This window comes from Virgibacillus sp. 6R (assembly GCF_001895305.1).
In the GTDB taxonomy this organism is placed as follows: Bacteria; Bacillota; Bacilli; order Bacillales; family Amphibacillaceae; genus Virgibacillus; species Virgibacillus pantothenticus.
In genome coordinates this window covers 3228875-3344217 of the sequence record NZ_CP017762.1, presented here as the reverse complement: position 1 = coordinate 3344217, position 115343 = coordinate 3228875, and the positions used below count along the sequence as shown (strand labels likewise).

The following is a 115343-nucleotide window of genomic DNA, read 5'->3' as shown; positions in this document are numbered from 1 at the left end:
GAAGCGATTTAAGCATGCCATTTTAACTTTTAAAATGTAGCTGCATGATAAAGTCGAACCGAGAGCCCACCATCTATTACTAAGCATTCTCCTGTCATCATTGTTGAATCATCTGAAGCTAAGTATAACGATAATTTAGCTATATCCTCTGGCGAACTAATTCTATTTGTAGCATGTAAAGCTAAAACCTCATTTTCCGTTTGTTCGGGTTGATTACTAGCCTGCAGCCAATTACGGTAGTGTGGTGTATCAGTAAAACCAGGACAGATGGCGTTTACACGAATATTGTAGCTTCCTAAACTTAATGCCATACTTCTTGTCATAGCATTAACACCACCCTTTGCCGCAGCATAGACCTCTGTATTAGGTAACGTTGATAAAGCATGATTTGAAGAAATATTAATAATAGACCCCTTACCTTCGTCCTTCATTGCAGGTATTACATATTTTGAACATAAGAATGTGCCACGTAAATCAATATTAATAATCTCCTCCCAATCGTCTACTGTCATTTCTTCAATCGTTTTAAAAACAGTAATACCCGCATTATTAATTAATGTGTTAATTTTCCCATAACGATCAAGCGTTTTATCAACCATTTCTATAATATCAGCTTCAATAGATACATCTGTTTGAATAAAACATGCTTCTCCACCACTATCTATTATTTCCTGTTCTGTCTGTAAGCCTTCTTCCTCCCCTCTTGTAGCAATAACAACTGAAGCTCCTTTTTGAGAAAAGAGTTTTGCAATCCCTTTCCCAATTCCTTTTCCAGCACCTGTTACAATGACAACTTGTCCATCCATAGTACTCATAAAAAATCTGCTCCTTTATATGATTTTAAAAGAAATATATGTTCTTTAATATGGATCCAATGTAATGTGTTTGAGCTTGCCTAGAAAACTAATCATTTTGATCATGGTTCATTTTGCAGGATATTTCCCCTCATTTAGCTCCAAACCCTAGCCACCAGAAGTTACTTAATTCTCTTTGCACCGGCATCCTTTTCGTTGGCTTCCACGTAAGGGAAACCAAACCGTTTGCACTGTTGTGTTGCCAAATCATACAAATAGGTTAATAAAGTGAATCTTCAATTAGCGGGGTTTTCATTCTCCCCGGATTGTTAATACCGTAATGGTATGACCTAAAGGCCTCTTACGAACAGGCATCTAGGTTCTGCTACCTCCCACTTAGACTTGTTAGTACAGATTATCCAACTCCTCAAGTGAGAATCTTACAGCACCTTATATATGGGATAAACACGTCTGTAGAAAATCAATAGTTTTTTAAAATAGTTTGGGTACTCACACTACCATCTATTCAAATTGTTGGATTACCGAATGAGAACATCCGCCATAGCATATTCTTTTCCTTCTACCACACATGTTATAATCGGCCAGCTTGCAGTTCTAGTTAACAATAGACAGCCCTCTTCTTTTACAACAAATGTATCTTCACTTTTTATGCCTTTCAATGAAGGATTAAAAGCAAATGCTTGATTTTTTAAAACTATTCCTTCTGAGTCTAACGATATTATTTCTTCTCTACAGGAATATCCGGTTGGTCCCCCTTGATGATGTAATTTCCAATCATGTTCATAGCCTTCCATTTTATATGCAGTTATAGCGTTTTCAAAAATGGTTTTATAAGGCACTCCTTGCACCGTTGAATGGATTATTTGTGCATGAATATTTGCTAAGGAATTTACTTTATCGTATTTAGATTTATCCATTTTTCCAAATTGTACAAATCTGGTTAGACTAATATTAAGTCCACGATATTGTGCGCCAAGAACAATCATTAATACGTGCTTTAGTTTATTTTGAGTTGGTATAGGGTGTTTATAACGGTCTATTCTTTCGTCTGCTGCAACTAGTAAACAAACAGGCTCTATCCCTTCAGTAATACATCGATTTGCAACCATTCCCGAAATTTCATGTTCTGTCATTCCCGGCATACAAATTCGGCATACATTTTCTACAATTTCTGCTGATTTTTGTCCAAATGAATGGTAATGTGTTATTTCATCTTCTGATAAACCAGCACGTAAAGCTTTTAACTGAGGTAATACATGAATGGTTCCAACTCGTCCGTCATCGCTTCCAATTTTCCCCTTAAAAAAGGAGGAGGCAAACGTATCAATATCTTTATACCAAGGGCAAGTGACAATATCCATATCTTCCTGAAAGAGCTCCTCTTCAAGCAAACGATCTTTTTCAATCTCACTAGTAATACAAATAATATTTTTTCTTGTAATATAAAGATATGCAATACCTATTTCTGTTGATAAGAGCACATAATTATAACTTCCACTTGTAAACCATGAAAAGCTATCTCTTCTTGCCAACAATATTCCATCCAAATTTTCCTGTTCCATAAGGCTTAGCAACTTAGAATGATTCAGTTTTGTCATTAAGTTTCTATCCTTTCATTTCAAATTATAGAATTATGCATTCTTTGTTTTCGTTCGTTTACGAAGCTCAACCTCAATTTCTTCTAAACTACGTCCACGTGTTTCTGGTAAATACTTAATTACAAACAGCATGGCCATAACACCGATAGCCGCAAATATTAGAAATACAAATTTTATACTAATAACTTCGGTTAACATTGGGAAAAATTGAGCAACTAATAAGCTTCCTAATGATAAACATAAAGTAGCTATTCCGGTTGCAGCTCCTCTAGCGCGCATTGGAAAAAGTTCTGGAAGCATAACCCAGACTACCGGTCCCCAAGTAAACGCGAAAAAGATTATAAATGTAGTTAAACAACCAACGATTATCCAGGCACTAGAGGCTAATCCGACCATATGAATGAATGCTGACATAATAATTAATGAACTTACCATGCCAATATTTCCAATAAGCAAGAGTTTTTTTCTATTAACTTTATCTATTATCATGATCGCGACAATAGTAACAATAACATTAATGCTTCCTATTCCAACAGTACTTAGAATGGCTGTTGAATTACCTAGTCCTGCTTCCGTAAAAATGGTTGGTGCATAGTAGATAATGGCGTTTGTCCCAATAATTTGCTGAAACATAGCGAATATACAACCGATTATAAGTATTGGGCGAAGCCATGAAGAAGAGAGCACTTTCCATGTCCCTTCAGATAATCTGTCAATTTCAATCATTTCATGTATTTCTTCTTCAATTTCTTCTTTCGTGCGAGTTATTTTCATCACACGTCGAGCAGCTTCTTCACCATGATATTTTAGTAGCCATCTTGGACTCTCGGGCATAAAGGTAACACCTATCATTAAAATAATCGACGGAATAACCCCTAAGCCAATCATCCAGCGCCAACCCTCTATACCTGTAAATGCATAATTAATCAAATATGATAATAGTATTCCAATCGTTATCATTAGCTGGTTAAGCGAACTTAGAGAACCACGTTCATGTGTGGGGGCCATTTCAGATAAGTAAACAGGTACTATAGCGCTAGAACCTCCTACCGCAAAACCCAGAATTAAGCGCCCTGCTACTAGCATTTCTACGCTTTGGGAAAAGGTAGCCACTAAGGTCCCTATAGTAAATATAATAGAAATAATAAAGATTAGTTTCCTTCTTCCTAAGCGGTCTGATAAAGGTCCACTAAAACCAGATCCAAAAATTGCCCCAAACAATAAAGAGCTAACAACTAAACCTTCTGTAAAGCTTGTTAAAGGAATATCATTTTTAATAAATAGTAAAGCACCGGATATGACGCCTAAATCATATCCATATAATAAACCACCCAATGCTCCTAAAATATAGATCAGTTTTTTATTTATCATCTTTAGGTTTTCTCCTCTCCATGAAAATGGACTTCTTAATTTAAAGATAGATATTTTTCCTAATCTGATTAAAATTATCAATATACTTGAAATAAATATTTATTATACGTTTGCAAAACTGATCACCACTCAGCGATGGAACCGTCTTCATGTCTCCAAACAGGATTTCTCCAATTAACAGATTTAGTTGCCATTCGCTTTACATGCTCCTCATCTATTTCAATCCCTAAACCAGGTTTATTTGAAATATAAACATAGCCGTTTTCATACTTAAAAACATCTTTGTCGACAACATAGTCTAATAGATCACTTTCCACATTGTAGTGGATACCCAAGCTTTGTTCTTGAATAAACGCATTATGTGAAGTAGCATCTACTTGCAAACAGGCTGCAAGAGCTATCGGCCCAAGAGGACAATGTGGCGCCGCAGCTACATCAAAAGCTTCTGCCATCGATATAATTTTTTTGCATTCTGTTATACCACCAGCGTGAGATAAGTCTGGTTGAATAATATCAACGTAACCATCTTTTAATAGTGGTTTAAATTGCCACCTAGAAAACATTCTTTCACCAACTGCGATTGGAATAGTAACATGGTTAGCTATTTCCCGTAATGCTTCGTTATTTTCTGGTAACACAGGCTCTTCAATAAACATTGGATGGAATGGTTCCAATTCTTTTGCTAGTATTTTTGCCATCGGTTTATGGACTCTTCCGTGAAAATCAATTCCTATTCCTATACTTGAACCTACAGCATCTCTTACAGCTGAAATTCTTTCAATAACTTGATCCATTTTTTGATGGGAATCAATATACTGCAACTCTTCCGTGGCGTTCATTTTTAATGCTGTAAACCCTTGATCCACTACTTCTTTTGCTGCAGTAACTACTTCTGAGGGGCGATCTCCGCCGATCCAAGAATATACTTTGATTTTGTCCCGACATTTCCCTCCCAATAATTGATAAATAGGAGCATTGTAATATTTTCCCTTTATATCCCAAAGTGCTTGATCAATTCCTGCTATTGCACTCATAAGGATTGGTCCACCCCGATAAAAACCTGACCGATATAATAGATTCCAATGATCTTCAATTCGTTGTGGGTCCTTACCAATTAAATATTCCATTAATTCTTCCACTGCTGCTTTAACTGTTAATGCTCTTCCCTCAATAATAGGTTCCCCCCACCCAACAAACCCCTCATCCGTTTCTATTTTTAGGAAGAGCCAACGTGGGGGAACTTGATATAATGTATAGTCTGTGATTTTCATAAATGCTCCTCCTATTAATCGATAGTGTTAGCTTCTTGCACAAACAATTTAGCTTTCTTTGTTAATTCCGATAAATAATCGTTTGTAACTGAATTCGTCTGATGTACTAATGAACCACCTAAACCGACTCCTGTTGCACCTTGCTGTATAAATAATTTAATATTCTCAAGTGTTACACCGCCAGTAGGTAGCAATTTTAATTGAGGTAATGGTCCAAGTAAATCTTTTATATAATTTGATCGAAGAGAAGAAATTGGAAATACCTTGATGATATCCGCCCCTTCTTCAAAAGCATCTAGTATTTCTGTAGGTGTTAATGCACCAGGGATGCTAACTACACCGTACCGTTTGGTTAACTTGATAGTGGGAATATTTACTGTTGGAGATAAAATAAATTGTGCTCCAGCAGATATCGCTAATCGAGCAGATTCAGGATCAAGTACAGTTCCTGCTCCAACTTTGATGGCGTCTCCCATTTCTTTTCTTATTTTTTCAATCGTATGAAAAGGTTGTTGACTGTTTAGCGCTATTTCAAGTGTGGTTATTCCTCCAGCATATAAGGATTTTGCTATTTCCAAAGCCTCTTCCGTATTATAGCCACGAATAATAGCAATTAATTTTTCTTTTTCTATCCAATGAAGCGTATCCAAATAATTACCTCCAATTAGCATTTATTAGTTTGGCAATAAGTTATTCTACTTACTCAAGAGAGCGCTTTCTATAACACCAAAAATAATTTGCTAATCACTCTCCTATTTTAGTAAGCTTTGTATGCCATTTTCTTGATAAGATCAAATTATGGATGTTTGACATGTCAGTTGACACTATTTTTAATTTTTGATTCAGTTAATAATTTTACTAGTTGCAGTGAATAGATTTATCCGTATGTTTGCCTTTTATAAATGAAAAATAATTACAGTTACTATTAAGCTGGCTTCACCTAAATGATCTTTATCTTTCGACATCCTCACGATTTTCTATTTTTTTATATTGCTGCAATAATTTTCTATCGGGTAAGCCTTCATAGTCGCCTGTAAAAGTAGTCGCAATCGCCCCAGTTAAGCAAGCCCTATCTACCGCATCTTTAATTGACAGTTTATCAAGTAGCCCAGACAACAGTCCTGTTGCAAACGCATCTCCAGCGCCAACAGGATCAATTACTTTTGGAACTGGATAAGCTGGAACGTAACCTTCACTATTTTTTGTGGTAAAATATGCTCCTTGATCTCCAAGTTTAACTACAGCCAATTTAGCACCTAATTTTATACATGCTTTACCAATCTGTTCACAGTTCTCATCACCAAATATAAATTTCCCTTCATTCTTACCAGGGAGTATAATATCTGACTGTTCTATAATTTGTAGTAATGTTTCTTTTGCTTCTTTTTCTTCCCAAAGTTTGCGCCTGACATTTGGATCAAAAACAATTTGCACATCATTTTCTTGAGCAATTTGGATAGCTCGAAAAATTGTTTTACGGCAAGTTTTACTGATAGCAGGAGTGATTCCAGAAATAAATAAATATTTAGCATTAGCAATGTAGGATTCATTTAATATCTCTGGATTCATAAAACTGGCTGCTGACTTTTTCCTGTAATAAAAAACCCGTACATCTGAACTGTCTGCTATTTCTTTAAAAAATACCCCGGTGTTTTTAGTGGAATCTAATTTCACATAGGTTGTATCGACTCCTTCCCCTCTAACTTCTTTTAAGACCATTGCCCCCAGTTCATCATCACCTAATTGGCTTACCCAACCAGTCTGATGGCCTAATCTGCTTAAACCAATAAGCGTGTTTGTCTCTGCTCCAGCTATCTTTGGAATAAAGGAAGTTGCGTTTCTCATCAAACCTCTAGAACCAGGTGTTAGCGATATCATTGTTTCTCCAATTGCTATAACATCCATTGAAAATCTCCTTACTCTACTGCTCTATATAACCAATGCTTTCAGATATTTTTCGAGCAGACCCCATTAGTTGTTGTGTAATAAAATCTTTACGTGAAAGCATTCTTTCTTTTGGCCCTGCTGCACTAATTGCTGCAACTATTTGTCGATCACTTCCGAAAATGGGAGCCGCCAAACAATATAGTCCTTCCTCGCTTTCTTCGTCATCAATACTATAACCATTTTTGTTAAACTGTTTTAACTGGGTTATTAATTCTTCTTTATTAACAATAGTTTTTTCTGTAATTGGTTTAAGCTCCATGGACTGAAGTAATTCTTCCCTCTTTTGTTCTGGCAAAAAAGCTAAAAATGCCTTTCCTAGACCAGTGCAATAAAGTGGTTTTTTAGAACCTGGTTGTGCCGAAGTACGGATGGATCTATTAGTGTCAATTTTCGCAATATAAACTAATTCATCTCCAGATAAAACTGACATAAATATCGTTTCTTGAACAGTGTTCATGAGCTTTTGAAGATGTGGTAAACCAATAGAATAAATATCCAGAGACTCCATAGCAATAGTACCAAGTGGGATCAATTTTTCTCCAAGCCGGTACTTTTTCAACATATCTTGGCGAACATAACCTTCCGTACTTAACGTTTTTAGTAAATTAAATGTACTGCTTTGCGGAACATTCAGTTTCTCACTTACTTCTTTAATGGTTAATCCTTGTTGATGACGTGAAAGCAGCTCAAAAATTTCTATCACTCTTTTAGCGGATTTAACTGACATTCAAACACCCCCTTGATTCACATATATGATTTGTATTCACATGTGTGAATTTGATTATAATACTACATAAAGTATTAGGATCTGTCAAGTATTATAGGATTTTCTACAGACAGGGATCGATATTGAAAATGCTATTTTAGGAAGGAGCTATTTAGCCCGCATATAAATTCCCTCTCTTCACTTTCCTTTGCCAATGTTCAAATATATACTATACATAACTGAAAATATGGGTCATATTGGAAAATAGCTTATTTATCGGAGGCTAAAATGTGAAGAAGCAACGATATATTTTTTTACTGCTTTTACTAGTAATTTTCTTAGGAGGTTGTCAAATGGCAAGTGAGAAAACAAAGAAACCTTCCGAAATGAACCCCGAAGACCTGCCTGATGTAAGAGCGTTTCAGGATGAGTTTACTCGAGGTTTTTTACAATCGACAGAAGAAACAAGATCTGGCTACTATCCATTTTTGTCTGGAACCAGAAAATATAAAATGGATTTTCCTCAAGGTGGAATGATTAATGAAAGGGGGTGTTTTGCAGATGATAAAGAATACGAAGAATATTCCGTCCATATTCTAAGTGACATTGGTGGCAGCGCGGACATTACAATATTTTATTATTCTAATGATACGAAAGATGAATTAGATATGAATTTAGAAAGTTTCAGTGCTAGGATTGGGAAAGATATAAATTATAAAAAAATAGCAGGGGACGGTCAGTCACTTTATTATGGAAACTTTGAGCGGAATGGGTTTCATACTTACGCTGGGTATATACAAAACGAAAAGGGTGATGGAGCGCTTGAAATTGTTTACCAAATTGATTGCAGGCAAAAGCTAAAAGAAAAATGCAATAAAAACAAAACGAAAAATGAAAAACATGTTTTGAATTGGATGAAGTCGATTCGCTTTATAGATGAGAATAAGGAAGTGAATAAATGATATGATTATACGAGATGAATACCGAGCTGAGCTAAACATCCCATTGCCCGAATAACCCACCCCTTCTACAGAAGAACCTTCTTTCCTCATAAGACGATATACTCATTTTTAAAAAATTCCCTCTCTTCACTTTCCTTTGCCAATGTTCAAATATATACTATACATAACTGAAAATATGGGTCATATTGGAAAATGACTTATCCACCGGAGGCTAAAATGTGAAGAAAAAACATTACATTTTTTTACTGCTATTACTAGTAATTTTCTTAGGAGGTTGTCAAATGGCAAGTGAGAAAACAAAGAAACCTTCCGAAATGAACCCCGAAGACCTGCCTGATGTAAGAGCGTTTCAGGATGAGTTTACTCGAGGTTTTTTACAATCGCCAGAAGAAACACGACCTGGTTATTATCCATTTTTGTCTGGAACGGGAAAATATAAAATGGATTTTCCTGCTGGTGGAATGATTGGTGAAAGGGCCTATGCACGCAAAGAAAAGGTTCATGAGGGGTACCCGATTCATCTTAAGAATAACGTGGTTGGAGGAGCGATGATTACAATATTTTATTTTTCTTATGACTCGACAGATGAATTAGATATGAATTTAGAAAGTTTCAGTGCTAGGATTGGGAAAGATATAAATTATAAAAAGATAGCAGGGGACGGTCAATCACTTTATTATGGAAACATTGATCAAAATGAATCCCATACGTACGCAGGATATATACTAAATGAAAAAGCTGATGGAGCGCTTGAAGTTGTTTATCAAATCGATTGTATGCAAGAGCAAAAAGAAAAATGTAATAAAAATAAAGCGAAGAATGAAAAGTATGTTTTGGATTGGATGAAGTCGATTCGCTTTATAGATGAGAATAAGGAAGTGAATGGATCATGAGTAATAGGATTATACATTCTCCTGAACTGCGCTTAAGGTTAACTCAATTAGGATACGATGATAAGTTATTGAAGAAGGAATTTATAGAAAAGGTAAAGAGAATATATTTAGAGGAAACAGGGAATAAGCTAGAAGCAGATATTAAAGTATACACATCAAAAGAAGCAAGAGTTGGCGAACAATCCGGGTATGATGGTATCGCAATTTATTTAGATGCTAAGGAAAATAAAAAAGATGAAGTATACGTTGTTTCACAGGGATCTACCGATATTAAGGATTGGGACTATAATATAAAAGTGATGTTCGTTGGTAAAGAATATAGTCAAGCTAAAGCAACGAATAAATTTGTATTAGCAGCACAACATCATTTTAAGCTCAATAATAATGAAGACTCTACACCTGTTATTGGTTTATCGCATTCGCTAGCTCATAATAATAATACGACTGCTCACTTAATGTATAATACTTTCGATGAAATATATAGTGTAAATGGTGCGCAAACAAATTATTATCAACTTTTCTTTGCTAATGCTAAATTCGCAAATGCTGTGAGAAGTCATTTTTCACTCTCTCTTTCAGAAAATGACTATTTTGCCATCTACGACATAGACCCAAACAAACTTCGTCAATTCGCGGAAAATTACTATAAAGACAAGGCAAAAAATATCCATCAGATCATTTCTAAGGATGATCCACTTTATGCAGCGAGTACTGCACGTGGTTTTTTCACGCTTGGGAATGTTGAGATGGTGGATACAAATCCTGATTATCCAGGGTTACGGTCACTAGTAGAGGATATTCCAGATGAAGTGATGAAGGAATTTCAAGAACTAGCCATTCAGTACACCACTGCTTCTAATCAGGGCGGGGTAAACGCAGCTATGCAAGAGATTTTGGGCGTTAATATGGATGTTGTAAATAAAATCGATGATAATATGCCTAAAACTTATATGACAGATCAAGCTGAAATTGATGAAATGATTCGTCAATTAGATAAAAAAGTGCCAGGTCTACTTAAACGAATAAAAACGATTACAAGTAATTCTAATTTAATTTTTAGTAGATTAGAAGATGCAGGATATATTTCAAATCAGCAAAAACAGCTCATTGTCAAAGAATTCACCAAGATTGAAACGGAATTAGAGGGAATTCAAGAAACGTTGTCTAGATGGGTGGATGTAAGAGATACTGGTAATTTTTTTGTACAAATTGGTGGTGATTTCACAGCAATACTAAAAATAAAGCGACATTTTAACGCGATTAAAGATAGTCTCGAAGTGCTCAATCAAGAAGAGCTACTGACAATTTTAGAAGAATTAAAGGCTAGCCATAGTATTATGGAAGTTTTAAGTAGTTTGTCGGATGGTAAAAAATCTTATTTAGGAACAGATATGGTTTTTACTACGAATCATGGTAATAAAGAAATAAAAGTAAATATTTCAGCCGCTTTGCGTATGTACCAAGAAGGGAAAACAGTTTTAGAAGAAAAGCTATCTAAGATTCGACAGTTTCAGGCAGCAATTGACAGAGAAATTTCCAAATGCTATGACAGAAATAAATACAAAGTTATGCGTAAAATAGATGACATAGAGGCAAACCCTAGTTTATATACTCATTTTCTTAGAAAGCACCTTTATTTTTCACGATTAGATAAAAAAGTAAGGCGTATTCAAGTTCACGAAGTATTTTTTCCGTTAGAACATACGAACTTAGATGAAGAAATATACGAACTAAAGCAAAGTGTAGAAAAAAGCTATACATATATTGAAAATTATCGCAAAGCCATAGAAGATTTGTTTACGGAAGAAAAAGAAGTAGCTACCTTATTTCGTTTAGTAGAGGGAGAATGACATGAAGGATAAGGAGTCAATTACAATAACAGAGAAAATTGTTGCAAGTGAGAACCTCATGCATAAGAAACAAATTCTACGTAAATATACAGAGGAGATATTTAAAATTGATAAGGCTTTTTTCAACCTCATGGATGATATTATTGTCAACGAGGATCAAAAGGGGGAAATTGTTGAAGCAATGAAAGAAGAAACAAAAAAGTTAACTACGTACAACCGTAATTTACTAGACCATATAGATAAACGTGTCAATAAAATCGTGCAAGGGCTGGATGAGCAAGTAGATGAAATAAAAAGCCAACGCATGACCATTACCTATGAAAATACACCATCTGCCTAAATACGTATAATGAAGGCGATTTTATAGACGTGTTTTTGAGCGAGAATAAGACTATTTCTGCGTATGGATGTACTCAAGTTGTAATGGAAAGCTATCTCCTCTATCAATACCATCCCCCCCTTTCCGCTTGCACATATATATAGGGCTTGTCAGCATCTCCCGCTTTACGTACTTGAACAAGCAGTAGGAGAACAGCCCCTAAACGTCCACCTGTTCAACAGCTTTCAAAGCAATAATTAGTGTGGGAATGAATGCACAGCTTAACCGACGATATGCTCGTGTTCAGACTTTGCTTGCACGACTTCGCCGATGAACCACTCGCGTTCTACTTTTGCTTCCGTCTTCACCGATGAACCGCTCGCGTTCTACTTTTGCTTCCGTGACTTCACCGATGAGCCGCTCGCATTTTGCTTTTTTCGTGCATGAATTACCGTTTAACCGTTCGAATTCAAATTTTTCGTTCCCCAACTTAACAGACTTATCATTTCATTTCAGCAAATGTTAAATTCATTCCAGTTGATATGATATAACACATGCTTCTTCAGAATACTATCCTGCTTCAACTTCGGATGGTCAAAATCTTTCACATATTTCATACCTATTTTTCTCCATTTTGTGAAGGGGTGTTCACCTCAGCTGTGAAGCTATAAATATCAGTAAAACTTAATTTTGTAAAGCCATATTGTAAGCAGCCTGCTGCTCCTTCTGTTGCAAAGCCTTTTCCCCAAGCCGCTTTTTTTTAATCGCCAGCCAATTTCGATACACGGTGTAAAATCAGCTTCAAAAGTGGCCCGATGAAACCCGATAAATCCTAAAAATTCATTCGTTTCCTTTTCTTCCACAGCAAAGAGTCCATATCCATTCTCTTTGATCTTATCTACAATCAATGTGTAAAAAGCTTTTGTTTCTTCGGTTGATAATGTTTTAGGAAAATACCGCCTCACATTTTCATCTGCATTTAGTTCAGCAAATGGAACTATATCTGTTTCTTCCCAGTCACGCAATTTTAATCTGGATGTCTCTATATAAATCATCTTACACCTCACCTCTTTGGATATTCCTTGGCTCCTCGCTATTTAATGTTGGTAGTACAGCCAAAAGATAGAATCGTAGTCGGTTTGACATGGAGCCTCGGCGGGCATGATTGACGAGCCAAGACGCCAATATGAAAGGGATATTGGCTCACGCCAAAATGCTATCATGCCCGCCACTCCACGTAAAACCTCCTAAACTACCTTCTGCTCCCATACTAAATAGCGGAGAGGCAATTCCTTTAATCCTTCATAACAAGTTTAATGTAAAGTAGCCTCTTAATCTATCTTAGAAAAACTTGGCTTGCCACCAAGTCTTATGGCGGAAGCCTTTGGTTTTCTTATACTATAAACCAAAAAAATCTTATACTTTCCTATAGTGGAACAAAGGCGCGGGGCGCCCGTTTAGCAACATAGCGAATGGAAGGAATCAACGGAGATAAATGATGACTTATCGTAAGGCGCATTTCTTGAAGTCGCCCAGTTGCTAGGCTCATGCGCCGGACGTGGCTATTCGGTTATTTCCTTTTCCACTAGCACCTCATTTTTTACTTTTGTATGAAAAAAACGTTATTTACCACTATATAACTTATTTATTTTAGATAGTATTTCAAGAATCTAAACATTATAAAACAAAATTTTTCATCATAGATGGTGGCTCGCACTCTAGGCAGCCATGGTGGTTTCTTATCTTCCATAAAAACCAGGGGAAAAGTAAATCACTCTTCCACTGATCTTTCAATTTTCCTACAAATCCACCCTCCAAATCATTTAATCATCTGTCATCGTCTTTTTAAAGCAAATATACATGAACAAAGCAGCAGCCAAAACCCAACCAGCAATGATTGCTAGTGGCATCCAAGAGCTCTTCTCGTGCAATTCAATAGCTTGCATAATTGGAAACGTATCGGTAATTTTCATAACGATCCCATCCTCATCTAGCTGGAGAGAACCAAGTATAGGTGTGAATCCAAACAAAAGCATGACGGGCAACGTATAAGCAGATGTTGCAGAAATAGATTTAGAAAATAAGCCAATGCCAATACCTAAGAATAGAAAGAACACAAACAATAAAATCAACGCGAGAATAGCTTTCCCATTTAAGAATGGGGCAATCCCCACAAAGTATAAAGAAACTGTTAAAGAGATAAAAGTTATGAGTGCGACGACGAGACTTTTACCTACAAGAATGTCTACCATGGAGGCAGGTGACTGAATCAGTCCGCGTAACGTTTTCTTTTCATTTTCTTCAGCCATCATGGTCATCATACAGGTTGACGTAACTGAAGAATACGCTATTCCTACAATCAGATACAAGAAAAAGATTGGAAACTCTTCCCCATTACTCATTTGCTTATATAATAAAGCTAAAATTATCGGGACAAGCGGCATCATCAATAGCATCATATTTTTCATAAAATCTTTTATATCTTTTTCAAAAATAGCGCTTATGCGTTGAATATTCATCATACCAGCTCCTCCCCGGTTACTTTCAAAAAGATTTGCCCTAATGTTGGCTTATCTGTCTGCATGGATTTTACCCGATTATATACAATCAATTCCTTAATTCGATCTGCATTGTCTGGGGTATTTTTAATCACGATCCGCTCTCCTTCATATGTTTCAATATGAAAGGCGTGCGTCGAATGCTTGTAGCGAAGTTCATCTGGATCATCCAATTCCACTATTTCCCCCTCGTGAAGAAAAGCAACACGATGGCATAAGGAATTCGCTTCTTCCATATTATGTGTAGTTAGAAAAATCGTCGTTCCTGCTTCATTCAATTTCCGCAGTCCTCGATGAATATGCGCCATATTTCCAGGATCTAAGGCTGATGTTGGTTCATCCAAAAACACGAGCTTTGGCTTATGAATGAGCGCTTTAGCGAGCAGTACACGCTGCTTCATTCCCTTTGATAACTTCGATACCGTTTTTTTGCGTTCGTCATATAAATTCACCTCACGCAGAATGGCATCTATTTGCTTTAAAGGAGCATGGTATAATTTACAAAATAATTTCAAATTGTCATAAATCGTTAATCGCTCATAAAGGGAACTATTGTCAGATAGTATACCAATTTTAGATTTAAAATCAGCGGTTCCCATTTGTTTCGAATTCATTCCCAGTACCTTTACGCGCCCTGCTGTTTGCCCAAGCTCTCCCGTTAAGATTTTTATCGTCGTTGTTTTCCCCGATCCACTTGGTCCAAGCAAGCCAAATATTTCTCCTTCTTCTACATGAAATCGGACATCTTTCAGTGCCACATGTTGTCCGAACGATTTTTGTATTCCTTCAACTGCTATAATATTTTCCAATTGAAAACCTCCTTCGCTGAACTGCTTCTAGCTTAGCGGATAAAGCTAGCGGATGCAGCAACTGAAGGATGAAATGTACCTTTTGGAGGATGAATTGTACCTACTTTTCTACTATCTAAAATCAATATGGTCGCTACCTTCATTAGCCAAGTTACCTCTCAAGTTGAAAAACATCAACGTTTTAGTTGAATGGTAACATTGCCACTGTGAACTGTACCGCTAATTCGTCCCATAAATCTGTACCAAACACCTTTTGTCATATGTGAACAAAGGCGCAAGCGCTCGTTTAGCAACATAGCTAATGGAACGAATCAACTAAAGATTTAGGAATCATGCCACTAAAAACAGGGGTATGCCGACCGTTTTTAATCGGCCTTCCTCTTTGCGACGAACCGATGAGGCCTTATCGTAGGGTGCATTTCTAAAGTCGCATCGTTGCTGGGCTCATGCGCCGGACGTGACTAGTCGGTTATTTCGTATCTCCAAGCGTCTAATTTTATACTTTTGTATGAAGAAAACGCTATTTACCATTATATAACTTATTTATTTTAGGTAGTATTTCAAGAATCTAAACATTATAAAGCAAAATTCTTCATCATAGATGGTGGCTCGCGCTCTAGGCGAGCCATGGTGGTTTCTTATCTTTTTAGAAAAACTTGGCTTACCGCCTAATCTTTATGGCGGAAGCTGTAACTTTTCTTATACTATAAACCTTAAACCTTTATACTTTCCTATAGCGAAAAATAAACTGTATGTATTGCCTTATTTAATAACCACTATCCATTAGATCGTAAAGCCAAGAAATATTAAACGAATCCTACTTCAAGCTAAATTTGTCCTGAATTTCTTGTATTTTTGTTCGTGACAGCGGAATGGTCGATTGGGATTGATTATCTATTCGGAGAGAATACGTATTTTTTGACCATGTAATAATTTCACGAACCTTTTGCAAATTGACAATGTAAGATCGATGGCAGCGATAAAAACCGTACACTGCTAATTTTTTCTCCATGTCCCCAAGTGTGGAGTCCAAGGCATAAGACTCATCATTTACGACGATCATCGCTTTCCCGTCCTGACTCTCGATGTAATCAATCTCTAAAGGGTCAAACAATATCATTTTATCATCGACTTTTGCCGGGATTTTGAAAAAGCTCGTCGTCATTGTTGTACCAGAGCTATTACTTTCCTCTCCTACACTCGGCTCCCCTTCATCCAGTTCAATTTGCTGCAGACCGTTTTTTTGCAGTTTGTACGCTATATCACCAAGCAACAATGCGTGTTCCATATTAGAAACCAAAATTAACACAGGCACTTGATTTTCCTTTAACTTTTGCAGCATATGGATAAAAGCATCCATTGTTCTAACATCCGCACCATGGACGGGTTCACAAAAAATCATCGGTTGCACACCACTCATGAAATATTTCGCATAATAAACCCGACGAATTTCCGACTCCGAACATGTATGCAAACGCTTTTTAGCACTGTTTTGCAAGGAAAACAATACGAGAATCTCCGCTAAAGGTGTCTTACAATGGAACCATTTATGAAAAAAAGCGATGTTCCCTTCTACCGTAAGCCGTTGATACAAGCCTTCCTGTTGATCAAAAATAGTGTAATTCCCGTTATTTTGCAGGACTTTTATCAGCTCATCCTGCATGTCCATATCACTATAAACCGTAGCCGTATACGCACCTTCAATGGTGAGGGAAAATGGCGGCAATAACTCACTATGTATCATCTTTTCATGAATTGTAAATTGTGTCATATGCAAACCCCTGTTCAAACGAATAATCTTTTTTACAATGTTTAGTATACCATGAAGTCTTTTACAAAAGCTCATTCACAAAAAGGATAATTTCGATGATTCGCATTTTATCATCATGGAAGTGGAGTGCTGGATTTAGGTAAACATATAAGAGCGCATATCTATACGAAGATATGCGCTCTTTGACGCTTACGTAAAGTGCATTGATTCCTTTACATTTTTACATCATCAATTGACATTGTAAACGTTGGACTTGGAGGACGTGATGCGGTATCCTCATATTGTTTATTCGTGAATAAAAATCCACCGATAAGTAAAACTCCACATGCCATTGTCATTACTAAGTTTTTCAAACGATATCCCTCCCCGATTACAACTTGATTAATTGGTCATAACTGCTATTTGCTAATTTATAATATTCAACAGACTCTTTATACTTCCCCATTTCCTCTAGGTAAGTAGCTAACAATTTCGCATAAAATACCAAATTACTATAATCTCCTTGTTGTTTTAAGTAAGGTATAAAGTCATCTGTTAATATCGATTTAAACTTCTTTAAATCGCCATAGAGTAAACACGTATATACTTGAATCATGTAATTGTGATATCCGTTGTAAAAGTCATCGTATTTGCATTTAGCTAATTCTAATATCTCCTTAGCTTGATGCAAATACGCTTTTGCTTTTTCATAATCACCAATCGTGTGAAGTTCCTGAACTAAATGAGTAAGTGCATCTAATTTAGTTTTATCTGCTAAATCTTTCGTTTCTATAGCTAATGAATAATGTTTAATCGCTTCTTCTGAAATTCCCATCATGGAATAAAGGTACCCCAAATTATAATGCGTTAGATAAACGATATTTTCATTTTTATTTAATTTTCCTAAGTGCAATGCCAGATTATAGTTTTTTATTGCCGTATCTAGATCTTTTACCCTTTGATACGATATACCTAATAAAATATGACATTGCGCACAGTAAATAAAATCATAATTCCGCTGAAATACCGCCATTGCACGATTCGCATAATCTACAGCCGCTAAATCTTCACGTAGATAATTATGGGTTATCGATAGTGCATAATGTAAATTAGCTATTTCCTTATCATCGATATTGGCTAAACGAATTACTTCTTCTGCCAATTTATAATTCCGCAACGCTTCTTGATGAACTTCTTTATGTGTATAATAGTTTCCTTTAAATTTATACCAGTAATAACTTTCTTCATAGTTAAAAGAATCAACCATATCATGCAGTTTATTCATTTTATGTAAAGCTTTCCCCAAATCACGTAAGACGATATAGTAACGGATTGTATGTATTTCAAACATAATTGTATGTTTATTAATCTTATGCTCCATTAGCTGTTGTAATTCTTCATACTTCTCTGTCATTACCTTCTTATCATACTTATCAAACAACATATCATACCATTCTTTGCACTTCTCCTCAATCTCTCTATCTGTATCTTCCGAAATTTCAATTCCTAATCTATTACAGAGTAACTGGAGGATTTCTGGGCTTGCATTAGTCTTTTGATTCTCTATTTTTGATAGATAGGACAAGGAAACGATGCCCTCCGATAATTCTTCTTGTGTCATTTTGCATTTCAATCGGTGCAATTTAATAAGTGAGCCGATATCCACTAAATTCACCCGCTATTCTAAAATTAATATGCTTATCTAGTTATATTATAACATTAATTCAGAAAAATCATATTGATAAAATAATCTGATTTTTACGTGTTTTTTGAGCTGAATTTAGCTTTATAACTTACTAATTTTCATCAAACAGGAGAATATGCTAATTTTTTAACCTATGTTACTAAATTAGGTAGTAATAAGATCTAAACAGAGCATCGAAAAACTCCCTAGTATCAGGAAGCCACTGAAAAAGTCCTTATTTAAAAAACACCAAATCAATTCCAAAAATTACGTGATATATTAGTATATTTTGGCGATTTTATGTCTATTTAATCCCCAAGCCCCATTAATTGCGGGGGTAGGGGTAAATAGGATAGTACAAGAAAAACTACAGCTTTCACCAAGTTTCTATGGAAAAAGCTGTAGTTTTTTCTAAACTTACGAGCTCCCTTTATTTCATTATCGGGAAGGGAGGAATAAAGTAAAGATAAAGTTCTCAAGCAGTGGAGGTTTTCATTCATCCCCCACTGATTGTTAGTAGTCCAAGGGTATGATCTAAGGACCTCTGAACAAATCTGGTATATAGGTGCTTAGCCTTGTTGCAGTACAGTTAACTCCTGAAGTAGGAGGCTTACAGCACGTTATATTCGGAGTAAAAAGATCTTTTTCTACACACTAACGACATTAAATTTGATATTTTTATGTCTAAATCCCCGCTATCATTCCATGAACCTTGGATACTTCTTCCTCTGGGACCATATAGTAATAAACGCCCTCAATCTTGGTGCCACTTCCTTGCATCATATAGCTATTGACATTTTTCCGCACATCCGTATATCCGAATAGTAATTCTTTCATATCATCAAAATCCATGTTCGTTGCCATATTATCACCAAGTACGTCAATCACGCCATTAATTTTGTTGACAGAGCCAACTCTAGCGCCTTTATCAATAATCCCTTCGATAACTTTACGCTGACGTTCGGTACGACCAAAATCTCCAGCAGGATCTTGCTTACGCATACGGACAAAGTGCATCATTTTATCACCGTCTAATTCTACTGGACCTTTCATAAATTGATATTGACCGTCATCCCATTCTACTTCGTTATCGACTTGAATAGTGCCCAGCTGATCGACAAGTTCCTCTAAACCTTCCATATTCATACGCACATAATAGTCTAGGTCGATATTGAGGAAGTTCTCTACCGTAGCAACAGACATATCAGCACCGCCATAGGCATAGGCATGATTAATTTTATCCTGTATCCCTTTTCCAACAATCGTCGTCCGTGTATCACGAGGAATGCTGACCAGTTGCATGGTATCTTCTTTTGGATTTAAAGATAGCACTACTAATGCATCAGAACGTCCACGATCGCCATCTCGTTCGTCGATACCAAGAAGTAAGATATTTAATGACTCTGTCGCCTTTACTTTCTTCTTAGCTACTTTTGTATCAATCGTATCTATAGGCTCATTTATTTTGTCATTTACAGTTGACTTTGCGTTGTTATATATGGAAAATGCGTAACCACCAGCGCCTAGTATAAGTACTAAAATGATGGCAAGTGGAATTTTCAGCCAAAGCTTACGTGATTTTTTTCTTTCCCTTCGTTTCATCGGTTTCACCTGTACTTTCTTTTCTTGTATTTTCAGTCATTCGACAATTTGATATGCTTGGATATTTCTACTTTAAAAGTATACCATATTAAGTCAAACACAAATGACCTAATGGCAGCTTGAAAGCTGTCATTAGGTCTAATCTGTCATCATGCGAGTCGATGATTAATCTCTGCTAAACAAGTCTCTTGTATATACTTTGTCAGCTATATCTCGAACATTGTCATCCAGTCGATTAGCAACAATGACATCTGCTTCTGCTTTGAATGCTTCAAGGTCATTGACGACACGAGAGTTATAAAATGTTTCTTCTTGTAATGCTGGTTCATAGACAATCACTTCAATGCCTTTGGCTTTAATGCGCTTCATGACACCTTGAATAGCAGATTGGCGGAAATTGTCTGAATCTGTCTTCATGGTCAAACGGTAAATCCCAACCACTTTCGGTTTACGCTCCAGAACCATATTAGCAACGTGATCTTTTCTTGTCCGATTTGCTTCCACAATTGCTTGGATAATATTGTTCGGCACATTTTCATAGTTTGCCAATAATTGTTTCGTATCTTTCGGCAAGCAGTAACCACCATAACCGAATGATGGGTTATTATAATGCCCACCAATACGAGGGTCTAGCGATACCCCTTCAATAATTTGCTTGGAATCCAAACCACGAACCTCTGCATAGGAATCTAGCTCATTAAAGAACGACACACGCATAGCTAAATATGTATTGGCAAATAGTTTAATTGCTTCTGCTTCTGTTGAACTCGTAAATAAAACAGGAATATCCTCTTTCTCTGCACCCTGAACTAATAAATCAGCAAATACTTTTGCACGCTCTGACTGCTCCCCGACAATTATGCGAGATGGATTCAAGTTATCATATAAAGCTTTGCCTTCACGTAAAAATTCTGGAGAAAAGATAATATTACTTGTAGCAAATTTAATGCTAATCTCTTTCGTATAACCAACTGGTACAGTAGACTTAATAATCATTACGGCATTAGGATTTGTATCTAATACATTGCGAATAACGGATTCAACGGTTGATGTATCAAAATAGTTCTTATCGGGATCATAGTTGGTCGGCGTGGAAATAACCACATAATCAGCATCTTTATACGCTTCTTCTATATCAGTTGTAGCACGTAAATTCATTTTCTTATTTTTAAGGAAACTATCAATCTCTGCATCCACAATAGGAGATTGTTTACTATTGATCATATCTACTTTCTCCTGCAGAATATCAAGTGCCACCACTTCATTATGCTGTGCTAAAAGTACGGCATTTGCTAAGCCAACATACCCTGTTCCTGCAACTGCGATTTTCATATGTAGTTCCTCCAACTATTATAATTAATTTATTATTTCATACTGAGTGATCAAATAGACTAGCGATTTTGGAACTGGGAAATTCTTTCATCAATTATTTTTCCTTCATTAATAATTAATGAATCCTTTAAAGTACCATTTTCAACAATATTGGATTCAATTAGGGTGTCTATATATTTTACTAATTCATCCCCTATTGTTTTTGTCACGGAGCTACTTACTAATGCAGGAGTATGGTCAACAACATAATGTAAAACGTTTTCGACACTATAAACAGGATCTTCAATCGTAGTAGGTATACTAGTCTCGATCCCGCCAGCTTTATCACAACTAATATCAATGATCATAGATGGCTTTTTCATCCTCATCAAATCTTCTTTATATATTATATGGTCATCTCTAGTAACATCCCATAAAACTCCATTAACAATGACATCAAAATACTCAATTTCGCTTCTCAGCAACTTTTCCATTTTTTTATCATAAACAACTATTTCAGCGCCTAATGATGATAATATCTTATAAGCACCTCTAGCTATATTCCCTTTCCCAATTAAGGCAACTTTACAATCATATGGTAATTTACCAAATAAGGTAAATGCATGCATAACGGCTGCTTCTCCAGCTAATTCATTATTTCTCCAAAAGACGTGTCTCCCCTCAATAAACATATCTTCCCATGCAAAAGCAGTTAACCTGTTTTCTATAAGTACATCTGTAATATCTTTATTTTGAACAGCATGTACCCAACCAAAAATAGTTTGGCCAGGAGTTAAGTCTTTAAGATATTCAGCATCTCCAATTTTAGGATCGCATATTATATCTTTCTTTAACACTTCTTCCCTTGAGGCAATGTTCACACCTTCTTTAATATAATCTTTATCATTGTAGCCAAGCACTTCGCCATAACCCTCTTCAAAAAATAAACTACCTTTGTTCTTAATAAATTTGATTTGCTGTGGTAGTAAGGCTCTTCTTTTTTCATTTTCCTTTTTACTTACTACAAATCCCATAGTTTTCATTTTTTTACCTCCCAATTTTATTTCGTATTGTTAAAAGTTATATAGTAAAAATTTCTTTAAACCTTAATTTACTAGTCTTTAGATGCAAATTTTGCTACTCTGAAAGGGTGTGTGGTAAGGTTGCATACTTACACCAGATATCCAAGGTAGGAAGTGACAAATTCACCCGTATTTATTTGCTCGCTTATATCAAGTTTCAAGAGAAAGTTGCTCTTAGTAAACCTGCTGATAAAGAGCAGTTCGATGAAACGATCCCCCTATTGTTCAAGCTTCAAGTTGATGAAATGCCAATTATTGAAACGCTTTTAAAAACTAAGTTATTACCTTTTCTTCTAGAATATCAAGTAACACATCAGAAAGAAAAAACAGTGTGGTTGTCGTTCTTAATAAATATATATGCCTCATGTGCTCTGCACCTTCAGTATATCTTTACGCTAATAACGGTGATAAAGGGTCAATACCAAAATGTATTTCGTTCTTATTCAGTAAATAAAATTGTTTTCTCAAGGTAACGAACAAAAAGCGTAACATAATAAACTGGCAAAAACACATGGTAGGTCACGATATTTATAAATTAATTCCATTAATATTTACTTTTATATCTGTACTATTTAACATTTTAAACGCTGGTTTAATGTTAGTTTGGTAGCTTTAAGAGGTCACCTAGAACTCTATCTGTTTCAGGCAACCTACCTGTATCTAAGCCCGCAGACGGCGTAAATGTTAATTCTCCAAATATTACTTTACCGTTATCTAAATAGAAATCTGCTCTTACAAAAGGAAATGGCTGGGATAGTTTTTCAGCGTATACCAACATTTGATCTATACCATTTGGTTTAATTATTTTTACATCTGGGTTTTCGAGGGCGTCTTTAGTGTATGGCATTATATTCCAAAATTTATCAAAATAATAGAATTTAGGTTTTCCTTCTTCTCTACCTACACACAACATTATAAATTCTGGGACTCCATTAAAACAATAAATTTTAAAATCCTCAGGTAGCTCCCCAGTATGAGTTTCAATGTACCTTTCACAAATTATTTTCTTGGGTATATATTTATAATTAATCTCCGCACGTAATTTCCAAAAATCTTCCTTTAACCAATTCTTTATTTGTTTTTCAGTTTTTTTTATGTCCAATTGTTTTTTATCTTTACATATTATGTTATATCCACAACCGTGATTAACTTTCAAAGCAAATTTATTCGGTAGTTTTTCCCAATCAATCTCGTTGATATTATCCCATACACCAATTAAATCATTTAAAATGTCACCACATTCCAATGATTCAACATATTTCCTTACTTGATATTTGTCAGCACATTGGGTAACTAAATGGTTATTATTGTAAGTATTTAATTTTAACCATTGAATTTTTTCATTCAATGTTTTTGGATTATCAAGATTCAATTTCTTTCCAAAATACTTTTTATATAAAACTTTTGTTGAAAATTTTGGGGAAATTATAGAAAGAAAACTATGAATAAATCTGATTGTTTTCCTATAAATTAATAGTACTAAATTACTTCGTTTAATATAACTTTTCAATTTAACAACATCCTTTTAAATCAAATATTACTTATGTTTTTTACTTATCCTTATAGTTATCATAACTAGAACTATATTTAATATTGCCCCGGTAACTCCAAATAATGCAACTGAAATTATATCACTTGAAAAAAACAAGTATCCAACTACCAGAGCAACTATTCTCATAATTAACATAAAGATTGTATAAAATAACTGAAATCTCTGAGCGTGCAAGACTGGTAGAGCTTTTATACTAGGTTTATTTATAAAAGCAAATAGACTCCATAATGCTATCCACCTTGCATATTCACCAGCTGTATCCCAACCACTTCCAAAGACAAAACTAAACAATACTGGTCCAAATAATATAATTAATCCAAATGGCACGAGCCCTATTAACCCCAAGGATATTGTTGCTTTTTTTATAAGTATAGTTATGTTTTCTCCGTTCTTTTCTGCCTCAGCAATCCGGGGATAAAAAACATCTCCTACAGCATTACCAATTAAAAGAGAGGGCAAAGATAGGACTGTTCTTCCTATTGAATAAAAACCAGCCGCAGCAGTTCCAAAAAGTCCTGTTAGCATAAGAATAGGTAACCCGTTTGATATTGCATTTAAGAATACCTCTGGCGCTCGATATGCGGGAAAATCGTAATACTCTTTAGCAAGGTCTTTTATACTTTTTCTATTTTGCTCTTTAGAATAAACTTTTTTATAAGTGGATTTTTTTATGTAAAATATCATCATGGCAGCTTTTAAGCCATTTGCTAAAGCTGTAAACATAACTAACACCCATGAAAAAGGATAGATTAGCCCCAAACCAGCTTTACTACTATTAATTATTACAGACTGCCAGAATGTAACACGAGCATTTATATTAAATTGTTTTGTTCTAATTAACCATTGCTCAGATACTTGCATTATTCCCCCAAAAATAATTACTAATGGAATTAAGTAAAGAAAAGACGAAATTTCTTTTAAATTAAATAGTGTTATAATATGTTGTTTGAATATAGTTATTACAAAAAAGGAAAGAATTGATATACCACTTGTAATAATTAGTGATAAACGTATTATACCTTTTGCATCCAAGTCATTTCTTGGTAAGACAATTGCAATTGGATATGTTAAAGCGGCAACTGGGGCTATAATGTTAACCATTGAAATAAACGTACCCATAATTCCATATGCTTCAGGACCGTAAAGCCTTGTAATAATCGGAGAGAGTGCCATAGCAACAGCCTGAGCACCAGCAGCACCACTAGCCATTATTAAAACACTTCTTACAAACTCTGAACTAAAGATATTTTTAATTTTTTTTTTCATATACTACTCCTTCAAAATGGGGTGAATAAAAACTATTGGGAACTATTCCTCAATTTTCTATTTGGAAATACATAGCTCCTTTTCTTCATTAAACTGATTCATTATTTAGTTTCTTATCACTTTTTCACATACGTTGCCTACTGTCGCACAGAGAAATAACCTCTTGCTCACAAATGCTATCCTTAGTACCTCTTTTTCAACTCTGGAAATTGATTATGAAGTAATCTAGAGGAGACCTCCCTTTTGAGTTTTGCATGATTTTACTTGTCAAGACTGGATGGACATAGTAGTAAATGAATATGATCTTTTCCAACATTTCCTTGTAAGATTGTTATTCCTCTTATTTCACAACCACTGTCTTATTGGTTCCCTTGTTCTTAATGTTATTTCTCCACATAATATCCGTCCACACTTTTCAACTTATATCTTAGTATGGACAGCTAAAAATAAGGCTAATAGTGGATACCGTCTAGAGCAGTGGGTTTAATCACATACTTGGAAATAAAATAATTTTAAGGAGAATCACGTTATCATATTATAATAAATTCAAGTCTTTTTAGGTACCATTTCGAATTGTGCTTCCCTACTTTCTATTTTATCATGAAGGGAAGTAGTTTTTTCAATTCCGTAATAGTACGATACAACAATATTTAAGCGAGAAATCAACACAAATAAGATTGATAGCATAAGATATTCTGTAGACTGGAAAGGTTCCGCAATCCACATTAGAAAATATGCACCACATGTACCTAATAATACACGCTTTACAGAGGTGTTTTCTTGTTTAGCGAGATTCCTTCCGAAAACTATTAAACCTAGTATCAAGAATGATATTGATATTAATCCGCCTCTAAACATGGTGTCTAAATAATAATTATGAGAACCATACCGATTTCCAATATGTTTCCATATTATATCCTCGCTTTGGTAACCGTACCCCCAAATGGGAGTACTCTTAATGCTATCAATTGCATTAAGCCATAATACATCTCTATTTGAAAAAGTTACATCCTTCCCAAATATTTCTACAATATTAACTATAAAACTATTTTCAGACCTAAACACCACTAGTACTAAAAATATTATTAATGAAAATACAAGTGAGTTATGATAACTTAAAACAAATTTTTTATTACCAGAATTCTTATATAATATAATGAAGGTAAATATTATTAAGCCAAATACTGCAGTTACAGACCAACTTTTTATTACTGTTATCCATACTAGTATTAATAATAACCAACTTCTTTTTCTTAATTTTTTAAAACTAATTAGGTCATATAAGAACGCAAAGCAAAGTCCTGGCAATAATAATTTTATAGCACTATTAGTATTTCCAAAAATATACTGAGGAGACGCAATATTATCCGTTATCGAAGGTATCCCGTTTGGAAATAAAAACATTGCAATTAAATTAGTCAACACATATATGTATAAAAGAAAGTAAATAGCAAAAAGAAAATAAGAAAAGTCTTTTTTACTTATAAGAGAATAATTAAGTAATAAGCCAAAGCCGATTGCAAAAGCCATAAACGATAAAAAATCCGTACTTATTGAATCATTTAAAAAAGTAGATATGGATGTAAAAGTATAAAAAAGTAGTATGAAACACATACCACCATTTATGTAAATACTTGGTAATTTCCTCAGATGGAGCAAGACAATTAAAATTAGAGACATAGCGAATAATGCTTGATTAACATATGGCATTAAACCCATCGTTGAGAAAAAATATGGTTTAAAAAAAGGGTAAATGATGATTATATATAATATCTTCTTAACACTTAAATTAATATTCCTCATTAAAACACTCCACTGTTTTATCAAAGTTAGATTGATTATAACTGACTTAAGATATTGTTAAGAGAACATATCTCTCTAAACATATATAAATTAAAATAGTTTATCAATTAATTCAATATATTTCTTATTCTGTTTACTCCTAGCATATTTTTTTATATTCACATTATGAGTTAATGTTTCTATATCTTCTTCCTTAATTCTAGTAATGGCCTCTATAACCTCATCTTCTCTGTAGCACGAAAAACCATTTTCAAATTGTTTAACTAATAAATCCAATTGAGAATTCTTTTTTCCGAAATATATTAGTGGCTTATTAATAAATACATAGTCATAAAATTTAGTCCCCATTGCGCTTTTTCTAATGTCGATAATAACACATATATCTGTTCTTTTAAGTAATTCAATTCCTTCTGTATATTTAAGAAATCCAGTATTTATATAATTATTTAAATTAAATCCACTTGCTTCTATAGCTTTTTTCGTTTCTTTTTCCGGTAAACCTATATGAAGTACTAATAAGTTAGGGTATTTGTCATTAAGATACTTCATAGATTTAAAAAAATTTATACCATATTCAACTGAATAATAAGAGAGCTTACCGAAAATAGATATTACAAACCTGTCCTGGTAAGGAAAATCTATTACTGTATTTGCCTTATTTAATTTTTCATCATCGTAACCATTTTCGATAACTTCAATTTTTTTTATGTTATAAGCTTTTTTCAATATGTTTTTCCATTGCTTCGTAACGGTAATAACTAAATCAGCTTGCTTTATATTTCTTCTCTCAATTGGATAATAAATCATCTTCTTTACTAAATTTAAAGGCTTTAAGAAATCCAATTTATTCCTAACATCAAATAGCCATAAATCTCTATAATCTATAATGCATTTAGTATTGTATTCTTTTTTAGAAATTTCACATAAGGGAATAGTATAATAGGGTCCAGCTGTGATAAACACAATATCAAACTTTTCATTATCCATAATGCGTCTAAAAATTTCTTTATAACGTTTACTGGCCTCAAAATACCTCACAGATTGATCTACTTCGACCGTATATGTTCTTAAGTTGATTAATTCTTTATCGCTATTCGATAATTGATTTATTTGTTCATAATATTTATTTCTTAAAATCACAACTTCATTCCCTCGATGCAGTAAAGCGTGAACCAAACTAGATATTCTTACAATGGCTACTGTAGCACTCGGGGGGAAAAACGGTGCAACAATAAGTATCTTCATTTTACCCCTCACTAACCTGTTTTTTGTCGTTAAAGCAGCTACGGTATATAGAAAATAATTTCTTACCAACTGCCTCTTCACTAAAATATTTAAATGCTAAATCAGCTATTTTTTTTGAATTTATAATAGGATCTTTATTATACATTTCCTCCATTTTATTAGCTAAACTTGTAACATTGTTAACTTCAAACATTAAACCACTCTTACCTTGAATATATTGCTTTAATGGAGAATTGTTTGCAACAATAATTGGCTTTCCACATGACATAGCTTCTATTACAGGAACTCCAAATGTTTCAAATGCACTAGCAGTAACATATGAATTGCATCCTTCTAATAAAAGGGCAGTTTCATCACGATTTAAAAAGCCTGTTAGTTTTATTCTTCCTTCCATACCTAAAGAATTTATTTTCTTATTTAGATTTTTATACTCTTCTCCCCCACCAACAATTATCAGTTCTACATTATCGATATCTTTAAACTTTTGATAAAAAGCATCAATTAGTAAATCAAATTTCTTTCCTTTAACTAATCTACCTATAGAGATAAAATGGTATGTTCCATTTTCTTTGTCTTTATTGTTCTCAAACACAAAGTTTTTAGAAACCACGTTTGGTATTTCTAAAAATTCCCTATTTACCTTGGTCAATTCTTTTATACTTTGTGGCAAAATGTTGTTTACACAGATAAATTTATCAGCTCCAAGAGAAATTTTTCTTAATAAGTCTACTTGATGATTGGTTAATTCTTTGTTTTGCACCCTAGAATAATGTTCAGTAATGACTATTGAAACTTCTAAAGATTGTAAATAATCCCAAAAACCGTGAGTTAATGTTATAATAGGAAAGTGGATATGAATTATATTCGGTTTTCCCTCTTTATTAATAAGTCTCCTAACCATATTGATGCACATCTTTGTTTTTATTTTTTCAAATATCTTTTGGGGTGATCCCCCTATTGGAAAGTAAACCCCCTTGGTAAAAATACCGTCATCATATCTAGTAATACTTCTACACTTTCTTAATCTTAGAACAGAACGATTATCACAAAATGTATATAAAACTTTAATAGTATTTTCACTATTTTTCAATACACTTTTAGCTTGTTCATACTCAAAAATCCCAACCATCCCGGTTTCAACTTCAGGATAGCTTCTCCCTATAACTAGAAGTTTCATCTTAGTATCCACTCCAATTACTCACAACTCAAAACATTAAATTAATAAAAATGTATATATCCTTATGTCCTAACCTTAATTAAACACGACTCTTTTACTGGAATTTATTACCATAGAATATAATATCATCTAGAAAAGTATATATAGTTGCAACCCAAAAGTTTTTATGTTGCCTATAACAACTCATATAAAAAAGATTGATAAAATACAAGGTTGGTTTTGCTAAATTAAAAATTAAACCTAACATTCACAGCAGGATAGATAAAGTAAATTGCTAAAAAGAGACTAAACACATCACATTTGGAACAATATGTAATGATTTATGCAAAGCTATAATAAAAGTATGACCCAAATAAAGGTCCTAATCGCAGACATATAAGTTCAGCGGTATATTTCTATATTAATTTCCTTTACTACCCTTTCTACTTTTTGCTTACAATCATCTAGCGTCTTTCCTTTTACAATCACCTGACCAATACAATCATTTGAGTTTTCAAAGGCATTAATTTTATCACCAGGGCGTTTAAAAAAAGAAATATCCACAATTTCCTCATCTATATAGCCATTGTACTCTATACTTTTAAGAACTCCACTTTCTTTTTCTGAAAACAGCATCTTTGCCAAACCTGCATTAGATTTTATTTCATTGTCATTGAAAATGTTTCTAGGATCAATACCTAGAGCTATTGCTATAATCATCTCATAATAATTTATTCCAAAATTAATAGAAACCAATTCTGGTAGGCAGTTTGCACCAACTCGACCAGTAAGTTCAATTATGTAGACTTTACCATCTTTTACAATCAAATCAACATTAACAGCGCAATCATCAAGTTCAAGTGCCTTTATAGCTTCACGTACACAATTTTCAGCTTGATCCATTATATCTTTTGTACATTCAAGTGGTATATGATGACCAACAGGAATAGCGGTGTGACTAACATATGTATCATCTCCATGTGGCATTACAAATAAGATTTCTCCATTAGCTATAAAAGATTGTACACCAAATTCCCAGCCATCAATAAACTCTTCTACAATACAAAAATCCTTTTGTGTTTCTGTTATTGATTTTTGAAATCCATCAAGCGCTTCTATTTCATTATAAGCAATATAAATCCCTTTACTGCCTTGCAAATCTGTAGCTTTTATAATTACTGGAAAATTTAATTTACCTATACTTTCTTGAAGTTGCTCCTCTGAAGAAATTTTATAATACTTAGCCGTGTTGACTCCACTGTCAACTAATGCTTTCTTCATCTTTAATTTATCTTGACACCGTAATGCTGCTCTTTCTGATAAACCCGATAAATTTAACCTATCACAAACCCTCCCCAATGCAGTAACACCAGTATCTAAACAACTTGTAGCTATGCCGTCTAAGTTTAATTCTTTTGCTTTTAAGAGTACATTATCTGGATCTGAAATATCCATATAGCTTACTTCATCTGCAAATCTGAGTCCTGGTAAATTATCACCTGGTTTTGTACCAACAATTACATAAACACCCATATCTTTTGCAGTTTTAATTAGACCAACTTGTCCTCTACCGCCACCTAAAATTAATAAACGCTTATTCTTAAACATAGAAGTTCCTCCTTCATTAAAATTTATTCTATTTCTAAGTCTATATAAGTTGTGGCTTCTTCACAAACTTTTATTGCCTCTATCGCAGTAGCGCCTTGTCCAATTATATATCCCAATCTGTCATGGCTATTACATATTCCTAAAGTTTTATCTCCAACTTGTTTTAAGATTTCTGTCTCTATTACTCCTTTAACCTCTCTTGCCTCTTTTTGCCCATTAACTTCTCTGACCACCCCGGTTCTACCTACTATATACTGAATGCAGCTACCTCTCTCAAATTTCGGAACAATATTAACTTTTTCACCGCAAGCTATACTAATTGCTTTACTAATCATATCTATGCCAGTTGAAGCAGGGACAAGGTGACTTGCTATAAAATCACCACCCATTCTTGCTCCCAGTTCAATAACTTTCGGTCCACTATTTGTTAACATAATCTCAACATGAGCAGGCCCATCCGTTATATCCACTGCCAATACAGCACTAGTAGCAACCTGTTTAATTCTTTTTACAATCTCTTTATCTATCATACTTGGTTGGCTATGGCGAATCTCAACAAAATGCGGGGGGCCAGTAGTCAGTTTATCAGTAATAGATAAGATATACACTACTCCTCTTTGTACTAATATTTCTACACTAACTTCCTTGCCAGACAAAAATTCTTGAACTATGATACCAGGTGATCTACCATACGAGGAACTGTATTTAATAGAATCTCTTAATTGATCCTTGTTTTCAATTAAAACTACCCCTCTACTACCAGAACTATCTAATGGTTTGCTAACACAAGGGTAAGTAATATCACTTTCAATGTTTTCAACTTGGTTAACATCATTTAAAATAAAATACCAAGGATGGTCCACTCCGTTGTTTTCAAAAGCCTTAATCATTTCTCCTTTGTCTGTGGTTTTTATGGAAGTGTCATATGTTATACCTGTTAAACCAAGTCTTTCACATGTGTAAGCTATGGCGCGCATAGGCATATCTGTTGCCAAAGTAATGACTCCATCAGCACAAAAGTCATTTGCAACTTGATAGATTCCTATTTCATCTACCGTACTTACGTTGTAATATTTATCAGCATAACATACCCCTATCGCATCAGGATTATAATCAGCGACGGCAACCTTTAGACCAAGCTTTTTTGCTTTTATGATAGCCGGTAGTTGCAGGTAAGATCCCCCAACAATAAGTATTCTTTTATTTTTAGACATTTTAATTACCTAGTCCCTTATCTTTATCAGTTTTATTTGAATTAATATTTTTATGCGTAAACACTGTTTTAAATGTTTGTAGAATTATTTTAAAATCTAGTAGAAACGATATATTATCCACATAATAACAATCATTAATATACTTTTCCTCTTGAGGTATTGAATTTCTAAAATAAGCCTGATTATAACCAGTTATCCCCGGCTTTATTGTAATTCTTTTGCGTTCTATATAATTAAATGATTCCAAAGGCTTTGAAGTCAAATTTGGCCTTGGACCAATGATGCTCATATCCCCTTTTAACACATTTAAGAATTGAAGAACTTCATCTAAAGAAGTTTTCCTTAAAAAATTGCCGACCTTTGTTACTCGTGGATCATAATCACTATTATAAGTTGACAAATCTTTATTTCTTATGTCAGGTGCATTATTATACATGGATCTAAACTTATACATTTTAAAGATCTTTCCGTTTAACCCTCTTCTTCCAGCATTATAAAAAATTGGTCCTTTATCTTCGAAATATATGATCGGTGATATTATTATAATTAATATAATAATAATTGGAAGCATTAATAAGCTCACAAATATATCTAAAAGTCTTTTAATTAATTTTTGGTACATTTTTATCCCCCCATTCTACTAAAATATTCTTTTATGTTGTAGATCTTTAATTTTTAAATTAATTCTTGAGTAAGATTGGTTAAAACCTTTATTACATAACCTACATCAAAATCACTCAACAAAGTATGTAATGGTAATGTAATCTCATTCTTATACATGTTATATGCATTCGGATAATCTCTTATATCAAATCCCAAATCCTTATAAGCAGTTAACATTGGTAAAGGTTTATAATGCACATTACAAACTATGCCTTCTTCAGCCATTTTCACAATAAAACCATTACGCCGTTGTTCCCCAATTTCAGGTATTCTGAGCAAATAAAGATGACCTGAAGAAGAGAATGTATCACCATAATGTTTAATAGATTGTAATCCCAAAGGCGAAAATGCACTGTCATACATATCAACAATTTCTTTACGCCGTTTTAACAAATCACTATATCTTTCAACTTGCACTAGCCCAATACTTGCCATTATATCTGTCATATTGCATTTGTAAGCTGGATAAATAATATCGTATTCCCAAGATCCTTTTTTAGTTTTAGCAAGAGCATCTTTGGATTGTCCGTGAAGGCTCAATAGCATATATTGCTTATAGATCCAATCGTTATCAAGACCTTTTTTGTTACGCCAAACAACTGCTCCCCCTTCGCCAGTAGTCAGGTTTTTAACAGCATGGAAAGAAAAACATGAAAAGTCAGCAAGCTGACCAGAAACTTTTCCGTTTTCTGTTGCTCCAAAAGAGTGAGCAGCATCTGCCATTACAATGACTCTATTATATGTGGCCTGAAGGTCACTTTTCGGTTGAAACAAATTTTTTTTGCTTTCAACTACATCAAAAACCTTAGCATAATCGCACATTTTCCCAGCTATATCAACTGGGATTACTACTTTAGTTTTTTCTGTAATGGCTTCTGCTAATTTAGAGTAATCCATTTCATAAGAGTCAGGAGCCGTATCTACTAAAACTATTTTAGCCCCAACATGATGAATAACAGAGGCTGTTGCAGTATATGTATAAGCTGTTGTTACGACTTCATCCCCCGGGCCAACACCTAGAAGTTGCAATGTTAATTCCATTGCAGCCGTAGCTGAATTTAAGCAAACCGCCCGCTCTACCCCGATATATTCAGCTATTTTATTTTCTAATTCTTTTGTTCTAGGACCAGTAGTTAACCATCCTGATCGTAATGTGCTTACCACTTTTGTTATCTCCTCATCAGTTATATCAGGAGGTGAAAATGGTATTTGCATTTTATTTGTATTCAATTCAATTATCCTTTCCATCCTATAGGTAGTTATTGGATTGTCGACGCTTTTTCTTCCTGTACTTTCTCCACTAAATACTTCAACAGTTCTTCCCGTATCTCTTCATTTTCCAACGCTAGGTCAATGGTCGTCTTCACAAAACCTATCTTTTCACCAACATCATAGCGTTTCCCTTCAAAGTCATAGGCGTAGACGTTTTGCACTTCATTTAGCTTTTGAATCGCATCGGTTAATTGAATTTCTCCGCCCGCCCCGATTTCCTGTTTATCAAGGAAGGTGAAAATTTCCGGTGTTAAAACGTAACGCCCCATGATCGCCAAGTTCGATGGTGCTGTTCCTTGCTTCGGTTTTTCGACAAAGTGATCCACTTGGTAGCGACGTCCTTCAATCGTATTTGGATCAACAATCCCGTAGCGGTGCGTTTCGCTATCTGGTACCTGCTGTACACCGACAACAGAAGATTGGGTTTCTTCAAATTGATCGATCAACTGGCGAAGTCCAGGTGTATCAGCTTGGACGATATCGTCACCAAGTAAAACGGCGAACGGCTCGTTGCCGATAAATTTGCGGGCACACCAAACGGCGTGACCTAATCCTTTTGGTTCTTTTTGACGAATATAATGAATATCGACCTTGGAAGGATGCTTTACCTTTTCCAGTAAATCAAACTTCTCCTTTTTTATCAAGTTATCTTCCAGTTCAAAATTGTTATCAAAATGATCCTCAATCGCGCGTTTTCCTTTTCCAGTAACAATAATAATGTCTTCAATACCTGATTGGACAGCTTCTTCAACGATATATTGAATCGTTGGCTTATCAACAATTGGCAGCATTTCTTTTGGCATTGCTTTTGTTGCTGGAAGGAATCTCGTTCCTAATCCTGCAGCTGGAATAATTGCTTTTTTAATTGTACGCATGAATAAATCCCCCTTCTTATATTACGAGCCTTTCACTGTTACATAGGCATGTTCCATATATACTATTTCCATGAGTGCATCTTTTAAATCTTTGCGTGTATAGCTTTCAAACGTTTCGATCATTCCGTTGATCACGTCTTGGTCGACTTCGGACGTTTTGCCGACATATATCTTTTCATAAACCGCATCGGAGTGCACTTCATCTTCACCAAGCAGTTCCTCGTACATTTTCTCACCCGGTCGGATACCAGTAAATTCAATTGGAATTTCTTCTTCCGTATAGCCGGATAGCTTGATCAAATTTTTTGCTAGGTCAACGATTTTTACAGGCTCACCCATATCAAGGACGAAAATTTCGCCGCCTTTAGCTAGAGTTCCAGCCTGAATAACAAGACGGGAAGCTTCCGGTATCGTCATAAAATAGCGAGTCATCTTTGGATCAGTCACAGTAACTGGACCGCCATCGGCAATTTGTTTTCTAAAAAGCGGAATAACACTGCCTCTGCTTCCTAATACGTTTCCGAATCGAACAGCGGTGAACTTCGTCTTACTACGTGCCGATAAATCTTGGATAACCATTTCCGCAATGCGCTTTGTAGCTCCCATGACATTTGTCGGGTTGACCGCCTTATCCGTCGATACTAATACGAATGTATGTATACCAAATGTATCAGCAGCCTCCGCGACATTCTTGGTACCGATAATATTATTTTTTACTGCTTCATGTGGGTTCTGTTCCATTAATGGGACATGCTTGTGGGCTGCTGCATGATAGACAATACGAGGCTTGTACATCTCCATAATCTCAAACATGCGGTCACGATCCTGAACATCGCCGATAACCGGGATAATTTCAATGCCTGCGTCACGATATTTCCCGCGTAATTCCATATCAATCGAATAAATGCTGAATTCACCATGACCTACTAAAATAATTTTGCTTGGGAAAAATTTCATAACTTGCCGACATATTTCGGAACCGATTGACCCACCTGCACCAGTAACCATAACCGTTTGGTCGGTCACATATTTAGAAATCGCATGAATATCAAGCTGAACGGGTTCGCGTCCCAATAGGTCCTCGACTTCAATATTTTTCAAGCTGCTGACGGTAACTTTACCGGTCATTAAATCTTCAAGTTTCGGGATCATTTGCACTTTTGCATTTGTTTGATTACAAAAGTCGACAATTTTCTTCAATTGACCATTACGAAGCGACGGGATCGCAATAACGATATGTTCTATCTCCATATCACCAACGATTTGTGGAATATCCCGTACCCTTCCTTTTACAGGAATATTATATAATTGCATTTTCTGTTTCGTTAAATCATCATCGACAAACGCAACTGGACAAAGCTCTGCTTCTTGGCTCTGATCACGTAATTGTCGAGCAATCATCGCACCCGCTGCCCCAGCACCTACGAGAAGTGTCCGTTTATGGTCACGGTCATCTTTTATGTATCGGTCGCGTAAAATGCGCCACATAAATCGTGAACCACCAATAAATATAATATGTAACATCCATGTAACGAGCAGTGCTCGCTTGTAAAGACTGAAATCATTGGCTATGTATTGCACAATAGCTGCTCCAATAACAGAAAACGTTACAGCCTGCACGATGGCAATTAATTCACCAACGCTGGCATAGGCCCATACTTTGTTGTACAGCTTAAATATGTACGCAAACACATGATGAAAGACTAGAAGTGCTATTGCGCTAATAACGATTGCGTCCATGCTGACAACAGATGTATAAGGGTATACGACCCACGACGCAATAAAAATGGCTGTCGTGACGATTACCGAGTCTAACAAAATTAACAGACCCAGCCTGGATTTGTACCCCATATGAATGCTCCTTCCTGTCTGATTACATTGTTGTGATTAAAGTTTTGGAGATGACTTCTTAGGCGTTTTTTGTAATGGTTCTTGTACGGCTATATTCTTATAAAAATTCTCATCCCTAAAAAACTCAAGTTATTTGTCTAGTAATGTTTTTATATCGACATTTTAAAAATATTGTTTAGTTCTAAACATGGCCAAACTATATAAAAGATACGAATCATGTATATCTGCGTATATAAACTAAGGATTTTCTTAAAAACAGCCAGTACAGCAAAACGTTTTTAAAAACAGCACGGTTTTATGCTGTTTAATCGGATAGCGATTATTCGATGTGTATGCGTATGATAATGAACAACTTATAATTCATCTGCTACCTACAATTTTACGTTTTTTTGGGAAGGAATCCACTAAGCACATTCTCATCATACTATATACCTAGTCATAATTTTAGTTACTTCTACAAATAAAAGTCATAAAAGATGTAATTATAATAGATGTAAAGCGCTTCAAATCAACTATTATGCCTCGAAAACGCTTCATCAATTATGTGACTGGCTTTTTTTCTAGCAACTCTTTAAAATAGGCCATTAATTGCTTGCGATTATTTATTTGAAACGTTTGATAAATATTGCTGATATAATTCTTTACCGTCCCTTCACTTAAGTAAAGACGTTGTGCTATATCTTTATTAGAAAATCCCTCCGCCAACAAGTAGGCAATATCAAGTTCTCGCTTAGAAAGATGAATTCCCAAATGCTTAAACGCTTCATCAAGCAATTCTCGTTTATCAAGCTTACGCTCTAAAATACGTTTAGCCAAAATTTGCGCAACTTCACCAGCAAAGACAACTTCACCGCGCATAACCGAGCGCATGCAAGCAACCAGATGATCTCCGTGTAAGTTTTTTAGTACAAATCCATCTGCACCTGCATAAATAGCAGCTACAATCAAATCTTCATCTGTAAAGGAGGTGAGCACGAGAATTTTCACATCTGGCTGCGCCTCTTTCATGTGCAAAATGAGCTTGATCGCGTCTGTATGTGGCATATGGATGTCAATTAAAACCAAATTCGGTCGACACTCTTTAAAGTGAAGGATACTTGCCTTTCCATTCGTTGCCGTTGACACGACTTGCATATCTTGCTCCTGCATTAATAATGCTTCCATTCCATCTATAAAAAGCTGTTGGTCATCCACTATCATAATGCGTATCAATGCACATCCCCCCTCACTAGTTAAGTGAACCGTCTTGACACAGCAGTGAGTGCCACACCCTCATGTTGCCTGTGCAAACGTACCCAAAGAAAGTGATTTAAAATGCCATTGCTACGTAGGTGCAGCTATGGCATTTGGCAGACTAGATTCCTCAACAACCCTTTTTGGTTGATACATTGAGAAAAACAGCAATCGAGGATTTTTCATTTCTACTGTAGACCTAAAAGCCCTTAAACGAATCACAATTCAGGTCCAAATCTCTTACATTTAACTTTTTTGTATCTACTAATGCTCCGCAAAGCGGTTTTTTGTCACCATATATTAGGATAAAACACCAAGAAGATGTTTTTAACATTGTTCAATTGGTATGTCTGACTCCATCTTCTAATAACACAGCTTAATATTTTATTCCAGTACCTGTATCGAATACGGTATAAGAACTACAGCAAAACTATATCCCATACCTGAAAATCTTGTGCAATTACGTTTCAGTCTACGTCTGAATGCTAAATTAGGTCGTTTGATCTGATGTATAAGGGCACAAGCTTAGAATAACCCAAGAAATTTCTTTTTCTGTTTAACCCGTAGCGGCTCCAAGCAATTAACATGGTCATTATCAACTAGTAGATTGCTATTTTCTAAAAACATATAGAAATAGTCACTGCCAAAATTCTTCTTTATATCTTCATAGGCTTCCTGCAGATAAAAGGCTCTTGAAGTAGTATTATGTGCATCTGAAGCAACAAAATGTGTTAAGTTTGCTTCAATGATTTGCGTCGTAAATTTTTGGATGTCTTTTCCAAATTTACCTACTACACTACCTGCTGTTACTTGTGTAAGAGCTCCCTTAGACACCAATTCATATAATAAATTCGGGTGCTCTAATAGTGATCGGTTCCTTTCCGGATGCACAATAATAGGCGTATAACCCTCCACTTGAATATCGAATAACAGCTGCGTAGTATACCGTGGTACGGAATCAGAAGGAAATTCCACAAACACATACTTGCTATAATTCAGTGGGAGCAGTTCATTTTGCCTAAGACCTTCTACCATCTCACCATAAATACGTGTTTCTTGACCAGGCAAAACCGTAAGCGGAACTCCTTCTCGTTTAAAGAAATCGTTTAGAATCTCCACATTATTTTCAATTTCCCAACGAAAATTATTGAAAGCACCATTTTGATGATGCGGTGTCGCAATGATTGTATGTATTCCTTGTTCTATAGCTGCTTTCGCCATTTTTAGACTTTGTTCTTCATTTTTCGCACCGTCATCAATACCAGGTAATATATGACTATGAATATCTATCACTGCATTCACATCCTAATTTTTCTTGCCCATTCACTCTTATAATTAGTTAAATTATACCAAACAATCATTTGGCGTGCACTTCATAATATGAAACCTTTAAAATTTTAACATATTCGGGTGACTTTTAACCGAGAAAATATACTTGCATCCGTATTTAGGAAACTCCTTATCCCAAAGAATAAGGAGTTCCGCTTATTAAGCTCCGTAATAGTAATAATAATTGGACTGTTTCTTCTCGCGACCGTTTAATACTGTCCCTAGCAATTTTGCTCTGGCTGGTTTCAATGATTCGACAGCTTTTTGTGCCCCTTCGATTTCTGTATGCTTGCTCCTAACTACAAGTATTGATCCGTCTACAATATTAGCCAAAATCTGTGCATCGGTCACTGCTAAAACTGGCGGCGTATCAAAAATAACGATGTCGTAAGTAGCTTTTAATGTCTCCAGCAGTTGTTCCATTTTTTTGGAAGCTAGTAATTCAGATGGGTTAGGTGGAATTGGACCGCAAGACATAACGTCCAAATAATCGACGTCACTTTGTTGCACAACCTGTTCCAATGAATTTTCCCCAACTAAAAGGTTACTAAGCCCCCGTAAATTATCAATTCGAAACGTATAATGTACTGTCGGTTTACGTAAGTCAGCATCTATGAGTAACACTTTTTTTCCTTGTTGTGCGTACACAACTGCTAAGTTAGCAGCCGTCATGGATTTACCTTCTCCTGGACCAGAAGAAGTAACGAGCAACGTGCGAATTTCTTTATCCACAGATGCAAAATCAATGTTCGTACGAATGGTACGATATTGTTCGGAAATAGGGGATTTCGGATTCAATTTGGCGATTAAATGACGCATTTTCGTTCCAGGCCTAGACGGATTTTTTCTGCTCAACATGATGAGTCCCCCTTTCCTGATTGCTTGGTTGTGGTCGAAATTGCTGTTCACTAATATCCTTTTCCTGGATGGAAGAGATCGTGCCAAGCACTGGAGTTCCAAGTTGTTTCTCTACATCCTCTTCGCTCGTAATAGTATTATCCAAATATTCCAGTAGAAATGCGATACCAACACCAATCATCGCACCAAGCACGATAGCAATGGCTATATTTAGCATTGAATTCGGTGAAACTGGGGACGGGTTTGGTTCGAGTTCAGCTTCGGATAAAATGTTTACGTTATCGACATTCATTAATTCAGGAATTTCATTTTGAAACGTAGTAACAGTTGTGTTCGCCATCTCAACAGCTAGCTCAGGGCTTGAATCGGTGGCTGTTACCGTTACAACCTGTGATTGCTCCTCACTGGACACCTGAATTTTTTGTGCCAGCTCATCACTAGTCATATCTAAATTAAGCTCGTCTACAACCTGATTTAGTATGCGCGCACTTTTAATAATGACATTATATGTATTAATGAGTTCCACATTCGTTCGTATTTCATCGACATTGTACTGCGTTTGAGAATCTTGCTGACTTTGGTTAACGATAAAGGAAGAATTGGCTTCATACGTTGGCGTCAACACAAAGTAGCTAACAATAGCAGCAATAACTGCAGCGCCAAATATACATGCCAAAATAAGCTTTATACGCTTTTTTAAGACAGCAAATATCTCCTTTAAGGAAATCGTCTCTTCCATAAAGTTACCTCCATTTTCTATTTAACTAGCATTATTAACTTAGCTTATAACCTAGTATTGAATTATAACATAAAACGACAATAAATTGATGGTAAATTTATGAAATTAATGAACGTAATTAGGTAAAAAGTAGGCCATTTAAACGAAAACACTATTATATTACATTCTAGTTACAAATCGCTTACAAATCATTCGAAAATTTTCACAAAACTTATCAACAAGTAACTTCCCGTATGAGCAACTATTTGCTAGAAAAGATGAAGTAACAACGTAAAATTTCAGGTCAGGTGTTAGGGAACTATTTTTAGCTGAAAATAATTTTCAGTCGTGAATCTTAACAATAATATCTATTTCTGAGACATTTTGAAGAATATTGGATTTGTTTAGTATATGTTGACTGTCAATTTGTAATATATGCATATTCTTGCTAATCATGAAGTATCTCCGATAAATTCAGTCATGTGGAAAAAATCTATTATAGTGAAAATTCTATAAGGGTAACTTTTTCATGCTTGACCCCAACATCAAGCGTAAGAGCACAAGCTTTTGAAAAGAGGCCAATCCATGTAAGGCGTTACTTCCATAGTTCTTGATTGTCCTGACGCAACTCTTTATGACCATCAATCTCCTATATTGACCTGAATGAATTGCTCATCTAGGTATGCTAGCCAATTTGACTTCTTTATTTTCTCTCCATTAGCGTCTAATGCGCATCAATGTGAGATAAAACCTGTTTAGTAAGAAAGAATGACTTAAAAAATCCAATCGGGATAGCCTAATTAAGGCGTTATTAAAGTACGGTAAGACTTACATTCTCTTGTTATTTTACTCTTCCACAACTAAACAGACTAAAGACCTGATAACTTTTTGCTGTTTTTTTGAATAATAGCTTTAAATTTAGGGATAAAGGACCGATATTAGATTAAATCGGAACTTTACGACTAGTTCTTTAGTTTGTTCAAAGTGAGTTGGTTTGAATGAGAGAAACAATAGAGAATAACAGAAAACTACCACCTCCGTTATAGTGCCTACATGCCATAAACCAAGAAATTCGTCAGATTAAGAGGTTAGGTCGGCAGTATTATTTAGCTTGAAACAAAAATATATCAAAATGAACTAGGCGGCGTTTTAAAGCTAGTTTATGGTTATTTAACACTAGTATTATTGAACTATTTTTTAGGTTAGCACCCAAAAAAACTATTTCTTTAACTAAATACTATATGCGTTACTACACATGGATGCTAAATAGTGGTTTATTTACTTTTTTTAAGGGAACTTTGTATATCATAATTCCCCTCTCCACCACTTGCAAAAAAGAGTAAAAAGGACAGGTCATCTAAGGTCTCACACGTCCTTGAAAAAGAAACACACTTTTTTATGTGTGCGATGTATTGCTGTCGTAGCTTTTCTTGTCCTGTTGCTACGCCGACTCTAGCATGTCTTGTGCGTCTGAATTCAAATTAGTGAAGATTCGTATAGCGCGCTCTTGTACAGGATGTACTGACTTTTACGTCCGCCAGTACGTAGGCGGTTTTAGTAGGAATTCATGTAATACAAATACATGAGCATTAGTATAGGTTTATTTAAAGTTCATGCTCACGGAGGAAACAATTATCTTTTTCAGGGAACGAAGGACAAATCAAGTAGAAGCAGCAATACTTCAGTTTTTAGGATATTTTGAACAACCTCTTAAAAGCTTAATCTATCGTTCTCAATTCTAGGACAAGTTGAACAAGCCAACGGAGAAACTCAAAGATCATTTTGAGCGAACTTTTTGACAAACATCTAAAGAGCAGTCGAAAAATATTTCAAAATAAATAAGGAGGATTATTTAATGACTAAGAAAAAAGTCTTAATGTCCGTAACAGCAGGAGCAGCAATTGCGTCAGCACTTTTCGCCGCTGAAGAGGCAGAAGCCGCTTCGTATAAAGTAAAAAGTGGTGACTCATTGTGGACAATTGCCCAGAAATATAACACAAGTGTATCGAAACTGAAGTCCATTAATAATTTGTCCAGCGACTTAATCTTCCCAAACCAAATCATTCAAACAACCAAAAGCGGAAATTCATCTGGATCTAACAGTTCCAATTCTAATTCCAGCAGTTCCAAAGGCGGATCCAACAGCAAAGGTAGTACATACACTGTAAAACGAGGAGACACTTTAAGTGGAATTGCCTTCAAGCACAATATATCCATACGCGATATCATGAAATGGAATAACCTTAATTCCACCCTAATCTTCCCTGGCAATGTCTTTGTTGTTAGTAAGAATGGATCCACTGGTTCAAGTAATTCTGGCTCTGGTAGTAGTTCAAGTGGTTCGAATGGATCGGGTAACTCATCAAAGACATATGTCGTAAAGTCTGGTGACACACTCTCTGAAATTGCAGCAAAATACAAAGTTTCGGTTTCTAACTTAAAGCGCTGGAACAACCTACGTTCCGATTTAATTGTGGTCGGTCAAAAACTTAGCATCGGAAAGAACGCAAGCAGTGGCGGATCCAATGGTTCGGGCGGTGGAAGCAGTTCGGGCGGCAATAGCGGAGGTGGTTCTACTGGAAATGCCAACGTTGACTTTAACGTGAACAAAGTCGTTAGCACAGCAAAAAGCTTCCAAGGTGTGCCTTATGTTTGGGGTGGGTCATCCCCTTCAGGCTTCGACTGCAGCGGCTTCATTCACTACGTCTACAATAAAGGCGGCAAAAGCATGGGTCGAACATCAAGTACCGGCTACTACAACCGTTCTTATCATATCAATAATCCAAAAGTAGGCGACCTCGTCTTCTTCGCAGGTACCTACCGTCCAGGAATTTCACATCTAGGCGTGTACCTGGGTAACGGAAACTTTATTCATGCCGGATCGAATGGCGTCGAAATTAGCAATCTAAGTAACTCTTACTGGAAGAAACATTTCGATAGTTTTAAACGGTTTTATTAATAAATAATTATAAGGAAGCTTTGCAAAGGTCATCTTTGCAAAGCTTTTTATTATGTATGGATGTGGAGTCTTCCTATTATCACATGGACCGATGTTCGATTTTAATTCATCCCTTATGTGAGGGGGCTGTGGCTTAATTGAACAAGAGAATGTAACAGAAACAGGCGCGAAGTCGAGCGCTACTTGTTCGAATGAAAGGGTTCACGCATGAAATTTTTGAGGATTACTTGATCAATTAAAGGGGGCGGAGTAGGGGAAATGTGCTAACTCAAAGCAGAGGCGGGTAAGAATGAAGCGAAGGACGAATGAATCAATTAAAAGGTCAAATTATTTGGTTTTGGGATGGTTAACTGGAGTAGCCAACTTGATTCTGCCGAGGCGAGCACTTTTTACTGTTTGCCTAATCTTTTCTAATAAATAACTAGTTTTCAAAGTCCCTATATCAACTGAATGACAATATTATATAGCGTTATCAGGATAATCATTAGCAGTGTTCCATTGAAGATACGTTCAACCCATCTATTCGATATTTTGCTGACTAAATTAGTTCCAATAATCCCTCCCAACATACCGCCCGGGATCATGAACCAAGCCATAGATAAATCATATGGCGCAAACCCAGTGGAAGTGGCTACTAAAATTAATGAAGATAACTGTGAAAAAAAGATAATGAAAATGGAATTAATACTAGCATCCTTTGTATTCATGGAAAAAATAAATACTAATACAGCTACATTTAGTGGACCGCCGCCAATACCTAAAAAAGCTGACAGCAATCCAAGAACAAGACCTACACATAAAATGACAAAGCGGTTTTGCACATGATAGGTTTTTATCCTATGATTATACCTCATAAATACATAAATAATAATTAACAAGCCAGATAATAAAGCTGATTGAAAGATACCTATGATCGTGGACATACCAGAATTAACAACAAAATGATTGAAGATCCCCTTTCCAGTAAAGCCCCCTATAATAGAGCCGATTGCAATAAAAAAACTGTTCCCCCGGTCTATACCCAGATTAGAATTTCGTGCTTTTATTAAAGAAACAACCGCCATGGAAAAGACCGTTGCGGCTGACAAAACACCAATGGTTGATAAATCGTAATGTCCTAACATGTCCAATAAAGGCTTGATAATAATACCTCCACCTAAACCAGCCATCGCTCCGACCGTACAGGCAACTAGGCCAATCAAAAAATAAGCTACAAAAATGGAGATCAACTCGCTTTCTATCCTGTTGTCAAGCAGATATGTATGGATTGTCCAATAGGATCGAGTACGCAAAAATTTCTCGTAGAAGCGAAATTTCAACTAGAGGAGATTTTCTTTCACCTACAGATTGTAAGAGGTTCAAAATCGGAATCGACTTCATTAAATTCTCAGCCTATCCTCCTAGGTTTCATCTCGTGGGGGAGAAAAGCAAATCTTACTGCCAGTTACATATGGAGTAGCTAAATTCCCAGTATTTCTCCAGAAGTTAGACAGCATTCCACACAAATATGCAAATATAATATAGGGAAATTTTTCACGAAGCCCGACAACCATTATTTTAGCACAACAATATGAAAATCCGATAAAAGTTGTTTTGCGTAAGTCTAATCTCCTCCTGTTTGATTTCTTAAACATTAGGTTATCGATATAATACGTATTAGTAGGGGGAAAAACTAGAAGATAATGAGGAGCCAAAAGTGGAGTGCATTTCGCTGTTTTCTGTCTTGACAACCTCTATTAATACGGGAACACCTACTAAAATCGGAAAGGACGTTTAAATGATGCAAAAAACATTTTCACTTCAAACGAATCAACACTCAGATATGATCGACATCACAGGTCAACTAGAAGAATGGATTCAGGAGCTAGAAATTATTGGAGGAATAATTGTCGTATCTTCTATGCATACAACTGCTGGAATTACGGTGAACGAAAATGCTGACCCTGATGTTAAAACAGATATGCTCATGCGATTGGAAGATGTATATCCGTGGGAGCACCAAAAGGATAGACATTTTGAGGGAAATACGGCTGCACATTTAAAAACAAGCACCATAGGTCATGCACAAACACTTATTATCCAAGATGGCAAGCTTGTATTAGGTACGTGGCAAGGCGTTTATTTTTGTGAATTTGATGGTCCACGCAAGCGAAAGTTTCATGCCATTATTATTCCAGAGGAGAATTAATTTTATGGAAGGGAAAACTGGATTGGGATGAGCGACAATTTAGATAACAAGTAATATCTATTGCAACCTTTTAACTAATGTACCAGGTGATGCTTTTTTAGTGGCATATTTATATTTTTTTGTTCTTTTTTCCGCATCGTCACAGGACGTATTGGCAATAAGCTACCTATAAATGCAAAAGCTGCAACCACTAGGAATATCGTTTGAAAGCCAAAAGCCGCAATGCCCACTATACTGCTAAAAACAACCAAATCACAAATAGAATCAATAATTGATAATAACGAAATGGTAGTCGCTTACATTCGATGGAATATATCATTAGCTAATTGAGTATATACCGGATAGCGCACCACACCAACAAAACGAGAAGTATCATAATAATTAATAAAATCCAAAGTGTTTCTCGAAAAAAAACTGCCAATAATAAACTGAACACTGCGACTCCACCAGTTATATATAAAAGTACGATCCGCCCATATGTTATAAAGGAGCGCGCAGCTGCACACGCTCCCTTTCATTTACTACTTTTGTCTATTTGCAAGATCCTGTTCTGCGATTTTTATCATTCGCTTCACCATCTCGCCACCCACGGATCCATTCTCTCGTGCAGTTGTGTCAGCTCCGAGATCGACATTAAATTCATTGGCGATCTCATATTTTAAGGAGTCAACAGCATTCCTTGCACCTGGCACTTCTAACTGGTTACGGTTTTGTCGAGCCATACGAATAACACTCCTAATGGGAAAGTAGTAGAACAGTGGATATACTGTTCAGCTTTATTATCTGTGTTTTTAAAATAAATACTCCTAACAATATAAGGATGTTTAGCGATTCATGTTAGTATGTGTAAAATATTTGCTTTGATTAAAATTTATAAGTTCCCCTCATACATGAAAAAATCCCACCTCTATAAACGTAAAAGAGCTTATCTCATTAACGAGATAAGCCCTTTTTGTTTATTATTATAGACGAGTAACGTTTGCTGCTTGTGGTCCGCGGTTACCTTCTACGATTTCGAATTCAACGTCTTGACCTTCTTCAAGCGTTTTGAAACCGTCAGCTTGGATAGCTGAGAAGTGAACGAATACGTCGTCTCCGTCTTCACGCTCGATGAAACCGAATCCTTTTTCTGCATTAAACCATTTTACTTTACCAGTCATTAAAATGACCTCCTTATTCAAATATCGTGCAAAGTAATTGAATCATAAATACTTTTACACCACTTTGATAAAGAGATCGTAAAGTATTATTCAAACTTCAATTTCCTTTTGCACCTTTAACTTTACCCTTTTCTGAAAGAAAATGCAAGTGTATACAACTATAATTTGCAACATTTTTTTCCATTGGTTAATTTTTTTCGAAATTTCAATCAAAAATATACCTTAACTGATCAGGGTTACAGCGAATATTCCAAGCCTTCAGGACGGATATAGAAAGGATTACGTTGGGGTTTTAGGTAGCCTTCATAGCAACATCTTAGAATTTATCTACTATCCATCCATTTTAAATGTTGTAATTAATATTACTATACGTCAATTAGATATAGATGCTAACGTTAATGACCCCTTTGAAACCCTTCATCATAGCAGAACCTACATAACTTCACTCAAGTTGCTCCAGAAATTGTAAACTCACTTATATTTATGCCTCCCATTCATATGTATGCTCACCTTTAGCTGTACTGAAGTATCTTTGCCAAAACCAATCGACTTATTGCAGTAAAATTTATGCTTCGCTCCACATTGGAGGTGCAATTTTATTGTCCAGTTTATATAGGAGCTTATAAATTATCATTCCAAATGAAGCTTTAACTAAACAAACTTAAGCAATCGTTAAAAAAAAGCGCATTCGAACTTATTACCCCCATATTTCATTGTTTAGAAACCATTTACGCATATAGTTTATTGATTATTCTATAATGAAACAGGCACTGCCCCTTCCTTCCATTTCTGGAGAAAAAGACAGCGCCTAAGAAAGTGAATTTACTTAAACAGCTTATGCAACGACATCGTAGCCTTGTTCTTCAATCGCTTCGCGCATTGCTTGAATATTGGTTTTTGCTTCATCATAGGTTACATCCACTTTACCTGTATTTAAATGCACCTCTACTCCAGTAACGCCAGGTAATGCTTCAAGCGCTCCTTTGACTGATTGTTCACAATGACCACAAGTCATCCCTCTGACATCTAATGTTGTTTGCATATAAAAAATCTCCTTTCATCCTTTTTTTAGACTGTACAAACAGTCTGGTTAAATAATATACTGCAGCTTATATTTTGGTTATTTCTGCTTATTAATTCGCATATGCAGCTTACCTCAACACTACTGCGGAACTTTTTCGCTCTTAACCAGCTGTTTGAACAGACTATGATTGAAATATTTATAGATAAAAGCTTATAGAGCAAGTAAGTTTTTTTAATATTTAAATCTCTATAGCTTTACCCGTTTTAAGCGTAGGGAATTTGATACAACACTTACCGAGCTAAATGCCATCGCTGCACCGGCTATCCATGGTGCGAGTAAACCAATCGCTGCGATCGGAATGCCCGCTGTGTTGTAGGCAAATGCCCAAAATAAGTTTTGGCGGATATTTTTGATCGTTGCATGACTCGCTTTAATTGCTTTTGGAATGAGTAGCAGCTCGCCACCTAAGATCGTTACATCAGCAGCTTCAATGGCTACTTCCGTTCCTGTTCCTATCGCGATACCAATGTCGGCAACAGCTAATGCTGGAGCATCGTTAATTCCATCACCGACCATCGCCACATGCTTGCCCATTTCCTGTATCATTTTTACTTTATCCGCTTTTTCCTCTGGTAAAACTTGTGCTATGACGTGATCAATGCCAACTTGCTTGGCGATGGCGTTGGCAGTTCGTTCATTATCACCTGTTAGCATAATGACTTCTAAGCCTTCATTTTTCAACTGGCTAATTGCTTCTTTGGCGGTTTCCTTTACCGTATCGGCAACAGCAATAATACCTTTGAACGTACCATCTACTGCAATAAGCATTGCCGTCTTCCCATTTGCTTCAAAGGATTGCATCGCTGCTTCTTCATTTTGATATGCAATGTTGTGCTGGTCCATTAGCGACCTTGTTCCTACAAGAATTGTTTTTCCATTTATTTTGGCAGAAATACCGTGACCTGGTATTGCCTCAAAATCTTCTGTATCGAGTAGTTCCAAGTCTTTTTCTACCGCATTAGCAACAATTGCTTCTGCTAACGGATGTTCGGAACTCTTTTCTGCACTTGCTACTAATTGTAAGACATCATCATTGCCAGTGAAGTCGGTTACTTCTGGCTTTCCTTTCGTAATCGTTCCGGTTTTATCAAAAATAATAGCCTCTAATTGGTGCGTGCGTTCTAAGTGTTCACCGCCTTTAAACAAAATCCCTTGCTCTGCTGCTTTACCTGTACCAACCATAATTGATGTCGGGGTAGCCAAGCCAAGTGCACATGGACAGGCTATCACTAGTACAGCGATAGAGGCAACTAATGCGGATTCCAATTCACCCGGAGTTACAAAAGAAATCCAAATAATGAATGTGAGAATGGCAATTCCGACAACAATTGGAACGAAGTAGCCAGAAATAACATCTGCCAAGCGTTGGATTGGAGCTTTTGAACCTTGTGCATCTTCTACCACTTTTACAATGGAGGCTAAAGCAGTGTCCTTGCCTACTTTTGTAGCTTCCATTTCAATCGTTCCATTCTTATTCATCGTTGCACCAATAACCGTATCTTCTAAGTCCTTTTCCACTGGTAATGATTCACCAGTAAGCATCGATTCATCTACAGCAGTACGTCCTTTGACTACGACACCATCTACGGGTATTTTTTCTCCTGGTTTTACAATGAGCCGGTCACCACGAATAACTTCTTCTACCGGAATCATCATTTCTTCACCATTTCGGATAACGCGCGCTTGTTTTGCCTGTAAATTCAATAGTTTAGAAATAGCTTGCGTTGTTTTGCTTTTTGCCTTTGTTTCTAAATATTTACCAAACAAGATAAGTGTAATTAAAATCGCACTCGTCTCAAAATAAAGATGTGGTGCATAACCAGGATTGCCGATTGTTTTAATTGCTTCATATAAGCTATAAAAATAAGCCGCACTCGTACCTAATGCTACGAGTACATCCATATTGGCTGCTTTATTGCGGAGGTTTTTATAGGCTCCTTCATAAAATTGCCAACCAATAATGAATTGTACCGGTGTAGCTAGAGCAAATTGAAACCAAGGGTTCATAAAGATATGTGGGAGGCTAAGTCCAAATAAATGATCGAGCATCGTTACCAATAGAGGTATCGATAAGATTGCCGATATAATGAGTTTCGTTTTCATACGTTGGATTTGCTTTTCTTTATTGGATTGCTTTTCTTCTTTATTAGCCTTTGGTTGTGCATGGTAACCCAACTTTTCAATCAAACCAATAAATTTATCTTCTCCCACCAATGATGGCTGGTACTCGATAACTGCCGTTTCATTGGCTAAATTAACTGTCGCTTGCGTCACACCTTGCTGCTTGGAGAGTACTTTTTCGATTCGATTGGAACATGCAGCACAAGTCATGCCGGTAATATCGTATTCGACCTTTTCTGTTTCCACACCATAACCTAGCTTCCCGATCTTTTCAGTAATAGCTTCCAGGGAAACTTTTTCCGGGTCGAAATCTAAATTAGCTTTTTCCGTTGTTAAATTCACCTGCGCTTCTACTCCGTCCATCTTATTTAATACCTTTTCAATTCGGTTGGAACACGCAGCACAGGTCATCCCTGTAACACCAAGAGTTACATGTTCTTTCTCTTGCATCACCTTTCACCTCTTTTACTTGGAAAGTTGTTTCAGTACTTCCATTAATTCATCAATCGCATCCTCCCCATGCCCAGATTGTACCGCATGAGAAACACAATGCTTCGTATGCCTTTCCGCAATGGAGAAGCCAACTTTTTTTAATGCTGCATTAATCGCACTAATTTGCACCAAAATATCAATACAATATCTATCCTCTTCCACCATTTTTTGAATGCCGCGAACCTGCCCTTCAATTCTTTTCAGCCGATTTGTAATTGCTGAAATTTCATCCTTTGTTCTAGGAGTTACAGGATGCTCTGGCTTTTGTGTTGTCATCTATATATCAGCTCCTACTGTAATTTGTTTACTTACAATTATACTATACCCCCCTTTAGTATTTTATGCAATAGGTTTGCTCAAAAAATTTATAACTATGCGGCGTGAAGATTTTATGTATAACGACTACGTTCTCGTTTACTGAGAAAGATGATTTGCTATAACTGGAGTGAAGGGGAGCATTTATCGTTTGCTCTTCGGAGGAGGTTTCTTTCGGAAATGAAATTATAATAGCTCCATTGATCTTTTTTGGATCGAAAGGTCGTGCATCGAAGTGAGAAAGTTGAGCACCGCAGCCTGAAAGTTACACACCAAAGCGAGAAAGTCGTGCACCGCAACCGGGAAGTCGCGCACCAAAGCCAAAAAGTTGCGCACCGTAATGGTAGTATCATTTACTTTAATTGGAAATATTCCTGAACACATCTTAATTTGCTATTGGAAAAAACCTTTCCAGCAATAATCTGCCAAAAAGGTTCTGTACTTGAATATTAAGATATTTTGTTACTATGAAACCTCATTAAAATGCGTATACAAAAAATGCGATTAACGCTATTAGAATAGTCACCGAGTATATCCAAATTAGAATAGGTACGTTTGATTTCAGAGATTTCGTTTCATACTCCATAGAACGCTGCAATGCACTTTTTGCAGTATCTCCTTCTGTCTCATATTGTTTCATCTTTTTTTCTTCTTGTTTAAAAACGTACAACGTCCCACCTAGTGCAACAATAAATAGTAACAGTAAAAAAAGGATTAAGGCAATATTCATAAAACTCCCCCATTTCCATACAGATATTGTCAAAATTATCTTTGTCAAAACGAATGTTTATAAGGATTTCTTACATTTTATGCATAAAACAAGATATCTTTTATATAAGGCAGATTTTTAACTAAATCGTTCAAGCAGTTGTAATCAAGTATTTTTCCAACAATCCGCGATATTGCTTGAACAAAATTATAACATACTCCTCCATAACATTCGGATTTGCAGGACGTTTTGACCTTCCCCTTTGCTTCCTTGCTATCATCAACTTTTACATGGAATACAACAATTTGCAATTCTTTTTATGCAATTGTCAAAGAAAGTTAACGCTTTCTTATGGAGGTATAAGGACCAAGATTGTTAAAGTTCGCACAAATCAAGGGTCCAGACAACTCGGATTTGCAGAGTTAATTATTAGAATTAAGATATACTCACTCGAAATGCTAAATCACTTGCCCAATCCTATGGTTTGTATTGTAAGTAAGGACAATCGTACCATTTATAAGTGGAATTGCTTGTTTTGTGTTGGTGAAAATGCTCGTTTGGCGGATGTGTTCGCCCGGGGTCGGAGAATCTTGCTCGTTTTTGGAGTGAGGTCGCTCGGATTTCGGCGCGACTTGCTCATTTTGCGGATGAAGTCGCCCGAGGTTCGGGGAAACTTGCTCGTGGTCGAGAAGGGTGCTTGCGACTACTCAATTCAAGATTAAGGCTACGCAATCCCCCTAGCAAGTCTTCTTGATTTTCGAGGTCTCCCCTATAGAATAACGTGCCGAACTCACGCTACTTTTTGCTTCGTTTCCAAAATTAAATTAGCTTGTACGAGGCGTTTGCGAACTGCAATACCTATCCAGCTGGCTAATACAGCTTTGATAATTCCGACTGCAATAAACGGGTAGACTCCCGCTAAAAAAGCAGCATTCCAAGTATAGTCTAAAATAAACTTCAACTGAACTGTCCCAAATGCTAATGTGATCACCATTCCTACTATATTGGCGATCAAAGCATTTGCTAACCGGAAACTGGTTTTCTCTAAGATCCATCCTGTAACGTAAGCAGTAACAATAAAGCCAAAAACATATCCGCCCGAAGGACCAACTAACACATGGACGCCTCCGCTAAAGCCCGCAAATACAGGTGCGCCCACAGCTCCAATTACAGCGTAACAGATCATAGCTAATGCTCCTTGCTTACTACCTAGGATAGTTGCTGTAATACCGACCGCTAAGGTTTGTCCACTGATCGGAATAAGTGGTAATGGAATATCTATTTGCGCCAAAATCGCTGTAAGTGCTGCAAATAGTGCGCTATTAAGTATCAGACGAAGTTTTTTGTTTTGCTGATCCATTTTAATGACGACTCCTTCTAAAACTATTTACTATGTATTATGATTGGATTGTAGTTGGAAACAGGTCTTTTGTCAACCGTTTTTTTTAATAGTTAACGAATTTCAATCTAATGTTCTTCTTTTTTTAATAGCCTTAGAACGGAAACACCAAAAATACTTAATCCAACAATTGTTACTGAAATTTCAGCTCCTAGCTGTTCAATAGTAAAAATAGTATACAATGCTAGCAAAAGTGCTAGGCCGTCAAACATTTGAAAACTAATTTCCGTCCCTAAGTGTTTTTCATCAACAATTTCTTGTGTAGCATTTATCCGAAATAATAATAAAGCAGTTAAACTAAATCTAATTCCTGCAATGAATATTAGCGCAATCACAAAATTGGAAGTGTAAACGACAGGCTTAAAACGCATATCCCTGAATAAGGCCGGTATAATACATGATGCTACGGCGCCATTCTTTGCGTTCGTGAGCCATCTAACACTTTTGCGATCAACTCCCTTTCACTTGTGAGCATCCTAACGTCATTTGCATTACTTTTTTCACATCATCCAATTCAACATAATATCCAGAGGTTTGCACACTCAATGTTTTACACACTTTTTTTAATTCAAGTAAATTTAAATGCCAATCAAATTCCATTAAATACTCTATTGCATGACCTTTAATCCCTAGAGCTTCGCCCCCATCCGCAGCATGAAATTCAGCTAAAAAATAATGTATAAACAGGGGGATATCTCTTTTCCTCTGCCTTAGCGGTGGAATATGCATAAAGTTAGCAATTATTCTCTCGTATAGTTCTATTAAAAATAGCTCTTGTTTCACCAATATTTCCAGTTGCGCAGTTGTAATCGAAATTAACTTTATGTCAATTGGCTTTTGTTGCAGGAGTTTTAATAACCTATCTTGTAAACCACGATCTGTTTGGTCTATCTCATTTAGAAGCAATGTTCCTTCTTTCATAGAACGTAGAATTGTTTGAAGATGCGCTATTTCTGTCTCATTTAATAGAGAGCAAGTCACCTCTAGTAATGGTGTACCGTTGCCATATCTCTGAAAATGAATATTTCTTGCAACAGTGCGTTTCCCTACCCCAGGTTCTCCGTAAATACACAGAGCAGCTTTATAGATGTTTTACTTTTATAAAATAGCTCGTATAATCGCTTAGCTTCTTCAAAAGCATCCATTAGCGCTTCTTTTCCAGAAGTAATCAGCACCCCACGTAATCCTATTTGTTTTGCTTCTTGTACCGTAACAACATCCCCAATAACCACTGAATAGCCTGCTTGTTTCAGTTCTAATAAATGGCGCTTTACTTCATCCCTTGACTGTATTGTAATCATTTTTACATTAAACTCCAGAATATCACATAATGTAGCTGCACCTCGTGATATATTCGCAAATCCTAACAGAGCTACTTTATTATTCATTTCTTTTATTAATGTAAACACCCGCAACATGTCGTAACCTGTAATATCAATTGGTACAACAGGCAATGAGACTTTTTCCTGTATCATTGTTGCTGTCCCGCCACGGCTGATAATTAATTCATAACCATCTTCTTCAGCAGTTTGTGCTAATTTCACACCTTCTTCCAAGTTAGCCACTTCAATATGAACATCTATGTAATCAGGTGTTTTTACTTTCTTAGCCATCTCAGCCAACCCAGGATAAGGAGCGATTAGTAGAGCTTTTAATAACGTTCATCCCTCATTTGTTTCCATATTAAACAAGTCTATTATGACATAAATAAGATTCAATTGTACATGAAGAGCATATAAAAACAGCTATCAGCGTATTTAACTGCTATAATTTAATGGAAATTATTATGTAAAAAACCATTATTTTCAACTTAACAAAAAAGTAAAGCTACCACTTCACTATCCACTGCCTTACCCAATTCAGAAAATAAGTTTTTCACTTGTTACGTAAAACATTTTTAGATGGATCAAATCTTTTCATATTTCTGGTGCGCCACTTCCTCACTTCGATGCGTAACTTCTCGGCTGTGGTGCTCAGCTTTTTCACTTTGGTGTGCGACCTCCCGGATGCGGCGCTCAACTTTTTCGATGCGCTGCGTGATTTCCTCAATTCGATGCACGACTTTTACGTCTTGGTGCACGACCTCCCGAATACGACGCTCGACTTTCAGGCTGCGATACACTATATGTTGGTGTGCGACTTTCGGTCCTTCATGATCAAGTCATTCTACCGCTCAGCCTTGAAGCCAGGGTACTTACGTTCATAAACAAATAGCTGAATTTACGGTAAAGGTAGCTTGAATTATGTTTGGCTAACTTAATCCACGCTGTACACGTATGATTTATGATGAAAACCTGATCCAAATCGAAGAAGTCTATATGCAACGACACTTGCTTTATCGAGAAGTCTCTTGTTCGAATGGAGATGGTTTTGTTAAAGATTCTATCCATTTAGTGTGATTGTTTTCAACATTTTCCTTCCCTATTCCCTCCATCTCAAAGCAATTTTTTGAATCTACGTTTTCTCTTATTTATACTTACAATAAGAGGTAATAGGGAGGATGATATATCATGGGACAGGAGATTAAAGGAAAAGTTGCCTATATTACAGGTGCTGGCAGGGGAATTGGTCGGGCTACTGCGCTTGCCTTAGCTAAAGAAGGCGTACATGTCGGATTAATCGCGCGGACAAAAAGCAAACTCGAAGCTGCTGTAAAAGAAGCCACAGCGTATGGGGTAAAGGCTAGTTATGCAGTCGCTGATATTGCAAATTCAGAAGAAATTAATCAAGCAATAAACGACCTAGAAAGTTCCCTTGGATCTGCAGATATTTTGATTAATAATGCCGGTATTGGGGCTCATGGAAATTTTCTTGAAATGGAACCAGAAGCGTGGAAACATACATTTGAGGTCAATGTATTCGGCACGTATCATGTTACTCGCGCTGTTTTGCCACAAATGATCAAGAAAAATCAAGGCGACATTATTATGATTTCTTCCAGTAACGGATTAAAAGGCACAGCAGGATCAACTTCTTACAGTGCTTCCAAGTTTGCTATCCAAGGTATGTCCGAAGCATTAATGCAAGAAGTACGAAGAAATAACATTCGAGTTTTCACCTTAAATCCAAGCCTTGTTGCTACTGAGCTTGCCTTTGGTGACCAGTTAGCGGAAAAGAACGAAGATAAATACATGCAGCCAGAGGATCTAGCTGAATATATGGTTGCTCAATTGAAATTACATCCGCGAATCTTTATTAAACAATCGCTACAGTGGGCGACGAATCCGTTTTAAGCTAATAAAAAGCTGTTGCAAAGCGACTTATATGAATCGTTTGCAACAGTTTTTTGTATATATTTATTACTATACTAGGTGACGGTATTTTAGAAATGAATAGTGGTTAATATTGATTTTCAACTGCACGAAACCAAGTATAAGAATAACTCTAATGGAAAAAGATACATGCCAATGCAAAAAATCCTGCGTAAAAAGTATTGCCCATTCACTTCTCCTTCTATGCATGAGCAGCAATCGGCTCTACAGCTATTGTTAGATTTACCTAAGACAATTAAGAAGCTTTCCTTTTTGCCGTAAACTCATCTGTCTGAATTAATCTTGGCGCACTTGCTAAAAGGACTACAAGAACGACAGAACAGAACACAAACGCGCCTAGCATAGTCGCCCCATTTGCAATGAATGAATATACGACTGGCGACATACCTTTAGGTGCATATTTTCCCCAAAAGATGACTCCTGCAAGAAAATGCCAGAAATACCTCGCAATACTGCCTACTAATGTTGCTGCCACCACCCAGGCCAATGCAACTTTTTTATTTCCATTTTGAACATTTTTTTGAATGACAGGATACAATAAACCAGCAAAGCCAACAAATGCAAAGGCAATAAAATATTCAATTAAAAATTGTAGAGGTGTTAAATAATATGCATCTCCTAGCATTACTTGCAATAGGCCCCATAAGAAACCAGATAACACCCCTGCTATGACTCCCCGGCGAAATGTCAGAATAAAAATCGGAACCATTGCAAAGGAAATGGAAATAGCGGGTGATAATTTAATCGAAGGTAAAAAATCTAGAATCATTGCAAATGCGGCGAAGAAAGCTGCCTCAATCATCACCAATAATCTTACATTTATCATTAAAATTGCTCCCCTTTCACGGAAACCTCAAGGGAAGCATAGCTAATATAAACGTGGATTCATTATTTGTGCAGAAAGGATCACCCTACAGTCATTCTCTATAAATACAGAATTCTTCATGCATTTAAAAGCGAATGAGACTTTGATGAGTTAACCTAATCTTTGTTGCCCACATCCCTACGCAAGTGCTAACTAAACAGGTTCAAAGGGTCCGAACTCAATCGTTCTATCTCAGCCTAAAAGGCTCCCCTTGTGGTTTCTATGTATTTGATTTCATCTATTATAATAAATAATTTGTTTTTTGAACAGCTTTCTGCTCTTTATAAACGCCTTTGCCTTGAAACGACCATAGTAATACCATCAAAACCGATAACTCATTTTTATAAATTCAAATTGCTCTATTGCATGAATGTTTCTGTATTAAGAAATCTCGCTTTTGATTAAAAATGCTACTACCTTTTTTTTAAAAAATAACAATGCACGTGTAATACATTATGCTAAGCACTTAACACCCTCCTGCGCTCAACATTTCTATATCGGCTTACATCAGCCAAATCGTATTACTCGCATTTTTCAAGACAGATGCATCATTTACTGTCATGAAAATGATACAGAAAGCCCCTATCATTTCAGCATCGTACTTAAAATATGGAAAGTATACCTTTGATTTCAATTAAAAAACTTCCAGTTCTTAACAAAACATAATCTTATTTCCTTCACAATCAATGATCGTAAAGAACAAGCTTTCCTATAGTGTAAAAAATACAAGTTTCTCTCTTTTACTAGCGGTGGACCCACATCATCGATAATCAGCTCCTCTTGATTTAAATCCGAGTACATATTGATAAATTAAGATTGTAAACTACTTGCAGTCGCGATTGTCTAAGTTCGCTGCCTTTCTCTTCATTCAATCAACTGTCATCTAAAAAACAATTTCTATCATCTCTTGCCCACTCTCGAATGCGTTTATGCCTTATTTGTCGCTTCATTTAATTGCTCAGCAGCTACTACAACACTAGAAGCAGCTCGTTCCATTTCATGAACGACTTGTTTGAATTCGTTCATTTCTTTTAGCACAATCTTTGCTTCTTGCTCATTCAATTGAATGGTCTTTACTAAATGCTGAAAAGATTGTTGCGTAGCTTCCGAAAACGACATACTTAATCCAACTGCCTCTTCTATTTCTCCCATAGATGTTTTCGTCCATTGACTAACTTGGCTTGAGGTTGATATGAGTGAGGTTATTTGTGTGATGGATTGCTTTGTTTGCTCTGCTAACTTGCCAATTTCCTTGGAAACTACGGCAAACCCACTTCCATGTACGCCCGCCCTTGCCGCTTCAATAGAAGAATTCAAAGCTAATAAATTTGTTTGATCGGCAATTTTTTGTACCATAGCTATAATTGTTGCAATTTCGTTTGATGATTGATCAAAATTATCCAAGGATTGAGTTATTTGCTTCGCCGTTTTTTCCATATACTTCATGGTGTTAAACAGTTCATCTAATTGTTCTTGACCTTCCAGTGCTTTTTCTTTAGCTTTTTCTGCTTGATATGTACTTTTTTCTGTCGCTTCATTCACTTCGTTTATATTTGTACTAATTGTCTCTACAGAAGCATGATTTTCCTCGGCTATTGCTACAAGTTCCTCGCTGACTGCAGTCATTTTATCCTTAAGCCAGTCTTTACCCGCTTTATATTTTTCATCCATTTTTTTCATATTTTCCTGTTCGTACGCCTCTAAGACAATTTGCTGTTCAAAACTTATGATTTTATTTACAGCCACAAGCGTAGCATGAAATTCCGCAGTATCTTTCATCTCACTATATATCAAATGAATAATAGTATTATGTAAATTCTGATATGCCCCCATATACCAGGCAGGTTGTAAACCAATTCGATAATGCGTCTTCGCAATAGCGAAACGTTTTTCTAAATATGCCTGATTGATTTCCGCTTTAAACAAATCGTTGACATATTGCTTTAACGTTAAACGTAAACGGTCAATCGTGCTATATTTTTCAATAATTCGGCGTAAATGGTTGAATTGTAAAATAGTCGAGTAAAATGATTCAACAAGCAAATCCATATTTTTCACTATAAGTGGCTGTAGACTTTTTAACCGCTTCAGATCTGTTTCTGTAAGATGAGTCATTTCCATCTTTTGTAAAACAGATGCATCATGTATATTAATGACAACTTCTGCTTCCGTAAATGCTTGCAACCATTGTTTGTCTTGTTTTTGTTTAAAAAACATAAGTTTTCCCCCTGTACGATAGATTAGTAAACGATAATTCCTTAACTGTAGTGCAATTATATTACGGAAAAGCTTTCAAACCGTCAATCATATTTAAAATTCTCTCAGTTAAAAATAGTCAAATAATTAACTAAATAAATAAAATCACAAAACCTTACATGCTATGCCTTTTTGCAATTAATAATTTATTAAAAAACCCCTACATAAATAATAATATTTACGTAGAGGTCGGTTGCACCACTAGCTCCATGCGATTTAAGGTGCCCACATATTATCGCACATCTTTGCTCCCTCATAAAAATTTATATTGATGCAGTTCTTTATGAATCACATTATATAGGTACATATTATCAATCATAAACTTTTGTTGTCAACTATTTCTGTGACAAATATCGCGTAATTCGACAAATTTTAAAATATATTAAAGAAAATTATCAACTTTCGATTATCTATGCAAGAGTCCCACTTTGCATGTATGTAGAATATCTTAACAAGGGTGATCTAGATTAAATTGTAGGATAGGCGATAGAAATATCTTTTTAGAAAAACTTGGCTTGTCGCCAAGTCTTATGGCGGAAGCCTTTGTTTTTCTTATACTATAAACCAAAAAATATTATACTTTCCTATAGTGGAACAAAGGCGCAAGTGCCCGTTTAGCAACGTAGCGAATGGAACAAATCAACGGAGATAAAGTGAACCTTCAATCAGCGGGGGTTTCTTCCATACCCGCTGATTGTTAGTTGAACGAATCGGGGATTTAGGTGCTGTTACCTCCCACTTCTACTTGTTTAGCATCTTGAAGTGGGAGTCTACAACGCCTTTTTACGGGATAAAGGAATCACGGTGAGGCGACGAACCGATGATGACTTATCGTAGGGCGCATTTCTAAAGTCGAAATCGTTGCTGGGCGCTTGCGCCGGACGTGGCTTCGGTTATTTCGTTATCCTCAAGCGCCTAATTATATACTTTTGTATGAATTTCATAATTCTTAGCTCTTATGTCCCAATGGGTTTGAGACATGAAAAAGGAAGTACCTACCCAAGTCTTGTATAATGGTAGTTGACAAAAACATCCAATACAGACTGGAGGAATACTTCCTATGACCATTATACGACAACCAAGTTTATTTGAGAATTATACGATATGGAACCTACCCAAAAATATGAAGCAATTATTGCTGCGATAAATTTAGATGAAATTTACCATGCAGTAACTAAGAAGTCACGACTTGGCGCACCGGAAGAACTGAACTATGCAGCCATGATTATTTCCTTTGCAGTAAGATATGTGGAACAATCCCGACAATAAAGGATCTTATTCAACGCCTCAATGAGGATATTGCCTTTAAATGGATGGTGGATTCCTTGTATCCGACGCCGTTCCTTCAGAAGCCTCTTATTCTCGGCTTGTAACGAAATTAATGGCGTGTGACCTATTAGAAACGGAAAAGGAAAATATGGTACATCAGCTATCGCAGAAGGTTTTATTCAGAATGATACTGCTGCTACCGATGCCTGTCATGTTGAAGCCCGTGATTAAGCACCACCAAAAGAAGACAAACCAACGTCCGAACCTAAAAACGTGGCCGTAAATCGAAAGAAGAGCGTGACGGGTGGTTAAAAGACGAAGCTCAAAAAGAAAAGAAAATAGAAGCACAATTAGATGTTCCTAGCTGAATTACGTGCCGGAGTTCCTCAAGATCCCAAGTGGGGAGTGAAAAAGAATTCGGAAGGAAAGAATGTCTTTTGGTTTGGCTACAAGGCTCACTTAGTCGTTGGCACATCTAGTCAATACATTTTAGATTCTCTCTTTTCATCAGGAAGTTTAAATGATGGAAAGGCAGTTATCCCATTACTGAAGGGACTTCATGAACGCTTTCCTCAACTATCTTTACAGTATCACACCATGGATGCAGGTTATGATTATGAACCGATATACGAACAAGTACATCGAATGGGGCACCAATCTGTGATTGCATACAACAAGCGAAATGAAGGGGAATTCCTTGGCTATGATAAGCACTTTTCCTCAACCTGTTTTCGTGAGCATTCTTATCGTTATGATAGCTTTGATTCTAAGTATGAGACATTAAAATACACGAGACCAAAAGAATGTAATGATTGTCCTTTAGCCAACGAAGGCATCTGTCAAAAGGTTTATAAAGTACAAATAACCCAAGACCTTCGGAAATATACCGCTCCAGCTCGCGGTTCAGAGGCTTGGAAAAACATTTTCAAACGTCGTACTGCTGTAGAACGTGTGAATGCCTATCTCAAGGAATTCTTTCAGCTTAACCATGTTCGTTATCGTACTGGAGAACGTGCGAAAGTCCATTTTGATATGGTTACACTTATTTATAACGCTTCAAAACTAGCAGTAGATCGTATAAATGCCCAATTCAATCAGCAACAAGCTACATGATTTCTGTTTTTTAAAATACAATTTTAAAATTCTGTTAGTCTTTGTATTTTTAAAAAGAGCAATTATGAAATTGACTCATTATTTAAATGATTTAAGTATTGATTGAGTCTTGCGCTATAATTACATTTAACTGTTTTTCTTTTAAATTCTGTACAGACACCTTATCAGCCTTAGTATCCGTAATGATATAATCAACATCTTCTATACCGGTTATTAAAGAAAATGCCTGTTTACCTATTTTGCTATAATCAACCATGATATATACCTGCGAAGTACTTTCTATCATTTTTTTCTTTATTTTCGCTTGCTGTTCATCAGATTCACTAATTCCTCTTTCAATTTGCAAACCTTTACATGATATAAACGCTTTATTTACGTAATAATTACTTAAAGACGCCTCAGCAAGTGGTCCAACAAAGGATAATGATTTTCCAAGCAATGCTCCACCAGTTGAAATTACGGTGATTTGTTTTTTATCACCTAATTCCATAGCAACTTTTATAGAGTTTGTAAGTACTGTGATTGGTATGTCAGGTAGAGATTTAGCCATATACCATGCCGTTGTGCTAGCATCGAGAATAATATTATCTCCCTCTTTTACAAGCTTAACCGCTTCTAAAGCTATATTCTGCTTTTCAGCAACGTTTATTATCTCTCGTTCTTTATAAGGAATCTCAAGTGAATCACTGGGGTTCATACTTATAGCGCCACCATGACTTCTTAATAACTTTTTCTCTTTTTCAAGCTTTTCTAAATCCCTACGAATCGTCTCTTCTGTAACAGAGAATATCTCACTTAATTCCGAAACACGGACACTTTTTCGTTCATTTACAACTCTTACAATATTTTGTTGCCTTTCTGCTATAAGCATGATATCCCAACTTTCTTACTAAAAATATACCAAAAAAATGATGTATATCCAAATATTATTATAATATAAATGGTTTAGAATACAACCAGCATGTTATATTTTCGCTTGTTACATACCTTTTCTTTTTATTCTATATCTAAAAAATTTATGAGCAAAGGAAAAAACCTTTGCTCATTCATTTGCCCATTTTTTCAATTATTATAAGAAATACTTCTCAGGTGGAGTAACAGCAAATCGCTTCGCTAAATCTCTTAATTGTTCATCTTTAATATCCTGTTTAATCCCGCCTTGATGGGAACTAACTAACATGTAAATTTGCGCCGCCTTCTCCACTGTTTCAATTAATCCAAATGCCTCCGCAAGGGACTTACCCGCTCCAAAAATTCCATGATGCGGCCAAATAACTAAGCGAAACTCTTTCATTTTTTTAGCCGTTTCTTCCCCGATTATATCTGTTCCAGGTACCATCCAAGGTAAAATACCTACACCTTCTGGAAAAACAACTAGACATTCGGTACACATTTTCCACAGCGTTCTTGTGAAATTTACTTCATCTAATTCATGTGTAAATGTCATTGCTATAAGATTTGTCGTATGCGTATGCATAATGACTCGATGGTCAGGATTTTGCTTCAACCTGGAAATATGGCTCATAAAGTGAGATGGAAGTTCACTGGTAGGCTGACTATTTCCTTCAAGTCCCCATAATAGTTCAACCACTTTTCCATCAGAACTTATTCGCAATATACCCAAAGATTCCTCTGGATCATCTTTAATAAACCGAAAGTATTTCCCTGATCCTGTAACTATAAAGTATTTACCAGCGAGTTCAGTAACTGGATAGTCTAGTTGTATGGTGCGAATTACTTGATCCTTATTTAAATAAGGTGTGACTTCCTCTTCGTTTAACAGATAACTAATATTTCCACCATTTAACTCGTCCCAACCAAGACGCCACATATCATAAGTATTCTGTATCATCTCGCGTACGAATGGCGCATCTAAAATTGCCTGTTTGTTTCCATTTACTTCTTTCATATGTCTGTTCCTTCCTCTGAAAAATTCTATATCGATAAATAATTACCGAAAGTTGTTCATTACATTTAGTAAAAATTTTAAAAATGTTTTAAGATTAGTCTCTTTTTGTGAGGACAGCTGCTTCATATTTGTTAACTTCGTCAAGCCATGCCATACCTGTAGGAACTTTCATTCCTTCACAGTAATAATCCCAAATTGCACCAAAAGGATATGTTTTAAGCTCTTCCATCAAGGCTAACCTTTCTGTGAAATTGCCTTTTTCTTGTAAATCTCTTAAATAATCATTTGGAGTAAGTAAGGCATATAATAGTGACTTAATCATATTTCTTGTTCCGATTGTCCAAGCTGCTACACGATTAATGCTGGCATCAAAGAAATCAAGCCCGATCCTTACTTTATTTAACGCCTCATTACGGATAATTTCTAACCCAATTTCGCGCAATTCATCATCTAAAATAATCACATGGTCGCTATCCCAACGTACGGGTCTTGAAACATGTAGAGCTAATTCATCACTAAACAAAAGCATTGCAGAGATTTTATTAGAAACCACTTCTGTTGGATGGAAATGTCCCGTATCTAATAAGCATAATTTGTTATTTTTTAAGGCATAACCTAAATAGAATTCATGTGAGCCTACGACATACGCTTCTGAGCCTATTCCAAATAATTTGCTCTCTACAGCATCCACATTATATTTTTCATTTATTTGCACAGAAAAAATTTTGTCTAATGATTCTTTTAATCTTCTTCTTGGTGTTAAACGATCACTCGGGATATCTTTATATCCATCAGGAATCCAAATATTTGTTAGTGCAGGAGTACCTAATTCTCTTCCGAAATACTCACCAATTTTTCGGCAAGCAATAACATGACGAATCCAGAATTCCCGTATCTCTTTATTTGGATGAGATAGTGTTAAGCCATCTGCTGCCATTGGATGTGAAAATAAAGTTGGGTTAAAATCCAATCCCAGGTCATGACTTTTTGCCCACTCCACCCATTTTTTAAAATGCTTTGGTTCCAATTTATCTCTTTCAACAACTTCTCCATTCGTCTCAGCATAAATGGCATGTAAGTTAACTCGATGCTTACCCGGTATTAAAGAAAGTGCCTTTTCCAAATCATTCCTTAGTTCTTCAGGTGTCCTCGCCTTCCCTGGATAATTACCGGTTACGTCGATTCCCCCTGATAGTTCTTGCTGGTTTACCTCAAACCCGGAAATGTCATCTCCTTGCCAGCAATGAATGGAGATAGGTACTTGTTTTAAATGATTTAGCGCTTCTTCAACATCTACCCCTAATTTTTCATACTGTGCTTTTGCAAGTTGATAGTTTTCAAATGTAGACATATTATTTTCCTCCTTCTCTCTTTCTAAACGTTTTTAATACAAAGGAATTCTTTATGATGTTTCGGGCTTCATGAATATCTTCAATTTGCTCTAACGCAATTAGTTGAGATATTATATTTCCAATTGCTGTTGCCTCTGACGGTCCTGCAATTACTTCCTTTTCTGTTATGTCTGAAATTAATTGATTTAAAAGCTTATTTTTAGAACCTCCGCCAATAATATTTATTTGATTAAAATTCTTTTCGTAAATTTCTTCAATCTGTTCAATCGTATTTTTATAACTGATTGCTAAACTATCAAATACACACTTCGCAACTTGTCCCGGTGTTGTTGGTTCGGATTGCCCTGTTTCCTTACAATACAATTGAATTTCCCTAATCATATTATTTGGTTTTAAAAATCGGTCATCATCTACATCAACAATGGCATAAAAATCCTTTTCTTTTGCAGCCATGTCAGAAAAATCAGCGAAACTATATTGATCTTTATAATTTCGTTTCACCTCTTGTATCATCCAAAGCCCCATGATGTTTTTTAAAAAACGATAGCGATAATCAAACCCACCTTCATTCGTAAAATTATAGTCTAATGCTTTTGTAATACATATAGGAAAGCGGTTTTCAACGCCCATCAGTGACCATGTTCCTGAACTGATAAAGATTGTTTCATCCGTTTCCGGAACAGCAAGTACAGCTGATGCAGTATCATGTGTAGCCGGGAGTATTACCTCCATATCAAAACCAAATTCTTCAACTAATTGTGGTCTTAAGCGACCGATAGATTCTTTTGGGAGCAAAATCTGTTGAAATATTTGATCATTTATTTCTAATTTTTTCAATAAATCTCTATCCCATTTCTTAGTAAAAGCATTAATCAACTGTGTTGTCGTTGCGTTGGTATACTCATTTACTTTTACTCCAGTTAATAAATAATGAAAGTAATCGGGAATCATTAAGAACGTTTTTGCTTTTTCTAATAGCTCTGGATATTTTTTCTTTACATAATATAGCTGATAAATAGAATTAAATTTTTGAAACTGTATTCCAGTCTCTAAATATAAAAGCTCTTTACTAAATATTGAAAATACCTCATCCAACATGCCGTCTGTTCTTGGGTCACGGTACGAAACAGCATCCATTAGCAGTTCGTCATTTTCATCTAATAAAACAAAGTCAACCGCCCATGTATCGACACCAATACTTACTGGTATTAAGCCTTTCTTTTTAGTCAGGTGAATTCCTTTTTTTACTTCTGCAAACAGCTTCTCTATATCCCAGCAAAAATATCCATTCTTTTGAATTAATCTATTCTCAAATCGATAAACTTCATCTAAAATAATTTTCTTATCTTGTAAAAATCCGGCAATTACTCTGCCACTTGAAGCTCCTATATCTACTGCCAAACTGCAAGAATGCATGATCTCACCTTCCAATTTCAAAAAAGAATACTTTGGCTCATTTCCATTCATGTTTACTTGAGACTAGTATTACCACATCTATAATAAATGAAATCCAGTAATAAATAAACCAATTCAGTCACAAAGAAACATTTTTTAGTTTGTTTTACTTTTGTTTGTTTTGTAATAAAATTATACTGTGGTCTGTTTTTCTGATGCCATCAAGTTACCATAGCGTTCTTCTTCTATTTGACGTAAAGATTTTCCCCTCGTATTTGGTGCAAGTATAATGCCAATTACCATATGAATTATAAGAAAAACAATCATTACGATACCTGCAACTTTAAATCCAAGAGTTGCCATAATTGTTGGTAATATAAACGACCATAAGGCAATACCTGTCCGAACAATAAAATACATATAGCCTTGTGCTGTAGCACGATATCTTGTAGGGAATAATTCACTTGTCCATAATGCATAAAATGCTTGAGCACCTATTCCAGCAGCAGATCCCCATAGGACAACAAATGAAATTAAGGTTGGCCATGTCATCGGCATAAAAGTAAGGATGATCCAAGCAATGACTCCCATCAAAGCACCGATACCAAATATTAATTTGCGGCTATATTTATCTCCTAACTTCATAAATATCAGGTAAGTAGTAATTACGGTAAACATCCATAAGAATGCTTGAAGTAAATTAGCTTGTTGGTTACTTAATCCGCCTACATTTTCATAAATATAAGGCATAAAGTAGCCCATTGCACCAGCGGTTAAATTCCAAAACAAGTAAATGCCTAACAATAAAAACAATGCTTCCCTATTTGGTTTTAACGAGATTAATTCTTTAAAAGAACTTTTTTGTTTAATGCCCTTACTTCTGTCTTTTAAATCTTTGGCTTGTTGCTCTTCCCAAATCTTTGATTCAGGGAGACCGCGTCTAATATATAAAGAAATACCCGCTATTATAAAGAGATGGAAAAAAATAATTCTTGACCCCATTAAACCTAAAGGTGCTAGTAGCACTGCTAAAGCAAATGTTACCATTGGACCAATTGACCATGCTAACTGTGCTGTTCCAACATGCGCAGCCCGCTTATTTTCTGGCGATTCTTCAGCTATATATGTCCAAGAAACTGGAACACCAGCACCTACGGCAATTCCAGTAATGATTGTTCCGAGAAGTAACATTGGAAAATTTACGGAAACTGCAATTAAGAGAACACCAATCATATAAACCATTAAATCATAACTAAAAATTAATCTTCTTCCATATTTATCAGTTAGAGGACCGCCAATCAACGCACCTAAAGCTGCACCTAAAGCATTCGCGCTTAATGCACTCAATAAGCCAACACCAATACTATCTATTTGCAGATACGCTTGCCACATTGTTAGGCTGCTAGCAGCCGCAATGATAGATCCAGCTTCAATGTAATTTGCCATCGAAATTGCTATAGTTGCCTTCCAACCTGTGACTTCCTTTGCTGCGAACCTTCTTTTACTCATTAGCCTTTCCTCCTATTTTAATCCATATGGAATACTTCTTCTAAATCAACCGTTACCGGACTGTTGTCTGAATTCGTTTCCATAATAGGCTTCATATAATCCCACCATTTTTTATTTATCTCTGTTTTTGATATTTTTTCCCATAGCAGTTCATCTTTAATTTCAACATAGCCAAATAATTTATTGCTTACTTCATCTAGAAAGATAGAATAGTTTCTTGCACCATGCTTTCGAAGTTCATCAACCATTTCAGGCCAAATTTCTTGATGACGCTTCTTGTATTCCTCTTGTTGATCAGGATAAACAGTCATAACAAAAGCTTTTCTAATCATTCAACATCATCCTTTTCAATATTTTAATAAAGAAAATAAACGCCTCATGAGAACGATTACATTTCACTTACATGTTCATCATAATGCTAAACAAACAAAAAGTCAACATATATTAGCTTTATTTATATTTGTTTATTTATTTTAATGTTTGTTTTTATTGTTTTTTGTGTTTAACCAGAAAAAAGTATGATCCATTGTACATAAAAATAATTTCCTCATTCAACTAACGAAAATAATATCAACAGGACAACGTTTCATTATAGGAAACCAAATACTAAAATTGCTCAGTTAATGATGTCCAAACTAAATACTTGACAAGTTTAAGGAGAGCTTCAGTTTAAGGAGTTTTCCATGTCCTTGAAAATATCACGGTGCTTATTTACGAAGCTTTCCTCGACCTTTAAAAATCAGAACGCTTTTTCTACGGCAATGCACGCTGGCATAGCCTTCCAACTTGAACAAATTGGGATTTAGGAACCATTTTTCTCATCATTACGCAAAATCATAAGCAGATTTTTGAAATGAGAAAAATACGGATTCTTACATTCGCAATAAAGAGGACATGGCAAACAATGGTATATCTGTATATCGACGCTTGTGATTGCAGATCAACTTTTAGTCGGCCTTCTATTAAATTCAATCTGACAATAACTTACCGCTGAATAAAATTGACGTTTTATACAGATGGAGCACTTTAACTAGGCTCTACAATGTATAAATAATTTTTAGTTCCTAAGCAAAAAAGCCTAATTCCACTAAAAAATTAGGCTATTAATAACTATGTCCTCACTGAATTGACCCAGAGAACGGTTTTATAAAGTTCAATCAGTGGAGGTTTTCATTCGTCCCCACTGATTGTTAGATAAACGAATCAGGTATTTAGGTACTGTTATCTCCCACTTAGACTTGTTGCTATACAGATTATCCAACTCCTGAAGTGGGAGTTTTACAGCACCTTGTATATGGTGATAAATTTATCTATCTTTCACAATATTTCTTTAAACATGGAGATAACTTCATCTTTAGTTGGTTGAAATGGATTTCCAGGTGCACAAGCATCCTTCATAGCATTATTGGCTAATTTTTCAAGATCTACTTCTTTAACACCCAGTTCTGAAAGCTTGCTTGGGATACCAACTTCATTAGACAATTTCTTAATCGCTTTAATCACTGCACTTGCACACTGTTCATCTGTTTTATCTGTAATATCAATACCTGCAGCCTTTGCAATTGCACGAAACTTACTAGGATCTCTTTTAGCATTTTCTCGCTCTACAATTGGTAAAAGCATCGCATTACACACCCCATGAGGCAGATCATAAACACCTCCAAGTTGATGCGCCATTGCATGCACATACCCTAATCCAGCATTATTAAATGCGACACCAGCTAAAAACATAACATAAACCATTTGCTCTCGAGCTTCAATATCAGTGGAATCTTTTACTGCGCGCGGTAAGTATTCAAAGATTATTTCTACTGCAGCCAGTGCTGTTGCATCTGTAATTGGATATGCACCAGGAGTAACAATAGCTTCCATAGCATGTGTTAACGCATCCATTCCTGTAGCAGCAGTAAGGTCTTTTGGTTTTCCCATCATTAATTCAGGGTCATTCACTGTAATAGTAACCAAGCTATTTTTATCTACCATAACCATCTTTACTTCTCGATCTTCGTCAGTAATAACATAATTAATCGTGTATTCAGCAGAAGTACCCGCAGTTGTATTCACTGCAATTGTTGGAACCGCTTTATATTTTGTCTTTCCGACTCCTTCATAATCACGCACATGTCCACCATTTGTTACAACTAGTCCTATTCCTTTGGCGGCATCTTGAGGTGATCCACCACCAACAGAAATTATAAAATCACAATTGTTATTCTTAAACACTTCCACCCCATCATGAACATTTTTAGTTGTTGGATTTGGCTTTACTTCATCATAAACAACATAGGAAACACCAATTTTGTCTAATTGATCTAATACCCTTTGAGCAATTCCACTTTCATTTAAAAATTTGTCTGTTACTAATAAGGCTTTCTTAAACCCTAACTCTTCAATAAATGGTCCAACTTCAGCTAAGCAGCCTCTACCTATTAAATTAATACTTGGTACATATAAAACCTTTGACATATGTATCCCTCCTAATTCCAATTTATTATAAGAAAATTGCCTAAACAATATGTTCACTGATTCACATATTGTTATATTTAATTTTATTTTAACGGATGAATAAAGTCAATAAAACCAAATATTATTTTTTTGTTTATTTTTGTTTATTTCAATTAATCTTCGTTTTTTATGTGATGTTTTTTATTTATTTGTTAAGAACAAAGGAGCGGGGCGCCCGTTTAGCAACGTAGCGAATGGAACAAATCAACTAAAGATAAAGTGAACCTTCCATCAGCGGGTTTTTTTTCATCCCCGCTGATGGTTAGTTGAACGAATCGGGGATTTAGGAGCTGTTACCTCCCACTTCGACCTGTTTAGCTCACCGCTTCCATTCATGAAGTGGGAGTATACAGCACCTTATATCCGGGATAAAGGAATCCCACTAAAATAAGGGTATACCGACGTCTGGTAAGCCAGTTTTTCATCGGTCTTCCTCTTAGTGACGAACCGATGAGACCTTATCTTATCGTAGGGCGCATCTCTAAAGTCGCATCGTTGCTAAGCGATGAAGCCGAACGTGGCTATTGCTGGAAGTGTGGAATCGTTCACAACAAAAAGGTGACTCTTAGTATGTATCTCTGTCTAGTCCTACTTACATATATAAATATTCTGGGTACCCCCTACTACAGAGAATATTTACGATCACAAGTTAACAATGAAAAGAAGTGGGAAACCCAATAAAACTTATTCCGTACGCTTTGCCACAAACACATATGTGCGGGGTACCTTTACGAGAGATCATAGTGATGTTAAAATGCTTGAAAAAAATATATACCAAAAGAAAAAAAACACCATGACTTTTAATTAGTTAATAGTACGTACGTAAGAAAACTCCTCTTTAAACTAATTTTGCACAAATAAAAGTTGTACATTATTTCACAAACTAGAATATGTCTAAAAAACATGCTACAATGTACAATTGCAAGATAGAAAAAATGAATAACGACTACCATACATTTGTATCTTGCAAATATAAATGATAGGTGGTAAACAACATGGAAAGCAATATGGAGTATGAAGTATTATTGTATTATCATTATGTTCACATCGAAGACCCTGAGGGTTATGCAGCGGAACATTTGAAGTTTTGTAAGGATTTAGGACTAAAAGGCAGAATTCTTGTTGCTCATGAAGGGATCAACGGAACGGTATCTGGGACGAAGGAGCAAACGAAGGCATACATGGATATGATGCATGGTGACTCTCGTTTTGCAGATATGGTGTTTAAAATTGATGCGCATAACGGTCACGCGTTCAAGAAGATGCACGTTCGCCCACGGAAGGAATTAGTAACATTCCGTCTGGAAAATGATATTGATCCACATGAAGTAACGGGGAACTATTTGTCTCCTAAAGAATTTTACGAAGCAATGCAGGAGGAAGATACGGTCGTTATTGATGCACGTAACGATTATGAATATGATTTAGGTCATTTCCGCGGCGCTGTTCGTCCTGATATTAAAACATTTCGCGAGTTACCAAATTGGATTCGCAAGCATAAGGACGAGTTTAAGGATAAGAAAATTCTAACGTATTGTACAGGCGGCATTCGTTGTGAGAAATTCTCCGGTTGGTTAAAGGAAGAAGGATTCGAAGATGTGAACCAATTACACGGCGGAATTGTGACATACGGAAAGGATCCGGAAGTACAAGGCGAATTATGGGACGGGAAATGTTATGTGTTCGATGAACGCATTTCAGTTCCGATTAATCGCAAAGAGCATGTCGTGGTTGGTGTGGATTATTTTGACGGTGAGCCGTGTGAGCGATACGTCAATTGTGCGAATCCAGAATGTAATAAACAAATTCTCTGCTCCGAAGAAAATGAGCATAAATATTTACGAGGCTGCACACATGAATGTCGTGTAAGCGCGCGAAACTTATATGTAAAAGAGCATGAGCTTTCTGAAGCAGAAGTAGAAACCCGACTTGAGGCAATTGGCGAAAGCCTAAAAATGAAAGCTTAATGAAAAGGGCTGTTTCATAAATTAGATTTCTAACGATGAAACAAGCCCTCTTCTTATCTTCAAAAAGCATTGATTAACGTGATAATGTATCCGCATGAGCTCTATATTTTGATTCATTCTTTGAAAAACAGACGAAGATGATTAAGTTTATTTATCCAGTGCTTGCTCCGTTTATTCAAATTTATTTACAAGCTGTTGTAGGTCTTCGGAAACTTTCGCTAAGTTTTCTGAAGAGGATTCGATTTCCTGTATAGATGCAAGTTGTTCTTCTGTTGCAGCAGATACGGTTTGTGTTTGTTCCGCTGCCTGTTCCGCAATTTTTTTAATCCCATTCATGGATGTTTGCAGGCTCATTGCCCCAGATGAAAGATGATTAACATCTGTACTAATTTGAGAGAAGTCATTGAAAATATCATGAAATGTACTTTCAATTTTGCTAAACATACTTCCAGTGTCATGAACTACATTCGTTCCTGTTTCTACTACTTGTTTTGTTATGTTCATGGAATCCATCGTTTCATTTGTTTCGTACTGAATGGTTTCAATTAAACGAGTGATTTGCTCAGCTGACTGACTGGATTGTTCTGCCAACTTTCTTACTTCTTCGGCAACAACAGAGAAACCTTTGCCGTGTTCCCCAGCTCTAGCCGCTTCAATGGCCGCATTTAAAGAGAGCAAATTCGTTTGGGCCGCTATATCGGTAATGGTTTGGTTTATGGTATCGATTTCTGTCAAGCTTCGGCTTAGATTATGGATGGTTTTTCCTAATCGAACCACATTCCTATCAATGGTTTCCATTTGCTCTACTACTTCATCCATAGATTCCTTCCCTTTTACAGACATTTGCGTGGTCTCTTCTGCATGAGCTGAAATTACCGTCGTTTGATCCGCTATTTTTTGAAAGCTAGCTACCATCGTATTCATCGTATGAGTAGTTTCCTCAATATGATCCATTTGTCCCATCGATCCTGCTGCTATTTCTTGAATCGCAGAAGCAACGTGCTCTGACGCTTGTGTGTTTTGCTGAGCGCTGGCAGTTAATTGTTCAGAAGAAGAAACCACATTTTCTGCTCCTTCCTGAATAGACCATAGTAAATCTCTAATTCTAGTTATCATAGCATTAAAAGAAGAAACTAGTTGACCAAATTCATCATTTGCTTTGTAATCGCCCGTTACTAATTTGCCTTGTTCAGCAGCCCCCATTACATATTGTAAGTGTTTAACTGGCTTTATAATCGATTTAACAATCCATAAGCTAACAGCAATAAAGACAACGATCCCCACTAAAGTTATAATGATAAAAATCATGTTTACTTCTTGTAAATGAGTTTGATTTTTTTTGTTAATATCACTCGCTTTATTAGAAAAGTACTTTTGGATTTTCGTCATTATATTGTCTAATTCCATACGTTTGGTCATAACATGATCTACATAATATTTATACCCTCCCTTTTTATCATCTTTTGCTAATTTAAGAGCAGTAGTTCTCCCCCGAATATAATCATCTAATAACATATTATATCCATCCGTATCTATAATCTTTTTGGGAAATAAATCTTTAGTCTCCATTTTTTTACTTTCGATCACTAGTTCGTCAATACGTTTAATTAGGTCATTATATTTATTCTGATCATTTGTCATCATGGCTTCCATTGAATAAGCATCAATAGTGGCATTGTTTTTTTGGATCTTCCCAAGCTTGTCAATGGAAAGTAAATATTTGTCATACATTTCTTTAGAATCATCTGCCATATCATGTAAATATGTAAATCCTACTATACCTACGATAGTAGATAAAAGAACAGCCAAAGTAACAAGTAACACGAATTTCTTGGCTATTTTCAAATTTCTCATTATTTATCTTTCTCCTTCTTATATAGTGATGGATGGCTTTATTAAAGGGGGACAACTAATAGCACGTACCTTCTGGTGGTAATTTCGGCAACAATCTCTGTTATGCCGTATTGTCATTTTTGTGAAATAACGAACAGAAATAGAGCCATTTCAATGGAACAGATAAAGTGTATCTTCAATCAGCAAGGGTTCCACTCATCCCCACTGATTGTTAATAAACGAATCTGGATTTTAGGTGCTGTTATCTCCCACTTAAGCTTGTTGAGCAGCAGTAGAATTATCCAACTCCTGAGTGGGAGTCTTACAGCACCTTATATACGGGATAAAAACAAAACTTGTCAGCAATACTGCGTGATTAGTTCTATTATCCTATAACTTAGGAACCGCTACTTTAGTAATGAAAATGAATCAAGCATTACTATCATAGTATTTTTTTCTTATAAATTCAATTATTTTCATCTATAATAACAGACATTTAATAGACACTTTCACAATTATTTGAAACAAAATCAATTACCTAAAATCAGGACTTTTTATGGAGATACATTGGATGGCAAAAAACATGATAAAAACAAAAATATGTTTTTTTGACAGCTTTCTCGCTTATTGCTATCCTTTTTCTAAAAGGAGGGTGTTTATGTCTGTTTATGATTTCCAAGTAGAAACAATCGACGGGAAAGAAACATCACTTGCTGATTATCGAGGGAACGTGCTTCTTATTGTAAATACTGCGAGCAAATGCGGCTTTACCCCACAATTCAAAGGGCTGCAGCAACTATATGATACCTTTAAAGGTCAAGGCTTTTATGTGCTTGGATTTCCTTGCAATCAATTTAACAACCAAGACCCTGGCTCGGAAGAGGAAATTGCGGAGTTCTGTCAATTGAATTATGGCGTGACGTTTCCCATGTTTCGTAAAATTGATGTAAAGGGAGAACAGGCACATCCTTTATTTCAGTATCTTACAGAAGAAGTAAAAGGTATGTTTACAAAGCAAATTAAATGGAATTTCACCAAATTTTTAATCAATAAACAGGGCGAGGTTATTAATCGATACGCACCGCAAACGAAGCCTGAACAAATAAAAAAAGATATCGAAGCTACCTTGAAAAAATAAAAATGCAATATTCAAATCTAACGTTGTGTAAAAAGAGTTCGTTTTCTAGGCGCTCCCCAAACGCATAGAAAAAGCTTGGACTAAAATCCAAGCTTTTGCATTTTCCTTAACATACACCTTTTTACAAACTACTTCCAAATTTCATCTAATTTATCCGAATTGAATGTAATTGCTTTTTTATAACTAATAATTTCACTATCATTTGTCGTATCTATTAAGCATTATATACGGGATACATTAGAATTCAATTGTAATTCGGTATAATTAACCTTACTTTGAGCACCTTAAATCGAATTGGTCGGGGGGCTTCTGAAGTATGATCAAATATAATTCAAGCATACCCGACTCTATCTCGACCACGCCCCTCGAGCACCTCTCCTTTTTCGCTCGTTTTCAAATTCCTACTAATCCCTTCTACTGCCTACAACACTTTTGCCAGAAAATCTTTTGCTCGCTCTGTTGCCGGTTCGTGGAAAAACGCTGTTGGTTCTGCTTCCTCAATTAGTCTCCCTTGATCCAAAAACATAATGCGGTCGGCGACTTCCTTTGCAAAATTCATCTCATGGGTAACGATGATCATCGTCATACCAGTATTAGCTAAATCTTTTATCACTTCGAGCACTTCTTTTACCATTTCTGGATCGAGTGCTGATGTTGGTTCATCAAATAGCATGGTTTCTGGCTCCATAGCTAATGCTCTAGCAATGGCCACACGCTGCTTTTGACCCCCAGATAAACGGTTCGGATATGCTTGTTCTTTATCCGTTAATCCCACTTTTGCTAGCAGTTTTTTTGCTGTTTGGTGTGCTTCTTGCTTGGATATACCTTTTACTTTCTGTGGTGCATAAGCTACATTATCCAGAACCGTCATATGCGGGAATAAGTGAAAATGCTGGAAAACCATTCCGATATGTTTTCGGACAGCTAATTTGTTCCGTTTCGGAGCAGTGATTTCCTGGTCATTAAGCCAAACTTTTCCTTCCGTAGGACTTTCCAATAAGTTTAGGCAACGTAAAAATGTGGATTTACCAGATCCCGATGGACCAATAACAGCAACAACTTCTCCTTGCTTAATGGTTGTAGATATACTATGAAGTACCGTTTGTTTGCCAAATTTTTTGGTTATGTTTTCTGCTTTAATCACTTTGCCGAAGCCTCCGTTCTAGTACTCTACCAAGTTGTGTAAGGATAAAGACCATCACCCAATAAATCAACCCTGCAAATAATAGTGGTTCAAAATTACGGTATAAGTCTGACCCAACTACTTGCGCACGACGCATTAAATCCAAATAGCCGATCGTAGATACAAGTGCGGATTCTTTTGTTAACGTAATGAATTCATTCATCATTGCTGGCAATATATTTTTAAATGCTTGCGGCAAAATGATGTTTGCCATCATGGGACGATAAGGGATACCTAATGCTTCTGCTGCTTCTGTTTGTCCTTTATCAACTGCTTGAATCCCCCCACGAATAATCTCGGAAATATAGGCAGCAGAATTTAACCCAAACGCAAGAACGGCAGATATAAATGCGGATATGTCATAACCTGTTAATTGTGGAACAGCATAGTAAATAATCATTAATTGCAAAATCAGTGGTGTCCCACGGAAAATCGAAGTGTACGCGTCCGCAAAGGGTTTTAGCACCGGAGCTTTGGTTACTTTGCATAAAGCTAATAATGTACCTAAAATAAATCCAATAACAATGGATGTACTGACGAATTTTAATGTTGTCCCAATTCCTTCTAATATAAAAGGAATATAAGGCACGATTTGGCTGAAATCCAAATTCATGCCTTCTCACCTCGCTTTTCTATCTAATGTTGTCGTTAGCCAAATATAAGGTGCCATTAACGCCCCCATGAAGAATTCGGCGATGTAAAATTAATCTAAGCGGAAATAACAACTTCTAAATTTCCCACTATCTCATTACCAGTTATTACGCTTAAAAGCGAGCTACTAAAAGAGTTTTGTGCTTATTGCCATGCTTACTGCATCTCTGATAACCACTTGTCTTCTAATTCTTGCATTTTCCCACTTTTTTCAAATTTAGCTAGTACATCATTTACTTTGTCGACTAAATCACTTCCCTTTGGAAAAGCGATCCCCATTCCTGGTGAGCTTTCTGTAGGATCATCAAAGGATTTTAAATCTTGTTCTTTTGCATAACCGGCCGCAACGGTTTTATCCATATAACCGACATCAATTCGATTAGCATTTAATTCTTGAACGAGAAGCCCTGCTTTATCTACTGCTTTCACTTCAAAATCATATTCTTTAGCTAGTTTTTTTGCTCCTTCTTCCTGAATCGAACCTAGCTGGACGCCGACTATTTTTCCTTTTAAATCATCGATCGTTTCAATATTAGAGTCTTTGTTTGTTAAAAAGCTTTCTCCTGAACGATGATATTCCGTTGAAAAATCAACATTTTTTTTACGTTCTTCGGTCGCGCTCATGCCTGATAATACCATATCAACCCGATCAGCTTGGAGAGCTCCAACCAATCCGTCAAATTGCATATCTTCTATTTCTAATTCATAGCCTAACTCTTTAGCAATCATTTGACCTAATTCAATGTCAAAACCTTCAAAGTTACCTTCAGGGTCACGCGTTTCAAATGGAGGGAAGTCAGCTGACGTAGCCATTTTCAGTACCTTTTTCTCTTCTCCTGCTTCTCCAGATGCTTTATCATCGCTGCTTCCACAAGCTGTAATTATTCCAGTTACTATGACAAAGAGAACTGCCATGAGGATTTGCTTTTTCAATTTACGTCACTCCATTTTTTATTTTTATAGTTTAAGATTCCTAAATTATTACAATCTGCTAGTCTTCCATTTTTTTAGCATAAATAGCTGTTTTTGAGGCAACTGTTGACTATTTGTATGCTGTAATAAGAAATTTTGTTTTTCTGTTGCAGAAAAACAAAATTTCTATTTGAAAACATGAACAAAGGCGCGGGGAATTATCGTCTTTACCATCCTATTTGTATAACCTAAGTAGTAAAGTTGTAGTATTATATTTTCCTTTGGTTAAATTCCTGTTTAATTGCTGTTAAAAGATTTGGGTCTGTAATCACTTCAAAACCTGTCTGCGCAAGCGCCAATGCTCCATCAGCAATCATCTGATGCCCTTTATCTGTAATGGTCATATCTGCAAACTCTTTGGTGTGCGCTATTAAACCCGGCTTGTCAAATCCGATATACGGATGGATTGCAGGAACAACGTGACTCACGTTTCCCATATCAATCGATCCATAGCTTTGTTTGGCTGGCAATACAGGTTGAGCCGTTATTTGCTCTAAATGCTTCGTAAACGTGTTGGATAACGCCTGATTCGTTACCATGTTGTCATAGCTTAATTCATAGTTGGAAACTTCTAAAGTTGCACCTGTCATTAAGGCAGCACCTTCAGCAATTTTTTTTACTTTTTCTACAACTGCATTTAACGCTTTTCGCTCTTTTGCCCGCACATAAAATTGGGCTACTGCTTTGTCAGGAACGACATTAGCTGCTTCCCCACCATTTGCTATAATTCCATGTATTCGTACATCCGTTGGAAGGTGCTCTCGCAATGCGTTAATGCCATTGAATAGCTGAAGGACGCTATCTAATGCATTGATTCCTTTTTCCGGTGCAGCTGCAGCATGAGCGGTTTTGCCAAAGTAAGCAAATTGGATCGCATCCATCGCAAGGGAGTCACCACTCTCATAGGCTTGATCTCCAGGATGAACAATCATCGCAACATCAATAGAATCAAAAAATCCATTTTCACTCATCGGTACTTTAGCACCGTTTGTCTCTTCAGCTGGCGTGCCTAATACAACGACACTACCTCCTATTTCAGTTAACTGTTTACTTAAAATAATCCCAGCGCCTATACTCATCGTTCCAATGAGATTATGACCACAACCGTGTCCAACTCCGGGCAACGCATCATATTCAGCTAAATATGCAATAGCGGGGCCGGGCTTTCCACTATCAAATACAGCTTTAAAAGCAGTTTTTCTACCAGCAACTCCAGCTTCAATTTCAAATTGATGCTCCTTTAGCAAATTCATTAACAGCTGCATGGATTGGTATTCCTGATCTCCTAACTCTGGATGCTTGTATAAATGATCGCTAATATGACATAAATCACGGTGTATATACTTTAATTCTTCCTTTAATGTCTTCATATAATATTCCCACCTATGTGCATATTTATTTATGTGTACGTATATTTATAACATGATTTGCATTATTATGCAATTATTTTATTTCATTTAAGGTGGAAAATTAAATGAAAGAGAGAGCATAAGATATAAGTAGAGCTTAAATTAATTCGTTTTCAATTATTCCAATAAATGGTAAACAGAATGGAACATTTGACCTAAACTCTTATTTATCTTTATATTTTTTCTCACAGAAATAAGGGAAGGGCTTACAGTAACCCACATTCTGGGAAAATAAAAGGACATCACCTATTTTAACGGTTGAATAAGTGATGCCCTTTTAATCGAATATGACTGAATTGGCGGTTATTTCGTTATCCCCAAGCACCTCATTTTATGCTTTCCTATACAACAAAAAAGAGGGGTTGCCCCCCTCTTTTAGTATGCTTTTGCCCAGTATACCAATTCCTTCGCTTTTTTCCCGCAGCATACGCAAGTATCCGCCACTTTTTCTTGTTCAAACGGGATACAGCGAGACGTCGCTAGTGTATCTTCCTTAATTTTTTCTTCACATGCTAGATCGCCGCACCACATTGCTTTAATAAAGCCTGTTTGCTCTTCCAAGATGGTTGCAAACTCATCCATGTTTGTTGCGACATTTGTTTTTTCCAGTAGATGAGCTTTTGCGCGATTGTATAAATTCGTTTGCACTTCCTCAAGCAAAGCAGGTAAGCGCGTTGGCAATTCAGCTAATGTAACAAATTCCTTTTCACCTGTATCACGACGGACAAGCACAACTTGTTCTTTTTCAATGTCTTTTGGTCCCATTTCAATGCGGACTGGGATACCCTTCATTTCGTACTCGTTAAATTTCCAGCCAGGCATTTTATCACTTGCATCGATGTCTACTCTTACAAGATCCTTTAATTGGTCACGTAAATCATACGCTTTATCCAATACACCTTCCTTATGCTGTGCAATCGGTACGATCATCGCTTGCGTCGGGGCAATGCGAGGTGGAATCACTAAACCGCGGTTATCTCCATGGACCATAATTAAAGCTCCCATGATTCGGGTTGACAATCCCCAAGATGTTTGATGGACAAATTGACTATCGCCGTTTTCATCTAAATACGTAATATCAAATGCTTCCGCAAAACCTGATCCGAAGTGATGAGAAGTTCCAGATTGCAGTGCTTTCCCATCGTGCATAAGGCTTTCGATTGTCAATGTATATTTAGCACCAGCAAATTTTTCCTTATCCGTTTTCCTTCCTTTAAGGACTGGAATAGCTAAATATTTCTCCACAACATCAGCATAAATGCCTAGCATCCGTTCCGTCTCTTGTGAGGCTTCTTCATCTGTTGCATGTGCAGTATGCCCTTCCTGCCAATGGAATTCGGAGGAACGTAAGAATGGTCGTGTCGTTTTTTCCCAACGAACAACATTCCCCCACTGATTATAAAGCTTTGGCAAATCACGGTAAGAATGAATATTTTTAGAGTAATAATCACAGAACAATACTTCTGAAGTAGGACGAACGGCAAGACGTTCTACCAACTCCTCATCTCCGCCATGTGTAACCCAAGCTACTTCAGGAGCAAACCCTTCCACATGATCTTTCTCCTTTTGCAACAGACTCTCTGGAATAAATAACGGAAACGCAACATTCGTGTGACCTGTTTCTTTAAATTTCTTATCTAACACATCGCGAATATTTTCCCATATTGCAAACCCGTACGGTCTAATGATCATCGTTCCGCGAACCTGACCATAATCAACCAGCTCTGCTTGCTTAACGACATCGGTATACCACTGTGCAAAATCATCTTCCATTGCGGTAATTTTTTCTACAAACTGCTTGTTTTTCTTACCCAAAACGAAACACCTCATTTAACTATTTTATATACATTTTCGTAACCAACTCTTCATCTGCTAGGGTAAACTAACTTCGGTCAACCGTATTGAAAAAGTGTGTTAGCGGAAAAAATACGCTGAACTTTTTTATACCCTGCTCCCATTCTGTATCCTGAAATCACTTTGTCCTCAACCAGCAGGGTTTTCATTTCAACAAAGTTCTCTGTAAACATAAAAAATCCTCCATCCGAAAAGGGACCGAGGTTGGTGGTACCACCCTTGTTTGCAAAAAATATTGCACACTCAATTGGATAACGGATTGACCCGCGCTACCTTACAGCATAAAAGCCTTTCTGACAGCGAACTCCAGAGCAGGTTCTAATGTTTGTCTTTGGAAATTTGCACCACCCATTTCCTCTCTAAAAAAGACAGTTCATTATACTAATCTCCATCTACATTTTTATGACATAATTGTACTTACACTATAAAGCTTGCACTAAGGAAAGTCAAGATTTAAAGAACCCGATTACTAGTAAGATGAGCATAAAAAAGGTTGATATATTTACATTTTTCAAAATATAGAGGTAGCAAAATAATTAACCGATGAAACATTTGAATGCAACTACCAATTCGCTAACTCACTTTCAAATGGTCAGTTCCTTCTCATATAAAGCGAATCGGTCTTCGCCATCCTTCTTCATTCCTACAAAAGTATATCCCGCTCGGTCGTAAAAGCTTATTAAATCAGGATTATCTGCAACACAATCCAAACGAAGAACAGAATTTGCACCTACTAATTGTGTTTCAATCCATTCCAGCAACTGTCTTCCAATTTGTTTTCCACGATAATTTTGATGTACAGCAAGCCGGTGGATATACCATGCAGCATCGTCCTTCTCCCCCCACATGAGCACATCCCACTCATTCTGCTCGCATGAAGCAATAAAGGTGCCCGCAATTTGGCCTTCTATTTCTGCAATATACGTGTTACCTGCAAGAATTTCGACTTCCATAGCAGGATCTTCATTTCCAGCTAAAAGAAACCCCCATTGTTTAATCCCTTTATTTTGAAGCCAGCGCGCTGCAGCTTGCAAAATATTTATAATGTCTGTTTTGTCTTTTATCGTCGCCCTTCGAATGGTAAATTCCATGTACATAACCACCTCTTATCATTGGTCCTGAGTAACGTTTTCCCGGTGGCGCTGCTCCAATAAGTTAGAAAAAGCCGAGGGGCAATTTCCCATCTATCACTAAATATTAAACCACTTTAGCTCCTAGTGTGTTTGCAAAATGCTCTAACGCCCATTCGTGTCCTACCTGATTGAAGCTTGCCACAGCATCTTTATGAATAACAATAGCAAAGCCTTTATTATAAGCATCGACAGCTGTATGCAATACGCAAATATCTGTGCAAACACCGATGATATGAAGTTCCTGAATACCACGTTCGCGCAGTTTAATCTCCAAATCTGTACCAGCAAAGGCGCTATACCTTGTTTTATCAAAATAATATACATTTTCCTTAGACTGATGTTCGTGATAAACATCGGCTAGCTTGCCATATAAATTTTTCCCAGATGTGCCAATAATATTATGCGGCGGGAATAAATTTGCCTCTGGATGAAATGGATCGCCTTCTTCGTGTGCATCGATCGCAAACACCACATAATCGCCGTTTTCGATAAATTCTTTGGTCAATGAAACAACTTTGTCTTCAATAGCTTGTCCCGGTGCTCCACATGTCAGTTTACCATCTGTTGCAACAAAATCAATGGTGTAATCCACATTCAAAAGTGCCTTTTTCATCAAACAAACCTTCCTTTCACTTCGTATTAAAATGTTTTACAAAAGGTTATGTTCTTTGATGACGCTATGTAGCACACAAGATACCTTTTAGATAAAATCGTCAAAAGAACAAAACAATCATCATTAGCTTGTTATAACTTTAAAATAAATCTACCACTAAGAACTAACAACCACCTACAATTTGCTATAACTTTAGAATAAAATTACCACTAAGAACCAAGCAATCATAAACAATTGAATGATTATTTTTGCAACTGCGCCACCAAGAAATCCGATTAATGAACCAAACGAAGCCCAAAACGCCTCCTGTACGGTGCGTTGCTGTAATAGTTCGATGATAAACACAGTAAGAAATGGGACGATTAAAATTCCAAATGGTGGGATAATAAACGAACCGACAATCACAGCAACAGCCGCGCCACGCTCGCCCCACTTACTTCCGCCGTATTTCTTGACAAAATAGCTGTTAGCAATAATATCAGCGCCAACCAACAGAAGTGTGATAATTCCCATTGCAATCCAAAACGACAACGTCAATTCATTCGGATTAAGGAAAAAATGATATAAAAGAAACCCGCCCCAAAGCACAAATACAGATGGAATTATCGGGAAAATAATCCCTACAAAGCTTAAAATAAATAAAGCAATAATTAAAATCCAAATAACAATATCCACAATAATATATCCTCCATTAACAACTAGTTTTTACGAAACATACTTGATAATTTCGTTTCCTGCTTCGTTATTATACGGCGATAGTTCTCCATATGTTTCGCTATACTTAAAATTGATAGAAAAATGACAATTAAAGTTGGCTCTAAACCAAAGAAAACATAGGTCGACAGAAGAAAAGAAAGGTACATCACTAAAACACCGATTACTAAATAATCTGTTGTAATAGTAATGACGAGTAAAAGACCAATTCCAATAACCGCAATCTTCCAATCTACAGCAAGTAAAATTCCTACAAGCGAAGCTGTTCCTTTTCCTCCGCTAAATTTCATCGTGATTGGATAATTATGACCTAAAATGACAAATAATGCCGTAATATAAATAAGTAATATCTGTTCATCGCCACTAATGCCATACATTTTTAATAAATATAAAACAATTAATATCGCAAAGGTACCTTTTAATATATCAAAGAGGGCTACAAATATACCATACTTCCACCCCAATAAAATTGTCGTATTAGATGCTCCAGCATTTTTAACACCAGCATTCTTGATGTCCACACGTTTATACATACTTACCAATTGCGAACCATGTAAACATCCAATTAAATAACCAATGATGGAAGCCAGTACCGTAATCATTAGATCCCTCCTTTTTTCTTATTATAACGTAAAAATTGGCAGAGCGTAATGAGTGTTGATTATTTGCAAATGGGTATTCATTTGCTATGCTAGTGATATATTTTATGCGATATCTTATGATCGTTTCTTAAAAATAGCTTTTTTGACTATTTATCTGAGATATTTTTTTACAGAGAGAGAATAAATATTTCAAACCACTTATTCCCGTTTATCTATCAAATTTTTTGAGCTTTTGTGAAGGATGCTTTGTTGTTTAAAAAACATGATTCTTACGAAAGTTTCTTAAACACAGAGTAATGACGTCAGTATCGTTTTTATTTTGAAGGAGATAGCCTCAGCATGAAAAATATTCAGCGAACATTGCTGCCCTGGTTCATTATTTTAATTGGCCTTATTTTATTATTTGTTATCTATAATATGAAGCAATCCGTGGAGACCGATAAAGAAATGCCAACTGACCTCCATCCGATTGTTAAAGAAAAAAAAGAAACATTGATAAATAAAGCTGCCGCTAACAATATTCAAGTTGTGATTACAGACGGTTTACGAACCGTTAAGGAGCAAAACGAGTTATATGCGCAGGGAAGAGAAACAAGCGGAAGTACGATTACCAATGCAAAAGGCGGAGAATCATATCATAACTATGGCTTAGCAATTGATTATGCGTTAAAAAATAAAGCTGGCGAAGTTATTTGGGACATCAACTCTGACGGTAATGGTAACGGCAAGTCGGATTGGTTTGAGGTAGCATCCATCGCAAAAGATTTAGGCTTCGAATGGGGCGGGGATTGGAAAGCATTTAAAGATTACCCTCATTTGCAAATGACATTTGGATTGAGTATTGCAGAATTACAACGCGGAATCCGACCAGATGAAAAACAGAAATAAAAGCTAGTGAATATGGCGTGCTCTAACAATGCCGGCGTTCTGATTTCAAGGTGTGAGCGGCGCGAGCTGAAGATCCCGCAGGAAAGCCGGTTTTTGCTTTCCGAGGAAGCTGAGGCTGCGCCTCGCGGAAAGCGAAGTATTTTACCATAGCGATGAGGGAATTTTTTTAATGCAAATAAGCCGAACAATCAATTTGTGATTGTTCGGCTTTTGCTATATCGTATTTGCTTATTTCCTAGCCCCTTTTTTTCTTATTCATTAGGAAAATGGATTCCATTTTCCTTCCTCATTTTTTCTGTTAATTGGGCGATTGTTCGGCTTCTCTCTAAATAAGAATCATGCAATTGCCAATTATTCTCACTAACCATTTTGACAAAAGCTTGAATCTCAAATACCATATCCGCTTCGTATTGTTCATTTGCCAACTCATTTATTTGCGTAGTTTTTCTATCATGAAGCTGTAGTTGAGAAATTGGAGCGATCGCATCCATGATCAGTGTTCCATCTTCCCCGTGTATTTCCGATTGCATGAATGCGTTCGTTATTTTAGAACATAGTAACGTAACGATAAACCCATCATATGTAAGTACCATGGTTCCACTTCCGTCAATACCATTTTTCAATAATACCGGATAATATGAAAAATCTTGAGGCTGACCAAATAAATCTATCGCCATGCTTAATGGATAGACACCTAAGTCCATCAACGCACCCCCTGCAAACTGTGGAGAGAACACATTCGGCTCCTCTCCTTCCCTATACTTATCATACCGAGAAGAGTATTGGCCGTATTGGAGCAATGCGCTGCGAATAGCTCCTATGTTAGTTAATTCTTTTTTTAGACGCTGATAATTAGGAGAAAATAAATGGCGAAATCCTTCAAACACAAATACTTGATGTGCTTTAGATAGTTGTGCGATTTCTTGCCATTGCTTGTCGGTAAACACCATTGGTTTTTCACAAAACACATGTTTTCCACTCTGAATTGCTATTTTGATATGGTCTGGATGGAGAATATTTGGTGAAGCAATATATACAAAATCACATTCATCAGCTTCTAACATTTCTTTGATATCTGTATATGCTTTGACAGCACCGTGCTTGTTAGCAAAAGCTTGAGCAGTTTCTAGCTTTCTTGAATAAACCACCGCTAACTGTGCATCTCCACTTCGATTGGCTGCATCAATAAAAGCTTCTGTGATCCAACTCGTGCCGATCGTACAAAATTTCAATGTACCTCTCCCCTTTACGTGTCTGTTTCTTGGTTGTTATCTTGCCCTTCAGGCATAGGATCTACTTCATGTTTATATGCATATCCTTTGCTTATAGTAACAATAGATAATACTAGTACAAAAATAACTACTACGATAGAAATGATGCTTATGATCATTGCTGTCGACATAACTATACCTCACTTTACGTCCTATTTTCAAACGGTTTTATTATACCGTACATAATTTTCGTATAAATAAGCTCTAGTTGCTGAGCTTTTGCTAAACGGATTGCTCCACCATGCAAATGGTCTAGTTCAAGGGGTAAACGTTTCCGTAAATCTTGATGCATCGATGAAGTAGCTTGTGCATCAAATTGTTCCATTTTGGTTATTGCTTCTGTGACGTCTTTATCTGTAAGGTTCACATCATACTTTCCTGCTAATTCCCTCATTTCTTGTAAAAGGTGAATAGCGATCTGGAAGGTTTCTTTGTGTTTACGAATTTCACCAATTGGGAGTTGTACGGCTGTTGTAATCCCAGAAAAAGCATTGATAAACATATACTTTTTCCATAGCTCATACATAATGTTAGCTGTCCGCTCCCCCTTCATGACAGCTTTATTACTGAAGGATTCTAATTCCGACGTTACTTTTTCTTGTTCCGTACAAAGCGGTCCAAAAATAAGCTCATGAAAAGCACCAGTATGTACGACATGTCCCTGATTATTTAATGTGGCAATAATAAAGGCGAGACCACCTATTATTTTTTCTTTTCCGAATTCCTGCTGCAATATATGGATATGCTCTATCCCATTTAGTACCGGTAAAACGTAAGCTCCTTTATTTACAAGCGTATGCAATTGCTCCAAGGTTCCATTAAGATGGTACCCTTTAACACTTACCAAGACCACATCTGGGTTCTCGACATCAGCTGGATTTGTTTCCCAGTTAATTTTCTCCCTAAGTACATCGCCATGAGGACTCCGAATAGCCAATCCATGCTTTTGCAACTGTTCAGCCCTTTTTTGACGTACTAAAAAAGTGACCTTTGCACCTGCCTCTTGAAAGCGCAACCCAAAATAACCACCTAGTGCGCCCGCTCCTAATACAACGATATGCATGCTTTTCCCCTCCTTAACATGAATCATACATGGATTTACGAATGGCGTCTACTACAAAAAACACATCCACTTTTTAACTTTACTTCTTAGAAAAACTTGGCTTGTCGCCAAGTCTTATGGCGGAAGCCTTACAGGAGTACCTTACTTTCAGAATAAAGTGGGAAAATTCGAATTACTACATAACCATTATTCTATGGTCTATCGGCTGTTGTAATTTTCAAAAGCGCTGACGATAGCCTTCTTCTTTAAGGATGGGAATTCTGTTTATTTCAGGCTAGTTTTTTTCATAATAATGTTCACACTGCATCTATAAGCGAAGGACTACTTGTTACTTTTAGCATCACCCGATGTATTTTCACCTTCGTCATCATCCATAACCCCTTTTGTGGAGAGCTTAAACTCCCTTAACGTTTTACCTACTGCTTTACCGAGCTCAGGCAATTTATTAGGACCAAAAATGATTAAAGCTAATATAAGAATTACGATTAAACCAGGCATACCTATATTTGCCATGAGGATTCCTCCTTCTTACAATTAATGGATTGTTCTATTATACTGCTTGAAAATTGCTGTTTCTTTTGACAAGCAACGCAAAGTTGTTGTATTTCATTTATTGTTTGGTACGTTTTTTCACAACAGGGACATTCCTTTGTATAAATCGGTTGTTTTTCTGTTGTAGCGGTTGAGATCATTTTCTTTAGAGAAATAGCATTTTCTGGACAAATATCTTGGCATAATAAACAATTTGAACATTGCTGCGCTACAAGAGTAAAGTTTGTCTCATTGATTTGCAGACAGCTTTTTGGACATAACATTTGACATGCTTTACATAAAGTACATTTGCTTTTGTCTAAATAGATATGAACAAACTGATAGTCAGGATAATGTTTTGCTACATCTAAATTTTCATGGTTAAAGCGCCATTTAGCTGGCGTCATTTTTTTGGCAAATTGCTTTAATTCTTTTTCCCAAGTGAACAATAATTCCCTCCGTGTCATGGATTCATGATGAGGAGATGGTTGTTGTTCATTACTGATTGTAAATTGCTTCTCGCCAAGTTGTATTAATAATTGATTCACCTGCTCTAGCGTCTCTTCCCATGCAGCACTCATATACTTTTCCGTACACACAATTGTGGTAATCCCTTTTTTATAATAAACAAGCAATTCGTTCAAAGTAGGTGTATTGTCGCTATCCATAATATATTGTTTATTAATAATGGGACGCCTGGGGAGAAACCCCTCCACTGCTTGTACAGGACAGCTCACAACACATTTTCCACAGTCTATACAGTCTGCAGCATGAATAACTGGCTTTCCGGTCTGTAATTGAATAGCTTCGGTTGGGCAATGAGCTATACATTCCGTACAACTAGAAAGGGGGCTTTTGTAGCGTGAACAATGCGATAAAATTTTATAATCATAGTCCAAACTCTCCAACCAATGAATTAAAAATCCCATTTTAACGCCCCCTTTTATAGATTTAAAAAACCATGTCCTATTTCGCTCGTTTCGTACAGCTCTTTTACTGCATAATTCGAAACCCTGTCGCAGTTAATATAATTTGTTCAAAATTTCACAAAAAGTAATAGCCAAACCCATTTTATGTTTCCTATGCTCTTTGTTTGACCATGCATTCTTATATTCATTTAGATAAATTTAAGCATGCATTCTGATGTTCTTTTAAGCTAAAGCAAGCATATTACGAGCCTAATAAATAAAATACATAACGGCTTAATCCTTCTGACATTACAAATAAAAGCAGCGTTAGAATCATCAGACGCGTATATAATTTTTTGAAAGTCGATATTGTCAAATATCCAAATAAGGCGATTCCCACAATAGAAATTATCCACCGTGAAGCAATCATCCCTTTATAACTCGATAGAATGGCTGTTTCTACGGTTTCTCCAATCATGTTTATCTCTTGCATGGAGGTTGGGAACAAAGCAACGCCAATAACTTGCAATGCAACGCCTGAAAGCATGATAATGAAAGCTATGTTTAAAAATTGCTTTGCTTCTAAGTCTTTTTTCTGCTTATATAGGACTGGTGTAAGTAAAGCACCAGCAAGTACCGATCCTAAAATGAATGTTGTGCCATAAAATGACATAAATGTATAAATAGAATTCCAAGGACCAACTAAAGAGTTTGTATATATTGCTGCCATGCAATACACATCCACGAGACCAATAAGACCAGCTCCAAATAGTAGCCAAGGTGAAATTCTTTGCCGATATAGCGCCCAAGCACATGCTACCACAACGATCCCAATAAACATCCCTGTCACTAAAATTTCCCTACTCATCCAGGATGAGCCAATGTTTCTAATTGTGTTAAACGCATTACTAGGTGTTCCTAAGTGAGAAAATGATGCGCCTAAACCAATGATTGACAAGGCAGCAATAACAATTAATGGTACTTTAAAAAGTTGAAATATTTCTTGGTCTGTTTTCTTTTTATGTTTGAACTGAAACATCCACAACATCCATATACTACCAATAGCAGCTTGGATGGCTATCGTAAAAATAAGCAGTGACCAATCATTCATCTTATCTTCCCTCCTTTACTTCTTAATCACCAGATTCGGTTTCGTAATCGTTGAACTTGGTAGTCCCCAAATATCACTATTTGTTCCGTGCTTTTTACGTAATTCATCAATCGGACCAAATTCTATTGCACGCATGGGACATGAAGTAACACATACAGGTTCTTCACCATTTTCCCGTAAATCTATGCAAGTATCACACTTTGTCATTCTTCCCAATTCTTCACTATATTGTGGTGCCTCATAAGGACAGTTCCATTCACAATACTTACAGCCAACACATTTGTCATGATCAATTAATACAACGCCATCTTCTTTCCGCTTATAGATAGCTGTTGTTGGACAGTTCTCCATACATTTTGGCTTATCACAATGATTACAGGAAATGGATAAATGAGCTAATCTAGGATTTGGAAACTCTCCAGTTTCAAAAGAATAGACTCTGCGAAAATTTCTACCTACTTCTAAATCATTTTTATCTTTACAAGAAATGACACAAGTTTTACAACCGATACACTTTGTTACATCTATAAAAAAGCCTACTTGAGTCAATGATTACACCTCCTCATTTGGAAAAATGATACGTTGTTCCCACTTCGCATCTTCAATTAACGGATCACCTTTATACTTTTCTACATGACATATCACGGTGTTCCACCCTGAGGTGCCCAAACCAGTGGCAATAGGAGCTGTCAACATATTATCTGCCCCAGCCTTGTCTACTTCCTCTTTTTCGTCCATTTCTACCCATGCACCATGGGGTAAAGCTACAGTGCCTGGAATTAAAGTTTCTGTCGTTTTAGCTGGGCGTAATGTTTTGCCATATTCATTTGAAAGAAGAACGGTGTCTCCATCTTTAATACCAAGTTCCTTTGCATCTTTTTTACTGATGAAAACGGGATTTGGCATAGCTTCACGCAGCCAAGGTACATTATCAAATGTGCTGTGAGATCTTCTTAAATAATGCGGATTGAAGACTTGGAATGAGTATTTTCCTTTTTTCTTTTTCTTCCAATCTACAAAGGTTGCTTCATAACCTCTCGTTTTTGGCACATATTTTGGAATTGGGGAAACTTCCGTCCAGCCACCTTTCGATTCCTCTGCAATCGTGTTACAGTAGATTTCAAATTTACCACTTGGAGTCTCTAAAGGATGCTTGTCTGGTTTTTCCACAAAATCTTGATAAGCAATATAGCCAAAATTGTCACCAGGTTTTCTTTTTACTTGATAGACTCCCTTTTCTAAAAATTCCCGCAAAGAAATTCTTCCTTTTTGAGGTTTCCCTTTAACTCCCCATTCTTTCATATCCCTTGCCGTAATTTCGACTAGTGGTTTGTAATCTTTTCCATTATCCTTCATGACAGTACTTGAAGCTAGCTCATTAAAAAATGCCTGTTTTTCACTAAATGGATAAAGCTTTTTTGGATCTTTGCCTAACTTTTTCATTAATTCTTTCGCAATCCATACATCACTTTTAGCTTCATACATTGGTTCAACGATATTTGTGTGGGCAATGAGGATTTCTCGATTCCCTACTAAAAGCCCGCCTTCTCGTTCCCACTCTGTCGTTACTGGTAAAACAACATCTGCATATTTCGCATTTGTTGTTAAAGTATAAGCATGGGTAACGACGAATTCTACCTTTCTATGTGCTTTAATTCCTTGTAAAATGGTAGAGCGCGTTTGTAATGTCGCGTTAAACTGATGATAGATTAGCTGTATATTGGCTTTTCGTTCTCCTTCACCTTTTTGGTGAAATTTCCCTTCCAATATAGCTGAAAATATTTCATTATGATTAATTGAGTCAGTAACAGGATTTTCAGGTTGTGGGTAACCATTTATACCTTTATTCACGAGCCAATGACCGCCATTGCCAGATGATCGATGACAGCTAACACCAGTCATTCTCCCGGAGCGTCCCATATGCCCCGTCATAAAACCAAGAGTTGAAAAGGCTTGAACCCATCCCTCCCCATTATTTATCCGAGCTGGCGCCCATCCAGTTAGCAAAGCTACACGCTCTGTTGAACCTATTTTACGTGCTAATTCACGTATTTTTTCAGGCTCTACTCCACAAATATTGGCTGCCCATTCTGGGGTTTTCGGTTGGTTATCATACGTTCCTAATAAATAATCTTTAAAATTATCCTTAGGGTTTGCCCCTTTTGGCATATGTTCCTTATCAAATCCTACCGTACATCGATTTAAAAAGTCCCAATCAATAAGCGGATTACTCTTTGGATCATCCTCATCTAATAATGTATACATCATACCAAAAGCTAGCGCATCGTCTGTTCCTGGTCGAATTGGAATCCAGTCAGCTCCAAAGACTTGGGCCGAGTCTGTATACTTTGGATCGATCGAAATAAATTGCGCTCCCGCCTTTTTAGCTTGCAAATAATTATAGGTCGGGCTACCTGGACTGCTCCATGCTGGATTTACTCCCCATAAAACAATCAGCTGTGAGTTGCGTAAATCTATACGGTCATTAATACCGAGTTCGTCCCATCCCTCTGCCACTCCCATCATAGTTGAGGCCCAAAACCAAGCCCCCCATGATGTCGTACCATAATCTGTTGTACAGCCACCGTTTTCAGACAATACTTTGGTTATTTCTCCAGAACCTGTAGCCCAAAGAGCGTTGTTTCCATGGACTTTAGCTATTCTTTTAATTTCACTTGCAACAATATCAAGAGCTTCATCCCAAGAAATGCGAACCCATTGGTCTTTGCCACGTAATTCTTTCTTTCCTCCCCCAGGTTTCCAGTTTTTTCGTTTCATTGGGTATTTTAGTCGATCAGCGCCGAATACTTGTTGTCGTTGCGACCTCCCTCTTAAACAACCTCTTTGTTGAGGATAATCAGGGCTATCCTCATGTGTATCATCCGTTTTTTGTCTAATTACAATGCTATCTTTCACTAAAACTTTATTCACACAACGTCCACCGCAATTATGCCAACAGGCAGCTGACTTCCATACTTCATTTCCTTCACTAGCGGCAAACACTTTATTCAGCTCGGTTTTTGTTTTCAGACCTCTACTGACAGGTATTGCCGCTGCAGCTGTAACAGCAGCTGACCAGCCAACAAATGCTCTTCTTGACATTTTATAGTTTTTCAGTTTTGACATAAGATCAAACATTTGAACGCTCCTCCCTCATACTTTAATTTTCGTCCATCTCTAAAAGTTCTTCTAAAATGGCAGCATCCATTTTCAAATATGACCTTAGCAGCCTCGCCATCCCAGTAAAAAATCCTGTATGAGCGTTCTCTATCACTTTTTCAGAGAATACAGAAATAAACGCCAATAAATGCTTCTCTAAAAATCTCCTTTGCTCTTTAACTAAAAAAGTGAAATTTGCTTTTGATTTTAGACCATTATTATTCAAACTTTTGAGAGATAGTTGATTTAAATGAAACATAAAATCGAGCTCTAGTCCGACATGGTCTTCTGCTTCTAGATTTTTATGTTCCACTTCATAACCAAAATGAAGATATACATTTCGGACATCTACCGTATTACTTTGAAATAACAAACGATCTTTTCGTACGTAAACAGATTCCCAAGGCGGGGCAGGCAAATCAAACGGTCCTACAAACAATCTTGTATAATCCCAATGTAAATCTTCATAATCTGCATCGTTGTCAATCACATTATGCTTGGATAAATATGCTTTTATTTCTGTTATTCCTCTTTGTATGTCTTCTGATTCTTCAACAAAAGGAAATAAGTCAATAAGTTTTTCTTGTACAAAATAAGCGAGATAATCCCGCGACGGTTCTTCAAGGAAAAAACGTCTTAAAACATCGTAAACAAATTGTCGTGCATAGAACACCTCTGTCATATCTAAGACACCTTCTGAACTCCTCATCTTTCTCCCTCCACACTATCGATATCTGTTTGCTCAAATAGTGATGGTGTTGTCCAATCAACACCTACTTCGCGTACCAACTCTTCATTCATCCTAGCTTCGATAACACTAGAAACGATCGCCAATTCTGTGTCATTAGGTTTTAAAAATGGAATAGCACGAACGGGGAACTGAATAAAATCATCGTCATTATCAATAATAAAAGGTTCTCCGATCCTATTTAGTTGGTCCCTCACGTTTTCTTTGTCTTGCCCAAATGCTTTTGCCGTTTTATAAAAATAATCCCTCGTGGAAAAATGATATGTATCATTCATTGGTTGACTATAATTTTGTTGGTAAATTTGCCCTGTAAATTTATTTTCTAAAGAACAATAATGGACCCCAAGACTTAACTCCTTATCAATAGCAAATTCTACTAACTCTAGACATAGGACCTCACTCTCAGCGACAGCTAAGCCACCTGCATACCAATAATTGTAATAGATATCATAAGGTGGATTTTTTAATGTGAATCCCTTTTCACTAAACGATCGGGAATTAACTAAGGGAAAGCAAAATTCTAATAAATTAATACCAAATATCCCCATTTCATCTAAAGCTAAAAGTAAATCTTTCATTTCTTGTCTTGTTCCAGGAATGACAGGCATTTCTACTAAAACATGAGGTATATACTTTTGAGCTAATTCCACTTTCTTTAAAACTCTTTGTCTTCTTTTGATTGAATCTTCCATTTTGATGCTAATTCGGATTTCATCTAAATCTGCTTTTTGTAACTGTTGTAAGATGTCTTCAGTTAAAAGGTCTCCCGCTGTATATAACCTTGTATAAGTGTTTGGAGATATTTCTTGAGCCAATTGAAAGAAGCTGATTGTCTCCGCTTTAAAAAGCAGTGGTTCTCCGCCAGTTAACGCAAGGTGCTTTAATACATACCCACTTTCTATTAAATAGGCTAACTCTTCATTGGCATCTTTTTGATGATGTAAATAAAATGTGTAATCTTCTTGATTTTTGTTAAAACAAAAATAGCAGTCACGATGACAATTGAGTGTAACAAACGACGTATAGCTTCCAGTTCCTGTTTGGCAAGCTTCACACGCACTTGATAGTTGGTTGATAACAATACTTTTGTCATTATTTCTAAATGTAGCTTGTTTCTTTCTTAACCTCGCTAGACGTTCATTTTTAGTTTCATCATTATTTTGCTCCAACGATAAGCCGAATGACTTTATACTCTCAATTGTATTTTCTTCGATCTCTGCAAAAATCTGCGCGTAATTCCGAAAAGAATCATTTTCGATCATGGAGACATTCTCTTTCGTAATTTTTGTTAGCATCGTATGAGCCTCCTTATTATGTGAAATATTTCACATATAGGTGTAAAAAAATTTCTCTTACACATGTATATTCAAAAGTAAACCTTGAATGAATGGGGAATTCTTTTCAACTCGTTAGATGGAAGAAAAGGTTATTTACTGAGAGTTTATTCCGTATATAAGGTGCTAGAAGACTCCCACTTCAAGAGCCGGAGGTAAAAACAAACAGATCTGAGTGGGCAATAACAGCACCTAAATGCCCGATTCGTTCCTCTACTTGTCTTCCAAATTCACTTGTAGTATGAATAGAGGGGATTTACTCCTAGTCATATGCGGTATAAGGGCGCTATTATCGCCTTTTCTCCATAAAAAGTAGAAGTTTTTAATAGTTTTTCAAACAAGTTGTATGATGCCATTTCTACCACACAACTCTTCTTTGGTCAAGTCCGCTTAGATTACGAAATAGTTTTTACGAACGTGTTGTAGTAAATCAGGAAGGGATTGTAACAAATGAGTATGAATTCTAAAGCGATTACAAGCAACCAAGGTGCATTCTCAAGTGTAAAAACAGTCTCCTTTACGTAGGCTATTGGAAAAATTTAATAATTTACTTACATTCTAACATCTACAAACGTTTTTAGTAAAGTGGAGTTTACTTCGGATTGAGTCAAGTATTTGTGGGAGATTTTTAAAGTCCCTTATTTTGTATGGTTTTAGCTCCAATTTTGGTATCGGTTTCAAGTTTATATCCTTCCGTTCTATTTATGCTTTTTTACTTTTTTAAATTCCTCTCAATCCTTTTAAAGCATCTGTAATTGGTTTTCCAATAGCCTGTTTTAAATAACCTAAATTGTTCCGAGTTGCCTTCTGCAGCACTGTCCTTTAGCTTTTCTACAAAGTGTTCAGGTGACCTTGAATGTCCTTCTTTCTCTTTTGGCCATATTGGACTCTCCTCCGACTTATTGTTGAATCAAGTTTATATGACCTTAATGAATCTGTCCAACTAAGTGTAACCTATCCAAATAACCATCGAGGATACAGATGGAAATACATCAACAACTACTAGATGGTATAGAGGTAAATCAAATGTAAACGATAGAGTATTGATAGAATTTGGAGATGGATTTTACCAAGAGTGGATTGGATTTCATCCTATAAAAATGAAAAAGATGATTCATAAAGATTTGTTATTAAAAAGGATGTACAATGGTCTCGGGGGTACGGACGATGCACTAGAAGCTTTGTTTTATGAAGAGATATATGGAGACAGTATAATGGAACAAGAGTATTTAAAGTCGTTGTAGCATTATAAATGTGCTGTCAAAATAAATCCATCCTTTCTTATCACATATGAACCACACCCCATTTAGCATTGATGAATCAAAAAACTTCTAACCAATTATAAAAAAAGATTAGGATAACGTAACTTTTTTTGACCCCAACAATTCCCAAAACGGAATAGCGATAACAGTAAAAAATATTCGTTTCATTTTACTAATCCCCCTCTTTAAGTTTAAATCTGTTTGTATTTATAACAATAATAAAACTTATCAGATAGTTGCAAAAGTAAAATATTTACTTTTCTTTACGGAAGAATACATTTGATACTAAAAATTCTAGAAAGATTACAAATACAGATAAAGCAATATACATCTTTGTTGATATTATTTCATTGATAAAGCAAGTCAACAAAATCAATAGAAATATTACTTCTAAGATACTTGCCCAAATATTTTTATTCATTTTCCCACCCAATTTTCACCTTATTTTAGCGTATCTTTTTTATCAATCGCTTCATTTCCTTCAATTAGTGAGTTTGTGAATTTCCTTAATGTTCTCTTTTTCGATTACCCTCCCTTCTTTTAATTTTTAATTAGTTTCTCTTTCTTCATATATATGAAAATCCACGATCTCCTTCAAGTTAACAATACCATGAAATATTCATTTAATATATTAGGAAAATTTCGCGCATTACCGCTTGTGTTATAATTTTCTTTAATTTCATATATATTAATTCAATTTTGTTTATCCTAATTTGATATTAATTTAGGGAGGTTAAATATTTATGAGTAAAAATATTCTTCTAAAGATTTTTCGTATAGTATACTTTGTTATAACGGGAATAATAATACTATTTTCATCAAAGAAAGTCTCCTCTTTCATAGCCTTTATTTGGGTCTTGAATTCTTTGGAGTTATTTAACTCCTTTATTACTTCCTTTTGCTCTTCATTATTTAACCAATTACCTTTTGCTCTCATATAACCAGCTCCTTTTTTATATTCAATATATAAAGAGGTGTTCCAAGGAAAAAACAACTATCTTAAGATAATTGTTTTAATATTTGAATGAATTTCATAATTCTTAGCTCTTATGTCCCAATGGGTTTGAGACATGAAAAAGGAAGTACCTCCCCAAGTCTTGTCAGTGAAGTAACACGATGTCATGAAGGATATATACATTAAAAAACAAATCAGAGCAAATCACTCGATAAATTCCCCCCCTATAAAACCGGCAATAAATAAATAAATAATAATAATGCTCAATACCATATATCAATCATTTGACTACCTACTCACATCATGAATGCATTTGCCGAACTATTTACTAGCTATAATGAACCAGATCTGCCGTCATTACTCTCTACAGCTATTTAGCCAATTTAAAATAAAGTATAGCAAATTCTTAAAAGGTACAACCATTTTACAATACTCTCAAAAGAGTCATTTGTGAATCCGTTTACAAAGTTATTTTCCTGTGATATTATACTTGTATACAAGTATTCAATTGATTGTTTTAGCTGTAAATAGGAGGAGAGATATGACATCTAAAAAATTCTACCCTGAAAAAGGCTTAGCTTTTTCTTCATCAATGGGAGAGCGACTCGTTACCGAATTAAGAATGAGAATTATTTCTCAAGCTATCCAAAAAGAAACCGTTTTATCAGAAAATCAATTAGCAAAAGAATATCAAGTAAGTAGATCCCCTGTAAGGGAGGCCCTAAAAGTGTTAGAAAAAGAACAGTTAATTCGCTTAGAAAGAATGGGAGCAACAGTGATTGGCATTTCAAAAACGGATATTGAAGAAATTTATGATATTCGATTAATGATTGAATCCTTTGTTGTTCAGCGTTTATTAAATTCAGAAAACGATGCATTACTAAACGAACTAAATAAAATTCTGGAAATGATGAAAATAGCGATAAAGTATAAAGATATTGATGAATTTTCTTTAAAAGATATAGAATTTCATGAAACCATTATTAAATCTATTCATCATAGGCAAATTATGATGGTATGGACACATTTAAGACCTGTCATGGAGTGTCTAATTATTTTATCGATGCGATATAGAAGCCAAGTAAACTATCAAGATTTTAATCGTATCCTTAAAAATCACGAACTTATTATTGAAGCCCTGGCACAGAAAGAAAAAACGCTTATCAAAGAAGCCTTTTTTAAAAACTTCCATGATGTTCAAAACAAAGCAGAAGATTTATGGACTGACCCAGAGATGATGAAGAAAGCGAGGGAATTTAATGGATCGTAATAAATATATGATTGGCGTAGATATAGGAACGACTAGTACAAAAGCGGTTCTTTTTCGTGAAACGGGTGAAATTATAAGCCAGGACAACAACGGCTATGAGTTATACACGCCTGATGTTTCAACCGCGGAACAAGACCCTGAAGAAATATTCCAAGCAGTTCTTCTATCCATTACCAATGTAATGCAACATTCACAAATAGACCCCAAGGATTTATCCTTTATCTCTTTTAGCAGTGCGATGCACAGTGTTATTGCAATAGATGAAAAGGACAAGCCATTAACTCGCTGTATCACTTGGGCTGATAATAGAAGCTCTGAATGGGCTAAAAAAATAAAAGATAAACATAATGGACACGAGATTTATTTAAAAACAGGGACACCCATTCACCCTATGTCCCCACTTTGTAAAATAGCTTGGATGGAACATGAAAAACCAAATATTGCGCGAAAAACCAAAAAGTACATCGGTATTAAAGAATACGTTTTTTACAAATTTTTCAATGAATATGTTGTTGATTATTCAATAGCCTCCGCCATGGGACTGATGAATCTTCAATTATTGGCATGGGAAGAGAGCGCCCTAGAAATTGCCAATATTACAGAAGAAAAATTATCACGTCTTGTTTCAACAAAAGAATCATTTACAGGTTGCCATCCTGAATTTGCCCAAGAAATGGGGATTTTGGAAAGCACGCGCTTTGTCATAGGAGCTAGTGACGGTGTGCTCTCAAATATTGGAGTAAACGCGATAAAAGAGGGGGACGTTGCTGTCACGATAGGAACGAGTGGTGCCATCCGGACTGTTATCCCTCAACCAAGAACAGATTCAAAAGGACGAATCTTTTGTTACGCCTTAACAGAGGATCATTGGGTTATTGGTGGTCCAGTAAACAATGGGGGTTTGGTGTTACGCTGGATACGTGATGAACTTGCAGCAAGTGAAATTGAAACTGCAAAGCGTCTAGGAATTGATCCATATGACGTTTTAACTCGAATTGCAGAACGCGTTAACCCTGGTGCCAATGGACTTCTGTTTCACCCCTATTTAGCGGGTGAAAGAGCACCTCTATGGAATTCAGATGTTCGAGGTTCTTTTATTGGACTCACTTTAAATCATAAAAAGGAGCATATGATTCGGGCTGCTCTAGAAGGCGTTATTTTTAACTTATATACAGTGTTCTTAGCTTTAACAGAAGTGATGGATACACCTGTCACCTCCATTAAAGCAACAGGTGGATTCGCGCGTTCTAAAGTATGGCGGCAAATGATGGCTGATATTTTTGATCATAACGTTATTATTCCCGAAAGCTATGAATCTTCTTGTTTAGGAGCTTGTCTTTTAGGGTTATATGCTGAGAAAAAAATAGACTCTTTTGAAGTCTTCAACGATCTTATTGGTGCTACTTATACACATCAACCAAATCCCGAAAATAAAAACGTTTACAGAGAGCTCATTCCTATTTTTATCAACATATCAAGACAATTAGAATCAGAATACCAAAAACTCTCTGCCTTTCAAAAAAAAGAAAGCAATAAATGCAATTAACCATGTAGCAATCGTTCACTAAAAAATAGATTGGAGCACACATCCTATGTCATTTACAGATAACTTATTTCCTTTACTTATTGTTGCCTTAGGAGTCATTGTCTTATTGTTTTTAATTATGAAGTTAAATTTGAACACCTTTATTTCATTAGTAGTCGTAGCATTTTTAGTTGCTTTAGCTTTAGGCATGCCACTTAATGAAATTGTATCTTCGATTAAAGCTGGTATGGGGGGAACATTGGGCAGTATTGCATTAATTTTTGGTTTTGGCGCTATTTTAGGAAAATTAGTTTCAGATGCTGGTGGTGCCCAGCGAATAGCAATGACATTGATTCATAAATTCGGTGAAAAGAATATTTCATGGGCTGTTGTCATTGCCTCATTTATTATTGGTATTGCTTTGTTTTTTGAGGTCGGACTCGTTTTACTTATTCCAATTATTTATCAAATTGCCAAGCAATTAAAAGTGTCTATTTTATATTTAGGTATTCCAATGGCTGCTTCGTTATCCGTCACTCACGGTTTCTTGCCACCACATCCAGGACCAACTGTCATTGCCCAGCAGTATGAAGCAAATATTGGAATGGTTTTATTATATGGACTTATCATTGCAATTCCTACTGTAATGATTGTTGGCCCTTTATTTACTAGCTTAGCGAAAAAGTTAGTCCCAGATGCTTTTTTAAAAACTGGAAGTGTTGATTCTGTAGGCGAAGTGAAGGATTTTAAACTAGAGGAAACACCTGGTTTTAGTATCAGTGTAATGACGGCTTTATTTCCAGTCATTTTAATGGCAATAGCAACAATCATCCAGCTCTTACAAGATATATGGAAACTTTCGGACAATATCCTTTTTGATATCATCCAATTAATCGGTGAACCTACAACAGCTCTCCTAATCTCCGTTTTGATTGCGGTATATACGATGGGAATTGCCCGACGTATTCCAATGAAACAAGTCATGGCTTCAGCTGAGGAATCGATTCGTTCTATCGGTATGATGCTCCTTATCATTGGTGGGGGCGGTGTATTTAAGCAGGTTTTAATTGATGGGGGAGTAGGAGATGCTGTCGCAAACATTTTTTCAGATAGTAGCATCTCACCAATCCTATTAGCTTGGATGATTGCGGCTGTTTTAAGGATTGCATTGGGCTCAGCAACTGTTGCCGCATTAACAACTGCTGGTTTAGTTATCCCATTAATGCAAGGGTCTGATGTTAATCTTGCTTTGATGGTTCTTTCTACTGGTGCAGGAAGTCTTATTGCCTCCCATGTTAATGATGCAGGTTTCTGGATGTTTAAAGAATTCTTTGGTTTAACAATGAAAGAAACATTTTCAACTTGGACATTACTAGAAACGATTATCTCCATTATAAGTCTTGGATTTATCTTGCTTTTAAGTATTTTTGTTTAAATAATACTCAAACTTGCAATGATTTGCATACATTGAAAAATACAATCGGCATTTTTTGGGAGTTATGGGATCAAGTCTAGCAAAAAATAGGATACATAATAGTGAAGTGGAGCTTATAAATCGAATCCAAACTTAATACATGTATTACATTGCACTCTAAGGCTAATAACATGAAGAAGCTTTAAGGCTAGTTACTATAAAACCGTTTACCCTTACGATGCTTTAGCTCATTATTATCCTTTTATGACAGCTACGTTCTCCAACTAGCGGAACTTATTCAAGCACAAAGCGATTATTTTGGCATCCATACGTACAAACGTGTCGATAAACAAGGAATTTTTCACACAGATTAGAAGGCAAAATGATCGCTAGGTTGGGTTACTAAAAAGTCCGACTTTGACTAATTAGCATCTAAATGACGCCCCAAGAATGCTGATTTAACATTCTTTGAGGCGTCATTTTCACTTTTTGAGCTGTTTTCCTTTTTTTAAAAATACTTTTTACATATGTAGTAAAAACTGACCAACGGTTCTAGGATCTTCTTCCTGCACCCAAAGAGAGAACATCAAATAACGTAGGAAAAACAATCGGAGTATGCGCAGTCATTGATCCATAACTGCGAATATAATTCTTTTGTCAACTTCAAAATTAGATTTGACCACTTTGAAAAAACCCACTATTTACAAATGTTTTCCATATATTCGTTTCCTATTCTTCTACAAAAGTAGTGAATTAGTTTATTTACTGATAAAAGGGGTACAATCACTCGTCACTCTGGTTATTTTCAATGCATACAACGGGACAAAATCGTACCATATGAAAGCCTCACTGACTATCCTATAGCATGTATACGTTATCTCTAATTATACGAGTATCAACCATAAATTTAACATTTAATTACAAATTATCAAAAAATACAGCGTTTGAGCGTTCTGTAAAATACCTGTAACATTTTTTATAGTGGCTGTTCAAAAAATCTGATAATTAAGATGGTCTGCATTTATTTGTTGCTTCACAGGTCCTAGCGTTCCCACAATGCATTATTAGTCATACGTAAATTGCTATTAAATCTTATTGTTATCGTCTTTTGAACACTCACATTTAGTTCCTTTTTACGTAAAGGAAATTAGTAAGGGAGGAAATTAAATTCATGAAAAAAATCGTACTTACATTGATTTTAGGTTTTATATTTGTCTTAGCAGCATGTGGATCAGATGAAACTGATTCCAGTAAAGCATCTGGAAGTAAATTGGATGAATTAAAAGAATCCGGTAAAGTCACGATCGGTTTTGCCAATGAAAAACCGTATGCTTATGAAGAAGATGGGGAGCTCAAAGGAGCCGCTGTAGATATTGCGAAAGCTGTTTTTAAGGAATTAGGAATAGAGAAAGTGGACAGCAAACTAGCTGATTTCGGGCAATTAATTCCCGGATTAAAAGCTGGTCAGTTTGATGTAATTACAGCTGGGATGGCAATTAATCCAGATCGCTGTGAGAACGCTGCTTTCGGCGAACCAGAAATGAAATATGGAGAAGGATTAATTGTCAAAAAAGGAAACCCATTAAACTTAAAGAGTTATAAAGATATTGCTGATAATCCAGATGTTACGGTATCTGTCATGTCTGGCGCTACAGAAAATGTATTTTTAAAATCAGAAGGCGTTAGCGAAAAACAAATAACGAATGCTGAAGATATACCGGCTACTTTTTCAGCGGTGGAGTCCGGTCGAACTGACGCGACCACCGGTACAGAGATGACGATTAAAATGGCCCTCGAATCAGTTAACTCCAATAAGCTTGAATTTGTCGAAGGATTTGAGCAACCTGATGTTGAAGGAGTTCCAAGCTATGGTGCAGCTGCTTTTCATTTAGACAATACAGATTTACGTGATGCGTATAACGAGAAGTTAGCTAAATTAAAAGCTGATGGGACAGTAGCGGAATTATTAGAAGCAAATGGCTTTAGTGAGGCCAACAATATGGTCGAGGACGACGTTACGACAGAGAAGGTTTGTAATGGGGATATTTAAACCCACTATTCAAATTTCAACCCCATTTTATTTTAAAAGTGCGTGGTAAAAAGGATCGAGGTCGGCTATGGTCTCAGGCGTTCTTGAAAAAGAAACACACTTTTTCTGCGCGCGATGTATTGCTGTCATAGCCTTGTGCTTCTAACAATCAGTGGGGGTAAATCCCCGCTGGTTGGAATTTCATTGTTGTTTTGATAGAGGTTCACTATGTTGTTATCCGATACGATCAAGTTAATCTTCAATCAGTGGGGGTTTTACACTGATTGTTAGATAAACGAATTGGCATTTAGGTGTTGTTATCTCCCACTTAGACTTGTTGCAGTACTGATAACTCCTGAATTGGGAGTCTTCCAGCACCTTATATACGAAACGCAAGTCTTAGATGTTGTTCAACTGGATGGAACGTATTTCTTTGCTTGCTGCTCTAGTTTAAAATATAGGAATTAAATTCCATTCCGACAATTATGGAATAGCAATCAATTTGCTTAAGCGATTCCTTCTACCTTTGAACGCGTCATTTTTAAAAAGTCTTCTACACTATTGAACAACAAACAAGATTACAGTTGCTTTCCTCATTATTAGATAAGTGAAACACCAAAGATTATTAAGGAGTGGTACTCATTCAGGCAATCATAGAAATTTTTCCCGATTTAACAAAAGGGTTAACCATTACAATTACGGTTTTAATTGGAGCTGCCTTTTTTGGCTACTTATTTGCGTTTATTGCCGGATTATGCCGTATGTCTTCTAATATGTTTCTTCGTAAATTCACAGGATTTTATGTAGAAATTTTTCGTGGTACTTCTTTAATTGTACAATTGTTCTGGCTCTACTATGCGATTCCTATGTTATTCGGTATTGAATTAGGAAGTAATTGGTGGGCAGGGGTTATCGCTATTTCTTTAAATTACGGGGCTTACATGTCAGAAATCGTGCGTGGATCCATTCTTGCTGTTACAAAGGGTCAATCTGAAGCAGCAACGGCTTTGAATATGTCACGTTATCAGCGCATGCGATTTGTCATTTTGCCGCAAGCAATTCGGATGATGCTTCCTGAGTTTGGAAACTATTCCATTCAAATGCTAAAAGCTACCTCCCTCGTTTCCCTTATCGGTATGGAGGATATTCTTTATCATGGAAATATTATTCGTAGCACAAATTTATCACAAGCACCTACCGTTTATTTGCTCGTCTTAGTATTTTATTTTATTTTAGCCCTTCCGCTTATATTTTTAACACGTAAGATGGAGTCGTTCTCAAAGAAGGGAGTGGCTAGTGGATGAATAATTGGAGTTGGGACGTATTTGCAGATGCCTTCCCGAAAATTATCGATGGTCTTGGCATCACACTCGGCTTAACTATAGTCTGCTATGCCTTTGCCCTTGTATTTGGATTTTTTTGGCTGTTTATAAAAATGATTCCTTTAAAGCCTCTCCGTTTGTTGGTTACATGGATTATGGAGTTTATTCGTTCTACTCCTCCGTTAGTCCAGCTGTTTTTTATTTATTTTGCTTGGCCAATGGTTCCTGTTGTTGGTTTTGCATTGAACGAATTCACCAGTGCGGTGCTCGGTTTAGGTATTCACTTTAGTACGTATATTGCGGAAGTGTACCGATCTGGAATTGAAGGTGTAGGAAAGGGGCAATGGGAAGCCGCAAAGGCATTAAATTTTTCCAAACGTAGAAAATGGACGAAAATTATTTTGCCGCAAGCAATCCCGCCAACGATTCCCATGCTTGGGAATTACTTAATCATCATGTTTAAGGAAGTTCCATTAGCATCAACAATTGGCGTTGTCGGTATTCTCCATATTGCGAATAGCTATGGGGCGCAAAATTGGACATATTTAGAACCATTAACCATTGTTGCAATTCTTTTCTTAGTTTTAAGCTATCCATCTGCTATAATCATAAACAGAATAGAGAAAAAAATGAATCGACGCTTTGATAAAAAAGAAGTTTTAACCAGAAGTAAAGGAGCGACAGCATAATGATTGAACCAATCGTCACATTTCAAGACGTTCATAAATCCTTTGGAAATATTAAAGTATTAAAAGGAATCGATTTAGATATTCGTCCAGCAGAAAAAGTCGCGATCATTGGACCGAGTGGATCAGGTAAAACTACCATCATTCGTATGCTTATGACTCTGGAGGAACCTACATCTGGAGATATAATCGTAAACGGTACAAACTTGTGGAAGATGGAGAAAAAAGGAAGGCGTGTTCGTGCTCATGAAAAGCATTTACGAGCAGTACGCGGTGATATTGGCATGGTATTCCAGCATTTCAACTTGTTTCCTCACATGACTATCTTAGAAAATTGCATGACGGCTCCACTGCACGTAAAAAAGGAACCAAAGGAAGAAGTGAAGAAACGTTCGCTTGAAATGTTGGATCGGGTTGGCTTAGCAGATAAAGTCGATCAATATCCGAGCCAGCTGTCTGGTGGACAAAAACAGCGAGTAGCAATGGCTCGAGCACTTGTTATGCGACCAAAAATTATGTTATTTGATGAGGTCACTTCCGCGCTTGACCCAGAATTAGTAGGAGAAGTGTTACAGGTCATCCGCGATATTGCCCAAAACGATGACATGGCAATGATCCTTGTAACTCACGAAATGGACTTCGCTTTAGATATTGCCGATAAAGTGCTGTTTTTAGATGAAGGCGTGATAGCTGAACAAGGATCAGCTAGTGAAGTTATCGAGCATTCTAGTAATCAACGCTTACAGGAGTTTTTGCATCGTTTCCGAGCATAAATAACAGCACCCTGACTAAGCAGCTTTCTGCCTAGTAGGGTGCTATTACTAATGAAAGAAAGAATGGAAGTTCCTCTAGCAAAAAGACGTAAAGACCTGCCTTTATTCACATTTGCTCACTTTACAATACTTTTTCGGGAATAGCACTAAAACTACAATGAAGAATGGCAAACTCCATCTACCTTCAATAGCTATACCGCTATCCTCAATTGTTGCTGCGCCCCTGCACACCAGGCTTGGATAGGTGCCGTTTATTTATCCAGACGCGATTATGATTTGTATTCTCAGGAAATTTTTCTCCCGCTTCTAACTTAATTTGCTGGGGATCATTTACGTTGCTTCCTGTCTCCCCGCTTTCAATGTAAACACCATTATTAGGCGCCTTGTCACCAGAACGAAATTCTGATCGCTCACCCATGTTAATCACTCCTTACATGTTTGTGTTTCCTATTTTGCCTCATTTTCACAGGTTTATAATTAGGAAATATAAAGTAAATTTCCCACATCGTTTTATTATTTTCTCCTGCAGTTGTTAAGTGAACGAACAGAATATCTGTACAGTTCGAGCATGAGTATCTGTGAGTGGAACAAAAAAATGCACAGTTTTAGCATAAGCTAACTATAAGTGAGCAGGAGTACCCTTTAGATCGAGCTGGGTTCTGCCCTTATCGCGAATGTGACTATCATTTCGAGGATGTCTATTTTCCTTATCGAACGAAAACACCCTAAGATCGGCATAGCGGCTTATTCCCCACTTACTTGCCGAAGCAAATAAAAACTATTCGCGGTAAAAATAGATGCACTCGCGCTTCCATTCAAAGTCTATACAAAAACAGCAACCCATGCTAGACTGGTTGCTGTTTCTCAATTATTCTGTAGGATCTTCGCCAATAATTCGTACTTCTCGCTCTAAATTCACACCAAACTTTTCCTTGACAGTAGATTGTACAAAGCGTATCAATTCAATGTATTCTGTTGCTGTGGCATTATCTTTATTCACGATAAAGCCGGCGTGTTTTGTAGATACCTGTGCACCACCAATTTGTTTTCCTTGCAGGTCGCTATCTTGAATCAGCTTTCCAGCAAAATATCCTGGCGGGCGTTTAAATACACTACCGCAAGAAGGGTATTCCAATGGCTGCTTCGACTCTCGTTTAAACGTGAGATCATCCATAATGGCTTTTATCTCTTCGGCATTTCCTGTTTGCAATGAAAATGTTGCTTCTAATACGATATATCCTTTTTCAGGTATATTACTTGTTCGATAATGCAAGCCAAGATCAGCAGCAGGTAGAGTTAGGACCTCCCCTTCCCGAGTTATCACTTTTGTACTTTCCAGCACGTCTTTAATTTCTCCACCATACGCTCCTGCGTTCATATACAAAGCTCCGCCGACGGAACCAGGTATACCACAAGCAAATTCAAGTCCATGTAGACTTTCCTTTAGTGCTTGCTGAGAAGCATCAATGATTCTTGCTCCGCTTTGTGCTATAATTTTATCGTCTTCTCTCCAAATGGAGTTAAGCTTTTTTAAATTCATGACAATGCCACGAATGCCGCCATCTTTTACTATTAAATTGGAGCCATTTCCTAACAGCGTAAAGGCTATTTCTTCTTGGTTAGCAAGTTTTACAATTGCCTGTACTTCCTCATACGTTTCTGGTGTGACTAAGAAATCCGCCTTCCCTCCCAATCGAGTATACGTATGGTTTCTTAATTGTTCGTCCACCATCACATTTTTCTCGGATGTTACTTCCGTTAATTTGCCGTACATATGATGATTCCTTCCCACACCTATCATTCCTTTTATAGTTATTCGCCCATATTATTGTAAGCTATTGAACTTGGTCTTGCCACAGAAATTCATAAATATAACGATCTACCTTCCTGCTTTCATGTAGGTCACTATGTCCTAATCTTCTATCATTGATAACGATCTCTGTCAATTGTTGATGCGGTACTATATTACGTAACGCATGCACGCTTTCTGGAACTGCTATCGCATCTCCTGTGCTGGAAATGCTGAGCACTTCTGTATGCTTTGGAAAAGATCGATCCCTTAAATGTTGGAGCGCTTTTGAATCAGGTCGTAAGTCGATTGCAGCTGGATCATGGTTAATTTGAAAGTATTTTTCACTATAAATCCCATCAAATGGACTCCCTATCGCTACAAACTTGTGGACGGACGGATATGATTTTCCTTGAAATTGCTTTATATATTCCAATGACACAATTCCCCCCATCGAATGTCCGACAATATTGACATCATCAACACCATATGTCTGCTGCATATCTTTTAATACATTCGCTAACCAGCTAGAAGTCATATCAAAACTAGCCCGATTATCTTCAAAGATTACTTGAACATAGAGCGGTTTTTCTTCCCCAAGTCGTGGATAATATTTCTTTACTTCACCTTGTTTTGTTACATAATAAATAAGCGCTTTATTCCCCCATTTATACTCATGCTCAAAGCGCTGCAGCATAAATCCAAATGAATTTTCAGTACCTTTATATCCATGCACGAACAATGTTGGTCGAATTTTATCAAAATTGGAAATTGCTCTATTCGGCATCCAGGTAAGTATGATAAAGACTATGATGACTAAACCGAAAGATCCTACACTAAACATCTGTTTTTTATTCAAGAAAAACCTTCCTCTTTCATTATACTAACGAAGAATAGTCCAATAGCCAGTAAAAGGCTACACTTCTTTATCATTAAATTCTCCGTCAGACCGGCCTTTTTAACCTCTCTTGAGCAAGAACGAATCATTTTTCATTTTATGAAACATTCATCATAACATACGCTCACTTTTTATATTATATCATGGTCGAAACGGATTTTCCTGTGATAATAAAATGAAACTTTGATTAGTGAAGGTTCTTTTCCCTACGCACAACTATAGTTTAATCTAAAGACCTCTTAAAAGAATAGACATGTAAATTGCAATGGAATACTGTAATTATCAACTGCACATATTGTCGATGACCAAGGCAGAAACTGCTCTAATCTTTCTTTGCTCGTGTGAACCATATTGGGAAATTCCTTAAATAAATATTAAAGATAATGAAATGGGCTTCACCCATTTTCCTGTGCGGTTTCCACAATGCTATAGACAGTTGCGCTGAAAGTTGCTCCTCTTGCCGTATTACTGAACAACCAACTTCTTTTTTCCTATAACGAAGGGCTTGATTGTTTCCTGTACGGTACAGCCACGTGTAGGATGTTGAGGTGGCAGTCTGTTCCGGTTCGGAAAGAACCTGTAGCGTCATTTCATCCACATGGGGCTATCTTAGTTTAAAAGATGCGATACAGTTGGTTATAAATAAGAGAGGCAAGTATTGGCTCGATAAGTGATCCAATTTGCCAACGTTCGCCGGGAAATGGAAATACCAAAGCGTTCTAAATGCTTTTACTTCAATATAGAGGCATGCTCTCCGCATATTTTGGATAAGCGATAGCGGATGGAGATGCTAGACTTCCCAATAATACAGGCGCCGACATATTTGCTGTCACGGTAGGTATTTGTATACCACCTGTGCTCGCATAAAATGATACACAAGTTAAATACGATGAAAAATGGCTTGTTTGTCTGTAAACGTTGTAACATAGGTAAACCCGATTTGGCGTAATAGTTCTATGGCGCCAGTCACACCATATCCAACGGTCGTTGCGACATGGGCATCAGAACCAACAGTAATGATCTCCCCTCCGCATGCTTTATATAACCTTAAAATATCATTACTCGGCATAGCATTTGGTAACCCGTATCGGAAGCCAGATGTATTGATTTCAATTCCTTTACCAGCAGGAATGATTTCTTGAAAAATCTTCGTCAATAAGTCATGAAAATCATACTTGGCTTGTTTATTTTTTGTATAACGTTTGACTAAATCAATATGTCCTAAAACTTGAAAGTCTTTAAAATGAGTAACGCAGTAAAGTAGTTCTTCATAATATTCTCGGTATGCATCCTCGACTGTTTGCTGTTGAAAAAAATCACTTGTATGAAGGGACTGCTTATTCGTTGTGTGCATGGAGCAAATAACAAAATCAAAATATGCTGCGTTTACTATTTGTTGGCAACGGCTTAATAAATGGGGTTGAACACCAATCTCTAATCCTTTGCGTATCACAATCTGATCTTGATATAAACGCTGCATTTCATTGATTTTCGCATCATAGTTTGGTAAATCAAGAGAAAAATCAATAGTCGGGTCTGGATAATCTTCATCGATATGCTCTGTAAAACAAATTTCTGTTAACCCTTTTTGAATCGCCACTTCAATTGTTTCCTCCATCGGTGTTTCACAATCAGCAGAAAAATCACTGTGGATATGAAAATCAAACATAAAAAATTCTCTCCCTTTGGTTGACTTTTTAATCTATAATTATTAGAATACTATATAACTTTACTTAGATAAAGTGATAAAGCGATAAAATGTATTTAAAAACGTAAATCTAAAGTCGCATCGTTGCTGGGCGATGGAGCCGGACGTGGCTATTCAGTTATTTCGTTATCCAGAAGTACCTCATTTTATACTTTCTTATCTTACAAAAGAAAGGAGAAATATCACCATGCAACCTTTATTACAGACATCCTGTTGGGGGAACAAGCTTCTTCAACAGCGAGACGAATTACTTTCCATTTTAAAGCAGCGCGTTAAAACTTACGGATACAAGCAAATACAGACAGCAGCATTTGAGCCTTATGATCTTTACGCAGCTAACCCTAAAATCGTGAACACTGACGATATGGTCAAAATTATGGATACATCTGGAAAGGTACTTGTCCTAAGACCTGATGCTACCATCCCGATAACACAGCAAATCGCTGCCAATCAGGTAAATGTAAATGACGCTGCACGTTTATTCTATATTATGGATGTTTTTGGTTACCGATTTGAAAACGAGCAAAAAAAACGTACGCAAGCGGGTGTGGAATATTTTACTAACCGTACACCAACTGCTGATGCCGAAGTTATTGCACTAGCCATTCATATATTAAAAGATTGTGGTTTTCCTACATTTAAATTTGAAATTGGTCATGCTGGTTTTTTTCGTGCATTAATGGCACAAGCGAATCTGGCTGATGATCAAATCGCTCCATTGCAAACCTTTATTCAAACAAAAAACATCGCCGAGATGGCCGAGTATTTAGCAACTCTCCCTATTAATGAAACATTAAAACAAGCGATGCAGCATATCCCTTTTCTTTACGGAGAGCCAAATCAAGTGATGGAGGAAATCAAGCAGCACGGAGTAAATGGGATGGTGCAAACAGAACTGAATTATTTGATCGATGTATACGATAGTATTCAAGCTTATGAATTGACCGATCAGATTGTATTTAACCTAGGGCTGATCAATGATATGGACTATTATTCAGATGTTATTTTCCAAGGATTTGTCAATCAAGCTGGAAAGCCTGTCGTCATGGGTGGAAGATACGATCGGTTAGGGGATCGCTTTGGAGCACATATCCCAGCAATTGGATTTGCTTTTGATGTCGATTTATTATTCACAGCAGCAAATCAACACGGCTTGATCAAGGATTTAAGCTCAGATGAACCCATTGCGATTTATTATGATTTTCAGAAGCAAAAAGAAGCTTTAGCGATAGCTCTTCAGTTACGTGAACAAGGCTATGCCGTCACTAGCTATCTGAAACAAAGTGATCTACAGACCATACCTGAAATGGGGGAACAGATTCATTACGAAGCAGATCAACCTACACTATATCAGAAAGGGCGTGCTTATCCGTTTCTCGATGTATCTGACCTAGTCAAATTGCTAAAAGAAAGGGGGAATTAAATGGCAGAGTTCACGATCGCCGTTGCCAAAGGTCGGATAGCAGATCATTCTATTAGACTATTAAACACCATGGGGGTTACATTTGAGCAACTAACTCCTTCTAGCCGGAAACTTGTTTTTTATAGCAGTGACAAAACCATACGATTGATTTTCGTTAAGGCAATTGATGTCCCTACGTATGTAGAAAAAGGGGCTGCAGATATGGGGATTGTTGGAAAAGACAATATTTTAGAATCACAAGCAGATGTCTATGAAGTACTCGACTTAAAAATCGGCACTTGTAAATTTGCCGTTGCTGGAAAACCTGGTCAGCAATTGGATGCATTCCAGTCATTAACGATAGCAACAAAATATCCAACCGTCGCAAGAAATTACTTTTCTCGTAAAGGCAAGCCAATCGAGATCGTCAAACTAAACGGTTCTGTCGAATTAGCACCAATCATTGGTCTGGCGGATGTCATTGTCGATATTGTCGAAACCGGTAATACATTAAAGGAAAACGGATTAGTTGTCTTGGAGCAAGTAGAGTCGATTAGTACGAGACTCATTGTTAATAAAGCAAGCTTCGCACTTAAATCTGTAGCGATACAGTCGTTTATCAATACATTTAAACAAAGCTTGGAGGAATCGACATGGAACGCTTAACAGCGATGCAATACTGGGATAAGAAACAGAAAAGAGCCCAACGTACCCAGCAAAAAGAAAAAGCACTTGATCAAACTGTCCTAGAAATTATTCAGTGCGTACGAAACGAAGGGGATCAAGCAATTCGCTCCTTTACGGAAAAATTTGATGGGGTGAGCATAGAGGCCTTTATGGTTACAGAAGAGGAGTTCAATGAAGCTAGAAAGTCCGTCTCCCCTTCCTTTATAAAAGCGGTGAAAACCGCTGCGGAAAATATTACCCAATTCCATGAAAAACAGCTCGAACAGTCTTGGCTTGATATGAGCAAAGCTGGAACAATGGTTGGACAAAAAGTGACTCCTTTAGATCGGGTAGCCATTTATGTACCGGGAGGAAAAGCAGCTTATCCATCGACGGTGCTTATGAACGTCATACCAGCTAAAATTGCCGGTGTGAATCATATTTATCTTACTACACCTCCACAAGCAGACGGTAAAATCAATCCATATGTATTAGTAGCAGCAAAAGAAGTTGGCGTCGAAACAATTTATAAAATCGGCGGAGCCCAATCGATTGCAGCTTTTGCTTATGGTACAGAAACCATACCAAAAGTACAAAAGATTACTGGACCAGGAAATGCCTATGTAGCGAGTGCTAAAAAATGGGTGTATGGCGATGTAGCGATTGATATGATCGCAGGACCGAGTGAAATTTGCATCGTTGCTGATGAGACAGCGAATGTAAATTTTATAGCAGCAGACCTGCTTTCACAAGCAGAGCATGATGAAGAAGCACAAGCGATTTGTATTACGACAAGCATAAAACAAGCTGAGGCAGTCGAGCTGGCAGTACAAGAGCAAACAAAACGCTTGGCACGAAAAGTGATTATTCAAAAATCACTAGACCAGCACGGGCAGATAATTGTTGCCGATACAATGGATGACGCATTTGCCATTGTGAATGACATCGCCCCGGAACATTTACAATTGATGATTGCCGAACCTATAGAAAAGCTTGGAGCGGTTAAGCATGCAGGTGCGATATTTTTAGGCAATTATTCCCCAGAGGCATTAGGGGATTATGTAGCAGGTCCAAATCATACATTACCGACAAACGGCACAGCAGCATTCGCCTCCCCGCTCGGCGTCTATGATTTTATGAAAAAATCAAGCGTGATTTATTATGATAAACGCTCTCTGTTAGCCGCTGCGGATACCATTATAGAGTTAGCCAATACCGAGCAGCTAACTGCACATGCCCAGTCTGTGCAAATACGAAAGGAGGAGTAGCACGATGCGAAGCTATGAAGTCAACCGATCGACAACAGAAACAACCATCGCTTTAAAGTTAACTATCGACGGTACTGGTGATTCGTCAATTGAAACAGGAATCGGGTTTTTCGATCATATGCTAACGTTATTAACCAAGCATGGATTATTCGATTTACAAGTAGATTGTCAGGGAGATTTAGAGGTGGATCAGCATCATTCCGTAGAGGATGTTGGCATCGCATTTGGCGAAGCCTTCCGCAACGCTTTAG

At 36.4% G+C, this 115343-nt stretch carries 99 protein-coding genes, 3 pseudogenes, 2 riboswitches and 1 other annotated feature (1 of these 105 cut by a window edge); of the genes and pseudogenes, 24 read left to right on the top strand and 78 right to left on the bottom strand.

Translation table 11 applies throughout. From position 1 onward, the window contains the following. Positions 1 to 29: 29 nt before the first annotated feature. From BKP57_RS15245 to BKP57_RS15215, 7 genes are all read right to left on the bottom strand, one after another. Positions 30 to 815, bottom strand: coding sequence for an SDR family NAD(P)-dependent oxidoreductase (locus tag BKP57_RS15245; RefSeq protein ID WP_072741888.1), 786 nt, complete (start codon positions 813 to 815; stop codon positions 30 to 32). Positions 816 to 1333: 518 nt separating this feature from the next. Then, on the bottom strand, positions 1334 to 2413 hold the full coding sequence (locus BKP57_RS15240) for a M24 family metallopeptidase (protein ID WP_072741887.1): 1080 nt from the start codon (positions 2411 to 2413) through the stop codon (positions 1334 to 1336). Positions 2414 to 2446: 33 nt separating this feature from the next. Next, complete coding sequence (locus BKP57_RS15235) at positions 2447 to 3784, bottom strand: glucose transporter GlcP (RefSeq protein ID WP_050351262.1); 1338 nt, start codon at positions 3782 to 3784, stop codon at positions 2447 to 2449. A gap of 122 nt (positions 3785 to 3906) precedes the next feature. After that, a complete protein-coding gene (gene dgoD / locus BKP57_RS15230) occupies positions 3907 to 5055 on the bottom strand; it encodes a galactonate dehydratase (RefSeq protein WP_050351263.1) in 1149 nt (382 codons plus the stop codon). Positions 5056 to 5069: 14 nt separating this feature from the next. Beyond that, positions 5070 to 5705, bottom strand: a complete 636-nt coding sequence (locus tag BKP57_RS15225; protein ID WP_232231186.1) for a bifunctional 4-hydroxy-2-oxoglutarate aldolase/2-dehydro-3-deoxy-phosphogluconate aldolase — start codon at positions 5703 to 5705, stop codon at positions 5070 to 5072. 301 nt (positions 5706 to 6006) lie between these two features. Further along, entirely contained in the window at positions 6007 to 6960 is a 954-nt protein-coding gene (locus BKP57_RS15220; protein ID WP_050351265.1) for a sugar kinase, read from the bottom strand. 16 nt (positions 6961 to 6976) lie between these two features. After that, a complete protein-coding gene (locus tag BKP57_RS15215) occupies positions 6977 to 7729 on the bottom strand; it encodes an IclR family transcriptional regulator (RefSeq protein WP_050351266.1) in 753 nt (250 codons plus the stop codon). Positions 7730 to 8061: 332 nt separating this feature from the next. Here BKP57_RS15215 and BKP57_RS15210 point away from each other — a divergent pair, with 332 nt between their 5' ends. From BKP57_RS15210 to BKP57_RS15195, 4 genes are all read left to right on the top strand, one after another. Beyond that, positions 8062 to 8670 carry a hypothetical protein gene (locus tag BKP57_RS15210; RefSeq protein ID WP_072741885.1) on the top strand — a complete coding sequence of 203 codons (609 nt, stop codon included), beginning with the start codon at positions 8062 to 8064 and terminating at the stop codon, positions 8668 to 8670. Positions 8671 to 8951: 281 nt separating this feature from the next. Continuing rightward, positions 8952 to 9563, top strand: coding sequence for a hypothetical protein (locus BKP57_RS15205; protein ID WP_072741884.1), 612 nt, complete (start codon positions 8952 to 8954; stop codon positions 9561 to 9563). After that, positions 9560 to 11413: a DUF6792 domain-containing protein gene (locus BKP57_RS15200; RefSeq protein ID WP_072741883.1), complete on the top strand. Its 1854-nt coding sequence runs from the start codon at positions 9560 to 9562 to the stop codon at positions 11411 to 11413. Before BKP57_RS15205 ends, BKP57_RS15200 begins: the two co-directional genes overlap by 4 nt. 1 nt (position 11414) lies before the next feature. Beyond that, positions 11415 to 11753 (top strand): hypothetical protein, encoded by a 339-nt coding sequence (locus tag BKP57_RS15195; RefSeq protein ID WP_072741882.1) that lies wholly within the window; start codon positions 11415 to 11417, stop codon positions 11751 to 11753. Positions 11754 to 12244: 491 nt separating this feature from the next. Here BKP57_RS15195 and BKP57_RS15190 read toward each other — a convergent pair. The 24 genes and pseudogenes from BKP57_RS15190 to BKP57_RS15075 form a co-directional block, all read right to left on the bottom strand. Then, positions 12245 to 12787, bottom strand: a pseudogene (locus BKP57_RS15190) (GNAT family N-acetyltransferase). A gap of 768 nt (positions 12788 to 13555) precedes the next feature. Further along, complete coding sequence (locus BKP57_RS15185) at positions 13556 to 14254, bottom strand: ABC transporter permease (RefSeq protein ID WP_232231185.1); 699 nt, start codon at positions 14252 to 14254, stop codon at positions 13556 to 13558. Continuing rightward, entirely contained in the window at positions 14251 to 15099 is an 849-nt protein-coding gene (locus BKP57_RS15180; RefSeq protein WP_072741881.1) for an ABC transporter ATP-binding protein, read from the bottom strand. Before BKP57_RS15180 ends, BKP57_RS15185 begins: the two co-directional genes overlap by 4 nt. 817 nt (positions 15100 to 15916) lie before the next feature. Then, positions 15917 to 16870, bottom strand: a complete 954-nt coding sequence (locus tag BKP57_RS15175) for a response regulator transcription factor (protein ID WP_050351271.1) — start codon at positions 16868 to 16870, stop codon at positions 15917 to 15919. A gap of 212 nt (positions 16871 to 17082) precedes the next feature. Then, positions 17083 to 17223 carry a hypothetical protein gene (locus BKP57_RS22220; RefSeq protein ID WP_156875350.1) on the bottom strand — a complete coding sequence of 47 codons (141 nt, stop codon included), beginning with the start codon at positions 17221 to 17223 and terminating at the stop codon, positions 17083 to 17085. Between the two features lie 17 nt (positions 17224 to 17240). Continuing rightward, a complete protein-coding gene (locus tag BKP57_RS15170) occupies positions 17241 to 18524 on the bottom strand; it encodes a helix-turn-helix domain-containing protein (protein ID WP_156875349.1) in 1284 nt (427 codons plus the stop codon). A 693-nt stretch (positions 18525 to 19217) separates the two neighbouring features. Next, entirely contained in the window at positions 19218 to 20135 is a 918-nt protein-coding gene (locus BKP57_RS15165; protein ID WP_072741880.1) for an LCP family glycopolymer transferase, read from the bottom strand. Between the two features lie 165 nt (positions 20136 to 20300). Then, a complete protein-coding gene (locus BKP57_RS15160; protein WP_050351274.1) occupies positions 20301 to 21467 on the bottom strand; it encodes a nucleotide sugar dehydrogenase in 1167 nt (388 codons plus the stop codon). A gap of 59 nt (positions 21468 to 21526) precedes the next feature. Next, entirely contained in the window at positions 21527 to 22489 is a 963-nt protein-coding gene (locus BKP57_RS15155; RefSeq protein ID WP_072741879.1) for a N(5)-(carboxyethyl)ornithine synthase, read from the bottom strand. 637 nt (positions 22490 to 23126) lie between these two features. After that, positions 23127 to 24038, bottom strand: a complete 912-nt coding sequence (locus BKP57_RS15145; RefSeq protein ID WP_198034998.1) for an ATP-grasp fold amidoligase family protein — start codon at positions 24036 to 24038, stop codon at positions 23127 to 23129. Between the two features lie 27 nt (positions 24039 to 24065). Continuing rightward, the gene (locus BKP57_RS15140; RefSeq protein WP_072741877.1) at positions 24066 to 25346 is read right to left on the bottom strand and encodes a lipopolysaccharide biosynthesis protein; all 1281 of its coding nucleotides are present in this window, start codon (positions 25344 to 25346) and stop codon (positions 24066 to 24068) included. A gap of 546 nt (positions 25347 to 25892) precedes the next feature. Next, a complete protein-coding gene (locus BKP57_RS15135) occupies positions 25893 to 27149 on the bottom strand; it encodes an O-antigen ligase family protein (protein WP_072741876.1) in 1257 nt (418 codons plus the stop codon). Positions 27150 to 27239: 90 nt separating this feature from the next. Then, positions 27240 to 28394 carry a glycosyltransferase gene (locus tag BKP57_RS15130; RefSeq protein WP_072741875.1) on the bottom strand — a complete coding sequence of 385 codons (1155 nt, stop codon included), beginning with the start codon at positions 28392 to 28394 and terminating at the stop codon, positions 27240 to 27242. A 1-nt stretch (position 28395) separates the two neighbouring features. After that, on the bottom strand, positions 28396 to 29571 hold the full coding sequence (locus BKP57_RS15125) for a glycosyltransferase family 4 protein (RefSeq protein ID WP_072741874.1): 1176 nt from the start codon (positions 29569 to 29571) through the stop codon (positions 28396 to 28398). Positions 29572 to 29952: 381 nt separating this feature from the next. Beyond that, a complete protein-coding gene (locus BKP57_RS15120) occupies positions 29953 to 31158 on the bottom strand; it encodes an ATP-grasp domain-containing protein (protein ID WP_072741873.1) in 1206 nt (401 codons plus the stop codon). A gap of 23 nt (positions 31159 to 31181) precedes the next feature. Beyond that, a complete protein-coding gene (locus BKP57_RS15115; RefSeq protein WP_083547283.1) occupies positions 31182 to 32372 on the bottom strand; it encodes an ATP-grasp domain-containing protein in 1191 nt (396 codons plus the stop codon). A 1-nt stretch (position 32373) separates the two neighbouring features. After that, on the bottom strand, positions 32374 to 32994 hold the full coding sequence (locus BKP57_RS15110) for a sugar transferase (RefSeq protein WP_072741872.1): 621 nt from the start codon (positions 32992 to 32994) through the stop codon (positions 32374 to 32376). A gap of 53 nt (positions 32995 to 33047) precedes the next feature. After that, on the bottom strand, positions 33048 to 34265 hold the full coding sequence (locus tag BKP57_RS15105; RefSeq protein WP_257786688.1) for a DegT/DnrJ/EryC1/StrS family aminotransferase: 1218 nt from the start codon (positions 34263 to 34265) through the stop codon (positions 33048 to 33050). Between the two features lie 29 nt (positions 34266 to 34294). Then, positions 34295 to 35182, bottom strand: a complete 888-nt coding sequence (gene galU, locus BKP57_RS15100) for a UTP--glucose-1-phosphate uridylyltransferase GalU (RefSeq protein WP_072741870.1) — start codon at positions 35180 to 35182, stop codon at positions 34295 to 34297. 21 nt (positions 35183 to 35203) lie between these two features. Then, entirely contained in the window at positions 35204 to 37033 is a 1830-nt protein-coding gene (locus BKP57_RS15095) for a polysaccharide biosynthesis protein (protein WP_072741869.1), read from the bottom strand. 540 nt (positions 37034 to 37573) lie between these two features. Continuing rightward, a complete protein-coding gene (locus BKP57_RS15090; protein WP_050351287.1) occupies positions 37574 to 38245 on the bottom strand; it encodes a response regulator in 672 nt (223 codons plus the stop codon). Between the two features lie 546 nt (positions 38246 to 38791). Next, positions 38792 to 39559: a tyrosine-protein phosphatase gene (locus tag BKP57_RS15085; RefSeq protein WP_050351289.1), complete on the bottom strand. Its 768-nt coding sequence runs from the start codon at positions 39557 to 39559 to the stop codon at positions 38792 to 38794. A 195-nt stretch (positions 39560 to 39754) separates the two neighbouring features. Then, positions 39755 to 40453, bottom strand: a complete 699-nt coding sequence (locus tag BKP57_RS15080; RefSeq protein WP_128743369.1) for a CpsD/CapB family tyrosine-protein kinase — start codon at positions 40451 to 40453, stop codon at positions 39755 to 39757. After that, the gene (locus BKP57_RS15075; RefSeq protein WP_072741868.1) at positions 40428 to 41192 is read right to left on the bottom strand and encodes a YveK family protein; all 765 of its coding nucleotides are present in this window, start codon (positions 41190 to 41192) and stop codon (positions 40428 to 40430) included. Before BKP57_RS15075 ends, BKP57_RS15080 begins: the two co-directional genes overlap by 26 nt. Positions 41193 to 43026: 1834 nt before the next feature. Between BKP57_RS15075 and BKP57_RS15070 the strand changes: the two genes are divergently transcribed. Beyond that, positions 43027 to 44130: a C40 family peptidase gene (locus tag BKP57_RS15070; RefSeq protein ID WP_072741867.1), complete on the top strand. Its 1104-nt coding sequence runs from the start codon at positions 43027 to 43029 to the stop codon at positions 44128 to 44130. A 437-nt stretch (positions 44131 to 44567) separates the two neighbouring features. Here the strand turns inward: BKP57_RS15070 and BKP57_RS15065 are convergent, their stop codons facing one another. After that, entirely contained in the window at positions 44568 to 45359 is a 792-nt protein-coding gene (locus BKP57_RS15065) for a sulfite exporter TauE/SafE family protein (protein WP_232231183.1), read from the bottom strand. A gap of 551 nt (positions 45360 to 45910) precedes the next feature. Here BKP57_RS15065 and BKP57_RS15060 point away from each other — a divergent pair. Next, the gene (locus BKP57_RS15060; protein WP_050351292.1) at positions 45911 to 46318 is read left to right on the top strand and encodes a secondary thiamine-phosphate synthase enzyme YjbQ; all 408 of its coding nucleotides are present in this window, start codon (positions 45911 to 45913) and stop codon (positions 46316 to 46318) included. A gap of 521 nt (positions 46319 to 46839) precedes the next feature. Here the strand turns inward: BKP57_RS15060 and BKP57_RS15055 are convergent. From BKP57_RS15055 to BKP57_RS22215, 11 genes are all read right to left on the bottom strand, one after another. Further along, on the bottom strand, positions 46840 to 47040 hold the full coding sequence (locus tag BKP57_RS15055; RefSeq protein ID WP_050351293.1) for an alpha/beta-type small acid-soluble spore protein: 201 nt from the start codon (positions 47038 to 47040) through the stop codon (positions 46840 to 46842). Positions 47041 to 47280: 240 nt separating this feature from the next. Next, positions 47281 to 47478, bottom strand: a complete 198-nt coding sequence (locus BKP57_RS15050) for a cold shock domain-containing protein (protein ID WP_050351294.1) — start codon at positions 47476 to 47478, stop codon at positions 47281 to 47283. Between the two features lie 835 nt (positions 47479 to 48313). Then, the gene (gene copZ, locus BKP57_RS15045; protein ID WP_050351295.1) at positions 48314 to 48520 is read right to left on the bottom strand and encodes a copper chaperone CopZ; all 207 of its coding nucleotides are present in this window, start codon (positions 48518 to 48520) and stop codon (positions 48314 to 48316) included. Positions 48521 to 48748: 228 nt separating this feature from the next. Then, positions 48749 to 51136, bottom strand: a complete 2388-nt coding sequence (locus BKP57_RS15040) for a heavy metal translocating P-type ATPase (protein WP_399479274.1) — start codon at positions 51134 to 51136, stop codon at positions 48749 to 48751. Positions 51137 to 51148: 12 nt separating this feature from the next. Then, a complete protein-coding gene (locus BKP57_RS15035; protein WP_050351297.1) occupies positions 51149 to 51451 on the bottom strand; it encodes a metal-sensing transcriptional repressor in 303 nt (100 codons plus the stop codon). Between the two features lie 517 nt (positions 51452 to 51968). Next, entirely contained in the window at positions 51969 to 52268 is a 300-nt protein-coding gene (locus tag BKP57_RS15030) for a hypothetical protein (RefSeq protein ID WP_232231182.1), read from the bottom strand. Between the two features lie 721 nt (positions 52269 to 52989). Further along, positions 52990 to 53559, bottom strand: coding sequence for a biotin transporter BioY (locus BKP57_RS15025; protein WP_072741865.1), 570 nt, complete (start codon positions 53557 to 53559; stop codon positions 52990 to 52992). A gap of 107 nt (positions 53560 to 53666) precedes the next feature. Then, the gene (locus tag BKP57_RS15020) at positions 53667 to 53969 is read right to left on the bottom strand and encodes a hypothetical protein (protein WP_072741864.1); all 303 of its coding nucleotides are present in this window, start codon (positions 53967 to 53969) and stop codon (positions 53667 to 53669) included. 79 nt (positions 53970 to 54048) lie between these two features. Further along, positions 54049 to 54621 (bottom strand): AAA-type ATPase lid domain-containing protein, encoded by a 573-nt coding sequence (locus BKP57_RS15015; protein ID WP_232231431.1) that lies wholly within the window; start codon positions 54619 to 54621, stop codon positions 54049 to 54051. A 23-nt stretch (positions 54622 to 54644) separates the two neighbouring features. After that, positions 54645 to 55211, bottom strand: coding sequence for a PrpR N-terminal domain-containing protein (locus BKP57_RS15010; RefSeq protein WP_072741862.1), 567 nt, complete (start codon positions 55209 to 55211; stop codon positions 54645 to 54647). Between the two features lie 293 nt (positions 55212 to 55504). Continuing rightward, the gene (locus tag BKP57_RS22215; protein ID WP_139325371.1) at positions 55505 to 55720 is read right to left on the bottom strand and encodes a hypothetical protein; all 216 of its coding nucleotides are present in this window, start codon (positions 55718 to 55720) and stop codon (positions 55505 to 55507) included. Between the two features lie 388 nt (positions 55721 to 56108). On the opposite strand from BKP57_RS22215, the gene BKP57_RS15005 reads away from it, so the two are divergent. After that, positions 56109 to 56831 (top strand): 3-ketoacyl-ACP reductase, encoded by a 723-nt coding sequence (locus tag BKP57_RS15005; RefSeq protein WP_072741861.1) that lies wholly within the window; start codon positions 56109 to 56111, stop codon positions 56829 to 56831. 274 nt (positions 56832 to 57105) lie between these two features. Here the strand turns inward: BKP57_RS15005 and thiT are convergent, their stop codons facing one another. Continuing rightward, entirely contained in the window at positions 57106 to 57696 is a 591-nt protein-coding gene (gene thiT, locus BKP57_RS15000) for an energy-coupled thiamine transporter ThiT (RefSeq protein WP_050351303.1), read from the bottom strand. Between the two features lie 157 nt (positions 57697 to 57853). Further along, positions 57854 to 57957: riboswitch (TPP riboswitch) on the bottom strand. 705 nt (positions 57958 to 58662) lie between these two features. After that, positions 58663 to 59952, bottom strand: a complete 1290-nt coding sequence (locus tag BKP57_RS14995) for a globin-coupled sensor protein (RefSeq protein WP_050351304.1) — start codon at positions 59950 to 59952, stop codon at positions 58663 to 58665. Between the two features lie 217 nt (positions 59953 to 60169). Then, positions 60170 to 60253: riboswitch (cyclic di-GMP riboswitch) on the bottom strand. Positions 60254 to 61051: 798 nt separating this feature from the next. Here BKP57_RS14995 and BKP57_RS14990 point away from each other — a divergent pair. Next, positions 61052 to 62373 (top strand): annotated as a pseudogene (locus BKP57_RS14990) (transposase). A 91-nt stretch (positions 62374 to 62464) separates the two neighbouring features. Here BKP57_RS14990 and BKP57_RS14985 read toward each other — a convergent pair. The 7 genes from BKP57_RS14985 to BKP57_RS14955 all read right to left on the bottom strand — a co-directional run bounded on the left by BKP57_RS14985 (position 62465) and on the right by BKP57_RS14955 (position 71004). Beyond that, positions 62465 to 63244, bottom strand: coding sequence for a DeoR/GlpR family DNA-binding transcription regulator (locus BKP57_RS14985; RefSeq protein WP_050351305.1), 780 nt, complete (start codon positions 63242 to 63244; stop codon positions 62465 to 62467). 198 nt (positions 63245 to 63442) lie between these two features. Continuing rightward, positions 63443 to 64282 carry a rhamnulose-1-phosphate aldolase gene (gene rhaD / locus BKP57_RS14980; protein ID WP_050351306.1) on the bottom strand — a complete coding sequence of 280 codons (840 nt, stop codon included), beginning with the start codon at positions 64280 to 64282 and terminating at the stop codon, positions 63443 to 63445. 94 nt (positions 64283 to 64376) lie between these two features. Beyond that, positions 64377 to 65633: an L-rhamnose isomerase gene (gene rhaA / locus BKP57_RS14975; RefSeq protein WP_050351307.1), complete on the bottom strand. Its 1257-nt coding sequence runs from the start codon at positions 65631 to 65633 to the stop codon at positions 64377 to 64379. A 1-nt stretch (position 65634) separates the two neighbouring features. Then, positions 65635 to 67050, bottom strand: coding sequence for a rhamnulokinase (rhaB, locus tag BKP57_RS14970; RefSeq protein WP_050351308.1), 1416 nt, complete (start codon positions 67048 to 67050; stop codon positions 65635 to 65637). 171 nt (positions 67051 to 67221) lie between these two features. Further along, positions 67222 to 68538: an MFS transporter gene (locus BKP57_RS14965; RefSeq protein WP_072741860.1), complete on the bottom strand. Its 1317-nt coding sequence runs from the start codon at positions 68536 to 68538 to the stop codon at positions 67222 to 67224. A 17-nt stretch (positions 68539 to 68555) separates the two neighbouring features. Continuing rightward, positions 68556 to 68870: an L-rhamnose mutarotase gene (gene rhaM, locus BKP57_RS14960; protein WP_050351310.1), complete on the bottom strand. Its 315-nt coding sequence runs from the start codon at positions 68868 to 68870 to the stop codon at positions 68556 to 68558. A 985-nt stretch (positions 68871 to 69855) separates the two neighbouring features. Next, entirely contained in the window at positions 69856 to 71004 is a 1149-nt protein-coding gene (locus tag BKP57_RS14955) for an iron-containing alcohol dehydrogenase (RefSeq protein WP_050351311.1), read from the bottom strand. Between the two features lie 1034 nt (positions 71005 to 72038). On the opposite strand from BKP57_RS14955, the gene trhO reads away from it, so the two are divergent. After that, entirely contained in the window at positions 72039 to 73010 is a 972-nt protein-coding gene (trhO, locus tag BKP57_RS14950) for an oxygen-dependent tRNA uridine(34) hydroxylase TrhO (RefSeq protein WP_072741859.1), read from the top strand. A gap of 171 nt (positions 73011 to 73181) precedes the next feature. On the opposite strand, the gene BKP57_RS14945 is transcribed toward trhO, so the two are convergent. Then, positions 73182 to 74864: a methyl-accepting chemotaxis protein gene (locus BKP57_RS14945; protein WP_072741858.1), complete on the bottom strand. Its 1683-nt coding sequence runs from the start codon at positions 74862 to 74864 to the stop codon at positions 73182 to 73184. A 637-nt stretch (positions 74865 to 75501) separates the two neighbouring features. Here BKP57_RS14945 and BKP57_RS14940 point away from each other — a divergent pair. Beyond that, on the top strand, positions 75502 to 75981 hold the full coding sequence (locus BKP57_RS14940) for a glutathione peroxidase (RefSeq protein ID WP_050351316.1): 480 nt from the start codon (positions 75502 to 75504) through the stop codon (positions 75979 to 75981). Positions 75982 to 76402: 421 nt separating this feature from the next. Here BKP57_RS14940 and BKP57_RS14935 read toward each other — a convergent pair whose 3' ends face one another. From BKP57_RS14935 to BKP57_RS14895, 10 genes are all read right to left on the bottom strand, one after another. Continuing rightward, on the bottom strand, positions 76403 to 77125 hold the full coding sequence (locus BKP57_RS14935; RefSeq protein ID WP_050351317.1) for an amino acid ABC transporter ATP-binding protein: 723 nt from the start codon (positions 77123 to 77125) through the stop codon (positions 76403 to 76405). After that, a complete protein-coding gene (locus BKP57_RS14930; protein WP_050351318.1) occupies positions 77118 to 77777 on the bottom strand; it encodes an amino acid ABC transporter permease in 660 nt (219 codons plus the stop codon). The genes BKP57_RS14935 and BKP57_RS14930 overlap by 8 nt, the downstream gene beginning before the upstream one ends. A 194-nt stretch (positions 77778 to 77971) precedes the next feature. Further along, positions 77972 to 78730, bottom strand: a complete 759-nt coding sequence (locus BKP57_RS14925; protein WP_072742448.1) for a transporter substrate-binding domain-containing protein — start codon at positions 78728 to 78730, stop codon at positions 77972 to 77974. Between the two features lie 266 nt (positions 78731 to 78996). Next, positions 78997 to 80157, bottom strand: a complete 1161-nt coding sequence (locus BKP57_RS14920) for a M20 family metallopeptidase (RefSeq protein ID WP_050351319.1) — start codon at positions 80155 to 80157, stop codon at positions 78997 to 78999. A gap of 414 nt (positions 80158 to 80571) precedes the next feature. After that, positions 80572 to 82011: a proline--tRNA ligase gene (gene proS, locus BKP57_RS14915; RefSeq protein WP_050351320.1), complete on the bottom strand. Its 1440-nt coding sequence runs from the start codon at positions 82009 to 82011 to the stop codon at positions 80572 to 80574. Positions 82012 to 82088: 77 nt separating this feature from the next. Then, a complete protein-coding gene (locus tag BKP57_RS23160) occupies positions 82089 to 82223 on the bottom strand; it encodes a hypothetical protein (protein WP_257786687.1) in 135 nt (44 codons plus the stop codon). Between the two features lie 17 nt (positions 82224 to 82240). Continuing rightward, positions 82241 to 82454: a binding site (T-box leader), on the bottom strand. Between the two features lie 180 nt (positions 82455 to 82634). After that, positions 82635 to 83141: a GNAT family N-acetyltransferase gene (locus BKP57_RS14910; RefSeq protein WP_050351321.1), complete on the bottom strand. Its 507-nt coding sequence runs from the start codon at positions 83139 to 83141 to the stop codon at positions 82635 to 82637. A 106-nt stretch (positions 83142 to 83247) separates the two neighbouring features. Next, positions 83248 to 83796 (bottom strand): cysteine hydrolase family protein, encoded by a 549-nt coding sequence (locus tag BKP57_RS14905; protein WP_050351322.1) that lies wholly within the window; start codon positions 83794 to 83796, stop codon positions 83248 to 83250. Between the two features lie 192 nt (positions 83797 to 83988). Further along, positions 83989 to 84474: a DUF456 domain-containing protein gene (locus BKP57_RS14900; RefSeq protein WP_072741856.1), complete on the bottom strand. Its 486-nt coding sequence runs from the start codon at positions 84472 to 84474 to the stop codon at positions 83989 to 83991. Positions 84475 to 84494: 20 nt separating this feature from the next. After that, positions 84495 to 85112 (bottom strand): glycerol-3-phosphate acyltransferase, encoded by a 618-nt coding sequence (locus tag BKP57_RS14895; protein WP_072741855.1) that lies wholly within the window; start codon positions 85110 to 85112, stop codon positions 84495 to 84497. A 339-nt stretch (positions 85113 to 85451) separates the two neighbouring features. On the opposite strand from BKP57_RS14895, the gene BKP57_RS14890 reads away from it, so the two are divergent. Then, on the top strand, positions 85452 to 86000 hold the full coding sequence (locus BKP57_RS14890; RefSeq protein ID WP_050351325.1) for a M15 family metallopeptidase: 549 nt from the start codon (positions 85452 to 85454) through the stop codon (positions 85998 to 86000). A 251-nt stretch (positions 86001 to 86251) separates the two neighbouring features. On the opposite strand, the gene BKP57_RS14885 is transcribed toward BKP57_RS14890, so the two are convergent. The 10 genes from BKP57_RS14885 to BKP57_RS14840 form a co-directional block, all read right to left on the bottom strand. Continuing rightward, positions 86252 to 87232: a Gfo/Idh/MocA family protein gene (locus tag BKP57_RS14885; protein WP_072741854.1), complete on the bottom strand. Its 981-nt coding sequence runs from the start codon at positions 87230 to 87232 to the stop codon at positions 86252 to 86254. Positions 87233 to 87246: 14 nt separating this feature from the next. Beyond that, positions 87247 to 87402 (bottom strand): YtzI protein, encoded by a 156-nt coding sequence (gene ytzI / locus BKP57_RS14880; protein ID WP_072741853.1) that lies wholly within the window; start codon positions 87400 to 87402, stop codon positions 87247 to 87249. A 14-nt stretch (positions 87403 to 87416) separates the two neighbouring features. Beyond that, entirely contained in the window at positions 87417 to 88334 is a 918-nt protein-coding gene (locus BKP57_RS14875) for a ketopantoate reductase family protein (RefSeq protein ID WP_072741852.1), read from the bottom strand. A 321-nt stretch (positions 88335 to 88655) separates the two neighbouring features. Next, the gene (tatA, locus tag BKP57_RS14870; protein ID WP_072741851.1) at positions 88656 to 88847 is read right to left on the bottom strand and encodes a twin-arginine translocase TatA/TatE family subunit; all 192 of its coding nucleotides are present in this window, start codon (positions 88845 to 88847) and stop codon (positions 88656 to 88658) included. Further along, entirely contained in the window at positions 88835 to 89794 is a 960-nt protein-coding gene (locus tag BKP57_RS14865; RefSeq protein WP_072741850.1) for a 4Fe-4S binding protein, read from the bottom strand. The genes tatA and BKP57_RS14865 overlap by 13 nt, the downstream gene beginning before the upstream one ends. Before the next feature lie 241 nt (positions 89795 to 90035). Further along, positions 90036 to 90884 carry a dimethyl sulfoxide reductase anchor subunit family protein gene (locus tag BKP57_RS14860; protein WP_072741849.1) on the bottom strand — a complete coding sequence of 283 codons (849 nt, stop codon included), beginning with the start codon at positions 90882 to 90884 and terminating at the stop codon, positions 90036 to 90038. A gap of 15 nt (positions 90885 to 90899) precedes the next feature. Beyond that, positions 90900 to 91433 (bottom strand): DMSO/selenate family reductase complex B subunit, encoded by a 534-nt coding sequence (locus BKP57_RS14855; protein WP_050351331.1) that lies wholly within the window; start codon positions 91431 to 91433, stop codon positions 90900 to 90902. Between the two features lie 3 nt (positions 91434 to 91436). Beyond that, on the bottom strand, positions 91437 to 94022 hold the full coding sequence (locus BKP57_RS14850; RefSeq protein ID WP_072741848.1) for a molybdopterin-dependent oxidoreductase: 2586 nt from the start codon (positions 94020 to 94022) through the stop codon (positions 91437 to 91439). Between the two features lie 22 nt (positions 94023 to 94044). Next, positions 94045 to 94752, bottom strand: a complete 708-nt coding sequence (locus BKP57_RS14845) for a TorD/DmsD family molecular chaperone (RefSeq protein ID WP_083547281.1) — start codon at positions 94750 to 94752, stop codon at positions 94045 to 94047. Further along, positions 94749 to 96086, bottom strand: a complete 1338-nt coding sequence (locus tag BKP57_RS14840; protein WP_072741847.1) for a radical SAM protein — start codon at positions 96084 to 96086, stop codon at positions 94749 to 94751. The genes BKP57_RS14845 and BKP57_RS14840 overlap by 4 nt, the downstream gene beginning before the upstream one ends. A 1082-nt stretch (positions 96087 to 97168) precedes the next feature. On the opposite strand from BKP57_RS14840, the gene BKP57_RS14835 reads away from it, so the two are divergent. Continuing rightward, positions 97169 to 97369 carry a hypothetical protein gene (locus tag BKP57_RS14835; RefSeq protein WP_072741846.1) on the top strand — a complete coding sequence of 67 codons (201 nt, stop codon included), beginning with the start codon at positions 97169 to 97171 and terminating at the stop codon, positions 97367 to 97369. Between the two features lie 751 nt (positions 97370 to 98120). Here the strand turns inward: BKP57_RS14835 and BKP57_RS14830 are convergent. Beyond that, the gene (locus BKP57_RS14830) at positions 98121 to 98324 is read right to left on the bottom strand and encodes a hypothetical protein (protein WP_050351335.1); all 204 of its coding nucleotides are present in this window, start codon (positions 98322 to 98324) and stop codon (positions 98121 to 98123) included. A gap of 559 nt (positions 98325 to 98883) precedes the next feature. Between BKP57_RS14830 and BKP57_RS14825 the strand changes: the two genes are divergently transcribed. The 8 genes and pseudogenes from BKP57_RS14825 (at position 98884) to ehuA (ending at position 107361) form a co-directional block, all read left to right on the top strand. Next, positions 98884 to 99612, top strand: a complete 729-nt coding sequence (locus BKP57_RS14825) for a GntR family transcriptional regulator (RefSeq protein ID WP_050351336.1) — start codon at positions 98884 to 98886, stop codon at positions 99610 to 99612. Beyond that, the gene (gene gntK / locus BKP57_RS14820) at positions 99602 to 101158 is read left to right on the top strand and encodes a gluconokinase (RefSeq protein WP_050351337.1); all 1557 of its coding nucleotides are present in this window, start codon (positions 99602 to 99604) and stop codon (positions 101156 to 101158) included. Before BKP57_RS14825 ends, gntK begins: the two co-directional genes overlap by 11 nt. Positions 101159 to 101204: 46 nt before the next feature. Next, positions 101205 to 102572, top strand: a complete 1368-nt coding sequence (locus tag BKP57_RS14815) for a gluconate:H+ symporter (protein ID WP_050351338.1) — start codon at positions 101205 to 101207, stop codon at positions 102570 to 102572. Between the two features lie 215 nt (positions 102573 to 102787). Then, a pseudogene (locus BKP57_RS23155) lies at positions 102788 to 102925 on the top strand (hypothetical protein); the annotation flags it as partial. Positions 102926 to 103722: 797 nt separating this feature from the next. Then, on the top strand, positions 103723 to 104601 hold the full coding sequence (ehuB, locus tag BKP57_RS14805; protein ID WP_072741845.1) for an ectoine/hydroxyectoine ABC transporter substrate-binding protein EhuB: 879 nt from the start codon (positions 103723 to 103725) through the stop codon (positions 104599 to 104601). A 620-nt stretch (positions 104602 to 105221) separates the two neighbouring features. Beyond that, a complete protein-coding gene (locus tag BKP57_RS14800; protein ID WP_072742446.1) occupies positions 105222 to 105884 on the top strand; it encodes an amino acid ABC transporter permease in 663 nt (220 codons plus the stop codon). Further along, entirely contained in the window at positions 105881 to 106591 is a 711-nt protein-coding gene (ehuD, locus tag BKP57_RS14795; protein ID WP_050351340.1) for an ectoine/hydroxyectoine ABC transporter permease subunit EhuD, read from the top strand. The genes BKP57_RS14800 and ehuD overlap by 4 nt, the downstream gene beginning before the upstream one ends. Further along, positions 106591 to 107361 carry an ectoine/hydroxyectoine ABC transporter ATP-binding protein EhuA gene (gene ehuA, locus BKP57_RS14790; RefSeq protein WP_050351341.1) on the top strand — a complete coding sequence of 257 codons (771 nt, stop codon included), beginning with the start codon at positions 106591 to 106593 and terminating at the stop codon, positions 107359 to 107361. Before ehuD ends, ehuA begins: the two co-directional genes overlap by 1 nt. A 205-nt stretch (positions 107362 to 107566) precedes the next feature. Here ehuA and BKP57_RS14785 read toward each other — a convergent pair whose 3' ends face one another. The 4 genes from BKP57_RS14785 to BKP57_RS14765 form a co-directional block, all read right to left on the bottom strand. After that, entirely contained in the window at positions 107567 to 107779 is a 213-nt protein-coding gene (locus tag BKP57_RS14785; RefSeq protein ID WP_050351342.1) for a YjzC family protein, read from the bottom strand. A gap of 450 nt (positions 107780 to 108229) precedes the next feature. Continuing rightward, a complete protein-coding gene (gene murB, locus BKP57_RS14780; RefSeq protein ID WP_232231181.1) occupies positions 108230 to 109135 on the bottom strand; it encodes a UDP-N-acetylmuramate dehydrogenase in 906 nt (301 codons plus the stop codon). Between the two features lie 61 nt (positions 109136 to 109196). After that, on the bottom strand, positions 109197 to 110009 hold the full coding sequence (locus BKP57_RS14775; RefSeq protein ID WP_050351344.1) for an alpha/beta fold hydrolase: 813 nt from the start codon (positions 110007 to 110009) through the stop codon (positions 109197 to 109199). Between the two features lie 919 nt (positions 110010 to 110928). Further along, the gene (locus BKP57_RS14765; protein ID WP_050351346.1) at positions 110929 to 111717 is read right to left on the bottom strand and encodes a histidinol-phosphatase HisJ family protein; all 789 of its coding nucleotides are present in this window, start codon (positions 111715 to 111717) and stop codon (positions 110929 to 110931) included. A gap of 226 nt (positions 111718 to 111943) precedes the next feature. On the opposite strand from BKP57_RS14765, the gene BKP57_RS14760 reads away from it, so the two are divergent. The 4 genes in view from BKP57_RS14760 to hisB are tightly spaced (at most 4 nt apart) and all read left to right on the top strand, a layout consistent with a single transcriptional unit that may run on beyond the window. Then, on the top strand, positions 111944 to 113179 hold the full coding sequence (locus tag BKP57_RS14760; protein ID WP_072741843.1) for an ATP phosphoribosyltransferase regulatory subunit: 1236 nt from the start codon (positions 111944 to 111946) through the stop codon (positions 113177 to 113179). Beyond that, a complete protein-coding gene (gene hisG, locus BKP57_RS14755) occupies positions 113180 to 113824 on the top strand; it encodes an ATP phosphoribosyltransferase (protein ID WP_050351348.1) in 645 nt (214 codons plus the stop codon). Continuing rightward, positions 113812 to 115092, top strand: a complete 1281-nt coding sequence (gene hisD, locus BKP57_RS14750; protein ID WP_072741842.1) for a histidinol dehydrogenase — start codon at positions 113812 to 113814, stop codon at positions 115090 to 115092. The genes hisG and hisD overlap by 13 nt, the downstream gene beginning before the upstream one ends. A gap of 4 nt (positions 115093 to 115096) precedes the next feature. Beyond that, positions 115097 to 115343: the start of an imidazoleglycerol-phosphate dehydratase HisB gene (gene hisB / locus BKP57_RS14745; protein WP_050351350.1), read on the top strand. Its footprint extends 338 nt past the window's final position; only the first 247 of its 585 coding nucleotides appear in the window; its start codon is at positions 115097 to 115099; the stop codon falls past the right edge of the window.

Excerpts from the sequence above, each read along its gene's own strand:
- BKP57_RS14760 (WP_072741843.1), top strand. The coding sequence starts at position 111,944 with ATGCAACCTTTATTACAGACATCCTGTTGGGGGAACAAGCTTCTTCAA.
- BKP57_RS14985 (WP_050351305.1), bottom strand. The coding sequence starts at position 63,244 with ATGCTTATAGCAGAAAGGCAACAAAATATTGTAAGAGTTGTAAATGAA.
- BKP57_RS14815 (WP_050351338.1), top strand. The coding sequence starts at position 101,205 with ATGTCATTTACAGATAACTTATTTCCTTTACTTATTGTTGCCTTAGGA.
- rhaA (WP_050351307.1), bottom strand. The coding sequence starts at position 65,633 with ATGTCTACATTTGAAAACTATCAACTTGCAAAAGCACAGTATGAAAAA.
- ehuA (WP_050351341.1), top strand. The coding sequence starts at position 106,591 with ATGATTGAACCAATCGTCACATTTCAAGACGTTCATAAATCCTTTGGA.
- BKP57_RS15035 (WP_050351297.1), bottom strand. The coding sequence starts at position 51,451 with ATGACAACACAAAAGCCAGAGCATCCTGTAACTCCTAGAACAAAGGAT.
- rhaM (WP_050351310.1), bottom strand. The coding sequence starts at position 68,870 with ATGATTAGAAAAGCTTTTGTTATGACTGTTTATCCTGATCAACAAGAG.
- BKP57_RS15165 (WP_072741880.1), bottom strand. The coding sequence starts at position 20,135 with ATGAAACGAAGGGAAAGAAAAAAATCACGTAAGCTTTGGCTGAAAATT.
- BKP57_RS15220 (WP_050351265.1), bottom strand. The coding sequence starts at position 6,960 with ATGGATGTTATAGCAATTGGAGAAACAATGATATCGCTAACACCTGGT.
- BKP57_RS14830 (WP_050351335.1), bottom strand. The coding sequence starts at position 98,324 with ATGAGAGCAAAAGGTAATTGGTTAAATAATGAAGAGCAAAAGGAAGTA.
- BKP57_RS15205 (WP_072741884.1), top strand. The coding sequence starts at position 8,952 with ATGGCAAGTGAGAAAACAAAGAAACCTTCCGAAATGAACCCCGAAGAC.
- BKP57_RS14925 (WP_072742448.1), bottom strand. The coding sequence starts at position 78,730 with ATGGCAGTTCTCTTTGTCATAGTAACTGGAATAATTACAGCTTGTGGA.
- BKP57_RS15010 (WP_072741862.1), bottom strand. The coding sequence starts at position 55,211 with ATGGCTAAGAAAGTAAAAACACCTGATTACATAGATGTTCATATTGAA.
- BKP57_RS15185 (WP_232231185.1), bottom strand. The coding sequence starts at position 14,254 with ATGATGAATATTCAACGCATAAGCGCTATTTTTGAAAAAGATATAAAA.
- hisG (WP_050351348.1), top strand. The coding sequence starts at position 113,180 with ATGGCAGAGTTCACGATCGCCGTTGCCAAAGGTCGGATAGCAGATCAT.
- BKP57_RS14995 (WP_050351304.1), bottom strand. The coding sequence starts at position 59,952 with ATGTTTTTTAAACAAAAACAAGACAAACAATGGTTGCAAGCATTTACG.
- dgoD (WP_050351263.1), bottom strand. The coding sequence starts at position 5,055 with ATGAAAATCACAGACTATACATTATATCAAGTTCCCCCACGTTGGCTC.
- BKP57_RS14955 (WP_050351311.1), bottom strand. The coding sequence starts at position 71,004 with ATGTCAAAGGTTTTATATGTACCAAGTATTAATTTAATAGGTAGAGGC.
- ehuB (WP_072741845.1), top strand. The coding sequence starts at position 103,723 with ATGAAAAAAATCGTACTTACATTGATTTTAGGTTTTATATTTGTCTTA.
- BKP57_RS14895 (WP_072741855.1), bottom strand. The coding sequence starts at position 85,112 with ATGATTACGGTACTGGCTTCCATCATTGGTTATTTAATTGGATGTTTA.
- murB (WP_232231181.1), bottom strand. The coding sequence starts at position 109,135 with ATGTACGGCAAATTAACGGAAGTAACATCCGAGAAAAATGTGATGGTG.
- BKP57_RS15140 (WP_072741877.1), bottom strand. The coding sequence starts at position 25,346 with ATGAAAAAAAAAATTAAAAATATCTTTAGTTCAGAGTTTGTAAGAAGT.
- BKP57_RS14765 (WP_050351346.1), bottom strand. The coding sequence starts at position 111,717 with ATGTTTGATTTTCATATCCACAGTGATTTTTCTGCTGATTGTGAAACA.
- BKP57_RS14840 (WP_072741847.1), bottom strand. The coding sequence starts at position 96,086 with ATGCTAACAAAAATTACGAAAGAGAATGTCTCCATGATCGAAAATGAT.
- BKP57_RS14940 (WP_050351316.1), top strand. The coding sequence starts at position 75,502 with ATGTCTGTTTATGATTTCCAAGTAGAAACAATCGACGGGAAAGAAACA.
- BKP57_RS15050 (WP_050351294.1), bottom strand. The coding sequence starts at position 47,478 with ATGACTGGTAAAGTAAAATGGTTTAATGCAGAAAAAGGATTCGGTTTC.
- BKP57_RS14910 (WP_050351321.1), bottom strand. The coding sequence starts at position 83,141 with ATGGAATTTACCATTCGAAGGGCGACGATAAAAGACAAAACAGACATT.
- BKP57_RS15055 (WP_050351293.1), bottom strand. The coding sequence starts at position 47,040 with ATGGCTCGACAAAACCGTAACCAGTTAGAAGTGCCAGGTGCAAGGAAT.
- BKP57_RS15135 (WP_072741876.1), bottom strand. The coding sequence starts at position 27,149 with ATGAGGAATATTAATTTAAGTGTTAAGAAGATATTATATATAATCATC.
- BKP57_RS15160 (WP_050351274.1), bottom strand. The coding sequence starts at position 21,467 with ATGAAAATCGCAGTTGCAGGAACAGGGTATGTTGGCTTAGCAAATGCC.
- BKP57_RS15215 (WP_050351266.1), bottom strand. The coding sequence starts at position 7,729 with ATGTCAGTTAAATCCGCTAAAAGAGTGATAGAAATTTTTGAGCTGCTT.
- BKP57_RS15175 (WP_050351271.1), bottom strand. The coding sequence starts at position 16,870 with ATGACACAATTTACAATTCATGAAAAGATGATACATAGTGAGTTATTG.
- BKP57_RS15210 (WP_072741885.1), top strand. The coding sequence starts at position 8,062 with ATGGCAAGTGAGAAAACAAAGAAACCTTCCGAAATGAACCCCGAAGAC.
- ehuD (WP_050351340.1), top strand. The coding sequence starts at position 105,881 with ATGAATAATTGGAGTTGGGACGTATTTGCAGATGCCTTCCCGAAAATT.
- BKP57_RS15060 (WP_050351292.1), top strand. The coding sequence starts at position 45,911 with ATGCAAAAAACATTTTCACTTCAAACGAATCAACACTCAGATATGATC.
- BKP57_RS15025 (WP_072741865.1), bottom strand. The coding sequence starts at position 53,559 with ATGGATCAGCAAAACAAAAAACTTCGTCTGATACTTAATAGCGCACTA.
- BKP57_RS14860 (WP_072741849.1), bottom strand. The coding sequence starts at position 90,884 with ATGAATGATTGGTCACTGCTTATTTTTACGATAGCCATCCAAGCTGCT.
- BKP57_RS15070 (WP_072741867.1), top strand. The coding sequence starts at position 43,027 with ATGACTAAGAAAAAAGTCTTAATGTCCGTAACAGCAGGAGCAGCAATT.
- BKP57_RS14825 (WP_050351336.1), top strand. The coding sequence starts at position 98,884 with ATGACATCTAAAAAATTCTACCCTGAAAAAGGCTTAGCTTTTTCTTCA.
- BKP57_RS15155 (WP_072741879.1), bottom strand. The coding sequence starts at position 22,489 with ATGAAAACTATGGGATTTGTAGTAAGTAAAAAGGAAAATGAAAAAAGA.
- ytzI (WP_072741853.1), bottom strand. The coding sequence starts at position 87,402 with ATGTCGACAGCAATGATCATAAGCATCATTTCTATCGTAGTAGTTATT.
- BKP57_RS15080 (WP_128743369.1), bottom strand. The coding sequence starts at position 40,453 with ATGTTGAGCAGAAAAAATCCGTCTAGGCCTGGAACGAAAATGCGTCAT.
- BKP57_RS15115 (WP_083547283.1), bottom strand. The coding sequence starts at position 32,372 with ATGTCTAAAAATAAAAGAATACTTATTGTTGGGGGATCTTACCTGCAA.
- hisD (WP_072741842.1), top strand. The coding sequence starts at position 113,812 with ATGGAACGCTTAACAGCGATGCAATACTGGGATAAGAAACAGAAAAGA.
- BKP57_RS15245 (WP_072741888.1), bottom strand. The coding sequence starts at position 815 with ATGAGTACTATGGATGGACAAGTTGTCATTGTAACAGGTGCTGGAAAA.
- galU (WP_072741870.1), bottom strand. The coding sequence starts at position 35,182 with ATGCGTACAATTAAAAAAGCAATTATTCCAGCTGCAGGATTAGGAACG.
- BKP57_RS15125 (WP_072741874.1), bottom strand. The coding sequence starts at position 29,571 with ATGAAACTTCTAGTTATAGGGAGAAGCTATCCTGAAGTTGAAACCGGG.
- BKP57_RS14850 (WP_072741848.1), bottom strand. The coding sequence starts at position 94,022 with ATGTTTGATCTTATGTCAAAACTGAAAAACTATAAAATGTCAAGAAGA.
- BKP57_RS15120 (WP_072741873.1), bottom strand. The coding sequence starts at position 31,158 with ATGTTTAAGAATAAGCGTTTATTAATTTTAGGTGGCGGTAGAGGACAA.
- rhaB (WP_050351308.1), bottom strand. The coding sequence starts at position 67,050 with ATGCATTCTTGCAGTTTGGCAGTAGATATAGGAGCTTCAAGTGGCAGA.
- rhaD (WP_050351306.1), bottom strand. The coding sequence starts at position 64,282 with ATGAAAGAAGTAAATGGAAACAAACAGGCAATTTTAGATGCGCCATTC.
- BKP57_RS15020 (WP_072741864.1), bottom strand. The coding sequence starts at position 53,969 with ATGCGTTTTAAGCCTGTCGTTTACACTTCCAATTTTGTGATTGCGCTA.
- BKP57_RS15005 (WP_072741861.1), top strand. The coding sequence starts at position 56,109 with ATGGGACAGGAGATTAAAGGAAAAGTTGCCTATATTACAGGTGCTGGC.
- BKP57_RS14930 (WP_050351318.1), bottom strand. The coding sequence starts at position 77,777 with ATGAATTTGGATTTCAGCCAAATCGTGCCTTATATTCCTTTTATATTA.
- BKP57_RS14875 (WP_072741852.1), bottom strand. The coding sequence starts at position 88,334 with ATGCATATCGTTGTATTAGGAGCGGGCGCACTAGGTGGTTATTTTGGG.
- BKP57_RS14905 (WP_050351322.1), bottom strand. The coding sequence starts at position 83,796 with ATGAAAAAGGCACTTTTGAATGTGGATTACACCATTGATTTTGTTGCA.
- BKP57_RS14920 (WP_050351319.1), bottom strand. The coding sequence starts at position 80,157 with ATGAAGACATTAAAGGAAGAATTAAAGTATATACACCGTGATTTATGT.
- thiT (WP_050351303.1), bottom strand. The coding sequence starts at position 57,696 with ATGATAAATGTAAGATTATTGGTGATGATTGAGGCAGCTTTCTTCGCC.
- BKP57_RS15200 (WP_072741883.1), top strand. The coding sequence starts at position 9,560 with ATGAGTAATAGGATTATACATTCTCCTGAACTGCGCTTAAGGTTAACT.
- BKP57_RS23160 (WP_257786687.1), bottom strand. The coding sequence starts at position 82,223 with ATGTTTACAGAGAACTTTGTTGAAATGAAAACCCTGCTGGTTGAGGAC.
- BKP57_RS15075 (WP_072741868.1), bottom strand. The coding sequence starts at position 41,192 with ATGGAAGAGACGATTTCCTTAAAGGAGATATTTGCTGTCTTAAAAAAG.
- BKP57_RS15235 (WP_050351262.1), bottom strand. The coding sequence starts at position 3,784 with ATGATAAATAAAAAACTGATCTATATTTTAGGAGCATTGGGTGGTTTA.
- trhO (WP_072741859.1), top strand. The coding sequence starts at position 72,039 with ATGGAAAGCAATATGGAGTATGAAGTATTATTGTATTATCATTATGTT.
- BKP57_RS14945 (WP_072741858.1), bottom strand. The coding sequence starts at position 74,864 with ATGAGAAATTTGAAAATAGCCAAGAAATTCGTGTTACTTGTTACTTTG.
- BKP57_RS14965 (WP_072741860.1), bottom strand. The coding sequence starts at position 68,538 with ATGAGTAAAAGAAGGTTCGCAGCAAAGGAAGTCACAGGTTGGAAGGCA.
- BKP57_RS15130 (WP_072741875.1), bottom strand. The coding sequence starts at position 28,394 with ATGAAGATACTTATTGTTGCACCGTTTTTCCCCCCGAGTGCTACAGTA.
- BKP57_RS15110 (WP_072741872.1), bottom strand. The coding sequence starts at position 32,994 with ATGTACCAAAAATTAATTAAAAGACTTTTAGATATATTTGTGAGCTTA.
- BKP57_RS14845 (WP_083547281.1), bottom strand. The coding sequence starts at position 94,752 with ATGAGGAGTTCAGAAGGTGTCTTAGATATGACAGAGGTGTTCTATGCA.
- gntK (WP_050351337.1), top strand. The coding sequence starts at position 99,602 with ATGGATCGTAATAAATATATGATTGGCGTAGATATAGGAACGACTAGT.
- copZ (WP_050351295.1), bottom strand. The coding sequence starts at position 48,520 with ATGCAAACAACATTAGATGTCAGAGGGATGACTTGTGGTCATTGTGAA.
- BKP57_RS15095 (WP_072741869.1), bottom strand. The coding sequence starts at position 37,033 with ATGGGGTACAAATCCAGGCTGGGTCTGTTAATTTTGTTAGACTCGGTA.
- BKP57_RS14785 (WP_050351342.1), bottom strand. The coding sequence starts at position 107,779 with ATGGGTGAGCGATCAGAATTTCGTTCTGGTGACAAGGCGCCTAATAAT.
- BKP57_RS15195 (WP_072741882.1), top strand. The coding sequence starts at position 11,415 with ATGAAGGATAAGGAGTCAATTACAATAACAGAGAAAATTGTTGCAAGT.
- tatA (WP_072741851.1), bottom strand. The coding sequence starts at position 88,847 with ATGGCAAATATAGGTATGCCTGGTTTAATCGTAATTCTTATATTAGCT.
- BKP57_RS15240 (WP_072741887.1), bottom strand. The coding sequence starts at position 2,413 with ATGACAAAACTGAATCATTCTAAGTTGCTAAGCCTTATGGAACAGGAA.
- BKP57_RS14865 (WP_072741850.1), bottom strand. The coding sequence starts at position 89,794 with ATGGGATTTTTAATTCATTGGTTGGAGAGTTTGGACTATGATTATAAA.
- BKP57_RS14890 (WP_050351325.1), top strand. The coding sequence starts at position 85,452 with ATGAAAAATATTCAGCGAACATTGCTGCCCTGGTTCATTATTTTAATT.